Annotated in this window: 108 protein-coding genes and 2 tRNA genes (1 of these 110 running past the window's edge); 51 read left to right on the top strand and 59 right to left on the bottom strand. The window is 65.0% G+C overall.

Annotated features, from left to right (window positions below):
- On the bottom strand, positions 1-192 hold the 5' end (the start) of the coding sequence (locus tag ACFFJ6_RS04460) for an AGE family epimerase/isomerase (RefSeq protein ID WP_378384774.1). Its footprint begins 981 nt before the window's first position; 192 of the gene's 1173 nt are visible here — the first part of the coding sequence; it begins with the start codon at positions 190-192; its stop codon lies beyond the left edge, outside the window.
- Between the two features lie 181 nt (positions 193-373).
- Between ACFFJ6_RS04460 and ACFFJ6_RS04455 the strand changes: the two genes are divergently transcribed.
- The 5 genes from ACFFJ6_RS04455 to ACFFJ6_RS04435 all read left to right on the top strand — a co-directional run bounded on the left by ACFFJ6_RS04455 (position 374) and on the right by ACFFJ6_RS04435 (position 5906).
- A complete protein-coding gene (locus tag ACFFJ6_RS04455) occupies positions 374-1795 on the top strand; it encodes a mannose-1-phosphate guanylyltransferase/mannose-6-phosphate isomerase (protein WP_378384772.1) in 1422 nt (473 codons plus the stop codon).
- A 26-nt stretch (positions 1796-1821) separates the two neighbouring features.
- The gene (locus ACFFJ6_RS04450; protein ID WP_378384770.1) at positions 1822-2985 is read left to right on the top strand and encodes a glycosyltransferase; all 1164 of its coding nucleotides are present in this window, start codon (positions 1822-1824) and stop codon (positions 2983-2985) included.
- A gap of 111 nt (positions 2986-3096) precedes the next feature.
- Positions 3097-3909: an ABC transporter permease gene (locus tag ACFFJ6_RS04445; protein WP_378384768.1), complete on the top strand. Its 813-nt coding sequence runs from the start codon at positions 3097-3099 to the stop codon at positions 3907-3909.
- Positions 3910-3931: 22 nt separating this feature from the next.
- The gene (locus tag ACFFJ6_RS04440; RefSeq protein ID WP_378384766.1) at positions 3932-4666 is read left to right on the top strand and encodes an ABC transporter ATP-binding protein; all 735 of its coding nucleotides are present in this window, start codon (positions 3932-3934) and stop codon (positions 4664-4666) included.
- Between the two features lie 259 nt (positions 4667-4925).
- Positions 4926-5906, top strand: coding sequence for a glycosyltransferase (locus tag ACFFJ6_RS04435; RefSeq protein WP_378384764.1), 981 nt, complete (start codon positions 4926-4928; stop codon positions 5904-5906).
- A gap of 67 nt (positions 5907-5973) precedes the next feature.
- Here the strand turns inward: ACFFJ6_RS04435 and ACFFJ6_RS04430 are convergent, their stop codons facing one another.
- The 7 genes from ACFFJ6_RS04430 to ACFFJ6_RS04400 form a co-directional block, all read right to left on the bottom strand.
- The gene (locus ACFFJ6_RS04430) at positions 5974-6699 is read right to left on the bottom strand and encodes a P-loop NTPase family protein (protein WP_378384762.1); all 726 of its coding nucleotides are present in this window, start codon (positions 6697-6699) and stop codon (positions 5974-5976) included.
- Positions 6699-7913, bottom strand: coding sequence for a right-handed parallel beta-helix repeat-containing protein (locus ACFFJ6_RS04425; protein ID WP_378384761.1), 1215 nt, complete (start codon positions 7911-7913; stop codon positions 6699-6701). Before ACFFJ6_RS04425 ends, ACFFJ6_RS04430 begins: the two co-directional genes overlap by 1 nt.
- A 12-nt stretch (positions 7914-7925) precedes the next feature.
- Entirely contained in the window at positions 7926-9302 is a 1377-nt protein-coding gene (locus ACFFJ6_RS04420; protein ID WP_378384760.1) for a phenylacetate--CoA ligase family protein, read from the bottom strand.
- Between the two features lie 39 nt (positions 9303-9341).
- The gene (locus ACFFJ6_RS04415) at positions 9342-12782 is read right to left on the bottom strand and encodes a glycosyltransferase (protein ID WP_378384758.1); all 3441 of its coding nucleotides are present in this window, start codon (positions 12780-12782) and stop codon (positions 9342-9344) included.
- A 222-nt stretch (positions 12783-13004) separates the two neighbouring features.
- Positions 13005-13982 carry a GDP-mannose 4,6-dehydratase gene (locus tag ACFFJ6_RS04410; protein WP_378384756.1) on the bottom strand — a complete coding sequence of 326 codons (978 nt, stop codon included), beginning with the start codon at positions 13980-13982 and terminating at the stop codon, positions 13005-13007.
- Between the two features lie 12 nt (positions 13983-13994).
- Positions 13995-14975 (bottom strand): GDP-mannose 4,6-dehydratase, encoded by a 981-nt coding sequence (gene gmd, locus ACFFJ6_RS04405; RefSeq protein ID WP_378384754.1) that lies wholly within the window; start codon positions 14973-14975, stop codon positions 13995-13997.
- 24 nt (positions 14976-14999) lie between these two features.
- Positions 15000-16232, bottom strand: coding sequence for a class I SAM-dependent methyltransferase (locus tag ACFFJ6_RS04400; protein WP_378384752.1), 1233 nt, complete (start codon positions 16230-16232; stop codon positions 15000-15002).
- Between the two features lie 516 nt (positions 16233-16748).
- Between ACFFJ6_RS04400 and ACFFJ6_RS04395 the strand changes: the two genes are divergently transcribed.
- From ACFFJ6_RS04395 to ACFFJ6_RS04370, 6 genes are all read left to right on the top strand, one after another.
- A complete protein-coding gene (locus ACFFJ6_RS04395) occupies positions 16749-17828 on the top strand; it encodes a polysaccharide deacetylase family protein (RefSeq protein WP_378384750.1) in 1080 nt (359 codons plus the stop codon).
- A complete protein-coding gene (locus tag ACFFJ6_RS04390) occupies positions 17797-18315 on the top strand; it encodes a polysaccharide deacetylase family protein (RefSeq protein WP_378384748.1) in 519 nt (172 codons plus the stop codon). The genes ACFFJ6_RS04395 and ACFFJ6_RS04390 overlap by 32 nt, the downstream gene beginning before the upstream one ends.
- Before the next feature lies 1 nt (position 18316).
- The gene (gene wecB, locus ACFFJ6_RS04385; protein ID WP_378384746.1) at positions 18317-19450 is read left to right on the top strand and encodes a non-hydrolyzing UDP-N-acetylglucosamine 2-epimerase; all 1134 of its coding nucleotides are present in this window, start codon (positions 18317-18319) and stop codon (positions 19448-19450) included.
- 198 nt (positions 19451-19648) lie between these two features.
- A complete protein-coding gene (locus tag ACFFJ6_RS04380) occupies positions 19649-21136 on the top strand; it encodes a radical SAM protein (protein WP_378384744.1) in 1488 nt (495 codons plus the stop codon).
- A 177-nt stretch (positions 21137-21313) separates the two neighbouring features.
- The gene (locus ACFFJ6_RS04375) at positions 21314-22810 is read left to right on the top strand and encodes a phosphomannomutase/phosphoglucomutase (protein ID WP_378384742.1); all 1497 of its coding nucleotides are present in this window, start codon (positions 21314-21316) and stop codon (positions 22808-22810) included.
- Complete coding sequence (locus ACFFJ6_RS04370; protein WP_378384740.1) at positions 22807-23271, top strand: hypothetical protein; 465 nt, start codon at positions 22807-22809, stop codon at positions 23269-23271. The genes ACFFJ6_RS04375 and ACFFJ6_RS04370 overlap by 4 nt, the downstream gene beginning before the upstream one ends.
- 21 nt (positions 23272-23292) lie before the next feature.
- Here ACFFJ6_RS04370 and ACFFJ6_RS04365 read toward each other — a convergent pair whose 3' ends face one another.
- From ACFFJ6_RS04365 to msrA, 4 genes are all read right to left on the bottom strand, one after another.
- Positions 23293-23574 (bottom strand): hypothetical protein, encoded by a 282-nt coding sequence (locus ACFFJ6_RS04365; protein ID WP_378384738.1) that lies wholly within the window; start codon positions 23572-23574, stop codon positions 23293-23295.
- A 169-nt stretch (positions 23575-23743) separates the two neighbouring features.
- Complete coding sequence (locus tag ACFFJ6_RS04360; RefSeq protein WP_378384736.1) at positions 23744-23908, bottom strand: DUF3309 family protein; 165 nt, start codon at positions 23906-23908, stop codon at positions 23744-23746.
- A 120-nt stretch (positions 23909-24028) separates the two neighbouring features.
- A complete protein-coding gene (msrB, locus tag ACFFJ6_RS04355; protein WP_378384734.1) occupies positions 24029-24442 on the bottom strand; it encodes a peptide-methionine (R)-S-oxide reductase MsrB in 414 nt (137 codons plus the stop codon).
- Positions 24443-24471: 29 nt separating this feature from the next.
- Positions 24472-25182, bottom strand: a complete 711-nt coding sequence (gene msrA, locus ACFFJ6_RS04350; RefSeq protein ID WP_378384732.1) for a peptide-methionine (S)-S-oxide reductase MsrA — start codon at positions 25180-25182, stop codon at positions 24472-24474.
- Positions 25183-25416: 234 nt separating this feature from the next.
- Here msrA and ACFFJ6_RS04345 point away from each other — a divergent pair.
- From ACFFJ6_RS04345 to ACFFJ6_RS04330, 4 genes are all read left to right on the top strand, one after another.
- Positions 25417-25492, top strand: a tRNA-OTHER gene (locus tag ACFFJ6_RS04345).
- Between the two features lie 170 nt (positions 25493-25662).
- On the top strand, positions 25663-28992 hold the full coding sequence (gene carB, locus ACFFJ6_RS04340) for a carbamoyl-phosphate synthase large subunit (protein WP_378384730.1): 3330 nt from the start codon (positions 25663-25665) through the stop codon (positions 28990-28992).
- Between the two features lie 218 nt (positions 28993-29210).
- Positions 29211-29687, top strand: coding sequence for a transcription elongation factor GreA (greA, locus tag ACFFJ6_RS04335; protein WP_378384728.1), 477 nt, complete (start codon positions 29211-29213; stop codon positions 29685-29687).
- Positions 29688-29891: 204 nt separating this feature from the next.
- Positions 29892-30302, top strand: a complete 411-nt coding sequence (locus ACFFJ6_RS04330) for a DoxX family protein (protein ID WP_378384726.1) — start codon at positions 29892-29894, stop codon at positions 30300-30302.
- A gap of 40 nt (positions 30303-30342) precedes the next feature.
- Here ACFFJ6_RS04330 and ACFFJ6_RS04325 read toward each other — a convergent pair whose 3' ends face one another.
- Positions 30343-30825: an Lrp/AsnC family transcriptional regulator gene (locus ACFFJ6_RS04325; RefSeq protein WP_378384724.1), complete on the bottom strand. Its 483-nt coding sequence runs from the start codon at positions 30823-30825 to the stop codon at positions 30343-30345.
- 254 nt (positions 30826-31079) lie between these two features.
- On the opposite strand from ACFFJ6_RS04325, the gene trxB reads away from it, so the two are divergent.
- Entirely contained in the window at positions 31080-32045 is a 966-nt protein-coding gene (gene trxB, locus ACFFJ6_RS04320; RefSeq protein WP_378384722.1) for a thioredoxin-disulfide reductase, read from the top strand.
- 32 nt (positions 32046-32077) lie between these two features.
- A complete protein-coding gene (locus ACFFJ6_RS04315) occupies positions 32078-32971 on the top strand; it encodes a LysR family transcriptional regulator (RefSeq protein WP_054161179.1) in 894 nt (297 codons plus the stop codon).
- Between the two features lie 373 nt (positions 32972-33344).
- Here the strand turns inward: ACFFJ6_RS04315 and ACFFJ6_RS04310 are convergent, their stop codons facing one another.
- The 6 genes from ACFFJ6_RS04310 to ACFFJ6_RS04285 form a co-directional block, all read right to left on the bottom strand.
- Positions 33345-34025, bottom strand: a complete 681-nt coding sequence (locus ACFFJ6_RS04310) for an AAA family ATPase (protein ID WP_378384720.1) — start codon at positions 34023-34025, stop codon at positions 33345-33347.
- A gap of 157 nt (positions 34026-34182) precedes the next feature.
- On the bottom strand, positions 34183-34560 hold the full coding sequence (locus ACFFJ6_RS04305) for a hypothetical protein (protein WP_378384718.1): 378 nt from the start codon (positions 34558-34560) through the stop codon (positions 34183-34185).
- Positions 34561-34655: 95 nt separating this feature from the next.
- Positions 34656-34880 (bottom strand): hypothetical protein, encoded by a 225-nt coding sequence (locus ACFFJ6_RS04300; protein WP_378384716.1) that lies wholly within the window; start codon positions 34878-34880, stop codon positions 34656-34658.
- A gap of 238 nt (positions 34881-35118) precedes the next feature.
- A tRNA-His gene (locus ACFFJ6_RS04295) sits at positions 35119-35195 on the bottom strand.
- A gap of 159 nt (positions 35196-35354) precedes the next feature.
- Positions 35355-35786 (bottom strand): phasin, encoded by a 432-nt coding sequence (locus ACFFJ6_RS04290; RefSeq protein WP_378384714.1) that lies wholly within the window; start codon positions 35784-35786, stop codon positions 35355-35357.
- A 337-nt stretch (positions 35787-36123) separates the two neighbouring features.
- On the bottom strand, positions 36124-36507 hold the full coding sequence (locus ACFFJ6_RS04285) for a phasin (protein WP_378384712.1): 384 nt from the start codon (positions 36505-36507) through the stop codon (positions 36124-36126).
- Between the two features lie 355 nt (positions 36508-36862).
- On the opposite strand from ACFFJ6_RS04285, the gene ACFFJ6_RS04280 reads away from it, so the two are divergent.
- Together ACFFJ6_RS04280 and ACFFJ6_RS04275 are read left to right on the top strand one after the other, a co-directional pair.
- The gene (locus tag ACFFJ6_RS04280; RefSeq protein WP_378384710.1) at positions 36863-40381 is read left to right on the top strand and encodes a PAS domain-containing sensor histidine kinase; all 3519 of its coding nucleotides are present in this window, start codon (positions 36863-36865) and stop codon (positions 40379-40381) included.
- 172 nt (positions 40382-40553) lie between these two features.
- On the top strand, positions 40554-41264 hold the full coding sequence (locus ACFFJ6_RS04275) for a Crp/Fnr family transcriptional regulator (protein ID WP_378384708.1): 711 nt from the start codon (positions 40554-40556) through the stop codon (positions 41262-41264).
- Here the strand turns inward: ACFFJ6_RS04275 and ACFFJ6_RS04270 are convergent.
- On the bottom strand, positions 41216-41464 hold the full coding sequence (locus ACFFJ6_RS04270; protein WP_378384706.1) for a DUF1858 domain-containing protein: 249 nt from the start codon (positions 41462-41464) through the stop codon (positions 41216-41218). The genes ACFFJ6_RS04275 and ACFFJ6_RS04270 overlap by 49 nt on opposite strands.
- Positions 41465-41697: 233 nt before the next feature.
- On the opposite strand from ACFFJ6_RS04270, the gene nirK reads away from it, so the two are divergent.
- The 9 genes from nirK (at position 41698) to ACFFJ6_RS04225 (ending at position 52184) form a co-directional block, all read left to right on the top strand.
- The gene (gene nirK / locus ACFFJ6_RS04265) at positions 41698-42795 is read left to right on the top strand and encodes a copper-containing nitrite reductase (protein WP_378384704.1); all 1098 of its coding nucleotides are present in this window, start codon (positions 41698-41700) and stop codon (positions 42793-42795) included.
- Positions 42796-43005: 210 nt separating this feature from the next.
- On the top strand, positions 43006-43893 hold the full coding sequence (locus tag ACFFJ6_RS04260; RefSeq protein WP_378384702.1) for an SUMF1/EgtB/PvdO family nonheme iron enzyme: 888 nt from the start codon (positions 43006-43008) through the stop codon (positions 43891-43893).
- Between the two features lie 148 nt (positions 43894-44041).
- A complete protein-coding gene (locus tag ACFFJ6_RS04255) occupies positions 44042-45586 on the top strand; it encodes a thymidine phosphorylase family protein (protein ID WP_378384700.1) in 1545 nt (514 codons plus the stop codon).
- On the top strand, positions 45583-46500 hold the full coding sequence (locus ACFFJ6_RS04250) for a ribose-phosphate pyrophosphokinase (RefSeq protein WP_378384698.1): 918 nt from the start codon (positions 45583-45585) through the stop codon (positions 46498-46500). Before ACFFJ6_RS04255 ends, ACFFJ6_RS04250 begins: the two co-directional genes overlap by 4 nt.
- Positions 46497-48113: an MBL fold metallo-hydrolase gene (locus ACFFJ6_RS04245; protein ID WP_378384696.1), complete on the top strand. Its 1617-nt coding sequence runs from the start codon at positions 46497-46499 to the stop codon at positions 48111-48113. The genes ACFFJ6_RS04250 and ACFFJ6_RS04245 overlap by 4 nt, the downstream gene beginning before the upstream one ends.
- Before the next feature lie 128 nt (positions 48114-48241).
- Positions 48242-48445 (top strand): hypothetical protein, encoded by a 204-nt coding sequence (locus ACFFJ6_RS04240; protein WP_378384694.1) that lies wholly within the window; start codon positions 48242-48244, stop codon positions 48443-48445.
- A gap of 158 nt (positions 48446-48603) precedes the next feature.
- The gene (locus ACFFJ6_RS04235; protein ID WP_378384692.1) at positions 48604-49617 is read left to right on the top strand and encodes a Fe(3+) ABC transporter substrate-binding protein; all 1014 of its coding nucleotides are present in this window, start codon (positions 48604-48606) and stop codon (positions 49615-49617) included.
- Positions 49618-49727: 110 nt separating this feature from the next.
- A complete protein-coding gene (locus tag ACFFJ6_RS04230; RefSeq protein WP_378384690.1) occupies positions 49728-51407 on the top strand; it encodes an ABC transporter permease in 1680 nt (559 codons plus the stop codon).
- A 165-nt stretch (positions 51408-51572) separates the two neighbouring features.
- Positions 51573-52184, top strand: a complete 612-nt coding sequence (locus ACFFJ6_RS04225) for a hypothetical protein (protein ID WP_378384688.1) — start codon at positions 51573-51575, stop codon at positions 52182-52184.
- Here the strand turns inward: ACFFJ6_RS04225 and rutD are convergent.
- The 10 genes from rutD to ACFFJ6_RS04175 all read right to left on the bottom strand — a co-directional run bounded on the left by rutD (position 52167) and on the right by ACFFJ6_RS04175 (position 60211).
- Positions 52167-52970 carry a pyrimidine utilization protein D gene (gene rutD, locus ACFFJ6_RS04220; RefSeq protein WP_378384686.1) on the bottom strand — a complete coding sequence of 268 codons (804 nt, stop codon included), beginning with the start codon at positions 52968-52970 and terminating at the stop codon, positions 52167-52169. The two genes, ACFFJ6_RS04225 and rutD, sit on opposite strands and share 18 nt — an antisense overlap.
- 5 nt (positions 52971-52975) lie before the next feature.
- Positions 52976-53761 (bottom strand): ABC transporter ATP-binding protein, encoded by a 786-nt coding sequence (locus tag ACFFJ6_RS04215; RefSeq protein ID WP_378384684.1) that lies wholly within the window; start codon positions 53759-53761, stop codon positions 52976-52978.
- A complete protein-coding gene (locus ACFFJ6_RS04210) occupies positions 53754-54569 on the bottom strand; it encodes an alpha/beta fold hydrolase (RefSeq protein WP_378384682.1) in 816 nt (271 codons plus the stop codon). Before ACFFJ6_RS04210 ends, ACFFJ6_RS04215 begins: the two co-directional genes overlap by 8 nt.
- A gap of 8 nt (positions 54570-54577) precedes the next feature.
- The gene (locus tag ACFFJ6_RS04205; protein WP_378384680.1) at positions 54578-55417 is read right to left on the bottom strand and encodes an ABC transporter permease; all 840 of its coding nucleotides are present in this window, start codon (positions 55415-55417) and stop codon (positions 54578-54580) included.
- 2 nt (positions 55418-55419) lie between these two features.
- On the bottom strand, positions 55420-55806 hold the full coding sequence (gene rutC / locus ACFFJ6_RS04200) for a pyrimidine utilization protein C (RefSeq protein ID WP_378384677.1): 387 nt from the start codon (positions 55804-55806) through the stop codon (positions 55420-55422).
- A 29-nt stretch (positions 55807-55835) separates the two neighbouring features.
- Complete coding sequence (locus ACFFJ6_RS04195; protein WP_378384675.1) at positions 55836-56522, bottom strand: isochorismatase family protein; 687 nt, start codon at positions 56520-56522, stop codon at positions 55836-55838.
- 14 nt (positions 56523-56536) lie between these two features.
- Positions 56537-57595, bottom strand: coding sequence for an ABC transporter substrate-binding protein (locus tag ACFFJ6_RS04190; protein ID WP_378384672.1), 1059 nt, complete (start codon positions 57593-57595; stop codon positions 56537-56539).
- 102 nt (positions 57596-57697) lie between these two features.
- On the bottom strand, positions 57698-58612 hold the full coding sequence (locus tag ACFFJ6_RS04185; protein WP_378384670.1) for a LysR family transcriptional regulator: 915 nt from the start codon (positions 58610-58612) through the stop codon (positions 57698-57700).
- A gap of 220 nt (positions 58613-58832) precedes the next feature.
- A complete protein-coding gene (locus tag ACFFJ6_RS04180; RefSeq protein WP_378384667.1) occupies positions 58833-59483 on the bottom strand; it encodes a CoA transferase subunit B in 651 nt (216 codons plus the stop codon).
- Positions 59484-59494: 11 nt separating this feature from the next.
- The gene (locus tag ACFFJ6_RS04175; RefSeq protein WP_378384665.1) at positions 59495-60211 is read right to left on the bottom strand and encodes a CoA transferase subunit A; all 717 of its coding nucleotides are present in this window, start codon (positions 60209-60211) and stop codon (positions 59495-59497) included.
- Positions 60212-60411: 200 nt separating this feature from the next.
- On the opposite strand from ACFFJ6_RS04175, the gene ACFFJ6_RS04170 reads away from it, so the two are divergent.
- Positions 60412-62379, top strand: coding sequence for an AsmA family protein (locus ACFFJ6_RS04170; RefSeq protein ID WP_378384662.1), 1968 nt, complete (start codon positions 60412-60414; stop codon positions 62377-62379).
- 123 nt (positions 62380-62502) lie between these two features.
- On the opposite strand, the gene ACFFJ6_RS04165 is transcribed toward ACFFJ6_RS04170, so the two are convergent.
- The 4 genes from ACFFJ6_RS04165 to ACFFJ6_RS04150 form a co-directional block, all read right to left on the bottom strand.
- On the bottom strand, positions 62503-63303 hold the full coding sequence (locus ACFFJ6_RS04165) for an ABC transporter permease (protein ID WP_378384660.1): 801 nt from the start codon (positions 63301-63303) through the stop codon (positions 62503-62505).
- Positions 63304-63445: 142 nt separating this feature from the next.
- Positions 63446-64363, bottom strand: a complete 918-nt coding sequence (locus ACFFJ6_RS04160; protein WP_378384657.1) for an ABC transporter permease — start codon at positions 64361-64363, stop codon at positions 63446-63448.
- Between the two features lie 10 nt (positions 64364-64373).
- Entirely contained in the window at positions 64374-65519 is a 1146-nt protein-coding gene (locus ACFFJ6_RS04155) for an ABC transporter ATP-binding protein (RefSeq protein WP_378384655.1), read from the bottom strand.
- Positions 65520-65643: 124 nt separating this feature from the next.
- Positions 65644-66450, bottom strand: coding sequence for a TrmB family transcriptional regulator (locus tag ACFFJ6_RS04150; protein ID WP_378384652.1), 807 nt, complete (start codon positions 66448-66450; stop codon positions 65644-65646).
- Positions 66451-66679: 229 nt separating this feature from the next.
- On the opposite strand from ACFFJ6_RS04150, the gene ACFFJ6_RS04145 reads away from it, so the two are divergent.
- The 5 genes from ACFFJ6_RS04145 (at position 66680) to ACFFJ6_RS04125 (ending at position 71179) form a co-directional block, all read left to right on the top strand.
- Positions 66680-67513: an ABC transporter permease gene (locus ACFFJ6_RS04145; protein ID WP_378384650.1), complete on the top strand. Its 834-nt coding sequence runs from the start codon at positions 66680-66682 to the stop codon at positions 67511-67513.
- A gap of 9 nt (positions 67514-67522) precedes the next feature.
- Entirely contained in the window at positions 67523-68377 is an 855-nt protein-coding gene (locus ACFFJ6_RS04140) for an ABC transporter ATP-binding protein (protein ID WP_378384647.1), read from the top strand.
- A gap of 3 nt (positions 68378-68380) precedes the next feature.
- Positions 68381-69436, top strand: coding sequence for an ABC transporter substrate-binding protein (locus ACFFJ6_RS04135; protein ID WP_378384644.1), 1056 nt, complete (start codon positions 68381-68383; stop codon positions 69434-69436).
- 163 nt (positions 69437-69599) lie between these two features.
- Entirely contained in the window at positions 69600-70223 is a 624-nt protein-coding gene (locus ACFFJ6_RS04130; protein WP_378385724.1) for a flavin reductase family protein, read from the top strand.
- A gap of 11 nt (positions 70224-70234) precedes the next feature.
- Positions 70235-71179 (top strand): carbon-nitrogen hydrolase family protein, encoded by a 945-nt coding sequence (locus ACFFJ6_RS04125; protein WP_378384642.1) that lies wholly within the window; start codon positions 70235-70237, stop codon positions 71177-71179.
- A gap of 36 nt (positions 71180-71215) precedes the next feature.
- On the opposite strand, the gene ACFFJ6_RS04120 is transcribed toward ACFFJ6_RS04125, so the two are convergent.
- The gene (locus tag ACFFJ6_RS04120; RefSeq protein WP_378384639.1) at positions 71216-73900 is read right to left on the bottom strand and encodes a sensor domain-containing protein; all 2685 of its coding nucleotides are present in this window, start codon (positions 73898-73900) and stop codon (positions 71216-71218) included.
- Between the two features lie 168 nt (positions 73901-74068).
- On the opposite strand from ACFFJ6_RS04120, the gene ACFFJ6_RS04115 reads away from it, so the two are divergent.
- The gene (locus ACFFJ6_RS04115; RefSeq protein ID WP_378384637.1) at positions 74069-75175 is read left to right on the top strand and encodes an NAD(P)/FAD-dependent oxidoreductase; all 1107 of its coding nucleotides are present in this window, start codon (positions 74069-74071) and stop codon (positions 75173-75175) included.
- A 273-nt stretch (positions 75176-75448) separates the two neighbouring features.
- Here ACFFJ6_RS04115 and ACFFJ6_RS04110 read toward each other — a convergent pair whose 3' ends face one another.
- Positions 75449-75631 (bottom strand): YdcH family protein, encoded by a 183-nt coding sequence (locus ACFFJ6_RS04110; protein WP_378384634.1) that lies wholly within the window; start codon positions 75629-75631, stop codon positions 75449-75451.
- Between the two features lie 395 nt (positions 75632-76026).
- Between ACFFJ6_RS04110 and ACFFJ6_RS04105 the strand changes: the two genes are divergently transcribed.
- Positions 76027-76233 carry a YdcH family protein gene (locus ACFFJ6_RS04105; protein ID WP_378384632.1) on the top strand — a complete coding sequence of 69 codons (207 nt, stop codon included), beginning with the start codon at positions 76027-76029 and terminating at the stop codon, positions 76231-76233.
- Here the strand turns inward: ACFFJ6_RS04105 and ACFFJ6_RS04100 are convergent.
- Positions 76223-76987 (bottom strand): GGDEF domain-containing protein, encoded by a 765-nt coding sequence (locus tag ACFFJ6_RS04100; RefSeq protein ID WP_378384629.1) that lies wholly within the window; start codon positions 76985-76987, stop codon positions 76223-76225. The two genes, ACFFJ6_RS04105 and ACFFJ6_RS04100, sit on opposite strands and share 11 nt — an antisense overlap.
- Positions 76988-77127: 140 nt before the next feature.
- Between ACFFJ6_RS04100 and purE the strand changes: the two genes are divergently transcribed.
- The 3 genes from purE to rpsU all read left to right on the top strand — a co-directional run bounded on the left by purE (position 77128) and on the right by rpsU (position 79170).
- Complete coding sequence (purE, locus tag ACFFJ6_RS04095; RefSeq protein WP_378385722.1) at positions 77128-77616, top strand: 5-(carboxyamino)imidazole ribonucleotide mutase; 489 nt, start codon at positions 77128-77130, stop codon at positions 77614-77616.
- Positions 77613-78716 carry a 5-(carboxyamino)imidazole ribonucleotide synthase gene (locus ACFFJ6_RS04090; RefSeq protein WP_378384627.1) on the top strand — a complete coding sequence of 368 codons (1104 nt, stop codon included), beginning with the start codon at positions 77613-77615 and terminating at the stop codon, positions 78714-78716. The genes purE and ACFFJ6_RS04090 overlap by 4 nt, the downstream gene beginning before the upstream one ends.
- A gap of 169 nt (positions 78717-78885) precedes the next feature.
- The gene (rpsU, locus tag ACFFJ6_RS04085; RefSeq protein WP_378384625.1) at positions 78886-79170 is read left to right on the top strand and encodes a 30S ribosomal protein S21; all 285 of its coding nucleotides are present in this window, start codon (positions 78886-78888) and stop codon (positions 79168-79170) included.
- A 353-nt stretch (positions 79171-79523) separates the two neighbouring features.
- On the opposite strand, the gene ACFFJ6_RS04080 is transcribed toward rpsU, so the two are convergent.
- Both ACFFJ6_RS04080 and ACFFJ6_RS04075 read right to left on the bottom strand, forming a co-directional pair.
- Entirely contained in the window at positions 79524-80447 is a 924-nt protein-coding gene (locus ACFFJ6_RS04080) for a hypothetical protein (RefSeq protein ID WP_378384623.1), read from the bottom strand.
- 146 nt (positions 80448-80593) lie between these two features.
- Entirely contained in the window at positions 80594-80881 is a 288-nt protein-coding gene (locus ACFFJ6_RS04075; RefSeq protein ID WP_378384621.1) for a cupin domain-containing protein, read from the bottom strand.
- A 224-nt stretch (positions 80882-81105) separates the two neighbouring features.
- On the opposite strand from ACFFJ6_RS04075, the gene ACFFJ6_RS04070 reads away from it, so the two are divergent.
- Both ACFFJ6_RS04070 and ACFFJ6_RS04065 read left to right on the top strand, forming a co-directional pair.
- Positions 81106-81483, top strand: a complete 378-nt coding sequence (locus ACFFJ6_RS04070; RefSeq protein WP_378384619.1) for a VOC family protein — start codon at positions 81106-81108, stop codon at positions 81481-81483.
- A gap of 105 nt (positions 81484-81588) precedes the next feature.
- On the top strand, positions 81589-82104 hold the full coding sequence (locus ACFFJ6_RS04065) for a GrpB family protein (protein WP_378384617.1): 516 nt from the start codon (positions 81589-81591) through the stop codon (positions 82102-82104).
- Between the two features lie 81 nt (positions 82105-82185).
- Here ACFFJ6_RS04065 and ACFFJ6_RS04060 read toward each other — a convergent pair whose 3' ends face one another.
- The 7 genes from ACFFJ6_RS04060 to ACFFJ6_RS04030 all read right to left on the bottom strand — a co-directional run bounded on the left by ACFFJ6_RS04060 (position 82186) and on the right by ACFFJ6_RS04030 (position 88513).
- Positions 82186-83589 carry an NAD(P)(+) transhydrogenase (Re/Si-specific) subunit beta gene (locus ACFFJ6_RS04060; protein ID WP_378384615.1) on the bottom strand — a complete coding sequence of 468 codons (1404 nt, stop codon included), beginning with the start codon at positions 83587-83589 and terminating at the stop codon, positions 82186-82188.
- A gap of 13 nt (positions 83590-83602) precedes the next feature.
- On the bottom strand, positions 83603-83926 hold the full coding sequence (locus ACFFJ6_RS04055) for a proton-translocating transhydrogenase family protein (RefSeq protein WP_054164493.1): 324 nt from the start codon (positions 83924-83926) through the stop codon (positions 83603-83605).
- 23 nt (positions 83927-83949) lie between these two features.
- Positions 83950-85077 (bottom strand): Re/Si-specific NAD(P)(+) transhydrogenase subunit alpha, encoded by a 1128-nt coding sequence (locus ACFFJ6_RS04050; RefSeq protein ID WP_378384612.1) that lies wholly within the window; start codon positions 85075-85077, stop codon positions 83950-83952.
- A gap of 193 nt (positions 85078-85270) precedes the next feature.
- Positions 85271-85423: an aa3-type cytochrome c oxidase subunit IV gene (locus tag ACFFJ6_RS04045; RefSeq protein ID WP_054164495.1), complete on the bottom strand. Its 153-nt coding sequence runs from the start codon at positions 85421-85423 to the stop codon at positions 85271-85273.
- Between the two features lie 394 nt (positions 85424-85817).
- Entirely contained in the window at positions 85818-86204 is a 387-nt protein-coding gene (locus tag ACFFJ6_RS04040; protein ID WP_378384610.1) for a type II toxin-antitoxin system death-on-curing family toxin, read from the bottom strand.
- Positions 86201-86470, bottom strand: coding sequence for an AbrB/MazE/SpoVT family DNA-binding domain-containing protein (locus ACFFJ6_RS04035; protein ID WP_378384608.1), 270 nt, complete (start codon positions 86468-86470; stop codon positions 86201-86203). The genes ACFFJ6_RS04040 and ACFFJ6_RS04035 overlap by 4 nt, the downstream gene beginning before the upstream one ends.
- 81 nt (positions 86471-86551) lie before the next feature.
- A complete protein-coding gene (locus tag ACFFJ6_RS04030; RefSeq protein ID WP_378384606.1) occupies positions 86552-88513 on the bottom strand; it encodes a M3 family oligoendopeptidase in 1962 nt (653 codons plus the stop codon).
- A 205-nt stretch (positions 88514-88718) separates the two neighbouring features.
- Between ACFFJ6_RS04030 and ACFFJ6_RS04025 the strand changes: the two genes are divergently transcribed.
- The 5 genes from ACFFJ6_RS04025 (at position 88719) to ACFFJ6_RS04005 (ending at position 95710) form a co-directional block, all read left to right on the top strand.
- On the top strand, positions 88719-89015 hold the full coding sequence (locus tag ACFFJ6_RS04025) for a hypothetical protein (protein ID WP_378384604.1): 297 nt from the start codon (positions 88719-88721) through the stop codon (positions 89013-89015).
- A 115-nt stretch (positions 89016-89130) separates the two neighbouring features.
- The gene (locus ACFFJ6_RS04020; protein WP_378384602.1) at positions 89131-89778 is read left to right on the top strand and encodes a TerC family protein; all 648 of its coding nucleotides are present in this window, start codon (positions 89131-89133) and stop codon (positions 89776-89778) included.
- A gap of 77 nt (positions 89779-89855) precedes the next feature.
- Positions 89856-91355: a sigma-54-dependent transcriptional regulator gene (locus ACFFJ6_RS04015; protein ID WP_378384600.1), complete on the top strand. Its 1500-nt coding sequence runs from the start codon at positions 89856-89858 to the stop codon at positions 91353-91355.
- A 285-nt stretch (positions 91356-91640) separates the two neighbouring features.
- Positions 91641-93806: a L,D-transpeptidase family protein gene (locus tag ACFFJ6_RS04010; protein ID WP_378384598.1), complete on the top strand. Its 2166-nt coding sequence runs from the start codon at positions 91641-91643 to the stop codon at positions 93804-93806.
- A gap of 269 nt (positions 93807-94075) precedes the next feature.
- Entirely contained in the window at positions 94076-95710 is a 1635-nt protein-coding gene (locus ACFFJ6_RS04005) for a peptidoglycan L,D-endopeptidase MepK (protein WP_378384596.1), read from the top strand.
- Positions 95711-96001: 291 nt separating this feature from the next.
- Here ACFFJ6_RS04005 and ACFFJ6_RS04000 read toward each other — a convergent pair whose 3' ends face one another.
- Both ACFFJ6_RS04000 and ACFFJ6_RS03995 read right to left on the bottom strand, forming a co-directional pair.
- A complete protein-coding gene (locus ACFFJ6_RS04000; RefSeq protein ID WP_378384594.1) occupies positions 96002-96274 on the bottom strand; it encodes a DUF2312 domain-containing protein in 273 nt (90 codons plus the stop codon).
- A 212-nt stretch (positions 96275-96486) separates the two neighbouring features.
- Complete coding sequence (locus ACFFJ6_RS03995) at positions 96487-96780, bottom strand: DUF1244 domain-containing protein (protein ID WP_378384592.1); 294 nt, start codon at positions 96778-96780, stop codon at positions 96487-96489.
- 186 nt (positions 96781-96966) lie between these two features.
- Between ACFFJ6_RS03995 and ACFFJ6_RS03990 the strand changes: the two genes are divergently transcribed.
- Positions 96967-97581 carry a DUF1036 domain-containing protein gene (locus ACFFJ6_RS03990; protein WP_378384590.1) on the top strand — a complete coding sequence of 205 codons (615 nt, stop codon included), beginning with the start codon at positions 96967-96969 and terminating at the stop codon, positions 97579-97581.
- Positions 97578-99011, top strand: a complete 1434-nt coding sequence (pyk, locus tag ACFFJ6_RS03985) for a pyruvate kinase (protein WP_378384588.1) — start codon at positions 97578-97580, stop codon at positions 99009-99011. Before ACFFJ6_RS03990 ends, pyk begins: the two co-directional genes overlap by 4 nt.
- Positions 99012-99285: 274 nt before the next feature.
- On the opposite strand, the gene ACFFJ6_RS03980 is transcribed toward pyk, so the two are convergent.
- The 4 genes from ACFFJ6_RS03980 to ykgO form a co-directional block, all read right to left on the bottom strand.
- Positions 99286-99714, bottom strand: a complete 429-nt coding sequence (locus ACFFJ6_RS03980) for an OsmC family protein (protein WP_378384586.1) — start codon at positions 99712-99714, stop codon at positions 99286-99288.
- 40 nt (positions 99715-99754) lie between these two features.
- Positions 99755-100717, bottom strand: coding sequence for an alpha/beta fold hydrolase (locus ACFFJ6_RS03975; protein WP_378384584.1), 963 nt, complete (start codon positions 100715-100717; stop codon positions 99755-99757).
- 70 nt (positions 100718-100787) lie between these two features.
- Positions 100788-101411, bottom strand: a complete 624-nt coding sequence (locus ACFFJ6_RS03970) for a tetratricopeptide repeat protein (RefSeq protein WP_378384582.1) — start codon at positions 101409-101411, stop codon at positions 100788-100790.
- A gap of 147 nt (positions 101412-101558) precedes the next feature.
- Complete coding sequence (gene ykgO, locus ACFFJ6_RS03965) at positions 101559-101684, bottom strand: type B 50S ribosomal protein L36 (RefSeq protein ID WP_054164123.1); 126 nt, start codon at positions 101682-101684, stop codon at positions 101559-101561.
- A gap of 311 nt (positions 101685-101995) precedes the next feature.
- Here ykgO and ACFFJ6_RS03960 point away from each other — a divergent pair, with 311 nt between their 5' ends.
- Both ACFFJ6_RS03960 and ACFFJ6_RS03955 read left to right on the top strand, forming a co-directional pair.
- Complete coding sequence (locus tag ACFFJ6_RS03960; RefSeq protein ID WP_378384580.1) at positions 101996-102865, top strand: amidohydrolase family protein; 870 nt, start codon at positions 101996-101998, stop codon at positions 102863-102865.
- Positions 102866-102995: 130 nt separating this feature from the next.
- Positions 102996-103478, top strand: a complete 483-nt coding sequence (locus ACFFJ6_RS03955) for a YbaK/EbsC family protein (RefSeq protein ID WP_378384578.1) — start codon at positions 102996-102998, stop codon at positions 103476-103478.
- A gap of 62 nt (positions 103479-103540) precedes the next feature.
- Here the strand turns inward: ACFFJ6_RS03955 and ACFFJ6_RS03950 are convergent, their stop codons facing one another.
- From ACFFJ6_RS03950 to ACFFJ6_RS03935, 4 genes are all read right to left on the bottom strand, one after another.
- A complete protein-coding gene (locus tag ACFFJ6_RS03950; protein ID WP_378384576.1) occupies positions 103541-103840 on the bottom strand; it encodes a hypothetical protein in 300 nt (99 codons plus the stop codon).
- 217 nt (positions 103841-104057) lie between these two features.
- A complete protein-coding gene (locus tag ACFFJ6_RS03945) occupies positions 104058-105380 on the bottom strand; it encodes a methyl-accepting chemotaxis protein (protein WP_378384574.1) in 1323 nt (440 codons plus the stop codon).
- Positions 105355-105876 carry a PAS domain-containing protein gene (locus tag ACFFJ6_RS03940; protein WP_378384572.1) on the bottom strand — a complete coding sequence of 174 codons (522 nt, stop codon included), beginning with the start codon at positions 105874-105876 and terminating at the stop codon, positions 105355-105357. The genes ACFFJ6_RS03945 and ACFFJ6_RS03940 overlap by 26 nt, the downstream gene beginning before the upstream one ends.
- A gap of 296 nt (positions 105877-106172) precedes the next feature.
- Positions 106173-106382 (bottom strand): hypothetical protein, encoded by a 210-nt coding sequence (locus tag ACFFJ6_RS03935; protein WP_378384570.1) that lies wholly within the window; start codon positions 106380-106382, stop codon positions 106173-106175.
- Between the two features lie 238 nt (positions 106383-106620).
- On the opposite strand from ACFFJ6_RS03935, the gene ACFFJ6_RS03930 reads away from it, so the two are divergent.
- On the top strand, positions 106621-107982 hold the full coding sequence (locus ACFFJ6_RS03930; RefSeq protein ID WP_378384568.1) for a lipopolysaccharide biosynthesis protein: 1362 nt from the start codon (positions 106621-106623) through the stop codon (positions 107980-107982).
- A gap of 173 nt (positions 107983-108155) precedes the next feature.
- On the opposite strand, the gene ACFFJ6_RS03925 is transcribed toward ACFFJ6_RS03930, so the two are convergent.
- From ACFFJ6_RS03925 to ACFFJ6_RS03915, 3 genes are all read right to left on the bottom strand, one after another.
- On the bottom strand, positions 108156-108944 hold the full coding sequence (locus ACFFJ6_RS03925; RefSeq protein ID WP_378384566.1) for a 3-hydroxybutyrate dehydrogenase: 789 nt from the start codon (positions 108942-108944) through the stop codon (positions 108156-108158).
- A gap of 44 nt (positions 108945-108988) precedes the next feature.
- On the bottom strand, positions 108989-110125 hold the full coding sequence (locus ACFFJ6_RS03920; RefSeq protein WP_378384564.1) for a DUF3734 domain-containing protein: 1137 nt from the start codon (positions 110123-110125) through the stop codon (positions 108989-108991).
- Between the two features lie 87 nt (positions 110126-110212).
- Positions 110213-110725, bottom strand: coding sequence for a CAP domain-containing protein (locus ACFFJ6_RS03915; RefSeq protein WP_378384562.1), 513 nt, complete (start codon positions 110723-110725; stop codon positions 110213-110215).
- Between the last annotated feature and the right edge of the window lie 278 nt (positions 110726-111003).

Below are 111003 nucleotides of genomic sequence, written 5' to 3'. Positions count from 1 at the left end.
GTCGAGATCGGGGCGTCCGAATTGATCGAGCCGCTCCACAAAACCGCCGCGTGTATCGTCCCACCCGACGCCGGACCACAACGGCAAAGCATGCTCGATGATCGTCGATTTCAGCGTTGCGACGATGTCACACTCGTCCTTCGAAGCGCAGGGCTGCTGCATTTCCATCCATTCGATCAGGAACGCGATCATACTTCCAGCGGGCCACCCTTAACACGGCGGCCGATCACCGGGATAGATCCCGATGGCGGCGTTATCGGGCCGGATCGGGCTGAAAATGCCCCTGTTTCCCCGGGACCGATATGCTAAACACCCCCTACCTTTCCGACGAGCGCGACCCATCCCCCGGGAATCGCGAGCCTTGCGAGGCCCTATGACATCGCAGATTATTCCGGTCATCATGTGCGGCGGTGCTGGTACGCGACTTTGGCCAGCGTCCCGCGAAAGCATGCCCAAGCAGTTCATCGCGATGTTCTCCGAACGCTCGACGTTCCAGGAGACCGCACTGCGGGTGGTCGGCAATGCGTTGTTCGGCAAGCCGATCGTCGTCACCAGCACCGATTTTCGTTTCGTGGTGGCCGATCAGCTGCAGGAAATCGGCGTCGAGGCCGACATCGTGCTCGAACCGTTTCGTCGCGACTCCGGACTGGCCGTCGCGGTCGCCACGGTGCTGGGATTGCGGCGCTCGCCCGATGCGATCCTGCTGATCCTTGCATCCGACCATGCCATCAAGGGGGTCGAGGCGTTTCACACGGCGTGCGCCGACGCGCTCCCGGCCGCGCAGGCCGGCAACATCGTCACCTTCGGCGTGGTGCCCTACGAGCCGGCAACCGGCTACGGTTATCTCAAGCCCGGCCTTCCGTTCGGCGATGGCCCCGTGCGCAAGCTCGACAAGTTCGCCGAGAAGCCGACGCGCGAAATGGCGGAGCAATACATCGCGGACGGCTATCTGTGGAACAGCGGCAACTTCCTGTTCCGCGCCGACACCATGCTGGGCGAACTCGGCCGGTTCCAGCCCGAATTGGCGGTGGCGGCCGAAGGCGCCGTCGATGCCGCGATCAAGGATCTCGACTTCGTGCGTCTCGCCAAGGCTCCATTCGAAAGCGCGCCCAAGATTTCGATCGACTACGCGGTGATGGAAAAGACCGACCGCAGCGCGGTCCTCGCGGTCGATTTCGGCTGGTCGGACCTTGGCAGCTGGGAAGCGATCTGGGCGAATGCCGCACAGGACGGCGCCGGCAACGCGCTGTCGGGCCGCTGCGAGGTAGTCAACGTCAAGAACGCGATCGTTCACAGTGACGAGTCGATCCTGACCACCGTGATCGGTCTCGAAGAGGTTGTGGTGATCGCCTCGGCCGATGCGGTGCTGGTGGCGCCGCGCGGCATCACCAGCGAGATCAAGGTTCTGGTCGAAAAGCTGAAGGCTGCCGGCCGCACGGAGGCCACCGAACATCGGCGAATCTATCGGCCCTGGGGCTATTACGAGACGCTGAATCTTGGCGGTCGGCACCAGGTCAAGCGTATCCTGGTTAAGCCGGGCCAGCAGTTGTCGCTGCAGCGCCATTTCCACCGTTCCGAGCATTGGGTCGTGGTCCACGGCACCGGCCAGATCACCATCGGCGACGAGATCCAGATGCTGCACGAGAACCAGTCGACCTATATCCCGGCCGGTGCCGTTCATCGTCTGGCCAACCCTGGCCGGATTCCGCTGGAGTTGATCGAGGTCCAGGTCGGCTCATATCTCGGCGAAGACGACATCGTTCGCCTCGAGGACGCCTACAACCGCGTCGATTAGTTCGGCCGTCAGCGAGGCTTCGGTCGATGCGCATTCTGCATTGCTACAAGATCTATCGTCCGGAGGTGGAAGGCGGCATTCCGGAAGTGATGTCGCAATTGCTCGGCCTGCGAGATTTTGGTGACAGCAGCGCCATCCTGACCGCCCGGCGCCGTGGCTGGGGACGCCGCTACGCGCTCGATGGCGCCGAGATTCGCGCGGTCGGATCGTTCGGAGAATCGCTGTCGATGCCGCTCGCGCCGCACTATCCGCTGGTTCTGTCGCAAGCGGCCAAATCCTGCGACGTCCTTGCGCTGCACGCGCCCTTCCCACTCAACGACCTCGGGCTGGCGCTTGGCGTCCCCGACGATCTCGCCGTCGTGGTGCACTGGCACGCCGAAATCCTGGGCCGACGGGCGATCGTCAAGCTGCTGGCGCCTGTGATCCGTCATACGTTGGCCCGCGCCGACCACATCGTGGTATCGGACCAGAGCATCACCGACAGGTCCGACTTTCTGACGCCGCATGTCAAGAAATGCACGATCATTCCCTATGGCGTGCGGCCCGAGGAATGGTCCGAACTCGATGCCGACCAGGCGCGACGGGCCGTGGAGCTGCGCGCCAGATATCCCCGGCTGATGATCTCGATGGGGCGGCTGGTGCCCTACAAGGGTTATCCGGTTCTGCTCGAAGCGCTGCGGGACATCGAGGGGCATCTCGTGGTGATCGGTGATGGCAGTGACCGCGAAGCGCTGGCGCAGCTCGCCTCCGACCTCGGCGTCGCCGATCGCGTGACCTTCACCGGCCTGCTGCCGCGGGACGACATGAAGGTCTACCTGCACGCGGCGCGCGTGTTCGTGCTGCCCTCGGTCACCGAGGCCGAGGCATTCGGCATCGTGCAGATCGAGGCGATGTCCGCAGGATTGCCGGTCGTCAACACGACGGTGCCCACCGCGGTCCCGAAGATCGCGCGCGACGGGCTCGAAGGCCTCAGCGTCCCCCCGCGGGATCCCGTCGCGCTGGCGGAGGCAATCCGGCGGCTGCTCGACGACCCCGAGCTCGCAGACCGGTTCGGGCGCGCCGGACGCGAGCGTGTCGCCAGAGAATATTCCCAGAGCGTGTTTCTCGGCCGGATCTCGGCGGTGTATTCCTCAGCGCTTTCAAAGCGTCGCGGCCGGGCAAGTCCGGCCCCCAATGAGGTCTTGACTTGACCGCCCCGAACCGGCATCTGCCCTCGCAGCACCGCAAAACATCAGCATTTCGAGCGACTTCCGATCGCCGATGCTGGCCGGCCTCCCCCTTCTGATCGACTGGAACGGCCCATGACAGCCGACACGACCTCGACGCCGCCGCGACCCGCGCGCCGCCGCGATTTTTCGCTGAGGCAGTATTTCGACCTGGTGACGACCCTGACCCAGAAGGAGGTCAAGGTCCGCTACAAGAACAACGTGCTCGGCTATCTGTGGTCGGTCGCCAATCCGCTGGCCTCGGCGATGGTGTTCTACTTCGCCCTCCAGGTCATCATGGCCACCAACGTGCCGAATTACGTTGTGTTTCTGATCATCGGCCTGTTCTCCTGGCAGTGGTTCAGCAACTACCTGATCGGCGCTAGCGGCGTGTTCCTGGCCAACGGCAGCCTGATCAAGAAATCGGTGTTTCCGCGCTTCGTATTGCCGATCGCGCTGAACCTGCAGGACACCTTCCACTACTTGATGTCGATCCCGGTCACGATCGCCTTCCTGATCCTGTACGGCATCCACTTCGGCTGGGCGATTCCGGTGGGGATTCTGCTGATCACGCCGGCGCAATTCCTGCTCCAGCTCGGCCTCGGCCTGGCGCTGTCCTCAAGCAACCTGTTCTTCCGCGACATGGAGCGGATTCTGGCGATCGGCCTGAACATGATGTTCTACCTGTCGCCGGTTATCTATCCGATCGAGCGCGTGCCGAAGGAATACGCCGCGCTGATCTACCTCAATCCGATGACGCCCCTGATCGAAGCGTGGCGCGGCATCTTCCTCCACGACACGCTGCAGTGGGGCAATATCGGTCTCGCTTATGCCTATGCGGCTGTGACGATGACGTTCGGCATCTTGATCTACCGCGCGCTGGTGGATCGCTTCGCCGAAGTGATCTGACTTTTCCGGAGCAATCCACCTCATGAGCTGCGCCATCAAGTTCGATCACGTCCGCAAGACCTTCGCCGATCGCACGTTCCTGACGGGCGGCGTCAAGAATTTCATTCTGAACGGCTTCCAGTTTTCCAAATACGCCAACAATCATCTGGTGCTCGACGACATCTCGTTCGAGATTCCGCACGGCTCCACGGTCGGCTTCGTCGGCCGCAATGGCGCCGGCAAGAGCACCCTGCTCGGCCTGATCGCCGGCATCATGAAGCCGGACAGCGGCCGGATCGATGTCGACGGCCGGGTTTCCTCGCTGCTCGAACTGGGCGCCGGCTTTCATCCGGACCTGTCCGGGCGTGAAAACATCGAACTCTACGGCGTCGTGCTCGGCTTCTCCCGCGCCGAGATCCGCCGCCGGCTCGACAGCATCATCGACTTCGCCGAACTTGCCGAGCACATCGAAACGCCGATCCGCTTCTATTCGAGCGGCATGCTGGCGCGGCTCGGTTTCTCCGTGGTGTCGCAGCTCGATCCGGAAATCTTGCTGGTCGACGAAGTGCTGGCCGTCGGCGACTATCAGTTCCAGGCCAAGTGCAGCGAGGTCATCAAGCGGTTTCGCGCGGATGGCGGCACGATCGTGCTGGTCTCCCATTCCGCCGGCGACATCGTCAATCTGTGCGACCAGGCCTTCTTCATCGAAAACCACCGTATCGTGGCGTCGGGCGATCCCGCCGAGGTGATGGCGAAGTACCAGCCAGCGGCCGGATAACATCCTGCTTCGCCGGCCCGGTCGCCTGAGCCGACAGCGACGGTGGAGCCAGCTCTCAGCAGCCCCGCACGCAGCTTTACGGCGTCGCGCCCGGTCTTGGCGCTTTCCCAGCGGGTAAGCCGAAGGGCGGCGTGCGAACAAGCCGCATGGCATTTCGCGTGTCGAAACGGGACCTTACGCGAGGCCGTACCTTGACCTGCCTCTGTTGTCCGCGCCCCAAATAATGCTAAGACTTGTCGGCCAAAGGACTGAGCGTCTTATGATCAAAGCCATCTTCAATGTTCACCCCTACGCCATGGAATTGCCCGGCGGGGGGGAGATGCAAATCCTCAAATATCAGCAATACATGCCGGGCGAGTGTGAGGTCATCCTTCACGACATCTGGCGTCCGCGTCTGCGCGAAGCCCGCATCTTTCACCATTTCCACATGGTCGCGGGTGCGGAGGGCTTTCTCGACTACGTTCGGTCCATGCAGTCGAAGATCGTTCTCAGTCCCAATCTCTGGATCAACGGCTCGAACAGCCAGAATCTCAACCTGCCGCAGATCCGCCAGTATTACGACATCGCCGACATCATCGTCTGCAACTCCAAGGCCGAGATCGAAAACCTCAGCCAGCACACCGGCATTCCGCGCGAGAAAGCCCGGGTGGTCCCCAACGGCGTCGATCTCTCCTTCATGACGCCGGTGTCCGACGATGCGTTCCGCGAATGGGCGGATATTCGCGGCCCTTACATCCTGTCGGTCGGCAATATCGAGCGGCGGAAGAATCAGCTGGCCGCGATCCGTGCCGCGAAGTCGGTCGGGCTGCCGCTGGTCTGCATCGGCCGCATCCGCGAGAAGGACTATTTCGAGTCCTGCGTTAAAGATGCCGCCGGCGACGCCTTCCGCTACGTCGGCCATCTCGACCAGAGCGATCCGCGTCTGGCGGCCGCCTACCAGCATTGCGCGGCCTTCCTGTTTCCCAGCTTGCTGGAGACGCCGGGTATCGCCGCACTCGAGGCTGCGGCTTCGGGCGCGCCGCTGGTGATCACCAACGAGGGCAGCACGCGCGACTATTTCTCGGGTTACGCGGAGTACGTCGATCCGAACGATCAGACATCGATCAACTCGGCGCTGGTGCGCGCGCTCTCCAACCCGCGCAGCAACGATCTACGCCACCACGTGGTGACGAATTTCTCGTGGCCGCATGTCATCATGCATCTGCTCGGACATTACCTCGAGCTGTCCTACACGCCGTAAGCACCCGAATTGTCGGAATAAGCGGTGGGGCTGCGTGTGCCTCATCGCCAAGAGTCGGCCCGACAGATCAGCGGGCCGCTGCCCGCCGAGCCGCGGCCCGTAGCGGATCCTGCGCAAAGCTCAAGTTCAGCTCGGTGGCCGGAAACGACGGATCCTGCAGCCACTCCGGCGAACTCGTCGCGAGCACGACCGTCTTGCCCGATGCTGCCAGAAGCTGCGCGCGGGTATGGATCTTCTCACGCATCCCAGTATCGAACATCAGCGCCATCTCGTCGAGAAGGTAGAGATCGGCGTCGCGCAGCAGACAAGCCGTCATCGCGATTCGGGCCCGATCGATCTCGGCAATGTCCTTGATGCGGACGTAAGCGAGATCGAGCATCCCGGCGAACAGGAACGCGGACTCGATCCGGCGCTGTGCCTCGTCGGCGTCGCCGTCCGGCATGCGCAAGCCGGCCATCAGCGCGTCGGCAACAGAGTCGCGCTCCGACAGCGCCGCGCGAATCTTTGCGGCGGATGAGACGACGCCGTTGACCACAAGGGATCCGGCTGCCGCCCGGTTGCGGCCATCGATGCAGGCGAACAGCTTGTGGTTCAGGAGCGGGCTTGAATGCGACAGGATCAGCAGCGCGCCGCGCTGAATCTTCAGATCCATCGGCCCGAACCGGAATTGCGCGGACCTGCGTGGCTGTTCGCGCCGACCGAACTCCAGCCATCGCACCAGCGCATCGGCGGCGGACGGCGACAGCGTCTCGACGTCGAAGCAGGCGCCCGTCATCTGAACGACGTCATCCATCATTGCACACCTTGCAGATCGAGGTTGCCATGCATGGCGACCTTATCATTGACGCTGTCGAAGGTCGCCGTCCGGCTGGCCTCGAAGACGTTGCCGGAGATCAATCCCCGCCCGACGCGATCCAGCCCACTGATGCCGTAATTATGCGTGGGCCCGAACCCCGAATAGGCGCCGATCGTGTTGTTCCGGACCATCAGCAACTTGCAGCTCTCGACATGAATCCCGGAGGACGCCGGATCGAGGCGGCCGTTGCCGGCGATGGACGATCCGTCGATCGAGATGTGGCTGCCGCCGTTGATGGCCACGCCATGCTCGCCGTTGTTGTAAAGCCGCGCCCCGCGGAACGCGACGTCGTGCACGGCGTCGTAGTGATCGACCACCAGGATGCCCGCGCCCCGGTTCGAACTCGACCAGTCGCCGGTCGACTGAACCCGGCGAACGGAGCCGGACGGCGAGGAATCGATGCGGAAGCCGCTGGCGACGCAGTTGTCCATCGCGTTGTTCGAGAGGAAGACGTGCTCGAGCCAGCGGTCGGGCGTCGCGACCAGATGCAGGCCAATGCCGCAGTGAAAGGCACCGCACGAATTGACCCAGATCCCTTGCGAATTCGCGATGCGGAAGCCGACTTCGCAAGGCTCCGACGCGCCGGGGCATTGCACGAACACGCGCGTCAGATATTGATCGTTGTGCACCCTGTCGCCGTGAACGAGAACGCCGACGCCCTCGTGGGCCCGCGGGTCGATGATCTCGAGATCCGTCAGATACACGAAGCTCGAGTTCAATACCTCGACGCCACAGTTCATGTTGGCGATCAGGCAACGCCACATTTTCACGTCATAGGCGCCATTGAACTGGACGCCACAGCCGGTCGCGAGCGGATGCGAGGTATTGACCGTCAGGTCCGCGATCGAAATACGCGATGCGCGCGAATGTGGACTCCCCACCATCACGCCACAGCCGAGGTCGTTGTCGACCAGCAGGCGCGTCGCCTCGCGACCCGCACCGATCAGCGAGATGTTGTTGCGCTGGATCTGGATCGGCTCCTCGAGCCGATAATCCCCAGGCCCGAGCGCGATCGTGCCGCCTTGGGCCGGCATATCTCGAATCGCGCGATTCAATAATCCACCGGCTTCGGTGTAGCCGTCGGCAATAATCTGGTATCTGCCGAGATCGAACTGAGTGGCCATCCCTGACTCCTGCGCGACCACCGTCACGCTTCGCACGTACTACACATCGACGACGTAGCGGAACTTCTGCTGGCGGCCGACGCGAATGAACTGCGAACGGGAGACAAAACCGAGCGCCACGGCACCCGGCCCGAAGATCTGCTCGACGTGGCCGCGAACAGCGGCTTCGTCGCGAGGGTTGTGGAGCGCAAGCCTGAGCTCCAGCGATTCACCGCCGCTCCGGACGAACTGGAAGTCGGTGACCAGCATGTGCCGGGACAGCACGTCCTGCACGAAGCTCGTCGAATAGCGAACGCCGTTGATCAGCACCACATCGTGGACACGTCCCTCGACGCCCTCAAGATAGACGCCGGCGCGTCCCTTGATCACCCGACTTTCGTCGCCGGTCGCGTAGCGAATCAACGGAGCCGCGTAGTTGACGAGCGAGGTCACCACCAGCGGGCCGCTGACGCCGGACGTCGACGGCAGTGTTTCGACCCATACGCAGGGGTCCATGATCTGCAGATAATGCCGGGCTGTGGCGTCCGCCGGCGAGACGTCGGAGTCGGTCCCGGTTTCGTCGGCCGGCGGAAAGAACCGCTCATGCGCGACGATGCCGAATTCGGCGTTGCCGTAGCGATTGGCGACGCGACATCCGAACACCTTTTCGATGGTCGCGCGATGGCCGTCGCCGAGCCGTTCACCGGTCGAGACGAACACCTTGAACTTGCCCTTAGCCGGCAGGTTGCGATCCTTGACGAAGTTGGCGAGGTGAAACAGCGTCGAGGGATGGCCCTGCACCAGAAAGGGCTGATGACGTTCGATGCTCTTCCAGAGCGCCTGCAGATTCTCGTCCGACCAGGACGCGCATTCGACGCTGATCCGGTTAGTCGCGGCGCGGCGCCACCATTCCTCTCGCAGCGCGCCGCGCGGCACTTCGCCGGGCAGTTCCGAGGAAATGTGCAGCTGCTGATCCGAGGGACCGAACCCGACCCATTCCTGGCTGATCCGGGTGACAGCCGCCGATTCATCCTTCGCAGCCGGGCTGAAATACACCGGCAGGGATGCGCCGGTCGAACCATTGGTCCGGCTCATCTGCATATTCAGGTGCAACTTGGCGTCCGGATGCACGATCCGGTCACCAGCTTCGAGCAGATCCGCTTTGGTGAGGACCGGGATGTTGTTGAGATATCGAATGTCGCGAAGAATCTTCACCGGGTCGAAGCGGAGCCGGGAGAACAGGTCGCGGTAGAACGGAATTTCGTGCTGCGCCCATTGCACGATCTGGGCGAGGCGCAGCCGGTTGCGCTGCTCGCGCTCGACCCACGGCGTCGCGAGATCGCGATTGATGGCGCGGACGCGGCTTCTGACGTCCCGGACGGAGAGCTTCTCCGCCAGCGGGAAGACCACACGGGAACTGAGATAGGGCAGCAGCATGACTGTGTCGTTTCTTCGCTACGGCTGCTTTCCAGCGCTCTAGTGACGGACGATCTTTTCGATCAACCCGAATTCCTCAAACATCTGCCACGGGGACAAATCGTCGACCACGACGCGGTCGTTCAGATAGGCACGCGAATAGACGTCGAACAGATCGGGCAGATGTTGCTGAAAGCCCGGGATGTGCTTGCAGCGCTCGAGCAGCCGAGCCATCGAGAACATCGGGGCGAGTTCGGCGTCGGCGCCGAAATAGACGTGACGGGACCAGGTCGGCGTATCGGCACTGTGATTGGCGCGATACGGCGCGATCTGCTCGGCCGAGACGCCCTGCGTCTCGGCGAGATCGAACAGATCTGGCATCCGTTCCAGATGCCAGATCAGCGCCCAGCGCAACCACGACACGTTCATGTTGACGATCACATAGGGGTCGCCGATCCAGTAGCCGGGCCGGTTGATCATGTGACGCAACACGTAGTCCGACGTCGGGATGCAAGTCATCAGATTCGAGAACGGCGGACCCGACGTATCCTGCGTGTAGGCCGCGACCGCGTGGTCCTTGCGGAACACGCAGGCGTAGATCGCCGTGAACAGGTTCTCGTTGAACGCCGCGAACGACCGGATCTCGTTGGAGAAGTGACTCGGCGTCGAGGGCGCGATCGGAATCGACTTCAGCACGATTTCATCGATGTTCGACAACTGCTCGGGCTTGTCGAAATGCGTATAGGAATAGTTCAGATAGACCAGCTCGACCGACGGGTGGGCGTTGATGACCTGCAGGATCCGCGGCACCACGCCGCTCCGCGTCAGGTCGTCGTCGCCAACGATCCAGACATAGTCGCCGCGCGCGGCTTTCGCCGTCACTGCGAGGTTACCGAGCATCCCGACGTTCACCGGGTTGCGGATGTAGCGGAAGCTGGGATTGTCCAGATACGGCTCGACGATCTCCGGGGTGTGATCGGTCGAGGTGTTATCGACCACCAGCACCTCGACCTCCGGCCCCGCCGCCCGGGCGCTCGCCAGCAGCATCGGCAGGCTGTGGCGCAGCCATTCGGCGCGGTTGTAGGTCGAGATGCACACCGAAAGCTTGAATTCCCGGCGGGGCCGCTCGACGCTCTGCGGCCGCAAGGCCGGCAGATGACGCTCGAATGCGTTCAGGAAGGTGGGCGTCCGGTCGTGCAGATGCCACGACATCTCCAGCGCATAGTCTTCCCAGGTCGGGAGAACGCGCGCCACGGCCTCTTCCCCGAGCCGCCAGCGCGCCTCGTGGTTCTCCGCCAGCCAGGCGATCTTTTCGCCGAGCATGTCGCCGTCCTGGGCGTCGATCAGCACGCAGCCGCCGCCATGAGCGATTTCGGCGACCGCCCCCTTGTCGCTGCAGATGCACGGGCGACCGTGCCATAGGCTCTCCACCACCGGCAGGCCGAAGCCCTCGAGCTGCGACGGGAAGATGGTGAAATCGCATTCGGCGTAGAACTTGGCCAGATCCTCGTCACCCGGCAGATCCACCACGACGATGTCGGTTTCCTTCGACACCTCGGCGACGAGATCGCGAGCGTATTGCTCGTGGTCGCGGGTCGAGCCGACCAGTTTCAATTCGAGCTGGATCGGCGAGCTCTTCGCCTGCAGAACCTTGCGCGCCTGCCGGAAGCCGTGGATCGCCGGAAGATGGTTCTTGCGCGGCTCGAAGGTGCCGACCATCAGCACGGTGATCTTGGGCCCTGCGCTCCGCTTCACCTCGGTGGTGCGAACCAGCGGGCGCATTTCGGCGGCCAGCGGCAGCGACACGATCCGCTGCCGGATCGTGGTCAGGCGCGGCAGTCGCTTGCAGTAATACGCCCAAAGATCGTCGCCCATCGTCCGCGAGATCGGGAAGATGACGTCGGCATTCTTCATCACCTCGAAGTAGTAGTGATACCCCTGCTGGGCTTCGGGCGAATACAGATGGGTGAGCGTCACTGGAATGAGATCGTAGAAGATCACCGCGATCTTCATCTTCAGAGCCCGCGCGGCGAGGATCACCTGCATCAGGTTCGGATCGGGCAGCACCAGTTCTGGAACGATCAGCCAGGTATCTTCCAGGTCCCGCGGGATGGGATCACCCGTCCGTGCCACGGACGGGCCGTGCCACTGGCCGAGATGCTGCGCCTCCTCCGGCGTGATGCCGACGAACGACTGTCCTTCGCGATTCCATTTGACGAAGTCCAGCGAGATGCCGAGCCGCTCCATCGCCGCGCCGAGCTGCCGGACGACGCGCTGCACGCCGGAATTGCCGTGATAGGTCACGGTCGAATTCACCCAGTAATAAGCGTGCGGGATGCCGGGAGCGACGCGCGTCAGGCCGAGGAACGCCTCGGCGTAATCAGCCCAGCCAGACAGCTCGCGCTCGGTCGCCTCGCGCCGCAGCGTCGAGCGCAGTTCGCGGTCGACGGCCAGCCGCTCGAGCGCGTCGGTCAGCGCAGCTTCATCGTTGGTATCGATGACGAGCGCGCCACCGCCCTCGGCAACCTCCTGCATCGATCCGAAATTGGCGCACAGGCACGGCACACCGAGCCACAGGCTCTCGGCGATCGGCAGTCCATAGCCCTCCTCGACGGAGGGGAACACGGTGAACAGCGCCTCCTGGTACAAGGCGTGCAAGTCCGGCTCGGGGACGTAGTTCAACAACTCGACACCCGACACCTCGGCGGACAGTGCATCCACCTCGGCCCGCACGATCGGATGAACATTGCCGACGATTTTCAGCCGCAACGCGAGCTCCGGCCGGCGCTCCTGCACCTTGCCGAACGCGCGGATCAGGGCGACCTGATTCTTGCGCGGTTCGACGGTGCCGACCGACAGAATGAGATCGGAGCCTTCGCGTTCGGGAAAGGCCGAACGCTCGATGCTGGCGAGCTCGTACGGCAACTTCAGCGGGCGGATCAACGGTGCGCGTCCGACCAGTTCGGTCGCCGTGTGCCGGTAGAAATGATCGAGGTCGCGCCCTGCGGAGTCGCTGATCGGAATCAGCACATCGGCGAAGAACAGATGCTGCAGATACTCGGAATGAGTCTGCTTGATCTCGGCGAACTCGGGACGCTTCAGCGGGATCAGATCGTAGACGATCGCGGCGGTACGCATCCGGAAGCGCCGTGCATACAGCAGAATTTCCAGCGTCGCCGGCCGCGCCTGATAGGTCAGGTGCGTGACTTCGGGAATGATCAGCCAGCTCTCGCCGAGATCGGCAGCATGGGGCGCGAGATGCAGCGGGACGTTCGCCGCGGCAGGCTCCTGAAACGCGGGACCATGATGCTTGGCAAGATGCGCCTGCCGCCCGGACTCGAGTTCAATCAGCGCGCCGTCTTCCGCCGACCAGCCGACGAGGACCACGTCCATCGGACGCCGCCGCAACGCACTGGCGAGCCCGCGCACGACCCGCTGGACACCGGAATTGGCTTCGGAGATGGACGTATGGTCGGCAAACAGGAAGACTTTATTGGCCATCTTTCGAGCACGATTCCATCGCGAGGGAGAACAAGATGGGAGTGGACCCATTGGGCTCCTTCGGAGCGCGTTCTGAGCGTTTCTGGTAGTTCCCGGCCCCGCCTGCGACGGAGCGGAAGAACACCCATTCACCCGCGAACTGCCCGAACTGATCCCTGCTTCGCCGAACGTCCAATGCTTCTAGCACTGCTTTTTCGGAACACAAACCATCGCCGCCGGAGACTAACCGGATGCGACTCTCTCGCGCCAATAATTGAGCACGTTCAGGATCGTATCCTCCCAAGCCAAGCGCGGCTCCCAGCCCAGTAGCTGCCTGGCGCGGTCGGCATTGCCGACAATCAGAGGCGTGTCGTTCGGTCGGACGCGGCTCGGGTCCGACCGCACTTCGATCCGGACCGGCGACTGCGCCAGCATCAGTTCGAGTACGCTGCGGACGGTTCGTGCATGGCCGGACGCGACGTTGATCGCGCAGCCTTGCGGCAGGCTGTCGAACTGCAGCAGCGCCCGCACATAGGCGTCCGCAACGTCGCGAACGTCCAGGAAGTCCCGCTTCGTATCGATGTCACCGACATCGATGACGGGTTCCTGCTCGCTGCGCTCGATCCGCGCGATCTGTGAGGCAAACGCCGGCACGACGAATTTCTCGGTCTGGCCGGGGCCGGTGTGGTTGAACGGCCGCATCCGGATTGCCCGCAATCGCAGCCGCGCCATCTGCCCAAGCATGATGTCGGCGGCGGCCTTGGCGGCGCCATACGCATTGGTCGGGTCGAGCATCGCCGTCTCGTCGACGGCAACGCCCTTGTTGAACGTCGCGCCGTAGACCTCGGCACTGCTGCAGTGAACAATCCGGGTCTCCGGACAGAATTCGTCCACCGCCAAAGCGATGTTGAACGTCCCGCCGAAGTTGACGGCCCACGCCCCTCGCGTGTCGCGCGAGGCATCAGTTACCGCCGATATCGCTGCGAGATGCAGGATATGCGTGGGGCGCTCACGGCGAAGCAGATCGCTGACCGCGTCCGCATCCGTGACATCGAGCGCCATCGAGCGAACATTGTCGACCAGCGCGTTCGGCTGAGCGCGGTCGGCGACCAGGATTTCGCCATCGGCCGGCAGTGCACGCTGCAAGGCGTCGACGACCCACTGGCCGACGAAGCCCCCTCCGCCGGTAATCAGAACCCTGAACGCCCCCACCTGCGTCACTGAATTCGCCCGTCAGGTCCGTGCGTTGCGAAGGCGAGCGAGATCCGCATCGACCATTTCGTGGATCATTTCCTCGAGCGTGATCTTGGCGGTCCAGCCGAGCTTTTCCTTGGCCTTCGCCGGATTGCCGAACAGCACGTCGACTTCAGCGGGCCGGAACAGGGCCGAATCGATCTTCAGATGGGCATCCATGTCGAGGCCGACGTAGGAAAATGCGATCCGGCACATGTCGCGCACGGTCGTGGTCCGGCCGGTGGCGATCACGTAGTCGTCCGGCTTGTCCTGCTGAAGCATCAGCCACATCGCCTGGACGTATTCCCGGGAGTGGCCCCAGTCGCGCTTGGCATCGATATTGCCGAGCCGCAGTTCCTTGGACAGACCCAGCTTGATGCGGGCAACGCCGTCCGTGACCTTGCGGGTGACGAACTCGATGCCTCGCAGCGGCGACTCGTGGTTGAACAGGATGCCGCTGCTGGCGTGCATGCCGTAGCTCTCGCGATAGTTCACGGTCATCCAATGCGCGTAGAGCTTGGCCACCGCGTAAGGCGAACGCGGATAGAACGGCGTCTTCTCGGACTGCATCTCTTCCTGGATCAGGCCGTACATCTCCGAGGACGACGCCTGATAGAACCGCGCCTCGGGACGCTCCAGACGAATTGCTTCCAGAACATTCGCAGCGCCGAGACCCGTGACCTGCCCGGTCAGCAGCGGCTGATTCCAGGACGCCTTCACGAACGACTGCGCACCGAGATTGTAGACTTCGTCCGGCTTGACCTCGCGGATGATGCGGATCAGCGACGACAGATCGATGAGGTTGCCGTCGACTTCACGGATGTCGTTGTGGATGTTGAGCCAGCGAAGCTTGGCGTCGACGACTTCCGCCGCGCTGCTCCGGCGCATCAGGCCGTGGACTTCATATCCCTTGGTGAGAAGAAACTGCGCCAGATAAGCGCCGTCCTGTCCGGTGACACCGGTAATGAGTGCTCGCTTCATGAAGAGGCCCTGTTCGCAGGAGAATTAAAGAATTTCGATTTCGGGGAACGGGAAGATCATCTTGCCCCCGCTATTCAAAAATTCCTGCTCACGCGCCACGATGCCTTCCTTGAAGTGCCAGGGCAGCACGAGGAAGTAATCGGGCTTCATCGCCTTGGCTTCGGCTTCCGAAATGATCGGAATATGCGAGCCCGGCGTGTAGGCCCCGAACTTGTCCGGATTGACTTCGGCGATCGCCACAACGTCCTTGCTGGTGATGCCGCAGAACTGCAGCACGACGTTGCCCTTGGTGGACGCGCCGTAACCGATGATCTTCTTGCCGTCGGCGACCAGCGACCGCAGCAGGCGGGTCAGATCCGAGCGGTGACGATACACGCGCTCTTCGAAATCGCGGAACGGGCGCACTGTGCCGAGCCCCATCCGCTCTTCCTGGCCGAGAAGCCACTCGATCACCGCGTCGTTGCAGCGGATCGGATTGCGGCGCTTCGCAGCAGTGACGGCGAAGCTGCCGCCGTTCACGGCGTTCATCTGGACGTCGACGATCTTCATATCGACCGCGTCGAGAATCTTCTTCACGACGTCGAGCGAATAGTATTCGAGGTGCTCGTGGCAGATCGTGTCGTAGCTGCACATCCGCAGCATCGACGGCATATAGCTCTGCTCGAAATGCCAGATGCCGTCGTCGGCGAGACTGTCCGCAACCTGACGGGCAAAGCTGATCGGCGATTCCAGATCGTAGAACATCGCGATCGACGAGATGATCCGCGCCGGCTTGGTCCCGACCGAGCGGAAGGCGTCGGCGGAGAAGAAGTCAGGAACGAGGGTGATGTCGCCCTTGTAGTACTGACGGAACTTGTTGCCGGTCGGATCGATGCCGATGCGCTTCAGCGACGGCGTCTGGTAGGCGGACAGCGAGGTCGCATCGTTGGAGCCGATATCGACCACGACGTCGCCCGGCTGCAGGCCGGCCAGCTTTTCGAGACCGTGAATCTTCTGGACCAGATGGCGGACCATCGACTGGTTGAGGCCCGAGCGATAGCCGTAGTTCTCGCCGTACATCTCGCTGGCGTCGTAGGAATGCGCAAGCTGCAGCAGCCCGCTATCCGAGCACCAGACCAGTTCGAGTGGACCCGATGTGATCTTCTCGTCGACCGACTTCGGAAAAACGCCGGTGAGCACCTGCTTACCGAGGTTGAGGACGGACACGAGATTTTCACTTCCCGAGATCCGGCACTTGTCGATCTTTCGATAACTCACGGTCACGTAAACTCCTCCTGCAAACGCGGGTCCTCGAAACTCCGAACTAATCGATTATGCCGTCGGGATTGGAACGGGGGCGATTGATATAGCTTCTGCGCGCGCGATACAAGGCTTCGGACAGATTATAAACACCAAACGAATTCAGAATGTTAGCCGACATCCGACGGCTTTTCGCGCGGTCGATGCGGAGGTCGGACAACTCGCGTCTGCCCGAGAGTCAGGAGCAGGAACACATCGCGGAACCCGCCGGTACGCGGGAACTAACGTGATTTACCAAGGGCGTTCGCATGCCACAGAGCCTCGATTGTGCTCAGTATCACGTTCAATGCGGAGCGCCAGCACATATGAACTCAAGGGCTTCCGTCCCTTGCAACAATCCTCGCCAAAATGGCCCGATGCGAGCGATGCGCAAGCGCACGATGTTGCCAATCAAGGGGAAATCGCATTCAGTGCGGCACGGCCTTTCGGACCGCCCCAAATGCGTCAACGACAGAGCGAGTTACCAGAAGCACCATGATTCATTGCCTGTTCGGCCCCGAGATGGCCCTTGAAGAGGAAATCGTCTCGCGGGCCATGGTGCGCAGTTTCACTCGGGCCCAGGTTCGGATCGTGCGCGGCTCGCTTTCGGATGTTGGCCCCGGCGGCATCGTGCTCGCGGTCTCGCCCGACGACGCCTTGGTCGATGAGGCCGCTGCGCTGCTGGAGCGTGGGGCCAAGGTGATTTTGTTCGGACCGCTCGGCCCGGCTTTCGCCCGCCTGGCGGGCATCGCCACATCCGCGATCGATCCCGCCGCCACGGCTGCCGCCCACTGCGCACCGGCGGCCCCCTATCAGGTTAGCGAAAGCACCGGCGCGATTCGCTATGCGAGCAGCGGCCTCGGCGCGACTTCGCCGCTGCGCGATCGACGTTTGTGCCGCTTCGACTTTGCCGACGAATGGAACAATCTCGGCTACGGCCGGACCGACATCGGCGACGGCCCATGGTCATTATCGGTCACGGCTGCCCCGGTATCGGCCACTTTGGTCGCCGAACTTGACGCTGGCTCAGCTGGTGCTGGCGGCGCGGTCGCCACCGTTCGGGATCTCCCCTCAGCGGCTGTGCTTTGGCATGCGCGGCCTGTCGGTCCGGTGGACGGTCCTGACTGGCAAGTGATCGAAACATTCGTGTCACACTATCGTCACGATCAGTTGCCGTGCAGGCCTCACCTGCGGGACATCCCTCACGCCGTTTCGGCCGCCGTCACCATGCGGCTGGATTGCGACGAAGATATTGCGTCGGCGCGCCCGCTGTTCGAGCTCTACCGCAAGATGCAACGGCCGTTGTCGCTGGCGATCAAGACCGACCAACCCGAGCGGCCCGAGCACCTTGCGCTGCTACGCGAGCTGAACCACGCAGGTGGTTCGATCCTGTCGCATTCGGTTACCCACGCGCCGCGTTGGGGGGGGCACGGCCGAAGCCGCGGAGGCGGAAGCCAGAGGCTCGAAAGCATGGCTGGAAGAGCGGCTGCCCGGCCTGATCGTCCGCTACGCGGTGTCGCCGTTTCACCAGAACCCGAGCTATGTGCCGACCGCCCTTGCCCGCGCCGGCCTTGACGGCTTCGTCGGCGGCATCATCGCGAACGATCCGGAATATCTGATGGCCAGGGGCGGCGAGGTGCCGTATGGCCCCGCCGGCTTCGTCTCGCACAGCCAGGCCTGCATGTTGCACGGCGACTGCATGCTGGCGGACGGCGACCGCCTGCGGATCTTCAAGCAGGCATTTCGGACCGCCAAGGCCGGCTCGCAGTTCTTTGGATTTCTCGATCACCCCTTCTCCGAGCGCTATGCTTATGGCTGGCAGAGCGAAGAGGATCGGCTGTCGGCCCATCGTGACTTTCTGACCACGATCGCCGAGGAATGCGCCCAGGCGGGAGAGCCGCTGTTGTTCGTCAACGAGGACACCTGCCTCGATTTCATGCGGGACAAGGCGCACGCGATGATTGCATTCGACCAGGACACCGACACATTCTCGGTCACCGGCCCCCGCACCACCGATCTGCCTCTCTCGATCGCGTTTCGCGGCAGCAATCAGGCGGCCTAGAATGCCCCGCAAGGTTCTCGTCGTATTCGGCACGCGGCCGGAATGCATCAAGCTCGCCCCCGTCGTCGCCGAATTGCGGCGGAGGCCCACGCAGTTCGAGACCTTCGTCTGCGTCACGGGACAGCACCGCGAGATGCTGCAGCAGACGCTGACGGCATTCGACTTCGCCCCCGACGAAGATCTCGCGGTGATGCGCCCCAACCAGGACCTGTCGGAACTGGCCGCGCTGCTGCTCACCGGCCTCGCCCGAACCATCCGCACCTTCGCGCCCGATCTCGTACTGGTGCAGGGCGACACCACGACCGCGTTCGTCGGCGCCCTTGCCGCGTTCTATCAGCGCGTCGCGGTCGGTCATGTCGAGGCGGGGCTGCGCTCCTATCGCCGCTACAACCCGTTCCCCGAAGAAGGCAACCGCAAGCTGATCGGCGCGCTCGCCGATCTGCATTTCGCGCCGACGCAGCGTGCCGCCGACGCGTTGCTGCGCGAGGGCATCGATCCGGCCCAGATTCACATCACCGGCAACACCGTGGTGGATGCGCTGCTGACGTTGAAGGCCCGTCTCGATACGCCCGCGGGCGCCGAACTGGTGTCGGGCGAGATCCGCGCCATCGCCGGCGAACCCGGCGACCTCGTCCTGATCACCTGCCATCGCCGCGAAAGCTTCGGCGACGATCTCGCGGCGATCTGCCGCGCGATCCGCCGCATCGCGCTGGCACATCCGAGCGTCAGGTTCGTATTTCCGGTGCACCTCAATCCCAATGTGCGCGAGCAGGTCATGCCCTTGCTCGGCGCCGTGCCGAACATCCGGCTGCTCGAACCGCTGGGCTATATCGATTTCATCTTCCTGCTCGCCCGGTCCGTGCTGGCGCTGTCCGACTCTGGCGGCATCCAGGAGGAGGCTCCGAGCTTCGGAGTTCCCGTGCTGGTGCTGCGCAAGACAACCGAACGCCAGGAAGGCATAGACGCCGGCTTCGCCGAACTGGTCGGCGCCGACGAGGAACTGATCGTGGCTAGGGCCGCAACTTATTTGCAGAACTCCTCGCGCGAACTGGGCACGAAGGCTAATCCTTACGGCAACGGCGACGCGAGCAAAAAGATCGTGGACACAATCTGCGGAACTTCATTCGCGAATTGAGTGCAGATCCTGATGATCGCGCAATCCCTGCGTCAATCCGGGCCATCGGCAGCAGCGACGTGGCGCTGTCCAAACTTGCCTCGCCCCGGACAGTAATGTTACTAAGTATTCAGGCGTATCAGATTTTCCGGCCGATGATCGCGGCCGCACGCAGTGAACTCTGAGCACTGTGTAACCCCCTCGAAGACGGAAAATACCATGCAGCTCGGCGCCTCACCTTCGCAGATTAAGTATGGTTCCGGCTGGTATCCGACCGAACATGCAGAGGGCGGGTCATTCGCTTGGATGGCGACTGCGGCCACTGTCGACGTGTCGGCATCCGGGAATGACGACATCGTCGTCGTAGAGTACTCCTATCCCGCACTGGGCTCGCCGATCCCGGATCTGGTCGTCGGCGACAAACGCTATCAGTTGTATCCCGGCTACAATTCGCTGCTGATCCCGGTGTCGGAGGTGACGGCGCCGCAAGCAGGGCTCGTTTCGCTGAACCTGGAAATCGACAGGCTGGCGGGCTTCTACGAAGACCAGCGCGACCTCGGCCTGAAGGTCCATCGGATCTATGTCGAGAGCGATCCGGTCGTCATCAACTACAAGAAGACGCAGGCAGCCATCGCCTCGCGCCCCGAAGTCTGCGACAACACGCCGATCGTTTACATGATCGGTGTGACCGACCGGTGCAATCTGCGCTGCGTGATCTGTCTGAAGCACCACGAGCAGGACGGCGACAACAACAAGGATCTGATCGATCTGCCCGATCCGTCGCTCGAAAAGCTGATGCCGCTCGCCTACTCGGCTCAGATGGTGTTGTTGCTCGGCTACGGCGAACCGCTCCTGAACAAGCGGCTCCCCGAGATCATCGATGATATTTCGGCGAAGGCCGACAACAGCATCGAGATGATCACCAACGGTCTCCTGCTGTCGCCCCAGTGGATCGACAAGATCCTGAGCCGGAACGTTCGTGTCCTCAGCATCTCGATGGATGCAGCCACGCCGGACGGCTACGAGAGAATGCGTGGCGGCAGCTACGAGAAGGTGATCCGCAACGTTCAGGCCCTCGTCGCGGAGCGGGCAAAACGGAAGAATGCGAAGCTCGAAATCCGGATGAACATGGCCGTGACGCGGGCCAACATCACCGAAGTGCCGCTGCTGTCCGAACTCGCGGCCGACCTCGGTGTCGATACCGTCGAATTCCGGCACCTGCACGAGAATCCGCTTCATGCCTGGCGAGTCGAAAAGCCGGATTTCGTATTCGACTACAACGATGCGCTGATCGAGAACGATCCTGAAGAGTGCCGGATCGCCCTGAACGATGCCATTCGCAGAGCGAAGCGGCGCGGTGTGCGATACATTCTGGATGCGCCGTTCGTCGGTCTGGTCGACGACGAACTTGTCATCGCGGCGGACGTGGAGGTCGGCGAGTACCATGAGTGCCCGCATCCCTGGCGCTGGCTGATGGTCACCGCCGCTGGCGATGCCTACACCTGCTGCTGGGCCCCGCCTCTGGCGAAGCTCGCTGATTACAGCTCCGGCGCCGAACTCTGGAACGGCCACGAGTATCGACGGCTCCGCCGCAACATCAAGGCGGGGATCGTCGATCCGCTTTGCGCTGGCGTAACGTGCCCGTTTCAGCAGAAGGCAATCAGCAAGGACGCGCCCGTCAACGAGAAGCCCGCGCCAGTCATCTAGTTGGCTGGCCCGCCCGGTTGCGCAGCTGTATTTCCCGAAATCTGCATTAGGACCAAGGTCGCGCCGTGTGGCGCGGCCGGCTTCGGCGTGCACCAGCGCCACGAAGCTGCTTCCCAACGGCGACGACTTTCGCTAAGGCATCCGACGCTTATGTCCGGACGACCATAAGGCTCCCAGATGTTTCCCAAGCCGAAATCGGCCCTTCTTCCCAACACCTATGCGTATGAATCCGAGCCGATGGTGAAGCCGACCGGCTTCCGCGAATACGACGCGCGCTGGCTGTTCGGCAAAGAGATCAACCTGATGGGCGTTCAGGCGCTGGGCATGGGGCTCGGCACGCTGATCGCCGAGCTGGGCCGGCCGCAGGAAATCGTCACCGGCCACGACTTCCGCGGCTACTCCGCCTCGATCAAATACGCGCTGATCGGCGGGTTGATGGCGGCGGGCTGCAAGGTGCACGACATCGGCCTGGCGGTGACGCCGATGGCCTATTTCGCTCAGTTCGACCTCGACGTGCCATGCGTCGCGATGGTGACCGCCTCGCACAACGACAACGGCTGGACCGGCGTGAAGATGGGCGCCAACCGGCCGCTGACCTTCGGACCGGACGAAATGAGCCGACTGAAGGAGGTCGTTCTCGGCGCGCAGTTCAAGACCGGCAGCGGCTCCTACGTCTTCCACGAGAACTATCCGGCTCGCTACATCGCCGACCTCACCAAGCACGCCAAGCTGAAGCGCAAGCTGAAGGTCGTGGTCGCCTGCGGCAACGGCACCGCCGGCGCGTTCGCGCCGCAGGTGATGGAAGCGATCGGCTGCGAGGTGATTCCGCTCGACACCGAACTCGATCACACCTTTCCGAAGTACAACCCCAATCCCGAAGACATGGAAATGCTGCACGCGATCCGCGACGCGGTGCTGCAGCACAAGGCCGATCTCGGCCTCGGCTTCGATGGCGACGGCGATCGCTGCGGCGTGGTCGACGACACCGGTGAGGAGATCTTCGCCGACAAGGTCGGCGTGATGCTCGCGCGCGACATGTCGGCGATCACGCCCAACGCGCAGTTCGTCGTTGACGTCAAATCCACCGGCCTGTTCGCGACCGACCCGGTCCTGCAGGCGCAAGGCGCCAAGACCGAATATTGGAAGACCGGCCACTCCTACATGAAGCGCCGGACCAACGAGCTGAAGGCGCTCGCCGGATTCGAAAAGTCCGGCCACTTCTTTTTCAACGCACCGCCCGGCCGCGGCTACGACGACGGCCTGGTGTCGGCGATCGCGATTTGCGAGATGCTCGATCGCGCGCCGGGCAAGTCGATGTCCGACCTGAAGAACGCGCTGCCGAAGACGTGGTCGTCGCCGACGATGTCGCCGCATTGCGACGACGAGAAGAAGTACGGGGTGATCGACGCGGTGGTGAAACATTTCGAAACCGCGCAGAAGAACGGCGACAAGATCGCCGGACAGGCGATCCGCGATCTCGTCACCGTCAACGGCGTGCGCGTCACCTGCGAAGATGGCAGCTGGGGATTGGTGCGCGCCTCGTCGAACAAGCCGGAGCTTGTGGTCGTCGTCGAGAGCCCCATATCGGAGGCGCGGATGCACGACATGTTCGAAGCCGTGAATGTCGTGCTGAGGCAGCATCCAGAGGTGGGCGCCTACAATCAGACCATTTGATCGGCCACGCTGCGCAGGATCACCGCTATGCGCAACGATGCCTGCGAGCGCTGACCGCGCTTCGCCGGCAGCTCGCCCGGGCCGCAGGGGGCATCATGACGAATCCATCAGGCGCGTGGACAGCTGCCGCTGCGGCGCTCTCGTGCGCAATTGTGCTCGGGGCCTGCTCGGTCCTCGAATCCGTTCCTGAGCCAGCGTCGCAGGCACCGACCATCAAATCAGCCACCGCCGAGATCAAGGCGGTGGCGAAGGACGCGAAGCTGATAGACCCGCTGCAGGTCGCGGGCCCGTTCGAGGCCGATCCGATGACCGTGGCGCCTTGGATTATCTGCGTCCGCAGCAGCTCGCCGGAGCAGACGCGGCAAGTGTACGCGCTGTTCTATCGGGGGACCAAGCTGGTCTCGTCGCGGCAGTCGGCGATCGTCGATCGCTGCGAGCTGCAGACATTCAAACCGCTTTAAAGGCCGAGGAACGCCGCAGGATCAGGCGGCGTCTTCCTTCAGCTCCTCGGCAGCGACTTCGTCGCTGCGGCGCTTGTGGGGATAGGCGTCGCTCTCGTACAGCTCTCGAATGCCCTTTTGGTCGAAACGGGCTTCCTCGACCTGCAGATAGGCGCCGTTGAGCGAATCCGCCGGCATTTCCTCAATCGCGAAACGTACGGCATCCGCCGCATTGTCGAACCGGCGATAGGTGAAGCCGGCCCGCTTCTTCTTCCGGATCGCTGCAGGAAACAATTCGGCGGCGGTATCGAAGCTGAATGCCATGGCTCAACTAACCTTCTGACAATACGCGTGAATTGAGCGCCTCAACAAGGCTCGCAAGAACCCCCGATGGGCGTTGTTCGGATTACATCAGGGGATATAGGCACGATCGCGGAAATTGCGACCCCTGGGACTGGAACCGCAGGGCAGCCCGGCACCGGACCTGAATGCCTCAGATCTTGCGCAGCAACGCCAGCACCACAACCACGATCAGGACCACGCCGATCAGCCCGGTCAGTCCCGAGCCTCGCCCATAGCCATAGCCGCCAAAGCGACGGCTGAAGCCGCCGAGAAATAGCAGGATCAGGACGATGACGGCGATGGCGGCGATCGACATGACACCCTCCCCAGCTCTGGCCGCCCTAGAGCGGGCCGGCTACGCCGCGGAGAGATGATACGCCCAACCTCAACCGAAATGCGACGCGCCGTACAGGCGCGCCGCGCGTCGGCTCGGCGGTTAGCGCGGCTTCAACTTCAGCGCGGCCGAATTGATGCAGTAGCGCAAGCCGGTCGGCCCTGGGCCGTCCGGAAAAACATGGCCGAGGTGCCCACTGCAGCGCGAGCACAGCACCTCGGTGCGGATCATGCCGTGGCTGACGTCACGCTCCTCGTCGATCGCTTCGGACTGCGCCGGAGTCGTGAAGCTCGGCCAGCCGCAGCCGGAATCGAACTTGGCGTCGGACTCGAACAACGTCTGGCCGCAACCGGCGCACACATAGGTGCCGGGCGTCCGCTCGTGCTCGTATTCGCCGGAGAACGGGCGCTCGGTCGCTTTCTCGCGCAGCACCGCGTACTGCATCGGCGTCAGTTCCTTGCGCCAGTCGGCCTCGCTCTTGGTGACCTTGCCGGGCGCGGTCTTGGTATCGGTCATGGCAACTCCTGCACGTGTGGGTCCGGCCGTCAGTTCGTAACCTTGGCGCCGCTCACCAGCGTCGGCTTTTCGAGATAGTCCTTCGGGAACAGCTTCTTCAGATTATCGATCTTCGGCATGTCGTTGTAGACGATATAGGGTTGGCTGGGGTGAAGCGTCAGGTAGTCCTGATGATAGGCCTCCGCCGGATAGAAACGATCGAGCGGACCGACCTTCGTCACGATCGGGCCGCGATACACCTTCGCGGCTGCAAGCTGCGCGATGTAGGCGTCGGCCACCTTCTTCTGATCATCGTTGAGCGTGAAGATTGCCGAACGATATTGCGTGCCGCTGTCGGGCCCCTGCCGGTTGAGCTGTGTCGGATCGTGGACCACGGAGAAGAAGATCTGCAGCAGCTTGCCGTAGCTGACCTGCTTCGGATCGTACTTGATTTCGACCGCTTCGGCGTGGCCGGTCGTGCCGGTCGACACCATCATGTAGCTCGCGGTCGCCTTGCTACCGCCCGCATAGCCCGACACGGCGTTGGCGACGCCGGCAGTGTGCTGAAACACGCCCTGCACGCCCCAGAAACAGCCCCCCGCGAATACCGCGGTCTGCAGCCCGTCTCCGGCCTTGGCATCGACCGCCGGCGGCGGAATCACCACCGCGTCCTCCGCGGCACGGCCTGGCGTGAAGCTCGCAGACATGGCCAGCGCGCCGACAGCGGCGGCGCAAGCGGCAAGACGGCTGATGAAGCGCATGAGAGTTCCTCGGTTCGACATTTGATCGGGATCATTCGTTCGCGAGAGACCAAAACGAGTCCATTCCGAACGAGTCCCTCCGGTGACAAGATACGGGGCGGCCCGCGAAGTGTTACGCCGGCGCGCACACGAATGCGTGAGCCCGCCCGAGCCGCGCTATGCCTGGAACCGGGAATTTAACGTTAACCGCTGGTCGGGCTGGATTGTCGCATGCGATGGAGACACAATGTCTGCGGCCCGGTGGCGGAAGATCAACGCGGGGGCGGTGCAACGCTCTTTTTTCCTGGTTCAAGTCCAGGCTGGGCCTCCAACACCCCGAATTGCCGGTTGACGGGGGGCGTTAAGCTCTTTCGTTGCTGCAGAAACTGGTCTAAGACACGCCCGCGCGCCTGGGAAGCCCGGCGCTGAACAGCAAGGGACGCGCGACGGCGCGCCCTTTTTTTGTGCCCGATTTCCGCCCGCCCGCGTCAGCGAGATTTGATGCCCAAAAGAACCGACATCTCCACGATCCTCATCATCGGCGCCGGTCCCATCGTGATCGGCCAGGCCTGTGAATTCGACTATTCCGGGACCCAGGCGGTCAAGGCTCTCAAGCAGGAGGGCTACCGGATCGTTCTGGTCAATTCCAATCCGGCCACGATCATGACCGACCCGGAATTGGCCGACGCGACCTATATCGAGCCGATCACGCCCGAGATCGTCGCCAAGATCGTCGAAAAGGAACGCTACGTCATTCCCGGCGGCTTCGCGCTGCTGCCGACGATGGGCGGCCAGACCGCGCTGAACTGCGCGCTGTCGCTGCGCAAGCTCGGCACGCTGGAGAAGTTCGACGTCGAGATGATCGGCGCCACCGCCGACGCCATCGACAAGGCGGAGGACCGCGAGCGCTTCCGCGAGGCGATGACCAAGATCGGCCTCGAGACCCCACGCTCCCGCCAGGTCAAGACTCTGCCCGACGCGCTGCGTGCGCTCGACGAAATCGGCTTCCCTGCCCTGATCCGGCCGTCCTTCACCATGGGCGGCACCGGCGGTGGCATCGCCTACACCAAGGCCGAGTTCATCGAGATCGTCGAGAGCGGCATCGACGCCTCGCCGACCAGCGAAGTGCTGGTCGAAGAATCCATCCTTGGATGGAAAGAATATGAAATGGAGGTTGTCCGCGACCGCAAGGACAACTGCATCATCGTCTGCTCGATCGAAAACCTCGATCCGATGGGCGTTCACACCGGCGACTCGATCACAGTTGCGCCGGCGCTGACGCTCACCGACAAGGAATACCAGATCATGCGCGACGCCTCGCTGGCGGTGCTGCGCGAGATCGGCGTCGAGACCGGCGGCTCCAACGTGCAGTTCGCGGTCAATCCCGCGGACGGCCGGCTGGTCGTGATCGAAATGAACCCGCGCGTGTCGCGCTCCTCGGCGCTGGCGTCGAAGGCCACCGGTTTCCCGATCGCCAAGGTCGCCGCCAAGCTGGCGGTCGGCTACACGCTCGACGAAATTGCCAACGACATCACCGGCGGCGCCACCCCGGCGTCGTTCGAGCCGACGATCGACTATGTCGTCACCAAGATCCCGCGTTTTGCCTTCGAGAAATTCCCCGGCGCGTCGGCCAACCTGACCACGTCGATGAAGTCGGTCGGCGAAGTGATGGCGATCGGCCGCACCTTCCAGGAAAGCCTGCAAAAGGCGCTGCGCGGGCTCGAAAGCGGGCTCACCGGCCTCGACGAGATCGAGATCGACGGCCTCGGCCGCGGCGACGACAAGAACGCGATCCGCGCGGCGCTCGGCACCCCGACGCCGAGCCGGTTGTTGCAGGTCGCCCAGGCGATGCGGCTCGGCTGGTCGGACGAGGAGATCTTCAACTCCTGCAAGATCGACCCGTGGTTCCTGGCGCAATTGCGCGGCATCGTCGATACCGAGAACAAGGTCCGTAGCAGCGGCCTGCCGGAGCACGCCTTCGGCATGCGCACGCTGAAAGCGATGGGCTTCTCCGACGCCCGCTTGGCCGTCTTGGCCGGCACCACCGAGGCCGACGTCAAGGCGAAGCGCCGCGCGCTCGATGTGCGCCCGGTGTTCAAGCGTATCGACACTTGCGCGGCGGAGTTCGCCTCGCCGACCGCCTACATGTACTCGACCTATGAGTCGCCGTTCGCCGGCCCCGCCTCGGACGAGAGCCAGCCGTCGGACAAGAACAAGGTGATCATCCTCGGCGGCGGTCCGAACCGGATCGGCCAGGGCATCGAGTTCGACTATTGCTGCTGCCATGCCTGCTTCGCGCTGCATGACGCTGGCTACGAGTCGATCATGGTGAACTGCAACCCGGAAACCGTGTCGACCGACTACGACACCGCGGACCGGCTGTATTTCGAACCGCTCACCGCCGAAGACGTGCTCGAGATCATCGACACCGAGCGCAGCAAGGGCACGCTGAAGGGCGTCATCGTGCAGTTCGGCGGCCAGACGCCGCTGAAGCTCGCCCGCGCGCTCGAAGCAGCCGACGTGCCGATTCTCGGCACCTCGCCGGACGCCATCGACCTCGCCGAGGATCGCGATCGCTTCAAGCGCATCCTCGACAAGCTGCGCCTGAAGCAGCCGAAGAACGGCATCGCCTACTCGGTCGAGCAGGCGCGTCTCGTCGCCGCCGAACTCGGCCTGCCGCTGGTGGTCCGCCCGTCTTACGTGCTGGGCGGCCGCGCGATGCAGATCATCCGCGAAGAGACCCAACTGAGCGACTACCTGCTCGGCACCCTGCCCGAGCTGGTGCCGGCCGACGTCAAGGCGCGCTACCCGAACGACAAGACCGGGCAGATCAACACCGTGCTCGGCACCAATCCGTTGTTGTTCGACCGCTACCTGTCGGACGCCATCGAGATCGACGTCGACTGCCTGTCGGACGGCAGGGACACGTTCATCGTCGGCATCATGGAGCACATCGAGGAAGCCGGCATCCATTCGGGCGACTCGGCCTGTTCGTTGCCGCCCTATTCGCTCGACGCGCCGATGATTGCCGAGCTGGAGCGGCAGACCCGGGAGCTCGCACTCGGCCTCGATGTCGTCGGCCTGATGAACGTGCAGTACGCCATCAAGGACGGCGAGATCTACGTGCTCGAAGTCAATCCGCGCGCCTCGCGCACGGTGCCGTTCGTCGCCAAGGTGATCGGCATGCCGGTCGCCAAGCTGGCCGCGCGGATCATGGCCGGCGAGAAGATCGCCGACCTCGGCCTGCAGAAGCGGGCGCTCGACCACGTCGGTGTCAAGGAATCGGTGTTCCCGTTCGCGCGCTTCCCGGGTGTCGACACCGTGCTCGGCCCGGAGATGCGCTCGACCGGCGAAGTCATGGGCCTCGACCGCTCGTTCGAAATTGCCTTCGCCAAGAGCCAACTCGGCGGCGGCACGCGGGTGCCGCGCAAGGGCACAGTTTTCGTCTCGGTCCGCGAGAGCGACAAGACCCGGATCGTCGATGCCGTGAAGCTGCTGCACGAAGTCGGCTTCAAGGTGATCGCCACCTCGGGCACGCAGCGCTATCTCAGCGATCACGGCGTGCCGACGGAGAAGATCAACAAGGTGCTGGAAGGTCGGCCGCACATCGTCGACGCCATCATGAACGGCGAGGTGCAACTGGTGTTCAACACCACGGAGGGCCCGCAGGCGCTGGCCGACAGCCGCTCGCTGCGGCGCGCTGCCCTCTTGCATAAAGTGCCGTATTACACCACTCTTTCGGGGGCCGTGGCGGCCGCGAAAGGAATCCGGGCCTATCTGGGCGGGGACCTTGAGGTTCGGACCTTGCAGAGCTACTTTTCCGAAACCTGATCGTCACGCGGGCCGCGCTCGGCAAACTGATCGGCGACACCGGACCGTCCGGAACCCGCCAGCTTTGGTTTTGTTTTACCCGGCCGCTTCGCGGCAATCCTGGGTACCGGCTGGAAGTATTCTCGGGGTGCCGCTTTGTGGCTCGCCCTTACGTAAGCTCACGACATCGCGGATGGCCAAGGCGGCCACCCGCGGCGAATACTAAGGATGAAGGCAAGATGGTCGAAAAGGTACCGATGACGGCGGGCGGCTATGCCGCGCTCACGGACGAATTGAAGAAGCGCCAATCGGTGGATCGTCCGCGCATCATCGAGCATATCGCGGAGGCCCGTTCGCACGGCGACCTGTCGGAGAATGCCGAGTATCACGCCGCCAAGGAAGAGCAGTCCCACAATGAGGGCCGCATCGCGGAGCTCGAGGACAAGCTGGCGCGCGCCGATATCATCGACATCAGCAAGCTTTCCGGCGACACCATCAAGTTCGGCGCCACCGTCACGCTGATCGACGAGGACACCGAGAAGAAGGCCGTCTGGCAGATCGTCGGCGAGGCCGAGGCCGATGCCAAGAAGGGCAAGATCTCGATCACCTCGCCGCTGGCGCGGGCGCTGATCGGCAAGAAGATGGGCACCTCCGTCGAGGTCGTCGCGCCCGGCGGCGCCAAGGCCTATGAGATCGCCAAGGTCGAGTGGCGCTGACGCTTCCGTCTGAGTGATCGTTCAAAAGGCCGCCGAGAGGCGGCCTTTTTGCTGTCTGGAGCCCAACGCCGGATGACGCGGAGTGATCACAAGGACCGAGGTTGAATTCACTTGTCCGTGTGGCGCTTAGCAGCCAATGGACAAGGATGCGGAACGCCAAGTATCCACCTGCTATTCATCATCAACAAAGGACACGCACCGAACATGGACAGCTTTGCCGCCAAGTGGCAGCCCACGGTCCTGAGCTTGTTTCGCTTCATCACCGGCCTGCTGCTGTTTCAGTACGGCGTGGCCAAGCTCTTCAAGTTTCCGGTCGTCCCCTACTTCGCCAAGGTCGAGGTGTTCTCGCTGATCGGCTTTGCGGGCACGCTCGAACTCGTGCTGGGCGCGATGCTGATGCTCGGCCTGTTCACTCGCCTGGTCGCGTTCATCCTGTCGGGCGAGATGGCCTTCGCCTACTTCATCGGCCACATGTTCAAGGGTGACACGCCGGTGTGGTTTCCGCTGCTGAACAACGGCACCGCCGCGATCCTGTTCTGCTTCGCGTGCCTGTATCTGTCGACAGCCGGCGGCGGGCCGATCAGCCTCGACGCCATCCTGCGCCGCAAGGCCTGATTTACGATGAGCCCCTGAATGCCGGGCTCCGGCCCGGCGTTCAGGTGGCAACCGCCTTGAGCTCCAGCGGGACGGCGGCGGCATATTTCGAATTCCGCAGCACCAGCGAGGTGCGGACGTTGCGGACATGCGGGGCGGCGGTCAGATGCGCGACGAAGTTCTGAAAGGTCGCCATATCGGGCGCGACGCATTTCAGGATGAAGTCGACCTCGCCCGACAGCATCCAGCATTCCCGGACCAGCGGCTCGTTACGGACGAACTCCTCGAAGCCCCGCAGATCGGCCTCCGCCTGGCTGGACAGATGCACCGAGGCGAACACCGTCACGTCGAAGCCGAGCTGAGCCGGGTCGAGCAGCCCGCGATAGCCCTGGATGTAGCCCTCGTCCTCCAAGGTCCGGACCCGGCGCAAACAGGGCGGCGGCGAGATGCCGACCCGCTTCGCCAATTCGACATTGGTGATTCGCCCGTCATCCTGGATTTCCTGGAGAATTTTCAGGTCGATCTGGTCGAGGCTCTTGGACACGCGGCGAAATCCCGTGTTGCGGACAGGCTGGCAGCCGCCTCCCTCTTATCCCAGATGACAAAAGCTAAGCAATTTTATTTCGCGATGATCACAACTCCTTTGCCACAGACGGTGGGAAATCCTGCACAGACGGATTGCAAATCTTGCATGGCTTACCAGATGACATAAAGTTGCGTCTGAACCTTCCGCCCGTTGGCGATGCCCCTGCCAGGCCATTCCTGCTTCGCGCCGCCCTATATTTGGGGAGCTGAAACATGCCCAGTCCCGTCCACGCCAAAGTCGTGATCATCGGCTCCGGGCCGGCCGGCTACACCGCAGCGATCTACGCAGCACGCGCCATGCTCGAGCCGATCCTGCTGCAGGGCATGCAGCCCGGCGGGCAGCTCACCATCACCACCGATGTCGAGAATTATCCCGGCTTTGCGGACGTCATTCAGGGCCCCTGGCTGATGGAGCAGATGGAAAAGCAGGCGCTGCATGTCGGCACCAAGATCATCACCGACCTCGTGGTGAATCTGGACCTCAGCCAGCGCCCGTTCCGCCTGACCTGCGACAGCGGCGACGTCTATATCGCCGACACCGTGATCCTCGCCACCGGCGCGCAGGCGCGCTGGCTCGGCATCCCGTCCGAACAGACCTACAAGGGCTTCGGCGTTTCGGCCTGCGCGACCTGCGACGGCTTCTTCTACCGCGGCAAGGAAGTCGTGGTGGTCGGCGGTGGCAACACCGCGGTCGAGGAAGCGCTGTTCCTGACCAACTTCGCCTCCAAGGTCACGATCGTGCACCGCCGCGATCATTTCCGCGCGGAGCGGATCCTGCAGGACCGGCTGTTCATGAATCCGAAGATCAACGTGATCTGGGACAGCGCCGTCGACGAGATTTGCGGCAGCGACAACCCGACCAAGGTCACGCATGTCCGCCTGAAGAACGTCAAGACCGGCGCAGTCAGCGAGCTGCCCGCCGATGGCGTGTTCATCGCGATCGGCCACGCACCGGCGACCGAGCTGGTGAAGGACCAGCTCAAGCTGAAGCCGTCCGGTTACGTCCAGGTGGCGCCCAACTCGACCGCGACCTCGATCCCCGGCGTATTCGCCGCCGGCGACGTCGCCGATGAAACTTATCGCCAGGCCGTCACCGCGGCCGGCCTCGGCTGCATGGCCGCGCTGGAAGCTGAGCGCTTCCTCGCGGTGCAGGCCAGTGAACGTGAGGCGGCGGAGTAACCGTGCCTCGAAACCGCGACGGGTTCACCGATATGGATTGGGATAAGCTCAAGGTCTTTCACGCCGCAGCCGAAGCGGGCAGCTTCACCCATGCGGGTGAACAGCTCGGCCTGTCGCAATCGGCAGTGTCGCGCCAAGTCAGCGCGCTCGAACAGGAACTGTCGGTGTCGCTGTTTCACCGCCATGCGCGCGGCCTGATCCTGACCGAACAGGGCGATCTGCTGTTCCGGACCGCGCATGACGTGTTCATGCAGCTCCAGGCAGCACGGGCCAAGCTCACCGACAGCCGTGAGCGGCCGAGCGGCGATCTGAAGATCACCACCACGCCCGGCCTCGGCATCCACTGGCTGGTGCCGCGGCTCGGCGAGTTCACCGCCCTGTACCCGGAAATCCGGATTTCGCTGATCGTCACCGACGAGGAGCTGGATCTGTCGATGCGCGAAGCCGACGTCGCGATCCGAACTCGCAAGCCGACCCAGCCTGACCTGATCCAGCGCAAGCTCTTCTCGATCGGCTTCCACGCTTATTGCTCGCCCGAATACATCAAGCATTTCGGCACGCCGCGAACGCTCGAGGATCTCGATAACCACCGGCTGATCATGCTGAGCGACAATCAGGTGCCGCAGCATCTGCAGAACCGCAGCTGGCTGGTCGACGCCGGCCGCAACGGCGCCGGACCGCGCGAGCCGTATTTCAAGGTCAACAACATCCTCGGCCTGGTGCGGGCTTGCCAGCAGGGCCTGGGCATCGCTGCGCTGCCCGACTACCTGGTCGAAGATCCGAACCGGCTGGTGCAGCTGTTCGACGAGCAGGACTCGATCCAGCTCGACACCTATTTCGTCTATCCGGAAGAGCTGAAGACAGTGGCGCGCGTCCAGGTGTTCCGCGATTTCGTGGTCAACAAGGCGCAGCGCTGGCCGAGTTGAAGCGCGCGCGCCGCCTACAACCCGGAACCGATCGGAACGCCGGGCGAAGACGGTCCCGCCTGTTCGGCAGTCCCACAACCGGCCGCCGCCGCATGACTGACATGCGGCGGCCCTGGTTGCTGCGAACGACTTTCGCAGATGAAATGACTTCACGCTGAGGGTTTGCACTACACATGTCCCCCTCCTCCAGTAGTGTGGAGCTTCAGTTATCCCTCTTGGAAGGTGATTGTGTCGGCCTCTCGAGGCCAAGACCTCAACCGGGCTCCTCGCGAGCCCGGTTTTTTTTGGTCAAACGCCAAAGACCGCGGCGCCCCCGGCCCGCGGTCTGAAACAAAAACGCGCGGAAACCCGCGCGCCAAATCCTCGAAGATCGCTACGCAGCCTGCTTGTGCATCGCTCCCGACGATGCGCCCGCTCCGCGGATCGCCTTGACCGAACGTTCGATCGCAGCCCACAGACGGCTGATCTCGTAGGCGGCGCGTCCTTCTGCCGCATATTCGCGTGCGCCCTGGCCCTCGCCGAGGGCCATCAAGAGGTCGGCGCGGTTGGTGATCTGTCCGCCCCACACCGGCGCCTTGAACTTGGCCAGCCCTTCGCGCGCGATCGTGACGATGCGGCTCTCGACCTCGTCCCGCAGCGCCGGCGCGCCGTTGAGCACCACCGCGTAAGGCTTGCGGCTTGAGCGGCAGCTCTGGATCGTCTCCTGCACCGCATTGACGTCGAACACACCCGGACGAGCCGGGATGATCACCATCGTCGCATGACGGATCGCATCGTCCACCACCGCAGAAAGGTTCGGCGGCGTGTCGATGAACACCCACTCGACTCCATCGCGCTTGGCGGACGCGATGATTTCACCGACGGAACGCGTCGCCGTACGCAGCGGCGGCTCGTTGGTACCACGCAACTTGTGCCACAGCGTCAGCGAGCCCTGCGGATCCGCATCGACCAGCAAGCAGCGCTTCGAAGCTTTGGTGACGTGCGCAGCCAGGTGAGCAGTCAGTGTGCTCTTGCCTGCGCCGCCTTTACGCGATGCAAAGACGATTACGTTCATACGACGGGCCTCCCGATTGACCTATGGTTGACAAAGGTGAATCAGGACGCTGATTCGTGGAAGATAAAATTGCGACATGAACGATTCAACCTTCCCATTTTGCATCGAAAGGTTGGCTTTTGAGTCACACTAACAACTGCTTTGGCTGAATATTTGCTCAGCGGCTCTGTTCATCGGCCGCTGCAGACCCGAGCGTGCGACGCTCTGACCGTTGCTGAGTGACATCGACTTCTTTGCTGCGCTGCCGCTCCAACCATTTACGTTCGAGCCACCCGAGGCTCCGCGCAGTCGGCTTCTCCAAAGCGGGGACGTCCTGTGCAATCAGGACAAGACCAAGCGGCAGCATCCATAGTCCGAGCACCGGCAGAAAGCTCAGCAGCCCACCGCCAACCAGCAACACGCCCAACGGCAAGCGCACATATTTGGACGACGGCTTGCGCAGCCATCCGACAAAATGCGCCGGCTTGGGAGGCAGCCTCGACTCGAACCACGCCAGATGGCGTTCGAGTTCAGCGCGGTGATCGACGTCGCTCATGGGCTTTTCCATCGGCCTGAGATATGTACTCCGTCGATCTCTTCCAAGGAGACCCGGACTTTCCCGAACAACCCGCGGCAGACTACCGGGCTGCTCTAGGCTTCGTTGGCGCCGACGCCGCGCTCATCGAGTAATCGCTGACCTTCATCAGTGACAGCGTAGCTACGTTGCCCCTGATCAGTTGTGGCCACGGCGACGAGCCGGTGCGCGATCAAATTATTCAGTTCCAGACGTTGTCCTGCATGGAGGCCGCGCCCGGCGGTGCGGGCAACATCGACCAGAACGGCAATCGCCTCATCACTCACATTGAAATCAGCCATGCGTCCCTCCCGCTTCTCGCGATGAAGGAACGTATCCGGCCGAACCTCGTTCCGGCGCGGGTGCGGCAACTAAGCGCTCGAAGGTGAGATCACCCGATCGGAATGTCATGCGCGATCCGCCACGCCAGCCCTCACAACGTGAAAGCCACGCCGCATGCCAAATCGGAGCGGGTATAACCGCGTCCTAGGACGACTGATGGCAGGGAGATCGACCAAGAACGAGAAGGGCTGGAAGGCGTGGTACAGTTGGGTGGGCTCGAACCACCGACCTCCTGTTCCACAGACAGGCGCTCTAACCAACTGAGCTACAACTGCATCCGGCACGGCCGTCGGCCGCGAACGGGCGGAAACTAGGTGCAACGCCGCGCTTTGGCAAGGCCGGGATCGGCTCTCCGACCAATGTCGAGGGCCACTATCGACAAAAAAGCCCGGGACGTGTCCCGGGCCTTGGAAATCAACCGAACCTGAACAGCCTCAGCTGGCGGCGGTGAAGATCTTCGAGGCATTCGCCTTGATCGGCTCGACCGTCTCGGCAGCGACCTTCTGCGACAGCTCGGTCAGTTCCTTGGTCTGGGAGGTCAGAACCTCGACCTGCTTCTTGGCGTGCGAAGTCCACATTTCCAGCACTTCCGGAAGGGTCTTGGCGCCGATCAGGCTGTGCGCGAAGTCGAAGCCGGCGCTGGTGTTGGCCTTCACGAAGTCGAACACCTTGGCGGAATAGTCGGTCGCGCCCTTGCTGGCCGACGAGAACACGGCTTCGATGGTGCCGTTGTTGCTTTCGGCCACGTCCCGGAGCTTGCTGTAGCTTTCTCGGGCCTGCGACACGCCCTTTTCAGCGAAGGCGCGAACCTGCTCGGGCAGCTGGAACGGGATGACGGTGGAGAACGGATCGCTCGAATCGGCCATGTGACGTCCTTCCTAGGAGGGTAAAATAGTAATGCCCGCGCGATGGCCAGATTAGAAAAACGGGCCGACTGCAGGGCCTCAACTGAATGACCCCTTTCGGTCATCCTTTAGTGCATATCGTAACACAGAATTTGTGCATTGCAACATAAACTCGCACTGCACTGCCACATTGTGCATCAAATAGGTCGCGACCGTGGCAATCTGCCACCGCCGAACCGCAAAATTTACCGCCCAGCCGAAGGCATAATCGCTCCGGCTCAGAGCTTTTCGTCGCGTTTCAGCTGTGATTGGACTTGGACACACCCTGATAAAAGCGTGTCCAAGGGCACGGTTCGGATCAGGACTTGGGCTTCGCGGCGTCCTGTGCGGCCCTGGCGACCGCCTGACCGAGCTCTGTGGCCTGCTCGGCCAAAGCCTTCATCTGCGCCTGGACGTATTCGCTGTGCAGGCGCAGCACATCGCCGAGATCCTTGGCGTGCACCAGCTGCTGCGCATAGTCGAGCGCCGCGCTCACGTTGCGCTCGGCAAACCCGACCGCCTTGGTGGTGATGTCCTTGGCATTGGCGCGCACCGTCGCACCACGATCTTCGATCGTTGTCGCGGTCTGCTGTGCGCTGGAGAGCATATGCTCGAACGCCTTGCGGGCCTGATCGAATCCGGCCTCTGCGATGGAGCGCATCTCTTTGGGAATTTCGAACCGGTCCCGCCCATCCTGATCCATGGTCCACTCCTGTTGCGCAGGGTCCGCTCCGCGGCCCTGTCCGAGCCTGTCGCCAACGTAACGCCCTCTCGCATCAGCCGTGTGACCGGCCGGCGACGAGGTCATCGTGACCAAACGAAGAAATTTTGCAACCTTACAACGCCAAGCACCCATTCAACGCGTCTAACGGCCACAAAGTTCTGCCGTCGCAATGGCCGAATTAAGGTTATCGGCGCTTAGCTTGGGACAGAGCGCCGGCAAGCGTGGACCTGACGGCGGCCGAAAGCGATAATGAATTGTTAAGGTTCTTTGCCGACCGCAGCGGTTGCTGCGCGCCAAGCACGGACCGGACGGGAACTGCCGCGCACGGGCACCGATGACCAGTTGGGATTTTCAGTTGCGAGGGGTCGACGATCCCCGGCTTGCGGCCCACGCCATCCGTGCGCTGCCGGTCTGGCTGTGGTCGGTCGACGGCACCCATGTGCTCTGGGCCAATCCGGTCGCGGCTCGGCTGTTCGGCGCCGATAACGGCAATGCGCTCGCCGCGCGACGCTTTGGTCCGGCGGATCCGCACCGCCGACTGGTGGCGCAACTTGCCGGCCGGCTTCCGCTGAATGGCGCGACGCGACTCGAGCGACTGCGCGGCTTCGGCGCCCGACTCGGCGCGCTCGTCACCTGTGCCTGCGCCCGCTTCGAATGCGCCGACGGCACGTCCGGCGTGCTGATCGCGGCGGTCGACCAGATCGGCCCCCCGATGCCGCTCGTCGACCGGCTGCGCGGTCTGGTCGAAGGCATCGAGACGCCGATCGCGGCGTTTGCCCGTGACGGCCTGTTCGTCGGCGCGAGCGCGGCGGCACGTACGCTTCTGGGCTTCCGCAATCTCAGCGAAGCCGGGCTGGATCAGGCGCGCAACGAAGCCCTGCAGAACGGCCGCGCGGAAACGCCGGTCGGGATCGGCCGCATGGTCCTGCAACGGGTCGGCAGCGGCCGCGATATCGGGCTGATCGCTTTGCTCGAGCCGAACCCTCCGCCGGTCGTGGAGCACGAGCCCGACGTCGCCGAACCACCAGCCGCGCCGACGCTGCGCACGTTGCCGCCGCCCACCACGCCGCCAGCCGTATCGGGCGCCGATGGCGATACCGCATTGACGCATCAGGCTCTCGCCGAAGATCTGATTGCCGACTACGAAGCGCTCGAGACGCTTACCGAAGCGCCGGCAGAGTTCGCCTTGCTCGGGGACACCAGTGCCGCGGAGCCGGCGGTGGACGCTTCGTCCGCGACGCCGCCTGACGAGACATCTCCGTCTGCACCGAGCGACGCTGACAGCGCGCAAGCCCCCGTAGCCAGCCACGAACCATCGCCTTTCATCGAAGCCGTGGCCGACGAATCGGAGGCCGAAGTCGCGTCGCCGGACGATGCGACGATAGAGGTCGCACTTGACCGCGAGGCTGAAGCGACTCACACGGACACGGCTCATCAAACCACCGCCGAGCCGGAGAAGGCGGCGGCCGAGCCCGTGGAGATCGAACAGCTCGCTCAGTCCCCCATCGTGGAACAGACTGAGCCTGTAGCGGACAGGGCCGCAACAGCGGAGCCGGAGCCGCTACCGCCGCGGCGGCATCCGTTGCGATTTGTCTGGCAACTCGACCAGTCCGAGCGCTTCGCCGTGATGTCCGACGAGTTCGCCCATCTGCTCGGTCCCCACACGGCGGCGAGCTTCGGCCAGACCTGGCCGCAGATCCGCGCAGCGCTCGATCTCGATCCCGACAATCGTTTCGCCCAGGCGATCGCTGGGCGGCATACGTGGAGCGGCGTCACACTGCATTTTCCCGCTGACGACACCAGCCTGCGCCTGCCGGTCGAAATGTCCGGCCTGCCCGTGCAGGACCGCGACGGCAGCTTCGTCGGCTATCGCGGCTTCGGCGTCTGCCGCGACCTCGAAGGCCTCGACCAACTCGCGGCGCTGCGCCAACACGGCGCTGAGGACGAACATCCGCCGCGCTCGCTGTCGGCCGACTTCACGCCCCACACTGCTTCTTCCGCCACCGAAGGCGATCAGCCCGAGATGTCGGCCACCAGTCACTATCAAGACACGGATCATATCGTGGAACCTCCGAGAAACGTTCTTCCCTTCCGGCCCGTCCACGACGCCCGTTCGCCCGCGCTGACTCCGGTCGAGAACAACGCCTTCAACGAACTCGCGCGTCAGCTATCGGAACGGCTCGAAGCCGAAGCCGCTGCGGCCGAGCGGATGCTCAGCCAGGCTTCGAACGACGATGCTCCGGAAGCCTCCTTGGACGAAGCGGCCCCGACCGAAGCGCGCCCCACGGAGACCGCGACCGATACGCCAGCCTCGCCATCTCCCACCGCACCGCAAGCCGACTGGCTCGCGCCGCTTGCGACTCCGGCGGCTGGCGACAGCACGCGCGATCGCCTGCTGATGGACCTCATTCCGGTCGGCGTGCTGATCTATCGGCTCGACCGTCTGCTTTACGCCAACGCCGCGTTTCTGCAGCGGACCGGCTTCGCCAGCCTCGCCGCGCTCGAAGAGGCCGGCGGCCTCGACGCGCTGTATGTCGAAGAAGGGACGAGCGGCTCGAGCGCCTCCGAAAGTGGTGCGCCGATCACCGTGTCGAGCGAATACTCCGCCCCGAGCGCGGGCCGGCTGCACGCCATTACCTGGGACGGCGAGCAGGCACTGGCGCTGATCTTTTCCGCTGACGTTCCCGATGCGGCGCCGACCGCGCCCGATAGCTACGCGAGCGAGCTTGCGTCGGATGCAGGACATGCCGATGCCGAAGAACTCGGCGCCATCCTCGACACAACCGCCGAGGGCATCCTGATGTTCGATGCCGACGGCCGGATCAGCGCCTGCAACCGCAGCGCCGAAGCTTTGTTCGGCTACGACGGCGCCGAGCTGGTGCAGCAATCTCTCGTCGATCTGTTCGCTCCGGAAAGCAGCAGCGCCGTCCGCGACTATTTCGCGAGCGTGAGATCCGGCAGCGCCGAAAGTCTGCTCGACCACGGCCTCGAAGCGCTCGGCAGGGTCCGCGAAGGCGGACTGTTTCCGCTCACCATGACGATCGGGCGAACGCGTTCCGAGGGGCCGAACTTCTTCGCCGTGTTCCGCGACCTGTCGCAGGCACGCCGGATCGAGACCGAGCTGAATCAAGTGCGCAAGCTCGCCGAGCGCGCGGCCGGCGCCAAGGCCGATGTGCTGGCGCGGCTCAGCCATGAAATCCGCACGCCGCTCAACGCCATCATCGGCTTCGCCGAAGTGATGATCGAGGAACGCTTCGGCCCGCTCGGCAACGAGCGTTACGGCGACTATCTCAAGGACATCCGCGCCTCGGGCGAGCGTGTGATCGGCATCGTCGGCGACCTGCTCGATCTGTCGCAGATCGAAACCGGCAAGCTCGAACTCGACTTCACCAGCCAGAACCTCAACGAACTGGTCGAGCAATGCGTCGCGGTGATGCAGCCGCGGGCCAATCGCGAGCGCATCATCATCCGGACCTCGCTGGCACATGCACTGCCGCCGGTCGTCGCCGACGCGCAGGCGCTGCGGCAGATCCTGATGCACCTGATCGGCACCTCGATCCATCTCGCCAATGCGGGCGGCCAGGTGATCGTCTCCACCGCGCTGAGCGATTTCGGAGAGGTCGTGCTACGCGTGCGCGACACCGGCCATCGCCTCAATGAGGACGAACTGGCCGCCGCACTGCAGCCGTTCAGCACGCCGGCGCCGAGCGATCGCTCCGAGGCCGCGGGCGTCAGCCTATCGCTCACCAAGGCGCTGGTCGAAGCCAACCGCGCCCAATTCCACATCAAGAGCGCGCCGCAGTCCGGCACGCTGATCGAAGTGGTGTTCACGCATACGCCGGCCGGGGTGTAAGCGCGGCGAGCGTCTATCGGTCTTCTTCTGAGACGGACGCCGACGGCCCCGTCTCGACCGAGATCCGGACATCACGCGGGCTCGGCCGGTCGCCCCGACGAGCATCCGGCTCTTGCTCCTGCCTGCCATCGCGATTTAGGTAGCGCCCGGTCCATCACCCGCGAGACATCTTATGGCGACGATCGACACCTCTCTCGTTGCAAAGCTGCCGCTGTTTGCCGGATTTGGACCGGACGAGCTCGATGCCATCCTGCAGGAGGCGCGGTCGATCCGGGTTCCCAAGAACGGCAAGGTGTTCGAACAGGGCGAGGACGCGCATTCGTTCTTCGTGCTGCTGCACGGCCATGTTCGAGCCAGCAAGGTGACGCCCGCCGGCGAACAGGTCGTGGTGCGCTACGTGTCGCCCGGTGAGACGCTGGGTGTCGCGATGGCGATCGGGCTGCAGCGCTATCCGGCGACCGCCACGGCCGTGGACGACAGCATCGTGCTGGCGTGGCCCGCCGCCGCCTGGCCGCGGCTGGTGGAGCGCTATCCCACGCTCGCCACCAACACGCTCCGCACCGTCGGCGGCCGGCTGCAGGAAACTCATTCGCGCGTCATCGAGATGTCGACCCAGCAGGTCGAGCAGCGCGTCGCCCACGCGCTGCTGCGGCTCGCCAAGCAGAGCGGCCGCAAGGTCGAGAACGGCGTCCAGATCGACTTCCCCATTAGCCGGCAGGACATCGCGCAGATGACCGGCACGACCCTGCACACCGTCAGCCGTCTGCTCTCCGGCTGGGAGCAGCGCGGGCTGATAGAAAGTGGGCGGCAGAAGATCGTGCTCCGCGAACCGCATCAACTCGTGGTGCTGGCCGAGCAGACGCCGGAGGCGAAGGAGCCTTGATCGGCCAGCGCCACAACGGCGCGTAACGCCGACAGGAAGGTCGCTTCCTCGATACCGTGCTCGTGGCAGGAATCCGCGAGGGTGTGGAAGGTCGCGATCGGACAGCCGACGCAAGCCAGCTTGAAATCCAGAAAAGTCCGGATCGTCGCGGGCCACTCGCGCATCACGTCTTCGACTACGCTGGTGCGGTGAATGAGCATGGTCCTCTCCATCCCGCCACGATGAGCCGCATCGCGCGCGCGATCGTTGTGCCGCGACAACCTTTTCGCCTGAGCCGGACCTCGCTGTTTTCCCATCCGACGAAGTACGGATGCGGTGCTCCCCCGAGTTGACCGGTAATCACCACCGAGCTTGTGCTGGAACAAATAGACGCGCCGTCGCGAGCGCATCCTCGTGAGCGTCGAATTCAGGTCCACACGCAAGGATGACGACCATGATGACCCGTAGAGACACCCTGCTGGGAGCTGCCGTCGCCGCATTGGTGCTGAGCGCACCGGCGGTGTCGCTCGCCGCCGACGACATTTTGAAACTGCCGCGCCAGAGCGTCGATCTGGTCGCACCGCCATTCGTGCACGCGCATCAGCAGGCCACCAAGGACGGCCCGAAAGTGATCGAGTTCAAGCTAGTGGTGCAGGAAAAGGAAATGGTGATCGACGAGGACGGCACCAAGTTCCAAGCGATGACCTTCAACGGCTCGATGCCGGGCCCGCTGATGGTCGTGCACCAGGGCGACTATGTCGAGCTCACGCTGGTCAATCCCGCCAGCAACACCATGCCGCACAATATCGATTTCCACGCTTCGACCGGCGCACTCGGCGGCGGCGCGCTGACGCTGATCAATCCCGGCGAACAAGTCGTGTTGCGCTTCAAGGCCGACCGTGCCGGCGTTTTCGTGTATCACTGCGCGCCGGGCGGCGCGATGATCCCCTGGCACGTCGTCTCCGGCATGAACGGCGCCATCATGGTGCTGCCGCGCGACGGCCTCAAGGACGGCGCCGGCAAGCCGCTGCATTACGACCGGGCCTACTACATCGGCGAGCAGGACCTGTATGTGCCACAGGACGAAAAGGGCAAGTACAAGACCTACGCCTCGCCGGCCGAAGCCTATGTCGACACCCGCGAGGTGATGCGCAAGCTGACGCCGACCCATGTGGTGTTCAACGGCAAGGTCGGCGCGTTGACCGGCAAGGACGCGATGACCGCCAAGGTCGGCGAGACCGTGCTGATCGTGCATTCGCAGGCCAACCGCGATACACGCCCGCACATCATCGGCGGCCATGGCGACTACGTCTGGGAGACCGGCAAGTTTTCCAACGCGCCGGAAACCAATCTCGAGACCTGGTTCATCCGCGGCGGCTCGGCAGGCGCGGCGCTCTACACATTCAAACAACCGGGCGTCTATGCCTACGTCAACCACAACCTGATCGAAGCCGTCGAACTCGGTGCCACCGCCCACTTCAAGGTCGAGGGCAAGTGGAACGACGACCTGATGACCCAGGTCAAGGCCCCCGGCCCGATCCCGACCCACTAACCACCTCCGCGCGCCAACGAGGCCCGCGTCCGCGCGGGTCTCACCTCCTTCGTCGTTGGGCCCTCCCCGCGTCATTGCGAGGAGGCGAAGCCGACGAAGCAATCCAGAGGCGCCGCGCTCGGCGCTGGATTGCTTCGCTTCGCTCGCAATGACGGGGGCTAGGCTTCAGAGTTCAGTTCGCCTGATCGCTTACCTTCCGAAGTCGCCGCCATGCTGCTCGCCTTCAAACTCAAGATCGCAATCGCCGCCGCCGCCGGGTTCGTCACACCGCTCGCGATCACGCCATTCCTGATTGCGCCGGCCCATGTCGATCAAGCACTGCAGTCCCGTCAGGCCATCGTCGACGTCGCGCCGGGGACGATGTCCTATCGCTTGCCCGGCGAATTCACCCGCGATGGCAGGCAGATTGAGGCCCCGCGCGTCGAACTGCGCGTCGACCGGCCGCTCGCCGTCATGCTGCATCAGGTCAGCGCTGCGGACTATCAGCTCTGCGTCGATGCCGGCGGTTGCCACCCGATGCCGGCGGCGATCGCCGCGCGAACGGATCGTCCGGCCGTGCAGGTGTCGTGGCAGGACGCCAGCGACTACGCGTCCTGGCTCTCCGTCAGGACGGGCGGGCATTATCGGCTGCCCACCGACGCCGAGTGGGCCTATGCGGCGGCCAGCCGGTTCCAGGACGACGGACTCGCCGCCGAGAGCGACGATCCATCGGTGCGCTGGATCGCGCGCTACGAACGCGAGGCGCAGATCGACAAATCGGCCATCGCGTTACGCAGCTTCGGCGGTTTTGGCGCCAATGAGCGCGGGCTGCTCGACCTCGCCGGCAATGTCTGGGAATGGACTTCGACCTGCTTCGTGCGCAGCGCACTGGATGCGTCCGGCCGGACCGTGACGCGGACCTCGAATTGCGGCGTGCGAGTCGCGGAGGGGCAACACCGAGCCTATGTGTCGGACTTCGTGCGCGACGCCAAGGCAGGCGGCTGCTCCGCAGGCTTGCCGCCGACCCATCTCGGCTTTCGCCTGGTGCGTGAGCCGGACAGCACTCTTGCAGGGCTGCGTGCGTGGCTCAAATCAACGCTGGATGGTGTCTCACTGTGAGCTGCGTCGGCGCGCCGCAGCCGACATTGACCACGGTCAATCTGGCGCAGGCCATGAGCTTCTAGCCTGCTCCCCGCGTCTGCCGTGGCTCCCCGCCGCAGCGGCATGACGTCTGGACCGGCCGCCTGGCCGGCAGCGGAGTTGCGCCGTGAATGCTCCCGATCTGACCCGTCCTCCGCTCAAGATTCGGCGGATCAGCCTCGATACCGGCCGCGAGAACGTCGCGGTGATCTCGCGCCGCTCGCGCGCGCTGCACGCCGAGGTGTTTCGCGGCTTCAGCCGCGTCGAGCTACGGACCGGCGCCAAGGTGTTGCTGGCCACGCTGATGATCACCGACGACGACGCGGTGATCGGCCCCGACGAACTTGGCCTGTCGGAGCCCGCCTTTCGCCGCTTCAACGAGCCGGTGGGACAAGCCGTTTCGGTGGCGCCGGCGCCGCCGCCCGCCAGCATGGATGCGGTCCGCAACAAGATCCAGGGCCGCAAGCTCACCGAGGCGGAGATCGCCGCGATCATCGACGACATCGCCCACTTCCGTTACTCCGACATGGAGATCGCCGCTTTCTTGATCAGTGCGGCGCGGTTCACCTCTACGGACGAACTGCTGTCGCTGGTCAAGGCGATGGCCTCGGTCGGCACCAAGCTGCGTTGGGACCGGCCGATCGTCGCCGACAAGCATTGCATCGGCGGCATTCCGGGCAACCGCACCACGATGATCGTGGTGCCGATCGTCGCCGCGTACGGCCTGCTGGTGCCGAAGACCTCGTCGCGCGCCATTACCTCGCCGGCCGGCACCGCCGACACGATGGAGGTCCTCGCCCGCGTCGATCTCGACGTCGAGCAGATGAAGCGGGTCGTCAACACCTGCGGCGGCTGCCTGGTGTGGGGCGGGCACGTCAATTTGTCGCCCGCCGACGACGTCCTGATCTCGGTCGAGCGTCCGCTCAGCCTCGACACGCCGGAGCAGATGGTGGCCTCGATCATGTCGAAGAAGCTCGCGGCCGGCTCGACCCATCTATTGATCGACTTTCCGGTCGGGCCCAGCGCCAAGGTGGCAAACGCCAACGAGGCGATGCGGCTGCGTAAACTGTTCGAATTCGTCGGCGATCAGTTCGGCATCGCGGTCGAAGTGGTGACCACCGACGGCCGCCAGCCGATCGGCCGCGGCATCGGCCCGGTGCTGGAGGCGCGCGACGTGATGGCCGTGCTCGGCAACGAGCCGGACGCGCCCGCGGATCTGCGCGAAAAATCGCTGCGGCTCGCGGCGCATCTGCTCGAATACGATCCGCAGCTGCGCGGCGGTGCCGGCTACGCGCGCGCCAAGGAACTGCTCGACAGCGGCGCGGCGCTCAAGAAGATGCAGCAGATCATCGATGCGCAGGGCCCCTCGACCTGCAGCGCCGAACTCGGCGCGCATGCCGCCGATGTGCTGGCCGCAAACGACGGCATCGTCAGTGCCATCGACTGCCTGCGCATCAATCGTCTCGCTCGCACAGCCGGCGCACCGCTCGCCAAGGGCGCGGGCATCGATCTGTTCAAGAAGATCGGCGACCGCGCCGAAAAGGGCGAAGCGATCTACCGGATCTACGCCTCCGAGCGCTCCGAGTTCGACCTCGCGGTGGCGGCCGCGCAGGCGGAGTCGGGCTTCACCATCAATCATCACGCGCCGTCCGCCGTGGAGCTGGTGTCGTGAGCGCTGTGGCGATACAATGCCTCGCGGCAGCGCGCGCCGATGCCGAACGGCTCGGCGGCCGGCTTGGAATCCCGGTCCACCAGATTGCCCAGCATCGTTTCCCCGACGGCGAGATCGCCGTGACGGTGGGCCCGGCGGCCCCGACCACGATCCTGTACGTGCCGCTTGATCAGCCGAACGAAAAGCTGCTGACGATCCTGTTCGCCGCCGAGGCGCTACGGCGCGGCGGCTGCACGCGGCTGGTGCTGCTGGCGCCGTATCTCAGCTACATGCGCCAGGACGCGGCATTTCATCCCGGCGAGGCGATCAGCCAGAAGGCGGTCGGCCGGCTACTCGCATCGGTCGTGGACCGCGTCATCACCGTCGACGCCCATCTGCATCGCACCGCCAGCCTCGGCGATGTGTTTCCGTGCATCGAGGCCGACGACCTGTCGGCGATGCCGGCGATCGCCGCCTCGTTCCGCGCGCATCCGCTCGATCCGGACACCGTGGTGGTCGGTCCCGACGCCGAGTCGCAGCAATGGGTGGATGCGCTGGCTAAGCTGATCGACCGACGCTCCACCGTGGCCCGCAAGATCCGCCGCGGTGATCGTTCCGTCGAAGTCAGATTCGACGATCCGTCCCTGATCGCGGGCCGGCCGGCGCTGCTGGTCGACGACATCGTCTCCTCCGGCGGCACGCTGATCGCCTGCAGCAAGGCGCTGCACGCCGCCGGCGCGACCTGGGTGGACGCGGTGATCACCCACGCGCTGTTTCCGACCTCCATGTTACGCGAGTTGGCGTTTGCCGGTCTGCGCAGCATCCGCTCGACCCATACGGTGCCGCATTTCACCAACGGCATCGTGCTTGACGATCTATTCGCCGAAACGCTGCGCAGCGAAATCGGCACGATCACCAAGGAGACCCGCGCATGACCGTCACGATTCGAATCTGCGGCGCCGCGCGCACCGTCACCGGCTCGTGCTATCTGCTGGAAACCAAGGACCAGCGCCTGTTGGTCGATTGCGGCCTGTTCCAGGGCCAGAAAACGCTGAAGGAGCTGAACTACGGCGACTTCCCGTTCAAGCCGCCCAGCATCAGCGCTGTACTGCTGACGCATGCGCATATCGACCATTCCGGCCTGCTGCCAAAGCTGGTGCGCCATGGTTTCGATGGCCCGATTTTCGCCACGCGCGGCACCATCGATCTGTGCTCCTACATGCTGCCCGACGCCGGCAGCATCCAGGAATCCGAAGTGATGATGCTCAACCGGCGCAACGCTGCACGCGGCAAGCCGGAGGTCACGCCGATCTACACCCAGGCCGACGCCATCGCCACGCTGTCGTCGTTCCGTCCGGTCGACTACGAGACCTGGACCAACGTATTGCCCGGCGTGCGCGCGCGTTACTGGAACGCCGGACACCTCCTCGGCTCGGCCTCGATCGAAGTCGAGATCGCCGGCGAAGGCCGCTCATCCTCGGCGCTGCGGCTGCTGTTCTCAGGCGATATCGGCCCCGACGGCAAATTGCTGCAGCCCGATCCCGAAGCGCCGGCACATTTCGACTATGTGTTCTGCGAGTCGACCTATGGCGCGCGGTTGCGCGAACCGACCTCACCGCAACTACGCCACGAGCGGCTGGCCGCGGAAGTCAACGCCGCCGCGGCGGCACGCGGCGCGCTGGTGATTCCGGCCTTCGCGGTGGAGCGAACGCAGGAACTGATCGTCGACCTGATCGACCTGATGGAGAAAGGCAAGATCCCCTCCGCGCCGGTCTTCCTCGACTCGCCGCTGGCGATCCGCGCCACCGAAGTGTTTCGCCGCCATGCCGCGGATCTCGACGAAGACGTCGATGTCGAACGACTTCTGGGTTCGCCGCATCTGCGCTTCACCGAGACCGTCGACGAGAGCAAGGCGATCGCCAAGCTCAGCGGCTTCCACATCATCATCGCCGCCAGCGGCATGTGCGACGCCGGCCGCATCCGCCATCACCTGAAGCGCTGGCTGTGCCGCGACAGCGGCACGGTGCTGCTGGTGGGCTATCAGGCGCAGGGCACGCTCGGCCGCTTCCTCGAAGACGGCGCACATTCGGTACGCATCATGGGTGAGGAGATCCGCGTCAAGGCGAAGATCCGCCGCATCGACGATTACTCCGGCCACGCCGACGCCGGCGAACTGGCGCGCTGGATCACGGAGCGCAGGCCGATCGATCGCGGCCTGTTTCTGACCCACGGCGAAGAGGCCTCGATGGCAGCGCTGGCCGAACGTCTCAGCGGCGTGATCCCCGCGGCCAAGATCTTTCAGCCCGTGCTTGACGACGTGTACGAACTCACCAGCGCGGTGCCGACACCGCTCGATGGTACGCATCGCCGCCGCCTCGAACCGGAGTCCGTCGTCCAGCTCGATTGGCACAATGAGATGTCGAAGCTGCTGCTCGATATCAACGAGCAGATCGAAGCCGCCGCGGATGCGCGCGCCCGCGGGGTGATCATCCGGCGTCTGCGCCGAGCGCTCGAGGACAACGGACACGCGGCGCAACCCCGTCGATAGCGGTAGCTGGAAACGGGGTTAACGCAATTCACCGGGGAAAGGCGCGATTCGCTTGCAACAATCGCATTTGCCAACCCCCGCGGACTGTGTGCTAGACTATTTCGCAGACGCGAGATGCGGGGGACGCTATGGTCGCGAACTATCATGTCGCTGTCGGCGATCAGAATGCACTCGGGCAATATCTGGTCGACCGGACCGTGAGCGCCGACAAACGTCCGCACCTACGGATCGCCTGCATTCACTGCGGCGAGGAATATCTCGCCGCCGACGTCAATTTCCACAACTGCAAGTGCCCGTCCTGCCAGAGTGGCGAAGGCACGCGGCTATTCTGAACGACGTTTCGCCGAGCCGCCGGCGATCCGCCCCGCGCGGTCCCAACTCCCTCGTCCAAAAGCTGGAATCGCTCTAATCGCGACATTCCGTCGCTGCTCGGCTTGACGCCTCTGAGCTACTGACACGGGTCCCAGCAGACCCTCCAGGAGCCCGCCGCATGAGCCGCTTCCGCGCCGCTGCCGTCGCCTTTGCCGCTGTCGTCATGCCGATCCAGGCGGGCGCGGCCGAGCAGGTCAACGTCTACACCTATCGCGAATCCAAGCTGGTGCAGCCGCTGTTCGATGCCTTCACCAAGGACACCGGCATCGCCGTCAACGTGATCTCGGCGAGTTCCGGCCTCGAACAGCGCATCAAGGCGGAAGGCGACAAAAGCCCTGCCGACGTGCTGCTGACGGTGGATATCGGGCGCATCGACGAAGCCGTACAGGCGGGCATCACACAGCCGATCGGCTCCGCGGTGATCGACGAGACCGTGCCGGCGCGCTATCGCGACCCGAACGGCCATTGGGCCGGCATCTCGATGCGCGCGCGGGTGATCTACGCCTCGAAGGACCGCGTCAAGCAGCACGCGATCACTTACGAGGAATTGGCCGACCCGAAGTGGAAGGGCAAAATCTGCATCCGCTCCGGCCAGCACATCTACAACAACGCGCTGTTCGCCGCTTACGTCGCCAAGCACGGCGAGGCCAAAGCTGAAGAATGGCTGCGCGGGCTCAAGGCAAATCTGGCGCAGAAGCCGTCGGGCGGTGACCGCGAGACCGCGCGCGACGTCGCGGCCGGCAAGTGCGACATCGGCATCGGCAACACCTATTACTGGGCGCTGATGATGAACAACGATCCCGACAAGAAGCCGTGGGCGGAAGCCACGAAGGTGATCCTGCCGACCTTCGAAGGCGGCGGCACCCACGTCAACCTGTCGGGGGTGCTGCTCGCCAAGCATGCGCCCAACAAGGCCAACGGCATCAAGCTGATCGAATGGCTGGCTGGCGAGAAGGCGCAGCAGATCTACGCCGACGCCAACTACGAATACCCGATCCGCCCCGGCGTGCCGCTGAATCCGACCATCGCCGGCTACGGCAAGCTGACGCCGGACGCGCTGCCGATTGCCAAGATCGCAGCCGAACGCAAGACCGCCTCGACGCTGGTCGATAAGGTCGGGTTCGACAACTGAACGGCGCCACACCTCCGCCACGCGCACAGCCGCCTCATCCTGAGGAGCCCAGCGAAGCCCGCAGGGCGAAGCTGGGCGTCTCGAAGGATGAGACCACTGGGCACGTCCTCATGGTTCGAGACGGCGCTCCGCGCCTCCTCACCACGAGGACTTCCTCCGATCGATCACGCATCGAACGCATCGCCCTTGCCATCGCCCTCCTCACCGCACTGATCGTCGCCGCGCCGGTGATCAGTCTGGCGATCACGGCGCTGCAGCCGGCGGCCGATATCTGGCCGCATCTTCTCGCTTATGTGCTGCCGCAGACCCTGCGCGACACCGCGGCACTGCTGCTCGGCGTCGGCACGCTGACGCTGCTGATCGGCACCGGCTCGGCGTGGCTGGTGTCGTCGCACGATTTCGTCGGCCGCAGCTTGCTGCTCTGGCTGCTGCCGCTGCCGCTGGCTGTGCCGACCTATCTGTCCGCCTATGTGTATGTGGACGTGTTCGAGCCGCTCGGCCTCGCCCACCGCATACTGACGCTGATGATGCCGGCGACCGACGCGGTGCGCTGGCTGCCGCAGCTGCGCTCGCTGCCGGGCGCCGTGCTGCTGCTGTCGGTCGTGCTGTATCCGTACGTCTATCTGTCGGCGCGCGCGGTGTTTGCGGCGCAGAGTGCCGATCCGATCGAGGCGGCGCGCACGCTCGGCGCGTCGCGCTTCACCATCCTGCGCCGCGTGGTGCTGCCGATGGCGCGGCCGGCGCTTGCTGTCGGCGTCGCGCTGGCGGCGCTGGAGACGCTCAACGACATCGGCGCCAGCGAATATCTCGGCGTGCGCACGCTGACCGTGTCGGTGTTCACCACCTGGCTCAACCGCGGCAGCCTCGCCGGCGCGGCGCAACTCTCGCTGGTGCTGCTCGGCTTCGCGGCGCTGCTGATCGCGATCGAACGCCTCGGCCGCCGCAGCGCCAGCACCGAACTGTCGGCGGAGAATCCGCGGCTGCGTGCCCGCCGGCCGTTGCACGGCGGCAAAGGCGCGCTCGCCGCTGGGGCATGCGCCGTCCCGGTGCTGTTCGGCTTCGTCATTCCAGCGGGCTACCTGCTCGGCGAGAGCCTGCGCCGCACGCTCGCCGGGCGGATCGAGGATGCGCTGTGGCGCGATGCGCTGCATACGGTGACGCTGGCGTCGATCGCGACGCTGGTGGCGCTCGGGCTGGCGCTGATCGTCATCCTCGCCGCACGCTGGCGCCCTGGTCGGACGGCAACCACGGCAGCGTCGATCGTGCAACTCGGCTACGCACTGCCGGGGCTGGTGCTGGCGCTCGGCCTGCTGGCACCGCTCCTGGCGCTCGACGGCGCCATCGCCGCGGCCGCGCGTGTGCTCGGCTTCGCGTCGCCGGGCCTGCTGCTGATGGGCTCGGGCGGCGCGGTGGTCGCCGCCTATGTGATCCGCTTTCTCGCGGTACCGACCGGACTCCTGAAAGCCGGCTTCGACCGCATCCCGCGCGACTACGACGACTCGGCCCGCGCGGTGGGTGCGTCGCGGCTGGTGACGCTGGCCAGGATCGATCTGCCGCTGCTGCGGCCGGCGCTGGTCGGCGCCGCGATCCTGGTGTTCGTCGATTGCCTGAAGGAACTGCCGGCGACGCTGCTGCTGCGGCCGCTGAATGTCGATACGCTGGCGACCTCGATCTACCAATACGCCAGCCGCGGCAGCTTCGAAGACGGCGCCCTCGCCGCCCTGATCATCGTCGCTGCCAGCATCCCGCCGGTGATCTGGCTGACACGGTTCTCCGACCGGGCGGAGTGAGCCCGGGTGCGTCATCGTGCTCCGCCACGCTGCCGCCCTCATCCCATGAAAGGTGGAACCGGCTGGTGATGCGGCGATGCGCAGCACCGGCTGGTTTCGGCGCAAGCCCGCACGTATAATTCCGCCGCCATGATGGAAGCTCGGATGTTTCGCCCCGTGATCAGAATGAGCCTCGCCGCTGCCTTGCTCTGCTTGGGCGCGCAGGCGGTCTCGGCGCAGTCGGCGCCGATTCGTTATTGGGTGCCGGGCGGGCCGTTCGGCTTCGGCGGTGGTGCGACTGAAAGCTGGCAACCGCTGAACTGGAGCGACGTGCCCGGCTTCACGGCGTCCGAACCGGATGAGGACGGTTTCCGCACGGGCTTCGTCGCGCGCGCCTACAGCGCGCCGCTGAACGCCTTCAGCAGCGGTCTGAACTGGCGCGGCGTGGGCGGGATCGGCGGCGCCGGGGCGTTCGGCAATTTCGGCTCGCTCGCCATGGAAGGCGCGCAATACGGCTACAACTTCAAGGGCGTCGGCGACACCCCGGTCACGGTGTTCGGCGGGGTCGATCAGCTCAAGTATCAGCCCGACGTGTTTACGTCGCTGACCTCGCCGGGCTTTTCGAGCAGCAACACGGCCGCGACCGCGGTCCACGCCGGCGTGGAAATCCGCCCGACCTCGAATCTCAGCCTGTCGTTCTCGGCCGGCTATGTGCAGCCGAATGGCGCTGTTGATAGCGACATTCGTTCCAATTTGCTGCCGGGCGAGTCGCCGATGTTCTCAGGCGGTCGGCGCTAGGAAATCCAGAATTACGCGGTTGAATTCAACCGGCTCGGTCACGGTAACGCCGTGGCCGCCTTCCGGCATCACCACCAGCTGAGCATGCGGCAAACCTGTGGCAAGCTGTTGCGAACAGATCCAAGGCACCAGCGTGTCGTCCTTGGTGGCCAGCACCAGCGTTCGATGACGGATCTCGCCGAGGCGCGCCGCCACGTCGAAGCGCAGCAGCGCAGCGATCCGGCGCTCGATATTGTCGGCGCCCTGGAAGTGCTGGACGCCGTGCGCCACCTCTTCGTCCACGCGCACCGCGTTCGCGACCAGCCATGCCGGCGGATACAGGAAGATCGGCTGGGCGCGGACATAGGCTTCGACGCCGACATGGCGTAGCAGATCGCGGCGCACGTCGAAGCAGCGCTTGGTATGCGGATTGGGCGCCGCCCAGGCGTTGACGAGCATTAACCGATCGAGCTTGTCCGGCGCGCGGAGTGCGAGTTCGAGACCGACCAGACCGCCGAGTGCGTGGCCCATGAAGTGGCAACGCTCGATCTGCAGCGAGCCCAACAACGCGATGACTTCGTCCGCCATGTCGCCGATGCTGTAGCCATCGGGGAGCGCTGCCGGATTGCGGCCGGTGCCGCGATGATCGTAAAGCACGACGCGGAACTGCTCGGTGAGCGCAGCGAATTGCGGCTGCCAGAACGCGGCGGCGCCGCCGAGACCGGCCGATAGCACGATGGTCGGCGCGTCCGGCTCGGTGCGGCCGATGATCTCCGCGGTCAACGCGGAGCTGTCGGTTGCGTTCATGCCGCTCACGCCGCCAGATCGATGCCGAGTTCGGACCAGATCGTCTCGTACAGCGCGGTGAACTCCGGCAGCTTGCGGATCTTCAGCGGATGGCGCTGCTCCGGGGCGATGTTCACCGGATGGATCGACTTCACCCGGCCGGGGCGGCTGGTGATGACGACGATGCGATCCGCCATGGTGATCGCCTCGCCGACGTCGTGAGTCACCAGCACGACGCTGCACTGCCGCTCGCGGATGATGCGCAGCACGTCGCTCTGCAGCACCAGCCGGGTCTGGCTGTCGAGCGCCGAGAACGGCTCGTCGAGCAGGATCACGTCCGGGCTGAAAGCAAGCGTGCGCATGAACGCCACGCGCTGCCGCATGCCGCCCGACAGTTCGGACGGGTAGCTGTGCTCGAACCCCTTCAGGCCGTAATTCTCGATCAGTTCGTGCGCGATTGCTTCGGCCTTCTTGCGCGGCGTGTTGCGGACCTGCAGGCCGATGATGACGTTGTCGATCACCGTGCGCCATGGCAGCAGCAGGTCCTTCTGCAGCATGTAGCCGACATGGCCGGTGGCGCTGTGCACCGGCTCGCCGTTGACCTCGACGCGGCCGTCGGTCGGTTTCAGCAGCCCGGCGATGATGTTGAACAGCGTGGTCTTGCCGCATCCGGACGGGCCGACGATCGCGACGATCTCGCCGCGATGGACCTGGAAACCGATGTCGGCGATCGCCGTCACCGGCGCCGCATTGGCGACCTCGAAGGTCATCCCGACCTTCTCGGCGTTGAGCACGATGTTGGCGTCAGACATGAGCATGGGTCCCGATCGGATGAGCGGCAAGGAAGTCGAGCGTGAGGTTGTTGAACGCCTCCGGCTCGACGCGGGAATAAGCGTGGCCACCACGCGGCACTTCGATGAGTTCGGAGCCGACGATGCGCGCGGCGATCAGCTCGGATGAATATGGCGGCGTCAGAATGTCGTCCTGCGCCACCAGCACCAGCGTCGGGCAGCGGATGTGGTCGAGATAGCGCAGCCCGTCGAACGCCATGATGCCTTTGGCCCGGGCGTCCAGGATGTTACGCGACGGCGTTGCGGCGATCGCGGCCGCGACCTCGCGCTCGAGATCGGCTTGATGGTCGCGCACATAATACGGCGGATACAGGAACAGCGGCGTGGCACGGTGATACTCCGCCTCGCCCATGGCGCCGAGAATGCGCCGGCGCAGGCTGAGGCACTGTTCCATCTGCGCGTCGAGCTCGGCCCAGGTCGCGTACAGCACGAGACTCGCGATCCGCTCCGGCGCCTTGGCGCCGAGCACGATCCCCATCGCCCCGCCGGTGGAATGGCCGACCAGATGCGCCTTCTCGATCTTCAGATGATCCATCAGCCGCAGCAGGTCGTCCGCGAGCAGCTCGACCGAGTAGTCCATCTCGGCGCGCGTGCTGCCGCCGGTGCCGCGATGATCGTGCAGCACCACCTGATGGCGCGCCGCGAAGGCTTCGACATTCGGCGCCCAGTAGCCGGCCGAGCCACCGAGCCCGGCGACCAGCAGCACCGGCTCGCCGGAGCCGACGATCTCGTAGCGCAGCGCGACGTCCGACAATTGAGCGGTCGGCATAACCGGCCTCAGCGCCACTTCATGCGGCGTTCGACCCAGCCGACCGCGCTGTCGAGCAGCACTGCCAGCAGCATCAGGGCCAGAATGCCGCCCCACACCGCGTTGAGGTTATACAGCGTACCGGCGTAGTAGATCTGATAGCCGAGGCCCTGGTCGGCCGAGATGTATTCGCCGACCACCGCGCCGATCATCGCGAAGCCGATGTTGAGGCGGAACGCCGAGGCGATCCACGGCAGCGAGCCCGGCACGATCACCATGCGGAACATCTGCATCCGGCTGGCGCCGAGCGCCTTGAGCATTTTCAGATAATCGCCGTCGATCTCCTGCGTGCCGGCATAGCTGGTGATCATCGCGACGATGAAGGTGATGATGGCGGCGACCGCGATCTTGGATTCGATGCCGACGCCGAACCAGACGACGATCAGCGGCGCCAACGCGATCTTCGGCAGGCCGTTGAGCGCGATCAGCAGCGGCCGCAGCACCGCGGCGGCGGTCGGCGACAGCCACAGCAACAGACCGGCCGCCGAGCCGGCGGTGCTGCCGATCAGGAAGCCAAGGATCGATTCCTTTGCGGTGACCCAGGTGTCGTTCAGCAGCGTGCCGGTGGTGAAGCCCTTCACCAGTTCGCGCCAGATGCCGGTCGGCTGACCGTACAGATAGACCTTGATCCACTCGGCGCGGATCGCGACTTCCCACAGCAGCAGGAAGCTGCCGATCAGCAGCAACTGGAGCAACAAGATCCTGCCCCGCGCGAACCACGGCGCGGAGATCGAGCGTTGCGAGGCTTTGGCCGGCTTCCGGTCGGCTGTCTGCTCGGGCATGCGACCAACGATCTCCGCGTTGGCCATGATCAGGTTCCGACGTAGGCGGTGGTGGCGATCTCGACGAGGAATTCCGGGCGCACCAGCGGAGTCTGGATGCAGTAGCGCGCCGGCGGAGTTTCCGGGAAGTACTCCTTGTAGACGGCATTCATCGCCGCGTAGTCGGACAGATCCTTCAGGAAGATCTGGTTGAACACGACGTCCTTCATCGTCCCGCCGCCGGCCTCGATCACCGACTTGATCGACTCCAGCACGAAGCGGGTCTGCGCGGTGGCGTCACCGGCGCCGACGGTCTCGCCCTTGGGGCCGATCGCCAGCGTGCCGGACACGTAGATGAAACCGCCGGCCTTGGTGCCGGGGCTGTAGGGCGCGAGCGGCGGCGGCGAACCGGGCGGGATGATGGCTTCGAACGGCATGGAGTCTCCTTGTCTTTCAGAAACGGGAATCAGGCGGCGATGCTGGAGGCGAGCGCCTGGGCGACGTCGTCGACGGTCGAACTCCAGCCGAAGAACTGCTCGACATTGTAGATCGTCGCCTGCTGGCAGAATTCCGGCCCGGCCTGGTAGCAGGCGTCGCGCACCAGAATCGGGAAGTACTCCCTGAAGAACGCGTCGCGGATGGTGGATTCGACGCAGACATTGGTCGCGACGCCGCACACCAGCAGCGTGTCGATGCGGCGGCTGCGCAGCAGGCTGTCGAGCGCGGTGCCGGCGAAGCCGCTGTAGCGCGGCTTCGGCACCACCAGATCGTCCGGCTCCGGTTTCAGCTCCTTGACCAGCTCGTAGTCCCAGCCACCGCGGGTCAGCAGCTTGCCGGCGAGGTCGGGACGGCTGCGCATCAGCTTGAGCGAATTGCCCTTGCGCTGATTGACCGAATGCGGTCCGCCGGCTTCCTTCAGTTCCGGGTCCCAGCCGTTCTGCAGCCAGATCACCTGAATGCCGGCACTGCGCGCGACCGATACCAGGCGGGAGATCGCCGGAATCACTTTCTGTGTCGGCGCCAGATCGACGCCGAGATGCGAGAAGTAACCACCCGGCGAACAGTAACCGTTCTGCATATCGACGACGATCAACGCGGTGGCGGCGGCGTCGAGATCGACGGCTTCGGGCCGGGCGGACAATTGCTTGGACATGATGCTCTCGATGTTCAGCCGGCCTTGCCGACTTTGGCGGTCGCCTTTTCGGCGAAGCTGTTGTCGACCATTTCCTCGTAGGGCCGCGCGGACTTGATCGAGCCGCCGGCGAGTTCGAACGCCATGTCGGTGTCCCACTCGGCCTTGGAGATGGTCGGGTTCTTTGGAATGGCAGTGGAGTTGTCGAGCAGATTGCCGGCGGCGGAACGGATCACCGATTCCGCGACCTGCGGAAATTCGGCGACCGAGGCTTTGACGAACAGCTCGCGATCGGTCTGCAGCGCCGCCTGCGCCTCGGCGAGCGCGTCGCAGAACGCCTGCACCATCGCCGGATCCTTCTCGATCACGCTCTTCTGGGTCATCGCGGTGGTCCAGGACAGCGGGCCGATGATGTCGGCGAAGGCGAACACCGGTTCGAGGCCGAACTTCTCCTTGGCGATCGAAACGTCCCATTCGAACATCGTGGCGAAGTCGGCGCGGCCGTCGAGCACGGCCTGGGCCTGCGCGCCCTGCGGCAGCTGCAGGAACTTGACGCCGCTCGCCTCGGGATCGAACCCGCCGCGGTCCTTCATGGCGAAGGTCGGGGTCTGGATGGTGGAGGACGGGAAGCGCAGCGTTGCAATGGTCTTGCCCTTGAAGTCGGCGATGCCGCCGACCTTGGTGCCGGGCTTGGCCACCGCCCACATCGCGACGCCGCCGACCACCTTGGCGATGTTGCTGACCTTGGCGCCCTCGTTGACGGCGTTGACCGACATGCCGGCGCCGGTGACGGCGAAGCTGGCGTTGCCCGACAGCACCACCGGCAGCGCCAGCGCGATGCCGCCGGCCGAGCTGACGGCGACGTCGAGGCCGTGCTTCTTGAAGAAGCCGCCGTGCTTGGCGGCGTAGACGGACACGTACATGCCGAGGTGGATCGCCTCGGAGACCTTGATGGCATTCAGCGATTGAGCGGCGGCCGGGCTGCCGAGCCGGTCGAACGCGGCCACGATGGCGGCTGCACTCGCGCCCAGCAAGACGGTCCGCCGCGAGGCGGCGCCGGTGAACAGCTTGGTGCCTTTGCGCTCAGATTTCACGACGTGTCCTCCGTTGGGGCCTGTGGGCACCAGACTAAGGACGGAGAGTCTGTTCCGAAAAGTCGAGAATCGGTCATGTGATCTTGCCGAAAAGGCAACACCTCAACCGGGCTTCCTCGTCTTCGAGAGGCCGCGGATGGCGTCCGCCAGGGCCTTGAGGAACTCCTGCGGCGCGTGCGGCAGCGGGCGGTCGCGATGGATGCTGATGCTGGAGCGGGCGGCCGCGAAGGCTGGATCGGCGATCGGGATCGCCCGGAGCACGTCCGAATGCAGCTCGGTGATCACCGTCAGCGCCGGCATGAAGGCGATCACCTGCCCGGTCGCGGCCATTCGCTTGGTGAGCTCCAGCGAGTTGGTGGTGACCAGCACCTGCGGCGCGCGCTGCCGCTTGGCGATCGCGCGTTCGAACACCTGGCGCAGACCGAAACTGTGCTCGGGCAGCGCGATGGTCTGAGTGCAGATATCGTCGAGCGTCAGCGACGTGCGGTTGGCGAATTCATGCGTCGGCGCCACCAGGCAGGCGATCGGCTCGACATGCTCGGCGATCACTTCGATCTCGGGCCTTGGGGTCGCGTTGAAGGTGATGCCGATATCGGCTTCGTCCTCGAGCAGCGCCTCGATGATGCGGTCGGTCGATCCGGTCTGGATACGAAACGTCACGGCCGGGTAGCGGTGGTGGAAGTTGGCGAGCAGATCGGGCAGCAGCCCCGATACCAGCCCTTCGATCACGAACAGCGAAACCTCGCCGCGGCGCAGGCCACGCAGATCGTCGATCTCGTTGCGGGCGCGGTCGAGGTCGCGAAAGATGCGATTACTCTGCCGGGCGAGGACTTCGCCGGCCGGCGTGAGTTGCACCCCGACCTTGGAGCGCTCGAACAACACCGCATCGAGTTCGTGTTCGAGCTGCGCGATCTGCCGGCTGACCGCGGACGGCGCGACGTGCAGGCGATCCGCCGCCTTGCGGATCGAGCCGAGCTTGGCGACCTCGTTGAAGTAACGCAGGGTCAGAAAGCGCACGCGACCTCATCGGATGAAGGAGACCTCACAAGCACCCAATCTGCGCCGCACATTCAGCGTCATCCTGAGGTGCGCACCGGTACGATGCGCCTCGAAGGATGAGCCGCACGCACGATGCCACTGCATCGCGCGCGGCCGCATCCTTCGAGGCTCGCTACGCTCGCGCCTCAGGATGACGGCGTTTGTTGCGTGGCAATGCCAGCGAACCGCCGGCGGCTTACTACGCGTTCTTCAGCGCCACCCGGAAGTCGGCTTCGGTCTTGGCCTTGACCTCGTCGAGCGTAACGCCGTCGGCGAGTTCGATCAACGCCATGCCGTCGTTGCCGTGCTTGTCGATGGTGAACACCGCCAGATCGGTGACGACCATGTCGACGACGCGCTCGCCGGTCAGCGGCAGGTTGCAGGTCTTGAGCAGCTTCGGGCCGTCCTTGGCGGAATGCTCCATCACCACGATGACGCGCTTGACGCCGGCGACGAGGTCCATCGCGCCGCCCATGCCCTTGACCATCTTGCCGGGGATCATCCAGTTGGCGAGATCGCCGTTCTGGGCGACCTGCATGGCGCCGAGGATCGACAGATCGATGTGGCCGCCGCGGACCATCGCGAACGAGTCGGCGGATGAGAAGTAACTGGTCGACGGCAATTCGGTGACGGTCTGCTTGCCGGCGTTGATCAGGTCCGGATCTTCCTCACCCTCGTAGGGGAACGGACCCATGCCGAGCATGCCGTTCTCGCTCTGCAGGACGACGTCGACACCGTCGGGGATGTAGTTCGACACCAGCGTCGGGATGCCGATGCCGAGATTGACGTAGAAACCGTCGCGCAGTTCCTTGGCGGCGCGCGCCGCCATCTGTTCGCGGGTCCAGGCCATCGGTGTTCTCCTCAGCTCGCCGCGGTTTCGGGGCGCTTGCGCGTGGTGCGCTGCTCGATGTGTTTCTTGGCGGTGCCGACTTCGATGATGCGCTGGACGAAGATGCCCGGCGTGTGGATGTGGTCGGGATCGATCTCGCCCGCCGGCACCAGGTGCTCGACTTCGGCGATGGTGATCTTCGCCGCGGTGGCCATCATCGGGTTGAAGTTACGCGCGGTCTTTCGGTACACGAGGTTGCCGGCGGTATCGCCCTTCCAGGCGTGTACGATCGCGACGTCGCCGAACAGGCCGCGCTCCATCACGTACTTCTCGCCGTCGAACTCGCGGATTTCCTTGCCTTCGGCTACCAGCGTGCCGACGCCGGTCTTGGTGAAGAAGGCCGGGATGCCGGCGCCGCCGGCGCGGATGCGCTCGGCCAGCGTGCCCTGCGGGCAGAATTCCAGTTCGAGCTCGCCGGCGAGGTACTGCTGCGCGAACAGCTTGTTCTCGCCCACGTAGGACGAGATCATCTTCTTGATCTGCCGGGTCTCGAGCAGCCTGGAGAGGCCGATGCCATCGACGCCGGCATTGTTCGACACGACCGTGAGATCCTTGACGCCGGACTCGCGCAGCGCGTCGGACAGCGTCTCGGCGATGCCGCACAGCCCGAACCCGCCGGACATGATCATCATGCCGTCCCGCAGGATTCCGGCGAGTGCCGTTTCGGCGTCGGGATAAACCTTGTTCATGGAGCAGGGACCTGATGAGAGGGGCTGTTCTGCGAGTGGGTCTATTCAGCAAAATCGGCGCGGGCCGTCAATTGTGCCCACATGCTGCGACCCGGAAGGCCTTGAAAGAGACAAGAAAACCGATCAAGTTGCCGGCCGAACAGGGGCCGGCGGGCCCTGCCTCCTCCTTGCCCACAGATCGATCCGGATAGTCATTGGCGATGGCCCAAGGAATCAAGCGCCTCGGGATATCGGTTGCGGCGTTCATCGCCATAATCGTGATCGGTGCGCTGGTGCTGTCGCTGCTGATCGACCGCGGGGCGATGCGGCAGGCTGTGGAGTCGCAATTGCGGGCCGCGACCGGACTCGATCTGGCGGTCGACGGCGACATCGATGTCTCGGTGTTTCCGCGCAGTTACGTGACATTCAAGTCGGTGCGGCTGAAGGGCAATGGCGACGGCGGCCCCGACAGCGCGCTCAGCGTCGATACGCTCACCGCCAATCTGCGGCTGCTGCCGCTGCTGCTGCGCCGCTTCGAGATCGCCGATATCGCGCTGATCCAGCCGACCATCAGCGTCGTTCGCGACGCCGACGGCGGCAGCAACTGGACGCCTTTCATCAAGAGCCTGACGCGGACGATGAAGCCGGGCCTCGACGACCAGGTGTCGTTCTCCGAGATCCGGCTGCAGGACGGCGTACTCAGCTATCGCGACGATGCCGGTCATGTCCTCGAAACGATCAGCGATATCGACCTGTCACTGGCGTGGCCGTCGATCTCCCGCACCTTTGCGGCCGCCGGCCAGTTCGACTGGCGCGGCGAGCGCATCGACGGCAGTATCAGCGTCAACGACTTCATCGCCGCTCTGGCGGGCGAACGCTCCGGTCTCAAGCTGCGGCTCGCCGGCGCGCCGATGAAGATCGCGTTCGACGGCGTGATCGGCAACAAGTCGAGCCTGGTGCTGGAAGGCACGCTCTCGGCCGACTCGGCCTCGCTGCGCAACGCGCTGCGCTGGGCCGGACAGGAGCCCCCCGGCGCCGGCGGCTTCGGCCGCTTCGCCATGAAGGCGCGCGCCAATCTGGTCGGGCCTTCGGTGGCGCTCACCAACGTCAATATCGAGCTCGACAAGAACGTCGCCGAAGGCGTGATGACCTACACCATCGCCGGCGGCCATCAGGGCCTGCAGGCGACGCTTGCCGCCGGCTCGATCGACGCCACGCCCTACATCTCGACGATCCGTCTGCTGGCCAGTGGCGCGCGCGACTGGAACCGGCAGCTGTTCGATCTCGGCTCCGCCAACCCGGTCGATCTCGACGTGCGGCTGTCCGCCGCCAAGGTCTTGCTCGGCTCCTCGACGCTGGGACGCACCGCGCTCAGCGCCAATCTGCGCGGCGGCGCGCTGGCGCTCAGCGTCGGCGAGGCGCAGGTCTATGGCGGCATCGTGCAGGGCACGCTCGGCGTGTCACGCCGCGACAACGTCGCCAACATCAAGACCCAGTTCCAGTTCAGGGACGTCGATCTCGAAGCCTGCGCCTCCGACCTGCTCGGCGTGCGCAATCTGTCGGGCCGCGGCAATCTCAGCATCGCGCTGGAAGCCTCCGGATCGAGCCCGTTCGGCCTCGCCCAGTCGCTCGACGGCTCGGCGCTGCTCACCGGCCATGACGGCGCCATCACCGGCTTCAACGTCGAACAATTGCTGAAGCGGCTGGAGCGCCGGCCGCTGTCCGGCGGCGGCAATTTCCGCAACGGCAAGACGCCGTTCACCAGCCTCAACGTCGCGGTGCGGTTCAGCGACGGCGTCGCCACCGCCGACGACATCCGGATCGAAGGCCCGACCGCGCGAATCTCGCTGACCGGCACCGCCTCGGTGCCGTCGCGCGAATACGACCTGAAGGGCGTCGCCAGCCTCGCCAACACGCCCGGCGCACCCGGCTTCAACCTGCCCTTCATCGTCGAGGGCCCGTGGGACGATCCTTTGATCTTCCCCGACCCGGAAAGCCTGATCCGCCGCTCGCCCGCCTCGGCGCCGCTGCTCGACGCGGTGAAGGACAAGAAGACCCGCGACGCGGTGCGCTCGGTGCTGGAACGCATCACCGGCGGCGGCCGCAAGCCCGAGCCGGACGCCGCCGCCGAACCTTCGGCAGACGCACCGGCCGCGGCGACGCCCGATGCCGCGCCGAAGGCGAACTGATCAGTTCGTCGCTGCTCATTCGGCTCCGTCATTGCGAGCGCAGCGAAGCAATCCACCCCCCGCGCACTACGCTGGATTGCTTCGTCGCTGCGCTCCTCGCAATGACGGGAGTTTGCGCGCCCCTTACATCGGCGCGGCGTTGTCGGCCTGGGCCTTCGACAGTTTGGAAGCCAGCGAGGCGATCACGATGGCCAGCGTCACCACCGCGACGATCAGCGTGCAGATCGCGTTGATCTGCGGCTTCACCCCGAGCCTCACCTCCGAGTAGATTCGGATCGGCAGCGTCGCCGAGCCGGGGCCGGTGGTGAAGCTGGCGATCACCAGATCGTCGAGCGACAGCGCGAAGGCCAGCATCCAGCCGGCGGCGATCGCCGGCCAGATCAGCGGCACGGTGGCACGCAGGAAGGCTTCGACCGGACCGCAGCCCAGATCCATCGCGGCTTCCTCGACGCTGCGGTCGAGCGCGTGCAGGCGCGACTGCACCACCACGGCGACGAAGCACATCGTCAGCGTGGTGTGGGCGATCATCACCGTCCAGAAGCCGCGCTCGGCATTGAGCGCGACGAACAGCAGCAGCAGCGACAGGCCGGTGATCACTTCGGGCATCACCAGCGGCGCGTACAGCATGCCGGAGAACAGCGTGCGGCCGCGGAAATGGCCGGCGCGCGACAACGCCACCGCCGCCAGCGTGCCAAGCACCGCCGCCGCCGTCGCCGAGGCGAGCGCGACGCGCAGGCTCATCCACGCCGCGGCGAGCATCGCCTCGTCTTGGAATAGCTCGCGATACCAGCGCAGCGACCAGCCGCCCCACACCGTCACCAGGCGCGAGTCGTTGAACGAGTAGATCACCATGATGACGATCGGCAGATACAGAAACGCCAGCCCGAGCGTCAGCGAGACGAGGTTAAAGCGGGAGAGTTTCATGGCGCACCGCCTTCTCCCTCCCCCCTTGCGGGGGAGGGTCGGGGTGGGGGGTAGCCACGAGGAAAGGCTTCCGTTGTGGACCCCCACCCCCGACCCCTCCCCGCAAGGGGGAGGGGAGCAAGAAGCGTCGCGATCGGTCTCATCACCGCCCTCCCTCCAGCTGTCGCCGCTGCAGGCGTTCGTAGATCAGGAGCGGCAGCAGCAGGACGCCGAGCAGGACGACGGCGATCGCGGAGGCGACCGGCCAGTCGCGGTTGGTGAAGAATTCCAGCCATAGCGTCTGGCCGATCATCTGCGAGCCGGAGCCGGCGAGCAGATCGGGGATCACGAACTCGCCGACGATCGGGATGAAACACAGCAGCACGCCGGCGCCGATGCCGGGCAGCGACAGTGGAAACGTCACCAGCCAGAACGCGCGCCGTGGCGACGCGCCGAGATCGGCCGCGGCTTCCGACAGCGAATGCGGCAGCTTGGCCAGCGTCGCGTACAGCGGCAGCACCATGAACGGCAGATAGGAATAGACGATGCCGATATACATCGCGGTATCGGTCGACAGCCACACCAGCGGTGCCGAGATCAGATGCAGCGCCAGCAGCGTGGTGTTGAGCAGGCCGTCGTGCTGGAGGATGTTGATCCAGGCGTAGATCCGGATCAGGAAGGAGGTCCAGAACGGCACGATCACCAGCATCATCGCCAAGGGCTGCCAGCCGCGCGGCAGCCGCGCCATCGCATAGGCGATCGGGTAGCCGATCAGCAGCAGGATCGCGGTCGACACCGCCGCGACGACGAGGCTGCGCAGATAGGACAGCACGTAGAGATTGTCCGAGATCAGCAGCCGGAAATTGTCGAGCGACAGCGCCGCGAACGCCGCCGTCAGTGCGTCCCAGCCGGCTGCGAGATCGAACACCGGGGTGTAAGGCGGCTGCGCGATCGCGCTCTGCGACAGGCTGATCTTCACCACGAAGCCGAACGGCACCAGGAAGAACAGCGCCATCCACAGATAGGGCGCGATCACCGCCAGCCGCGCCGGGCGTGTGAAGATTTCGCGAGCGCCGCTCATCGCCCTACCCTCATTTGTCCAGCACCACGCAATCGTCCGGCGCGAACCACGCCACGACGTGCTGGCCGGTCTGGTACACGTCGCTGTCGAGCCGCGTGGTGTTGGCCATCTTGGCCTGCAGCACGGCTCCGGCGTCGAGCCGAACCTTGTAGCTGGTCAGCCCGCCGACATAGCCGACCTCGACAATCTCGCCGGCAAGCCGGTTGATCGCGTCGGCATGGCCGGGATTGGCCGCGGGGCCGCGGCGCGACAGCTTGATCTTCTCGGGCCGGATCGCGACCGCGACCGAGGTCGCGTCGGTCGGCTGCGACGGCGCCGTCGCGGTCACCGCGCCGGCGTCGCTGGTCGCCACGGTCAGGCGGCCGTGCTCGCGCGACGTGACGTTGCCGTCCAGGATGTTGACGTCGCCGACGAACTCCGCGACCCAGCGCGACGCCGGCGTCTCGTACAGCCGGCGCGGGGTCGCGACCTGTTCGAGCTTGCCGGCCCGCATCACGCCGATGCGGTCCGCCACCGTCATCGCCTCGTCCTGATCGTGAGTGACGATCACGAAGGTGGTGCCGAGCTTCTTCTGCAGCGCGATCAGTTCGAGCTGGGTGTTTTCACGCAATTTCTTGTCCAGCGCCGCCATCGGCTCGTCGAGTAGCAGCAGCTTCGGCCGCCGCGCCAGCGCGCGGGCCAGCGCGACGCGCTGCTGCTGGCCGCCGGAGAGCTGATCGGGTCGTCGCTTCTCCATGCCTTCGAGCTTCGCCAGCGCGACCATCTCGGCGACGCGCTGCTTGATCTCCTTGCGCGGCAAACCGGCGCGCTTCAGCCCGAACGCGATGTTGTTCGCCACCGACAGATGCGGAAACAGCGCGTAGTTCTGGAACATCATGTTGACGGGGCGCTCGTGCGGCAGCACCGGCGCGATGTCCTCGCCGCCGAGCAGGATGCGGCCGCTGTCCGACGTCTCGAAGCCGGCGAGCATTCGCAGCAGCGTAGTCTTGCCGCAACCGCTCGGCCCGAGCAGCGCGAAGAATTCGCCGGCCTTGATGTCGAGCGACAGCCCGTCCACCGCGACGAAGCCGCCGAAGCGCTTCTCCACCGCCTCGATCCGCAACAGCGGCGCGCCGGCGATCTCGGCCGGCGTGGCATCCCCAGCGTGCTCAGTCATAATCCCCGGTATCCGCCCCCATCCCGATCCGATCAGAACCGCAAAGCTGTAGCGGCCAATCGCGGGCGGCTCAACAGCCGCGGCGCGCGGGCTCGGTACGCCGCGTGGCGCCCGGGCGCGTGCGTCAGTCCTCGGCGTCGGGTGTCAGGATCGCCGGCTGCGTGTCGGGCGAGCTCAGGCTCCACATCGCGTCGAACATCGACGCCTGAAACGCCGCGAACTCGGCGCTGTCGATGATCAGGCCGTAGCTCTCCCGCGCCGACGAGATCAGGCAGACCTTGTTGCCGTAGATGAAGCAGGTCATCGACAGCGTGTGTTCGGGCGGCGCGTAGCGCAGCTCGCGGCACAGCTCCTGGCTCGACGGCCAGATCGGCGCGATATCGCGCTCGACCGAGCGGATGACCCGCAGCCAGATGCCGCGGCGGGCGCGCTCCTGTAGGTAACGCTCCATTTCCTCCAGGCCGGGCTCGGCCATCAGTTCGCGCATCGACAGCGTCGCGCGCAGCACCTTGTCGCCACCCGACAGCGTGTCCCACAGCGTGGTGCGGATGCCCTCGGGGCCCGGGTGAAAGCGCACGTTCGGCTGGCCGCTCTCGTGGTGGTACATCGAGCGCAGCACCGGCATGACGTCTTCGAGCATCTGCCGCCGCGCCTCGAGCCGCTCCAGCAGGATGCCGGGCTCCTGCGCGACCACGAAGCGCCGCTTGCCGTGGTCGACGAAGCGGACCAGCCCTTCGGCCTCCAGCTTGGCCAGCGCGTCATGCGCCGTGGTGCGCGGCAGGCCCGCCTTGGCGGCGACCGCCGTCACCGACGCACCGCCGAGGCCGACGGCGGTCAGATACAACTTGTAGAGCGACCCCGTGATGCCGATCCGGGCCAGTTTCGCTTCGATATCCACCATCGTTCCCCACACCGCAGGCAGGCCGACCATGTCCGATCCGGACCGGAAGGTCTATTGTCGGATTTTTCCGACATTTCATAGCTCTTTTTGGCCGCTTTGCTCGCCATGCCGGCAAATGGCGTCACTATATGCAGATTTTTTGCGGTTATGCCTGATTTGTATTCCTCACGCCTTCGATTCTCGATTGACGGAAATGTCCGACATATTCATGTTGTGACGGTGCCTCGCTGTGGAGCGCACGACCAAAGGAGCAGTGCAGATGGAAGCGGAAGCCGATGCGGGCCGCCTGCCGGTCGAGAAAACAGGGCCACGAACCACGATGCTGCAGAACGCCTTTTCGGGCCGCCCGATGCGCGCCGCCGTCGGCCTGACGGCCTTCTTCGCGATCTGGCAGGCGATCACCCAATTCGGCCTGGTCGACGGCTTCCTGCTGCCCTCGCCTTTCGCGATCGCCCAGGCGCTGTGGCAGATGGCGATCGACGGCTCCTTGTGGGTGCATCTCGGCGCCAGCCTGCAGCGCGTTGCGGTCGGCTTCCTGCTGGCCTGCATCGTCGGCCTGGCGCTCGGCCTGCTCTGCGGCTGGTGGCGCACCGTGTCCGACTATGTGCGGCCGGTGATCGAGGCGCTGCGGCCGATCCCGCCGCTGGCCTGGATCCCGATCACCATCCTGTGGTTCGGGCTTGGCGACGCCGCCTCCTACTTCCTGGTCTTCCTCGGCGCCGTCTTCCCGGTGTTCATCGCCACCTACACGGCGATCCGCGGCCTCGACCGCAACCAGATGAACGCCGCGCTGTGCCTCGGCGCCAAGCCCTGGCAGCTGTTCACCGACGTACTGATCCCGGCCTCGCTGCCGATCATCCTGCCCGGCCTGCGCATCGCGCTCGGCGTCGGCTGGATGTGCGTCGTCACCGCCGAGCTGATCGCCGCCCAGACCGGCCTCGGCTACCTGATCCAGCAGTCGCGCATGCTCTTCCAGATCAACAACGTCGTCGCCGGCATGGTGACGATCGGACTGATCGGCTTCGCGATGTCCGCCATTCTTGAACGCATCGAGCGGCGCGTGAACGCGTGGGCTCCTTCCGAGCGCAGCTGAGGCAAACCCATGACCGCAAATCTCGCATTGGCAACTCCAGCTATCCCCGCTGCCGCGCCGGCCTCCGACACCCGCGCCGCAGCCGCAGACGTCCAGATCGACATCCGCAATGTCGGCAAGGTCTACGACTCCAAGACGACCCACCAGGCGGTGATCGCGCTCGACGGTGTGTCGCTGCGTATCAAGAAAGGCGAGTTCATCTCGCTGCTCGGCCCGTCGGGCTGCGGAAAGTCGACGCTGCTCAGCATCATCGCCGGCTTCCAATCGGCCTCGAGCGGCCAGATCCTGCAGAACGGCCGGCCGATCTCGAAACCCGACGCCTCGCGCACCGTGGTGTTTCAGGACTACGCGCTGTTCGGCTGGATGACGGTGCAGCAGAACGTCGAGTTCGGCCTCAAGGCGAAGGGCATGCCGAAGGCGCAGCGCGCCGAGATCGCCCGCGCGCTGATCAAGACCGTTCACCTCTCCGGCTTCGAAGACAAATATCCCCACCAGATGTCCGGCGGCATGAAGCAGCGCGCCGCGATCGCCCGCGCGCTGGCGCCCGATCCCGACATCCTGCTGATGGACGAGCCGTTCGGCGCACTCGACGCGCAGACCCGCGTGCTGCTGCAGGAAGAAATCGCCCGCATCTCCACCGAGGCCGGCAAGACCGTCATCTTCGTCACCCACGGCATCGACGAGGCGGTGTTCCTCGCCGACCGCGTCGTGGTGATGAGCCCGCGCCCCGGCCGGGTGCGCGACGAGGTGCTGGTGCCGCTGCCGCGGCCGCGCACCGCCGAAATGCGTTCCGATCCATGGTTCGTCTCCACGGTCAAAGACCTCTGGGAGACGCTGAAGCCTGAATGGCAAAAAGGGGACTAAGCCGTGACAATCAATGTATCGCGCCGCCGCTTCGGACAGCTCGCCGCCGGCTTTGCCGCCACCCTGCCGCTCGCGGCGCCCTCGATCCTGCGCGCCCAGCAGACCGACGTCGTCAAGATGGCCTGGTTCAACACCACCACGGTGTCGGCCCAGATCGCCCATGTGCTGATCCGCACCGACATCGCGGAACGCAACGGCCTCAAGATGGAGATGATCCAGCTCGCCGCCTCGCCGGCGATCACCGAAGCGCTGGTCTCCGGCGCCGCCGATATCGGCACGCTGTCCGACTTCGCCGCCGTCACCACCATGGCGATCGGCGCGCCCGTCACCACCGTGTCGTCGCAGGCGATCTTCCGCTCGGCGGTGCTCACCACCAAGAAGTCCGGCATCACCGATCTGGCCGGCCTCAAGGGCAAGCAGATCTTCGGCACCTTCGGCATCACCGCGTTCCAGAACGCGCAGGAGGCCGTGTCGAAGGCCGGGCTGGTGCCAGGCAAAGACGTCACCTTCGTCAATGTCGGCCCCGCCGAACTCGCCGACGCGGTCGGCGCGCAGCGCATCGACGCGTTCTTCACCTACGATCCGTTCGTGTCGTTCTTCGAGAACGCCGGCCACGCGCAAGTCGTGTCGCAGAACGTCACGCCGGTCATCGTGCTCGCCGCCAACAACCGCTTCTTCAAGGACCGCCCCGCGGTGCTGAAGCGGATGCTGAAGGCGAACTCCGAAGCGCTGTTCTTCGCCAGCCAGAACCACGACCTCGTCAACGGCTGGTTCCGCACGCTGGAGCCGGCCAAGAACATCCCGGTCGAAGTGCTGGAGAAGGCGTCGAGCTACGATCCGGCGTGGAGCGCCAAGACCTACACCGACATCAAGGCGACGCTGACCCCGGCGCAGATCGCCAAGATGGACCTGCTCGGCAAGTGGGGCGTCGAAAACAAGCTGCTGCCGCGCGTACCCGACGTCAGCAAGTTCGTCGACACCACCATCGCCAGCGAAGTCGACAAGGAAGCCGCCGCGAAGGGCTTCGACCCCAAGAGCGTGAAGATCACGCGAGCCTGATCGGATGAGCCGTCATGGCCGGCCTTGTGCCGGCCATCGACGCTTGCACGACCGCGACTCAGAACGTGGATGGCCGGGACGAGCCCGGCCATGACGAAAACCGCGAGTGAGAGACTTGCACGACTTGGTATCAAAGCCACAGCGTCATTTCGACTTCGCGCAGATGTCCGGCGCGGATCGCTATCGGCTGATGGCCTCGACCATCATGCCGCGCCCGATCGCCTGGGTCGTCACGCGGTCGCTCGACGGCTGCATCAACGCGGCGCCGTACTCGTTCTTCAACATGTTCGGCTCGGACCGGCCGGTAGTCGCGCTCGGCGTTCTGGCGCGGCCCGACGCGCCGAAGGATACGGCCGCGAATATCCGCGCCACCGGCGAGTTCGTCGTCAACCTCGTGCCGTTCGGTCTTGTCGGGGCGATGAATGCGACCTGCGTCGAGGCTCCGCCGGAAGTGGACGAGCTCGATCTTGCCGGATTGGACACTCTGCCGAGTGTCGCCATCGCACCGCCGCGCATCGCCGCCTCGCCGGTCGCGTTCGAATGCCGCCGTACCCATTGGCTCGACACCGGCCCCGGCCAGGTGATGGTGGTCGGCGAGGTGCTGCATGCACACTACGCCCAGCATGTTCTGACCGGAGATCCGGAGCGCCCGCGCGTCGACCCTGCGGCGCTCGATCTCGTCGGCCGCATGCACGGCGCGTCGGCCTACACCCGCACCCGCGATCTGTTCGATCTCGACCGTCCGCTGTGGCGGGACGCGCAGATCACGCCCACCACCGCATCATAAGGACTCAGCAAATGGCCAAATTGAAAGTCGCGGCCGTTCAGGCGACCACCATTCCGTTCGACGCCGCGGCCGCGACCGCCCGCACCGTATCGCTGCTCGGGGAGGCCGCCGCCAAGGGCGTGCAGATCGCGGTGTTTCCGGAAGCCTTTATCGGCGGCTATCCGAAAGGCCTCGACTTCGGCTGCGCCATCGGCCGCCGCACGCCGGAAGGCCGCGCGGATTTCGCTCGCTACGTGCGTGGCTCGATCAGCATTCCGGGCCCGGAGGTCGATCAGCTCGTGGCTGCCTGTGCGCAGCACGACATCCATGCAGTCGTCGGTGTGATCGAGCGCGAGGGCGGAACGTTGTATTGCACCGCGTTGTATCTCGCCCCCACCGGCCTGCTCGGCATCCACCGCAAGATCATGCCGACCGGTTCGGAGCGGCTGGTGTGGGGCTTCGGCGACGGCTCGACACTCACCGTGGTCGACACGCCCTATGGCCGGCTCGGCGGCGCGATCTGCTGGGAGCACTACATGCCGCTGATGCGCGCGGCGTACTACGCCAAGGGCGTGCAGATCTGGGCCGCGCCGACCGCCGACGACCGCGAGAGCTGGATCGCCACCATGCGCCACATCGCGCTCGAAGGCCGCTGCTTCGTGATCGGCGCCTGCCAGGTGATGCGCCGCTCGGACTTCCCGGGCGACTATGCCAGCCGGATCGACGCCGGCCCGGACGAGTGGATGATGCACGGCCGCTCGGTGATCGTCGGGCCGCTCGGCGAAATCCTCGCTGGTCCGCTGCTCGACGAGGAAGGCATCCTCACTGCCGACATCGACACCGACGCCATCCTCGGCGCCACGCTCGATTTCGACGCGGTCGGCCACTATTCGCGGCCGGACCTGTTCAAGCTGCTCGTCGATGAACGACCGCAGACGCCGGTCGCGTTCGGCGACCAGGCTGCGGTGAAGGCGTAACCGTCTCGGTTTGAATTCAGCGACGCAGGCGGGCGATCAGCTCGCCTGCCGGGCAAGCGCGGATGCGCCGCCGAGCCGCGGCGTCACGCCGACCAGCCACGGATACGCGTCGATCGGCGCCGGCCGCCCGATCAGATAGCCCTGCATCGCATCGCAGCCTTCCTCGACCAGGAAGTCGAGCTGCTCCTGCGTTTCGACGCCCTCCGCCACCAGCGATACGCCCAGGCCATGGCCGAGCCCGATCACGGCCCGCACGATCGCGGCGGACTGCACGTTGCGGCCGAGATTCATGATGAAGGCCCGGTCGATCTTGATCTTGTCGAACGGGAACGCCTGCAGATAGGTCAGCGACGAGTAGCCGCTGCCGAAATCGTCCATCGAGATGCGCACGCCGAGCGCCTTGAGCCGGCGCAACAGCGACAGGCCGCGCTCGAAGTCCTCGATCAGCACGCCTTCGGTGATCTCGAGTTCGAGCCGGCCGGGCTGCAACCCGGTCTCGATCAGCACGCGATGCACGAAGGAGACGAGGTCGCTGTTGAGGAACTGCGCCGGCGACAGGTTGACGGCGATCTGCAGCGGCTTCGGCCATGCGGCCGCCTGGCGGCACGCTTCGCGCAAGATCCACTCGCCGATCTCGACGATCAGTCCGCTCTCTTCGGCCAGCGGGATGAATTCGGAGGGCGGCACGAAGCCGCGGATCGGATGACACCACCGCGCCAGCGCCTCGAAACCGACGATGTTGGTTTCGGCCACCAATTTGCTGCTCGACGCCTGCGGCTGATAATACAGCGACAATTCGCCGTTGCGGATCGCACCCGACAGGTCCTGGTGCAACGCGCGCCGGTCGCGGATCTGCATGTCCATCTCGGGCGCGAACACGCTGATGGTGCCGCGTGCACGAGCCTTGGCGCGGAACAGCGCGGCGCCCGCATTGGCGAGCAGCGACGCAGCGTCCTTGCCGTCGCGCGGGAACAGCGCGATGCCGGTGGTGACGCCGGTGCGCACCGTCTTGCCGTCGATCTCGAAACCATTGGCCAGTTCGCGCGCCACGCGCTCGGCGAGTTCGTATCCCATCGACGGCTGGGGGCCATCGATCAGCAACCCGAATTCGTCGCCGCTGAGCCGGGCCACGATGCCGCCGCGGGAGGCGCTCTCGATCCGCCGCGCGACTTCGATCAGCAGCTTGTCGCCGATCGCATGGCCGAACACGTCGTTGATCTCGGCCAACCCATCGAGGTCGACCGTGAGCACCGCGAACTCGTCGGACGCGACGTCGCAGGCCTCGATCATCTGCGAGAGCGATTTCAGGAAGGCCGTCCGGTTGGGCAACCCGGTCAGCGCGTCGTGATACGCCATGTGCGCCATCCGCGCCTCGGTCTGGCGGCGGTCGGTGACGTCCACATGGGTCTTGATCAGATAGGTCTCGGCGCCGGCCTCGTCGGCCACCGTGATGCGGCGGGTCACGAACAGCCGCAGCCCGCCCTTGGTGCTGATCGGATGCTCTTCGACCATCAGGCCGCCCTTGCGGATCGCCAGTTCGTCCCGCTCGCCGATCAGCCGCGCTTCCTTGGCGTTGAAGATCTCGCCCGACGTCAGACCGAGCGCGTCTTCGCGGCGGCGGTTGAGGATGACCTCGGCGCCCCGGTTGGCGAGCACGTAGCGGCCGTTGCTGCTGTTCTGCACGGTCAGCGCGACCGGGATATTGTCCACGACCAGCTCGAGGAATTTTCGCGTCTTGTCGAGTTCGAGGGCCAGCGCCTGACGCTCGGTGACATCCTGGAACAGCGCGATGATGAATTCCGGCTCGTTATGCTCGTTGCGAGCCACCACGCGCTCGGACGCCAGCACCAGGTCGCGGCTGCCAAACTCGATCGTCAGTTCGGAGCGATATTCGCCCTTCCCCGAGGCGAGCGCCGCCTGGTCGGCTTCGCGGATCGCCGCGGCAGAACGCGGCGGATAGAGATCGTCCGCGGTCGCGCCGATGATCTTGGCGCGCGGCAGCTTCGACAGCTTTTCGAAGGCGCGGTTGGCGAGAATATAGCGACCGTCCTCGATGCTCTTGGCGGCGACGCAGACCGGGATGTTATCGATCACCGACTCGAGGAACTGGCTGGTGGTCAAGAGCTGCTTGGAGACGCGGCGCAGCTCGGTGCAATCGTTATGGGTCGAGATCGATCCGCCATTGGCGAGCTTCGAGAACTTGACCTGAATGAAGCGGCCATCCGGCAGCTCGCCGATGTATCCCTCGGGCTCCGCGGCGTGGCGCAGAAATTCCTCGTTGCTGAGATCGAGCGTGCCGCGGGCCCGGCGAAGAGCCAGCAAGTCGCGGCCTGCGATGCCAGACGGCGCGTCGGAGCGCGTCAGGCCGTACATCTCCAGATAACGATCGTTGCAGAACACCAGCCGGCCCCTGGCGTCGGTGATCACGACACCCTGCTGGAGCTTGTTCAGCACAGAATCGACCAGGATATTCTTGCGGCGCTCGGCGCGGCGCATGCGCCGGATCACCGAGGTGGCCCATAGCGCGACCCCGCTGGTGACCGAGGCCAGCACGATGCCGCCGATCAACAGCTCCCAGACCAACTCGGGCTCGAGCTCACCGAGATAGCCGCGGGGCTGAAAGCCGTTTTCCGCAAACGCGGCCGTGCTCAAGGCGAAAAGCGAAGCCACCGCCGCAGCCGCTGCTGCCCCGCTGCTTGCCTTCCCATTCCTCAGCACCATGAACCACCCGCAATTGCTGGTGAATAGTTTCGGGCGTGACTTATTTTGAACGCGTAAACACCACAGGTTGGTCATCCGGATCGTGACCCGATTTTCATCAATTGACCTGTGATGGTTAATCCCGCGATAACACCGCGCCCGGATTGGGCCGTGTCGGAATGGGGAGCCATGGAACAGGTCGAGTGCGTCGTGGTCGGCGCAGGAGTTGTCGGTCTCGCGATCGCGCGACGGCTGGCGCAGGCTGGACGCGAAGTGATCGTGCTGGAGGCCGCCGAGGGCATCGGCACCGGGACGTCATCGCGCAACAGCGAGGTGATCCACGCCGGGATCTATTATCGCGCCGGCAGCCTGATGGCGCGGCTTTGCGTAGCGGGCAAACAGGCGCTCTACACCTATTGTCGTGACCACGGGGTGCCGCACCGCAATTGCGGCAAGCTGATCGTCGCCACCACGGCGGCCGAAGCCGACAAGCTTGCCGCGATCAACAGTCACGCGGCGGCCAACGGCGTCGACGATCTGCGGACGCTCGACGCGGCCGCGGCCCGCGCGCTGGAGCCGTCGCTGAGCTGCGTCGCCGCGCTGTTGTCGCCTTCGACCGGAATCGTCGACAGCCACGCCTACATGCTGGCGCTCCGCGGCGATGCCGAGGACGCCGGAGCGGCCTTTGCCTTCCACGCGCCGCTGCTGCGCGTTACGTCCGCCGACGAGGGCTTGGCGCTCGACGTCGGCGGCGAGGCCTCGATGACGCTGGGGTGCCGGCTGCTGATCAACGCCGCCGGCCTCGGCGCGCCCGCGTTGGCCCGCGCGATCGAGCCGATGCCGCCGGAGCTGGTGCCGACCGCGTATCTGGCCAAGGGCAATTACTTCAGCTGCGGCGTCCGCGCGCCGTTCTCGCACCTGATCTATCCGGTGCCGGAGCCGGGTGGCCTGGGCGTGCATCTGACGCTCGACATGGGCGGCCAGGCGCGGTTCGGGCCCGACGTCGAATGGATCGACAGCATCGACTACGTCGTCGATCCGGCGCGGGCGGAACGGTTCTATCCGGCAATCCGCAAGTACTGGCCCGGCCTGCCCGACGGGGCGCTCGCGCCGGGCTATTCGGGGATCCGGCCGAAGATCGTGCCGCCTTCCGTCGCGGTGCAGGACTTCGTCATTCAGGGACCGGACGCGCATGGCGTCGCCGGGCTGATCAACCTGTTCGGCATCGAGTCGCCCGGCCTGACCGCCTCATTGGCGATCGCCAACCATGTGGCGGATCTGGTGGAAGCAGCGTGAGGGGACGCGACGCGCAATCACGACATCGTCGGTCGGCGCGGACAAGGACGAACAGCGTCGCGGACGTGACGTCATTCAACTGATCGTCGGCCGATCGCGATTGGCTGGCTGACCGTGGCAGATCCCGGTCGTTGCGCCGACGCCGAAGGCGTCCCGGATGGATGGCGCAGACCGGAGTCCGTCACGTCATTTGCAGGACATCAGCATTCGCCGGATCGCGGCACCTGTGTGCCGAACATCGCGCGCGAACAGCTAAGCCGCCGCAGCAATGAGTCAGTGGAGCGTGGTAGTGCTTTGCTTCAGCCGGTTGATTTCGTCCCGTACCATGAGTTTGCGACGTTTCAGTTCGGCGATGCGCAGATCGTCCGTGGAGGGATGGGCGAGCGCTTCGTGCAGTTGGGACTCTAGAACTTTGTGCTTGCGTTCAAGTTCGACGAGATGCGACTGAAGTGCCATACGAAACCTCCTCTATGAGTGAGACTAGATTCCATCCGGACGAGTGAGTGTACATCTCTCAATGCGGCTGTCGATGGTTTTGAAATATCTGCGTCATAATTACCCGGCCGTCTGAAACGATTCTGGATTAGCCCGGTTGGTGATCGTGCCGAGCTATACGTTCGTCGAGCACAGTCTAAGTACAACGTTTGCGGGTATTTTGACGGCGCGCCTCGCTCTGCACGACTCGGCCTTCGTGTCTTAAGGCGATCGAAATGATTATTCCGTCTAAGGTCGAGTTCGACGAACGAAGCAACCGCGCCGCTTGCCGACGCGGTGCACAAAGGCGATAATCCGCGGAACATCGCTGTCCGCCATCGTCCGCTCCCGCGGACTGCCCCAAACTGTTTCTGATCATGACCGACGAAGACGAAGGCGAGCTCGTTGCCGAGCTCGCAAAGCTGCAGCAGGAACACCGCGATCTCGACGCGGCGATTGATGCATTGCAGCATTCGCCGGCGCCGGACCTGCTGCGGCTGCAGCGTCTGAAGAAGCGCAAGCTGGCGCTGCGCGACCGGATCTCGTTCATCGAAGATCAGATCACGCCCGACATCATCGCCTGACCGGCTCGCCGGAGGCCGCACGGCGTTCGGCCTTGCGCGCATACATGGCCCGGTCGGCAGCCGCGAGCGCCTCGGCCGCGTCCATCTCCGCCGTCAGCATCGCGACGCCCGCCGACACGCCGGCCGTGACGGTGTGGCTACCGAACTGGATCGGCAGGCGGTCCACCGTCTCTTCCAGAACCGCCGCCTTCTTGCGCGCGTCGACCTCGCTCAAGTTCCACAGCAGCAGCGCGAACTCGTCGCCGCCGAGCCGCCCGATCAGATCGGAGGCGCGGACGTGGTTGAGCAACGCCTCAACCACTGCCTTCAGCACGACGTCGCCGGCGGCATGGCCGAACGTGTCGTTGACCGGCTTGAGCCGATCGACGTCGAGCATGATCAGCGCGCCGCTGGCGCCATAGCGCTTGATGTAGGCGAGCGCCCGGTCGAGTTCCCGCTCGAAGCCGCGACGGTTGGCGATGCCGAGCAGATAGTCGGTGTCCGCCGAGGCCCGCAGTTCGTCGATCTGCGCCAGCGCCGCGGCGAGCTGCGCCTTCAGCCGCCGGATCTGTGCCTGCGGTCCGGACGTCAGCCGGCCGGAACCGACACGGACGCGCGGCAAAGCCTTGGGGGGCAACTCGGTCGCCGCCGGCGGGTTCTTGGCGCGGCTCTTGGCCGGCCCTTTGGCCGGATGGCGCGACTTTTTGGCAGCTGCGCCGGACATGGCCTTGCTAGGCTGCCGCGCCGTCGGGGATCGTGAGGGCGTCTTTTTCATCAGAATCAGCGTCAGAACCGCCACAACCCTTGCCGGTCTTCACCAAGAAAGGATAGTCCATTCCCGACGCCTTGGCCGAGGTTTCGGCCGGCTCTATATTCCCCCTCTTATGTTTCTGGATTCGCGAAAGAATCGCTCGAATGACAGCCCCCATTGCGATCATCATGGGCAGCCAGTCGGACTGGGAAACGATGCGGCATGCCGCCGAGACCCTGACTGCGCTGGGCGTTGCCCATGATGCGCGGATCGTGTCCGCCCACCGCACGCCCGACCGGCTCTACGGCTTTGCCAAGGGGGCGAAAGCCGCCGGTTTCAAGGTCATTATTGCGGGCGCCGGCGGCGCGGCGCATCTGCCGGGCATGACCGCGGCGCTGACCGAGCTGCCGGTATTCGGCGTTCCGGTCGAGTCCAAGGCGCTGTCGGGGGTCGATTCGCTTTATTCGATCGTGCAGATGCCGGCCGGCATTCCGGTCGGAACGCTCGCGATCGGCAAGGCCGGCGCCGTGAACGCGGCGCTGCTCGCGGCCAGCGTGCTGGCGCTCGGCGACGACGCGCTCGCCGAGCGGTTGTCGGCCTGGCGGACCAAGCAGACCAATGCGATCGCCGAACGCCCGGAGGGCGCGGCGTGAGCGGTCCGACCCAGAAGGTTCTCAAGCCCGGCGACACCATCGGAATATTGGGCGGCGGCCAGCTCGGCCGGATGCTGGCGCTGGCCGCGGCGCGGCTCGGCCTGCGCTGCCACGTGTTTTCGCCCGATCCGGACTCGCCGGCGTTCGACGTCGTGCAGAACGCGACCTGTGCCGAATATGCCGACGTCGAGGCGCTGGAGATGTTCGCCGCCGACGTCGACGTCATCACCTACGAATTCGAGAACGTGCCGGCCTCGGCCGCCCTGGTGCTGGCGGCCCGCAAGCCGGTGCTGCCGGACTACAAGATCCTGGAAACCACCCAGGACCGGCTCGGCGAGAAGGACTTCGTCACCAAACTGGGCATCGGCACCGCCGGCTATGCGGACGTCACCTCGGCGCAGACGCTGAACGCGGCGATCGCCAAGCTGGGCCTGCCCGCGGTGCTGAAGACGCGCCGGTTCGGCTATGACGGCAAGGGCCAGGCGATGCTGCGCGAGGGCGACGACGTCGAAGCCGCCTGGCAGCGTCTGGAAACCCGCGCCGCGATTCTCGAGGCGTTCGTGCCGTTCGAGCGCGAGGTCTCGGTGATCACCGCGCGCGGCGCCGACGGCCAGGTGGTCTGCTACGACGTCACCGACAACGAGCATCGCGATCATATTCTCAAGGTCTCGCGCGCCCCGGCGGCCGTGAGCGAGGCGATCGCCGAGGAAGCGCGCCGGATCGCCACCCGTATCGCCGACGCGCTGGGCTATGTCGGCGTGCTCGGCGTCGAGATGTTCGTGGTGCCGGACGGCAACGGCGCCCGGGTGCTGGTCAACGAGATCGCGCCGCGGGTCCACAATTCCGGGCACTGGACGCTGGACGGCGCCTCGGTGTCGCAGTTCGAGCAGCACATCCGGGCAATCGCCGGCTGGCCGCTGGCGCAGCCGCTGCGCCACGGCACCGTGACGATGACCAACCTGATCGGTCACGATGTCGACGACTATGCCCAGTGGCTGACGGTTCCGGGCGCCACGGTGCATCTCTACGGCAAGCGCACCGCCCTGCCCGGCCGCAAGATGGGCCACGTCACGGTGGTGGAACCGGCCGCCAAACCCTAGGTTTGGCCGACCAACGTCGCAAAAACTTATCCCCCGCCGAGGTGGACATCGGCGGGGCGATCTGATACATCGGCGCCCTTAAGGCTGAGGGCCTGGCCGTTTGTCGGCCCCGCCTTTTCCAGAATTCACATCCGACCAGACAAATCGGTCCATTCAAAGAGGATGCCGCGTGCAGGTTCTCGTTCGCGATAACAACGTCGATCAAGCTCTCAAGGCGCTCAAGAAGAAGATGCAGCGCGAGGGCATTTTCCGCGAGATGAAGCTCCGCGGTCATTACGAGAAGCCGTCCGAGAAGAAGGCCCGTGAAAAGGCCGAAGCCGTTCGCCGCGCCCGCAAGCTGGCCCGCAAGAAGCTGCAGCGTGAAGGCCTGCTGCCGATGAAGCCGAAGCCGGCTTTCGGTGCCGACCGTCGTCCCGGCGCTGCCGGTGCCGGCGCCGCGCGTGGCCCGCGCTGATCGATCAACGATCAACTCGCCAGATTTCAAAACGCGGGCCTCGGGCCCGCGTTTTGCGTTTTAGTTGATGCTCGCCTGTCGCTGCCTGCGCGTCGATTTCCGCCCGCAGCCTTCCAGCTTTCTAAGGGCTCAGCTTGCCGCAGCGCCGTCATCCTGAGGTGCTCGCCCGCAGGGCGAGCCTCGACGGATGTGGACAGTCGCATGGCCCCAGCTGCCTACCATCGCGGCCGCCGCGCGGCGTCGGCGACTCGGGACGGCGCCAACTCAGTTGCGATGGTCTGGGATGATGCCGAGCTTGCTCGCCGCCCGGATCAGGCTCGCTAGGCGAAGCGGGACGGATGTGCGACCGCGCCTTAGCGCGGCAGCACCGCGTGGAAGACCGATTTCGCCGCGAAGAGCACGTCGTCGGCCACCGACGGCTTCGGCGCCGGCGGAATGTCGCGCGCCGTCGGAATATCCGCAGGGGGCGCGATGCGAGCGCTGTCATAGCTCGCATCGACCGTTGCGGGTCCGGGCGTCGCGCCGACGATGCTCGATCCGGTCGTCATCTGATTGGCGGCAGGCCCCGCCACGTTGACCGGCGGCGGCAGCGGCTGCAAGGCGCCGGTGCTGCGCGGCGGATCCTGCACCCGGAACGCTTCGGTCTTGAGAGGCTCCGCCGGCTTGAACGGTTCGGCGGCCTTGACGGTCTCCGGCGCCTTCAGCGGTTCCGGGGCCCGGGCGGTGACCTCGGTCGGCTTGCTCTCGGACGCACGCAGCCGCTCGACGGCGGCGCGGACGACGTCGTTCGGATCGCGAGCAGCCTCGCGGCGCTCGTCCTGCGTCTTGGCGGGGTCGGGCGTCACGGTCGCGACGGCGGGCTTGGCAGCCGCCTTCTCGGCGACCGCCTTTTCGGCCGCAGCCTTCTCCGCAGCAGCCTTGTCGGCGGCGAGCTTGTCCGCAGCCGCTTTGTCGGCTGCAGCCTTGTCGGCCGCCGCCTTCTCGCGGGCCGTGGGATGCCGGAACGACGGCCGGTCAGCCGTCTTGGCCTTCCCGGGCTCGGCCTTCGGCTGATCCGACTTCAGATAATCGGCCTTCTCGGCCTCCGGAATCGATGCGGTCATCGCCGGCGCGGCCTTCGTCGCGTCGGGCTTCGGAGCCTCCGACTTCGCTTCCTGCGCGGCGGGAGCGGTGTTCGGCTTAACGATGTACTGATTCACGACATAAGCGCCGACGACGGTGGCGACCACCGACGGCAAAATCTGCCCGATCAGTTTTTCGGTGATGTATTTCAGCATGAACGGGCCTCTTCCCCGTGCGCTTGATGCTCGATATTTGAGGCTGATTCAGGGATCAACTGCGACCTCTCGGTGACATCGGGCGCCAGCGCCCGACGCCCGCCGCGTCGCCCGTCTATAGCTCTGCCTCGGGCCTTAACGCGCAGTTAAGCCTTGAGCTCGACCTCGAGAAATACGATCTCGGCTGTGGATTCATTGAGCACGTCGTGCTCGACCCCGGCCTTGCGGAAATACGACTGGCCGGCTTTCAGCTTGGCAATCGAGCGGGTGCCGTCCGGCGCCACGATGGTCATGTCGCCGTCGGCCACCGGCACGATGACGTAGTCCATACCGTGGCGGTGATGGCCGGTGGCGGCGCCCGGCGCCAGCCGCCATTCGGTGACCCGAACCTCGTCATTGTCGATCTGAACGGTGGAGGTCGCGGCGAGCGGCATGGAGAATCCTTCCTGGCGGGAGATGCGTCGGGAACAGATACCATCAATTCCGCCCGCTCCCCAGCGCGCGGCGAACGCAGACGCCGCAACCCGGGCATGCGCCGCCGCTTGCGCGACAGTCTGAAGCCTCGCCAGCCGCACGCTGCCGTCTCGCCAAACCGCTCGCGATGCGTATGATCGCGCATCATCCCCGCGATGAGACAACAAGCAAAAAAGGGAGCGCCATGTTTTCACACATCATGATCGGCACCAACGACCTCGAAGCCGCCAAGTCGTTTTACGACAAGCTGCTCGGCACGCTCGGCGTGGCGCCGGCAGTGGTCGACCGGCACCGGATCTTCTACCGCACCAAGACCGGGACCTTCGCGGTGTCGAAGCCGATCAACGGCGAGCCGGCGACGGCCGCCAATGGTGGGACGATCGGCTTCCTGGCCAAATCCCCGGAGGAAGCGGACGCTTGGCACGCCACCGGCGTCGCCAACGGCGCTACGCCCTGCGAGGACCCGCCCGGCGTGCGCGCGATGGGCGACCGGAAGCTCTACCTCGCCTATCTGCGCGATCCGGACGGCAACAAGCTGTGCGTCATGCACCCGATGGCGTGAGACGCACACCAACATCCGTCATGCCCGGCCTTGTGCCGGGCATCCACGTCTGTCGGAGGAAAAAAACGCGGTGGCGCGTGATTGCATTCCGGATCGGAGATGACGATGACCCATCCGGATGTATTCCACGTCGCCATAGATCACCAGCAGGCTCGTGCGGCGGCCGAGCGCTTGTTCGAGGCCGTGCAGCAGCAGCTTCGCGCTCTTCTCCCTGCGACGGCCGAAATTCTGCACATCGGCGCGACGGCGGTCCCGGGATGTCTCACCAAGGGCGACCTCGATATCGTCGTGCGGGTGGAGCGCAAGGATTTCCAAGCCGTCGAAGCCGCGCTTGCCGCCCGCTTCGCTCGCAATCCCGGCTCGATCCTGACAGATGAGTTCGCCGCCTTCGAGGACGAGGACCGCACGCCTCACCTTGGCATCCAACTCACGGCCAAGGGCGGCGCATGGGACGTCTTCCACCGCTTCACCGACGCGCTGCGCGCCGATCCCGATCTGGTGAAAAGCTACAATGCTCTCAAGATGGCGCATGACGGCCAAACCATGGAGCGTTACCGGGCGGCGAAGGACGCCTTCGTGGCCGATGCCCTGCTCCACGCTCCAGCCAAACCAAGTGGTTGAAAGCCGCGATTTAGTTCGGCCTCAAAACGAAAACGCCCGGCCTTTCGGCCGGGCGTTTCGCTTTTGGCGGTGTTCGGGCGCTTAGTGCGCCATCGCCTTGACGATGTTCTCGGTCATCTTCTTGGCGTCGCCGAGCAGCATCATGGTGTTGTCGCGATAGAACAGCGGGTTGTCAATGCCGGCATAACCCGACGCCAGCGACCGCTTGATGAACATCACGGTGCCGGCCTTCCAGACCTGCAGCACCGGCATGCCGTAGATCGGCGAGGTCTTGTCCTCTTCGGCCGCCGGGTTGGTGACGTCGTTGGCGCCGATCACGAACGCCACGTCGGCCTGCGCGAACTCGGAGTTGATGTCCTCGAGTTCGAACACCTCGTCGTAGGGCACGTTGGCTTCGGCGAGCAGCACGTTCATATGGCCCGGCATACGGCCGGCGACCGGATGAATCGCGTACTTCACCTCGACGCCTTCCTTCTTCAGCGTGTCGGCCATTTCGCGCAGCGCGTGCTGGGCCTGCGCCACCGCCATGCCGTAGCCCGGCACGATGATGACCTTCGAGGCGTTCTTCATGATGAAGGCCGCGTCGTCGGCCGAGCCGAGCTTGGCCGGGCGCTGTTCGCCGCCGCCGCCGCCGGCCGCAGCGGTTTCACCGCCGAAGCCGCCGAGGATGACGGAGATGAAGGAGCGGTTCATGCCCTTACACATGATGTAGGACAGGATCGCACCCGAGGAGCCGACCAGCGCGCCGGTGATGATCAGCGCCGAGTTGCCGAGCGTGAAGCCGATGCCGGCCGCGGCCCACCCCGAATAGGAGTTGAGCATCGAGATCACCACCGGCATGTCGGCGCCGCCGATCGGGATGATGATCAGGATGCCGAGCAGCAGCGCCACCACCGTAATGACCCAGAACGCGACTTCGCTCTGCGTGATCACCATGTAGATGATCGCCGCGAACATCAGCACGCCGAGCGCGATGTTCACCACGTGGCGGGCCGGCAGGATGATCGGCGCGCCGCTCATGCGGCCCGACAGCTTCATGAAGGCGATCACCGAGCCGGTGAAGGTCAGCGCGCCGATGGCGACGCCGAGCGACATCTCGACCAGGCTCTGGGCGTGGATGTTGCCGCGCTCACCTATGTCGAACGCGCCGGGGGCGTAGAACGCACCGGCGGCGACCAGCACCGCCGCCATGCCGACCAGCGAGTGGAAGGCGGCGACCAGCTCGGGCATAGAGGTCATCGGCACCCGCTTGGCGATCACGGCACCGATCCCGCCACCGATGGCGATGCCGGCGATCACCAGCACCCAGCCGAGCAGATCGGCCGGCGGATGGCCGGCAAGCGTGGTGACGATGGCGATCGCCATGCCGCTCATGCCCATCAGGTTGCCCTGACGGCTTGTGGCCGGAGACGACAGGCCGCGCAGCGCCAGAATGAACAGGACGCCTGCGACCAGATACAGAAATGCGGAAAGATTCGCGCTCATCGACGGCCCCTACTCACTTCTGCTTTTTCTTGTACATCGCCAGCATGCGCTGGGTGACAAGGAAGCCGCCGAAGATGTTGATACACGCAAAGATCAGCGCGACGAAGCCGAAGCCGCGCGCCCACAACGGACCGTTGTCGCTGCCGGCCAGCGACACGCCGACCGCCAGCAGCGCACCGACCACGATCACCGACGAGATCGCGTTGGTGACCGACATCAGCGGCGTGTGCAGCGCGGGGGTCACCGACCACACCACGAAGTAACCGACGAACACGGCGAGAACGAAAATCGACAGCCGAAACACGAACGGATCGACCGCCTGAACCATATGCTCCATTACAACTCTCCTTAGCGGTCGCGTTAAGCCGACTTCGGCTGGAAGTTCGGGTGGATCACGGCGCCGTCGCGCGTCAGCGCGGTCGCCTTGACCAGCTCGTCGTCCCAGTTCACCGCGAGCGCCTTCTCCTTGTTGACCATGGTCTCGAAGAAGCTGAGCAAGTTGCGCGCGTACAGGCTCGAGGCCGAGGCCGCGACACGGCCGGCCACGTTGGTGTAGCCGACGATCTTGACGCCATCGACCTCGACGACCTGCCCGGGCTGCGCGCCTTCGACGTTGCCGCCGCGCTCGACGGCGAGATCGACCAGCACCGAGCCGGGCTTCATCGACTTCACCATCTCGGCGGTGACCAGGCGCGGCGCGGGCCGGCCCGGAATCAGCGCCGTGGTGATGACGATGTCCTGCTTCTTGATGTGCTCGGCGGTGAGCGCGGCCTGCTTGGCCTGATACTCTTTGGACATTTCCTTGGCGTAGCCGCCGGCGGTCTGGGCGTTCTTGAACTCCTCGTCCTCGACTGCGAGGAATTTGGCGCCCAGCGATTCGACCTGCTCCTTGGTGGCCGGACGCACGTCGGTCGCGGTGACGATGGCGCCGAGCCGACGCGCGGTCGCGATCGCCTGCAGACCGGCGACGCCGACGCCCATGATGAAGACCTTGGCGGCGGGCACGGTGCCGGCCGCAGTCATCATCATCGGGAACACCCGGCCGAACTGCTCGGCGCCGTCGATCACGGCGCGATAGCCGGCGAGGTTGGCCTGGCTGGACAGCACGTCCATGACCTGCGCGCGGGTGATGCGCGGCATCAGCTCCATCGCGAAGGCGGCGATGCCGGCATCGGCCATCGCCTTCAGCGCGGCGTCGTTGCCGTAGGGATCCATGATCGCCAGCACCAGCGCGCCGCGCTTGTAGGCGCCGAGCTCGGCGGCTTCGGGCCGCTTCACCTTCAGCACCACGTCGGCGCCGTTCAGCGCATCCGCCGAGACGGTGGCGCCAGCGGCCGCGAAGTCGGCATCGGGCAGGCCCGATTTGGCGCCCGCATCGGGTTCGACCGCGACCTCGGCGCCGAGCGCTTTGAGTTTCTTCACCGTATCCGGCGTCGCTGCGACGCGCGGCTCGGCAGGGTCTTTTTCTTTGGCAACAGCAATCTTCATGAGGCCTCCGGCGGCGCGAAGCACGCGCGTGAGCGAGCGAGATCGGCACGCACCCCGCAAAAGTGGGACCGGTTTTGAACCGGGATGCGCGCTCAGTTCAGTTGAGGAGCTGGCCGTGACGGCCCCCCGGACTCCACGTTGCCGAGACCAGCTCCAGGAGAGCGCCGCGTGTAACGGCGCACTCCGGGTTAAATCAAGTCAGGAAAATCGCCATCATCGCCACGATCACGATGACGGCGGCGGTGCCGTACTTCACCAGCTTGATAAACCCTTCATAGGTTTGCTCATGCGCGGCGTAGTCGTTACCGGCGGCGGTCGTGTAGGCGACTTCGCGATGCTCTGCCATTCGTCTCTCCGGACAATGTTCGAGAAGCAGGGATGCAATTAACGCAATCTTATTGCGGGAGCAACGGCGCTGCAGCAATTAACAGCCTAGCCACTTTGGGTTCATCCCAAAGTCTAGCAGGCGCTCCTCCCATACCGCAGTGTGGTCGGAACGCGCGATGAGAACAAGCTCTTACGAAGCGCTTGCAACAGCTGAGTGATTATTCCGCGGTGCGGTGACACAAGGCGTCACGCTGGACGGCTGAGCATCAGCGAAGCCATCCTCAGGATGAGCTATCGCCTTTCTCCGTCATGCCCGGCCTTGTGCCGGGCATCCACGCCTTGCTGATCGAGACCCTGGAAAGGCGTGGATGGCCGGGACGAGCCCGGCCATGACGAGCGTGGAAGGACTGGTGCTAAGCCGCCGGCCAATTGTCCCTGATCCACCGCGTCAGCGACTGCTCGCTGACTTCGCCGGCGGCGAGGGAGAGGATCATGGCTGCGGCGTCGGCTTCCGAGACGACAAAGTCGACACCATTGACGCCCAGGAAGGTGTAGAGCGCAAGCAGCGAGGTTCGCTTGTTGCCGTCTACAAAGGGATGGTTGCGGGCCAGCCCAAAAGCATAAGCTGCTGCAAGCTCAGCGAGATCGGCCTGTTCGTAAGTCCATTTGTTGCGCGGGCGATCGAGCGCCGACTGAAGCATTCCTTCGTCGCGAAGACCGCCGGCGCCGCCATGAATCGCTAATTGCTCGTCGTGAATGGCGACGATCATCTGTTGTGTGAGCCAGAACGGCTCGGTCATTTGGCGAGCTCGGCAAGCGCGTTGTGGTAGCGCTTCATGCCGCGACGGGCCACTTCCATCGCTTTCTCGAAATCAGGATTCGAAGGCGTAAATCGAACGCCGCCGTCTGGCGTCAAGGTCGCGTAGAGCTGATCGCCGACGTTGAGGTTGAGCCGGGCCATCAGCTCCTTGGGGAAAATCAGGCCGGACGAATTGCCGATTTTCTTCACTTCGACAGTCGCAAGAACGCGGCCGGTTTCCACATCGATCTTGGTTTGGTCGTTCATCGCAAAGCCTCCGTTATACGAAATGTATAACGGAGGCACGCCTGCCGTTCAACAAATGTTTTACGGTATTTTAATCCCGCCCTACCCCATCGCCTCCAACTCGTCGATCATGCCGGCGATCACCGACAGGCCGCCGTCCCAGAAGCTGGGGTCCTTGGCGTCGAGGCCGAACGGGGCGAGCAGTTCGGAATAATGCTTGGTGCCGCCGGCCGAGAGCATCGCCAGATAGCGCTCGGCGAAGCCTTCCTGGGCGTGCTCGTAGACGGCGTAGAGCGAGTTCACCAGGCAGTCGCCGAACGCGTAGGCGTAGACGTAGAACGGCGAGTGGATGAAGTGCGGGATGTACATCCAGTAGTTCTCGTAGCCGGCCTTGATCTCGATCGCCGGCCCGAGGCTTTCGCCTTGCACGCTCAGCCAGATCTCGCCGATCCGCTGCGCGGTGAGTTCGCCGCTGCGGCGCTCGGTGTGGACCGCGCGCTCGAACGAATAGAACGCGATCTGCCGGACCACGGTATTGATCATGTCCTCGACCTTGCCGGCGAGCAGCGCCTGGCGCTGCTTGGCGTTCTTGGTCTGAGCGAGCAGCCGGCGGAAGGTCAGCATCTCGCCGAACACGCTGGCGGTTTCGGCCAGCGTCAGCGGCGTCGGCGCCATCAGCGCGCCGTTGCCGGCGGCGAGCACCTGATGCACGCCGTGGCCGAGTTCGTGGGCGAGCGTCATCACGTCGCGCGGCTTGCCCTGATAGTTCATCAGCACATAGGGATGCGCCGAGGGCGTGGTCGGGTGCGAGAACGCGCCCGGGGCCTTACCGGGCCGCACCGGCGCGTCGATCCAGCGATCGGTGAAGAACCGCTCGGCGATCCGCGCCATCTCTGGCGAGAACGCGTTGTAGGCGGTCAGCACCATGTTGCGCGCCTCGGGCCATTCGATGGTGCCGGTCGCGGCGAACGGCAGCGGCGCGTTGCGGTCCCAGTAGGGCAGCTTCTTCTTGCCGAACCAGCCGGCCTTCAGCTTGTAGTAGCGGTGCGACAGCTTCGGATAGGCGCCGCGTACCGACGCGACCAGCGCGTCGACGACTTCGCGCTCGACGCGGTTGTTGAGATGCCGCGAGTCCGCGACGTCTTCGAAGCCGCGCCAGCGGTCGGAGATTTCCTTGTCCTTGGCGAGCGTATTGGTGATCAGCGCGAAAGTGCGCTCGTTCGCCTTGAAGGTCTTGGCGAGCGCTTCGGCCGCGGTCTTGCGCGTCGCCGGCGAGCGGTCCTGCAGCATGTTGAGCGTCGGCTCGATCGCCAATTCCTTAGCCCCGACCTTGAAGCGCAGTGCCGAGATGGTCTGATCGAACAGCCGGTTGAAGGCGCCGTAACCGGTCTGCGACTTCTCATGAAACAGCTGCTCGACGCGGTCCTCGAGCTGATACGGCTTGTCCTTGCGCAGATCCTCGATCCACGGCCGGTAGTGGCCGAGCTCCGGCGTCTGCATCGCCCGCTCCAGCACCGCATCATCGACGCGGTTGAGCTCGAGCGTGAAGAACAGCAGATGGATCGACGCGGCGGTCAGACGTTCGGAGACGTCGCCGTAGAATTTCGACTTCACCGGATCGACGCTGTCGCCGGCATGCACCAGCCCCGCATAGGAGCCGAGCCGCCCCGCCAGATCCTCGATCGCCTCGTAGCGCTTCACCGCGCCGGCGAGCCAGACGCCGCCACCGTCCTTGCCGGTCTCCTCAGCGAGCTTGCCCTTGAAATCGGCCTCGAACGACGCGCAGTCCGCGTCGAGCTTGTCGAGATCGGCAGCGACTTCCGGCGCATCGATCGCCGGGTACAGATCGGCCAGATTCCACTCCGGCAACTTGGCGGCCTTCGGCGCGGCGGCCTTCTTGGCCGGCTTGGCCACCGGCTTCGGCACGGATTTGACCGGCTGGGGCTTGCGGGCAGCGACTTTGCCGGAGGTCTTTGCGGCAGGCTTGCTGGAGGTCTTGCCCGAGGTTCTGGCCGAAGTTTTCGGAGCACTCTTGGCGGCGCGGGAGGTGGCTGATTTCGACATGGAAACTTTCGTCAACGGCTTCAATGGCTTTGTAAAAAGCTACTCGTGACAACGTGGCTTCGGCAAGCGGCTCTTTCAAGGCGGGAGGTTCCATTCGGACGACGCGCGCGCTCGGAAGCGGCCCTGCGACAAGGCGGCGCGCCCTGCGTCGCTTGAACGCAGTGCGGCCGACCACTACGACTCGCTGCATGGTTTCGAGGAAATCATGTTCGCGGATCGCGTGAAGATCGCTGTGGTGGCCGCGCTGACGGCTTTGCTCGGCCTCACGCTGGCGCTGCGAACGCTGGTATCCCCGGAGGCCCTGACACCTGCTGTGGTGACCGTTCTGTTTACGGTCGCCGCGATCGTCTCCCTCTCCGGCATCGCGCTGCTCGGCCGCCGCAACGGCGCCGGCTGGCTCGATGCGGCCGGGCTGCTGGTTTACGTGGGTGTCGCCGTCTCGATCCTGATCGATCCCGACCAGTTGGTGCGCCTCGCGTTGCCATCCGGCGGATCCGAATGAGTTAATCCCTGGGGCGCCGCCGGCGTCCCGAAGTCACAACGTCCAAGGACCGGGCCCCTCTGGCAGTTCGCCTGAACTGTGATGTCGGACTGGACGTTCACACAGAGAGGCCCCGATGAACGAACTCCTCGCCGTCTTTACGCCCGAAGGTCTCACTGCGCTGGCTCAGGTCATCATGATCGACCTGGTGCTCGCCGGCGACAACGCCGTCGTGATCGGCCTCGCCGCCGCCGGCCTGCCCAAGGAGCAGCGCGGCAAGGCGATCCTGATCGGCATCATCGCCGCCACCGTGCTGCGCATTGCCTTCGCCAGCGTCACCGTGCAACTTCTGCAGATCCTCGGCCTGCTGCTGGCCGGCGGCGTGCTGCTGCTGTGGGTGTGCTGGAAGATGTGGCGCGAGCTGCGCACCGAGCAGCCGAGCGAAGAAGAGATCGAAGCCGGCGCCGCGTCCGGGGCGCCGACCAAAACGCTCGGCCAGGCGGTGTGGCAGATCACGCTGGCCGACGTCTCGATGTCGCTCGACAACGTGCTCGCCGTCGCCGGCGCCGCGCGCGAGCATCCGATCATCCTGGTGTTCGGGCTCGGCCTGTCGATCGCCCTGATGGGCCTCGCCGCCAGCTTCATCGCCCGGCTGCTGCACAAGCACCGCTGGATCGCCTATGTGGGCCTCGCCATCATCCTGTATGTGGCCGGCGACATGATCTATCGCGGCGCCCTCGAAGTGTGGCCGCATGCCTTCTCGGCATTTTCGAAACTTTCATGAAGCATTAACGCTTTCACGCCCATGGTGCACCAAATCGGGACAGTTGAGCCCCGAGTCACTTGGGTGTGTGAGCGTAAATGGTTGAGCGCGTTTTGATTGCGGACGACGATCCGGTGCAGCGCCGGCTCGTCGAGAACATGGTGCAGAAGTGCGGTTACGAGACGGTGTTGGCCGATAGTGGCGATGCCGCGATCGCGCTGCTCACTGCGCCGGATGCGGCCGCGATCGACGCCGTGGTGCTCGACCTGGTGATGCCCGGCCTCGACGGCCTCGGCGTGCTCGGCAAGATTCGCGAACTCGGCCTCAACGTCCCGGTGATCGTGCAGACCGCGCATGGCGGCATCGATAACGTGGTGTCGGCAATGCGCGCCGGCGCGCACGACTTCGTCGTCAAGCCGGTCGGGATCGAGCGGCTGCAGGTGTCGTTGCGCAACGCCCTCAACGCCAGCGCGCTGAAAGGCGAGCTGCAGCGCATCCGCCACAGCCGCGACGGCATGCTGACATTTGCCGATATCATCACCCGCAGCGAGTCGATGGCCACCGTGCTGCGGGCCGCCGAGAAGGCTGCCGGCTCGTCGATCCCGGTGCTGATCGAGGGCGAATCCGGCGTCGGCAAGGAGATGTTCGCGCGCGCCATCCACGGTTCGAGCGATCGCCGCGCCAAGCCGTTCGTCGCGGTGAACTGCGGCGCGATCCCCGACAATCTCGTCGAGTCGATTCTGTTCGGCCATGAGAAGGGCGCCTTCACCGGCGCCACCGACCGCCACATCGGCAAGTTCGTCGAAGCTTCCGGCGGCACGCTGTTCCTCGACGAAGTCAGCGAGCTGCCGCTGGCCGCGCAGGTGAAGCTGCTACGCGCGCTGCAGGAAGGCGCCGTGGAAGCCGTCGGCGGCCGAAAGCCGCAGAAGGTCGACGTTCGCATCATCTCGGCGACCAATCGCCGGCTGCTCGATCGCGTCAAGGCCGGCCAGTTCCGCGAAGACCTGTTCTATCGCCTGCACGTGCTGCCGCTGACGGTGCCACCGCTGCGGGCGCGGCGCGAGGATATCGCGCCGCTGCTGCGGCACTTCCTGGTGCGGTTCTGCGCCGAAGAGAATCGCAGCATCGGCGGCATCAGCGGCGAGGCGATGGCCCGTCTCGCCCAGCTCGACTGGCCGGGCAACATCCGCCAGCTGGAGAACGCCGTGTACCGCGCGGTGGTGATGAGCGAGACCGATCAGCTCGGGCTCGATGATTTCCCGCTCGCCAGCGCCCCCTCCACTGTGCCGACCGGCGAAGCCGATGGCGAGCCGCTGATCCTGGAGCCGCCGACCGCGGCGCAATTCGTCGCCGCCAATGAGGTGCCGATCGCGCCGGTCTCGACTCACGGCCAGCTGCCGATGCTGAGCGGCGGCGACGTCCGGCCGCTCGACGAGATGGAAAGCGAGATCATCCGCTTTGCGATCTCGCATTATCGCGGCCAGATGTCGGAGGTCGCGCGGCGGCTGAAAATCGGCCGCTCGACGCTGTATCGCAAGCTCGACGAAATGGAGGCGGCTCGCGCCGCGCAGGCATCTACGGCGGCGGACACGCCCTGAGAGAATGTGGCGCGGCGGAGGCAAAGACTCCTGCCGGAACATTTTGAACCGTTGCGGCGTAGTGACAGACAAAGCTGGCGACCCGTGGCACAACCGCGTGCAGAGCGGCTGAGTTCTGTACGCTAGGGTGTACGCGGTCAGTTTGTCGTGAATCTACCTGACCGGCGCTGGCCGCTCTGAAAGAGCGCGTGTAACGTTCGCGCCACATAAAAAACGTCGAACCGCCGCCGCGCGGATCGATCCGGCAATACTGCCTGCGGGCAGCTTCTCCCAAGGGGTGCACGAATGCGAGATCACTCGACTGGCCGCCGCGGATTCGAAGGCGTGCTGATGGCCGTTGCGGCGACCTTCCTGACCGTGTCGGCAACTTCCGCGATCGCGCAGACGAGCCCGAAGTCCGCCTCCGACCTCGCCATCGACGCCGCCGTCCCCGTTCCCCAGCCGGTCGACCTGCCGCCGCCTTCGATTGGTGACTTCAAGCCCGAGTCCGTCGCTGTGCCGGCGACTCCGCCGGCTGCTGCGAAGACCGAATCGAGCACCGAAGCCGCCAAGACCGACACCCCTGCCAAGACCGACAGCGCAGCCGCGCCGTCCGCCGCTCCTGCGCCGACCGCCGCGGCTCCCGAAGCTGCGCCCGCCGCGACCGCCACCGCACCTGTGGCCGAGCCCGCCAAGGAGCCGGCGAAGCAGCAGGCCACCAAGGATCAGGCCGCCGAGCCGCAGAAGGCCGCCAGCAACGTGCCGGCCGCCGATCAGGGCGTCGCCGACAAGCTGCGCGAGACGATCGCCACCAAGGCGTCGAAGTATTTCGACCGCAAGGCCGAGCGCGCCGCGGTCGAGAAGTTCTACGAGGCGCGCGACTACGCGCCGGTCTGGACCAATGCGGGCGCGCTGACCTCCGCCGGCAAGGGCGTGATCGCGCGGCTGAAGGACGCCGCCTCGGACGGTCTCGATCCGACCGACTATCCGGTCCCCGATTTCGCCGCCGCGACGACGCCGGACGCGCTCGCCGAAGCCGAGCTGCGGCTGACCGAGAGCATGATGGACTATGCGCGGCAGGCGCAGAGCGGCCGGATGCACTGGTCGCAGGTGTCGGCCGACATCCAGTATCCGGAACATCCGATCGATCCGGTCGAAGTGCTCGCCAACGTCACCACCGCAAAGGACGCCTCCGCGGCACTCGACAGCTACAACCCGCCGCACAAGCTGTATCAGGAGCTCAAGAAGAAGCTCGCCGAGCTGCGCGGTGAAGGCGACAACCCGGCTGCCAAGATCGCCGACGGCGAGACCCTGAAGTACGTCCCGGCGCGCAAGAAGCAGGCGGCCGTGACGATGGACGATTCGCGCGTGCCGCAGCTGCGCGCCAAGCTCGGCGTCACCGCGAACGCCGACAGCACCACCTACGATGCCGACGTCGCCGATGCGGTGCGCAAATTCCAGCGCAGCGCCGATCTGAAGCCGACCGGCGTGCTCGACGATCGCACCGTGAAGGCGATGAATACGCCGAAGCGCGACCGCACCATCGACACCATCCTGGTCAACATGGAGCGCTGGCGCTGGCTGCCGCGCCAGCTCGGCGCGCCGGCGATCGGCAACGCCTACGTCATCCTCAACATCCCGGACTACACGCTGAAGCTGATGCACAACGGCGCGCCGGTGTGGACCACCCGCGTCGTCGTCGGCAAGCCCGGCAAGCACGCCACCCCGCTGCTGACGGAGACGATGAAGTACATCACCGTCAACCCGACCTGGAACGTGCCACCGTCGATCATCAATAACGAGTACCTGCCGGCGCTGGCGCAGGACCCGACCGTGCTCGACCGCATGGGCCTCAAGCTCGAGCGCAACCGCGACGGCACCGTGCACATCTCGCAGCCGCCGGGCGAAGCCAATGCGCTCGGCCGCATCCGCTTCAACTTCCCGAACAAATTCCTGGTGTATCAGCACGACACGCCGGACAAGAATCTGTTCGGTCGCGACGAGCGCGCCTTCAGCCACGGCTGCATGCGGGTGCAGAACCCGGATCAGTACGCCGCGGCGCTGCTGAACATCACCATGCCGGAGAAGGACTACACCCCGGCCAAGATCCGCTCGATGTACGGCCGCACCGAAGTCGACCTGAAATTCCCGACGCCGATCCCGGTCAACATCACTTACCAGACCGCCTTCGTGGACGACCACGGCAAGCTGGAGCTGCGCAAGGACATCTACGGCCGCGACGCCGCGATGCTGGCGCTGCTGCGCAACGACAAGGGCAAGAACCTGGAAGCGGTGGTGGCCCATGCCCAGCCGAGCTACGCCCGCGCCAAGATGCCCCCGGGCGTGAACGTCGCCGGCGACTACACCGGGTCGACGCAGTCCTCCGGCTTCAACTTCTTCGAGCGGCTGTTCGGCGGCCCGCCGGCACCCCCGGCGCCGGAATACCGCCGTCAGCAGCGGTTCACCCACTGAGGCGCGGTTCCCGCCGTTAAGCCAAAAAACCGAATTGGAACAAGGGCTCATCCGCGGATGGGCCCTTTCTATTAACCATTGTCCATCAGGATGCTGGCAGCGGGCTCGATTTCGCCATAGTCCGCAGCTTATGGTTGACGATCGACTTGGGGAAACGGGCGTCGTTTTCGGTTCGATAAGACTCCGTTGACGGTGCAATAACTCTGTTACGCTGACTTGGGGTTGCGGACAGGGTTTCCGTTCGATCGTCCTTCTGGTGGGGCTCTCTCGTGCTGGCTGGACTACTGCGCCGTCTCAAATCTCTGTCGCTGCCCAAAATCGGGACCGGCGCCGCTTTGACGTCCGCCCTTCTGTTCGCGGGAGCCGGCTCGGTTCAGGACGCGTCGGCGGTCGGCGACACCCGCACCCTTTCCTTCCACCACACCCATTCCGGCGAAGACCTCACCGTCACGTTCAAGCGCAATGGCCGCTACGACGAGGACTCGCTGAAGAAGCTCAACTATTTCCTGCGGGACTGGCGCAGCCAGGACCAGATCACGATGGATCGGACGCTGTTCGACATCATCTGGGAAGTCTACCGCGACGTCGACGGCAAGCAGCCGATCCAGATCATCTCCGCCTATCGCTCGCCCGGCACCAACGCCATGCTGCGCCGCCGCTCCTCCGGCGTTGCGCGCCACAGCCAGCACACCATGGGCCACGCGATGGACTTCTTCATCCCGGGCGTCGGGCTGGAGAAGATCCGGTTCGCCGGCCTGCGCCTGCAGCGCGGCGGCGTCGGCTTCTACCCGACCTCCGGTTCGCCCTTCGTGCATCTCGATACCGGCCGGATTCGCCACTGGCCGCGCATGACTCCCGACCAGCTCGCCCGCGTGTTCCCGGATGGCCGCACCGTTCACGTGCCGACCGACGGCAAGCCGCTGCGTGGCTACGAGCTGGCGATGGCCGATATTCAGCGCCGCGGCAGCGGCAGCGACGCCGGCTCCTCCAAGCCGAACTTCCTGACCGCCCTGTTCGGCGGCAAGCCGGCTGACGATGAAGACGAGAGCGGCGCCTCGACGGCGACGACGGTCGCGGCGGCCGCCAAGCCGGTCGGCAAGCTGCCGGACATCAAGGTCGCCGAGGTTCAGGCGGCGGAAGACAAGCTCGCCGTCAGCGGCGCTGTCCCGATGCCGCGCGCCAAGCCGGCTGCTGCGGTGCAGGCCGCGCCCGCGCCCGTCCAGGTTGCCTCCGCGGCCGACACCGTGCCGCTGCCGGTGGCCAAGCCGGCGCAGAAGCAAGCCGCCAAGTCCGATCCGTCGAAGCCGCAGACCCCGGCGGACATCATCAACGCGCGCGGCTTCTGGGACGACGTCCCGGTGGCGCCGAAACAGGCCAGCCCGGCGCAGGTCGCCGCGATCAGCGCCCGCCAGGCGCTCGAAGCCGCCGATCCGCAATCGCCGTTCAACGCTCTGGCGTTCGCGTCCAGCACCGCCGAAAAGCCCGCCAAGCAGCCCCATCCGCACGTCGTCACCGCCAGCGCGCCGATGCCGATCGGCATGCGGTCGGCCTCGCTGGCGCGCCACCCGGTGGTCTCGACCAAGATCGACACGGTCGTCGGCAAGACCCAGCAGGCCAAAGGTGGCCTCGTCGCCAACTCGGCCCGCATCACCGCGGCGGGCAGTCGCGACAGCGACGTCTGGATGCGCGCGATGATCCTGATGCCGAGCGCCGTGACCACCGCCGCAACGGCGATCGGCGATGCCGACATGACCCTGCTGAGCAAGCACTTCGCCAAGCCGGACGTCGCCGTCACCATGACGTTCTGCGACGACCCGCACCCGGGCCTCTACGCGGACGCGTTCACCGGCCCCGCGGTCAGCACCGTTTCGACGACCAGCTTCACCACCGCCGCGCTGCGCTGAGACCCTTCCGCCCTTGGTCGGCTCGGGTGATTGCTTAGCCCGCTGTCTTGATGCAACTCCGCTCGCGGCTTACGCGCGGCCCGGAACGCAGCGGCCCATCCCAACCGTCATCGCCCGCGCCGGCGGACGCCACAGTATTCCAGAGCGCTGGTTTGCCGTGCAGTGATCGCCGCAATGCCGCCTTCCATCAGCAACGCTCCGCGATACTGGATCACCCGCCTGCGCGGGTGATGACGTTCTTTGTGAGTAGCGAGGCCGACAGTCGCGGAGAGCCGCGATGAGACTTTCGCCTCACAGCATTCCGAGTGCCTGCATGTAGGTCTCGAGGATCGTCTCCTGCTCGGCACGCTCGTTGGCGTCCTGCTTGCGCATGCGGACGATGGTGCGCAGCGCCTTGACGTCGTAGCCATTGCCCTTGGCTTCGGCATAGACGTCGCGGATGTCGTCGGAGATCGTCTTCTTCTCTTCTTCCAGCCGCTCGATGCGCTCGATGATGGCCTTGAGCTGGTCCTTGGCGAATCGGGTCGCGGGCTCGTCTTGGACGGCGGCAGCAGCGTTGGCCATCGTTCACTCCTGGATATTTGTCATCGGGAAGGGCGGCGGGGACGGTCGCCACGCGCCGCGTCTGCGCCGGACAGTCTTCGCGGCGGCCCGCTGCGTCAAGACCCCTCGTGCTCATCCACAGCGACCGCACAGACAAAATCGCTCTGCGAAATTCGGCGCTGGACTTCCATGACACCCTGCAGCGAGTCGCCGCCGGCTGCCGTCGGTTTGCCTCAATGGTTGTGGGACTTGCTGAACGCCTCGACCTGGGCCGGCGTCGCGGCGCTTTGATGCTTGGCCTTCCACTCCTCATAGGGCATGCCGTAAACCGCCTCGCGGCTTTCATCCTTGGTCAGCGCCACGCCCTGCGCATCGGCGGCATCTTTCAGCCAGTTGGACAGGCAGTTGCGGCAGAAGCCGGCGAGATTCATCAGGTCGATGTTCTGCACGTCGGTGCGCTCGCGCAGATGCGCCACCAGACGGCGAAACGCCGCCGCTTCCAGTTCGGTCCGGGTCCTGTCGTCCATCACACTCACCTTCTCGTGCACGCCGCCACCCCGCTCAGATGGGCGCTGTCTTCGATTTTGCCACATCTTGCTCCTAGAAGAAGACGCGATATCAAGGCCAAGCGGCGGACGCAGGCGCCAGCGGCGGCCGTTGACAGCCCCATCATGTCACGCGAAACCATTCCCTTTCTGTTATAGCTTGCCGGCATGATCAGCTCAGATTCTCCTCCCCGCTTCCCACAACCGCACCGAGTGTCGCTGGCCGCGACCGCCGCGCTGGCGCTCGGCGCCCTGCTGCTGGGCGCGTCGCCGGCCGCAGCGGATTTCCGGCTGTGCAACAATACATCGAGCCGCGTCGGCATCGCGCTGGGCTACAAGGACGTCGACGGCTGGACCACCGAGGGCTGGTGGAACGTGTCGTCGCGCAGCTGCGAGACGCTGCTCCGCGGCACGCTGGTGGCGCGCTATTACTACATCTACGCGCTGGACTACGATCGCGGCGGCGAATGGTCCGGCCAGGCCTTCATGTGCTCGCGCGACAAGGAGTTCACCATCAAGGGGACTGAAAACTGCCTGGCGCGCGGCTTCGATCGCACCGGCTTCTTCGAGGTCGACACTGGCGAACAGCGCGCCTGGACCGTGCAGCTCACCGAGAGCAACGAACAGAACACCCAGAAGCTGCCGGGACTGCCCAGCGGATCTCCGCCAGGCGCCGGCATGCCCGGCATCCCGCCGACGCCGGGCCGCACCGCGCCGGTCACGCCCGCGCCAGTCCCCGGCGATACCGGGGCCAAGCCGAGCGACGGCGGGGGCAAGCCATGAGGCGCCTTCGCAGGATCAAGATTCTCGCAACGCTGGGCCCCGCCTCTTCCGACAGCACGATGATCCGGAAGCTGTTCGAAGCCGGCGCCGACGTGTTCCGTATCAACATGAGCCACACCCCGCACGACAAGATGCGGGAGCTGGTGAAGACGATCCGCAACGTCGAGAGCAGCTATGGCCGTCCGATCGGCATTCTGGTCGATCTGCAGGGCCCGAAGCTGCGCGTCGGCTCGTTCGCCAACGGCCCGGTGCAATTGAACAACGGCGCCAGCTTCGTCCTCGACTCGAACAAGGAGCCCGGCGACGCGGAGCGGGTCTGCCTGCCGCACCCGGAAATCCTGTCGGCTCTGAAGGTCGGCGACGCGCTGTTGCTGGACGACGGCAAGGTGCGGCTGATCTGCGAAGAGATCGAGCCGAGACGCGCCGTCACGCGCGTGGTGATCGGCGGCAAGATGTCCGACCGCAAGGGCGTCAGCCTGCCCGACACCGACCTGCCAATGTCGGCGATGACCAACAAGGACCGTGCCGACCTCGAGGCCGCCTGCGAGACCGGCATCGATTGGGTGGCGCTGTCCTTCGTGCAGCGCGCCGAAGACGTCGCCGAAGCCAAACGCATGATTCGAGGTCGCGCCGCGGTGATGGCCAAGATCGAAAAGCCGCAGGCGATCGAACGCCTCGACGACATTCTCGACGTTTCCGACGCGCTGATGGTCGCGCGCGGCGATCTCGGCGTGGAGATGCCGCTGGAGCGCGTGCCGAGTCTGCAGAAGCAGATGACCCGCATGGCGCGCCGCGCCGGCAAGCCGGTGGTCGTCGCCACGCAGATGCTGGAATCGATGATCACCAGCCCGGTGCCGACCCGCGCCGAAGTCTCCGACGTCGCGACCGCGGTCTATGAAGGCGCCGACGCGATCATGCTATCGGCCGAATCCGCCGCAGGCAAATTCCCGGTCGAAGCGGTGGCGACGATGAACCGGATCGGCGAAGAGGTCGAACGCGACGCGCTGTCCCGAACCGTGCTGAACGCACAGCGGCCGGAGCCGGAGGCGACAGCCGGCGACGCCATCGCCGGCGCGGCGCGGCAGATTGCCGAAACACTCGATCTGTCGGCGATCATCTGCTGGACCAGTTCGGGCTCGACCGCGCTGCGCGTCGCGCGCGAGCGGCCGAAGGTGCCGGTGGTGGCGATTACTCCGAATTTGAACACGGGCCGCAAGCTGTCGGCGGTGTGGGGCGTGCATTGCGTCGTCGCCGAGGACGCCCGCGATCAGGACGACATGGTGGACCGCGCGGGTCGCATCGCCTTCCGCGACGGCTTTGCCAAATCCGGCCAGCGCGTCATCATCGTCGCCGGCGTCCCGCTGGGGACCCCGGGCGCCACCAACATGGTGCGCATCGCCTATGTGGGGCCGACTGATACGGATGTGTGAGCGAGACTCTCCCTCCACGCACCCAAGTTAGCGTTCGTCATTCCGGGATGCGCCCCTTGGGGCGCAGGCCCGGAATCCATACTCCCGTCGCTTACGTTTGCGCACGGCGCTTGAAGCGCCGCGACTGAATAGTGCTGTCAGGGATTATGGATTCCGGTCTCGCGCTGCGCGCGCCCCGGAATGACGAACGAGAGACGGGTTGCATTGATCGTCACAGAGCATGAGGTCACGAGATTTTCTCGCGACCTCAAATATCGCCTCTGTGCCGATAACCTCAGTTCGCCAGCGTCGCGTCCAGCGTGATCTTGGTATTCAGCAGCTTCGACACCGGGCAGCCGGCCTTCGCCTTGGCGGCGCAGTCCTGGAAGGTGGCGTCGTCGGCGCCGGGGATCTTGGCGGTCAGCGTCAGATGCACCGCCGTGATGGCGAAGCCGTCGCCCTGCTTCTCCAGCGTGACGTCGGCCTTGGTCTCCATCTGCTCCGCGGTGAGCTTGGCTTCGCCGAGGATCAGCGACAGCGCCATCGTGAAGCAAGCAGCGTGCGCCGCGCCGATCAGCTCTTCCGGATTGGAGCCGGGCTTGCCTTCGAACCGGCTGGCGAAGCCGTACGGATAGTCCGAGAGCGCGCCGCTCTTGGTCGAGATCGCGCCCTTGCCGTCCTTGATACCGCCCTGCCACTTGGCCGAACCCGATGTCGTGCTCATTGCGCAACTCCTGTCTTGGTTGGTGGTCGATCGATGGAAACTAGCGCATCGCTGCTTGCGATCTCGTGACGGCGGGCGCGATCAGCGCCTCGACCTCGCGCTGTACGAGGTCGGGCGCCGCGTTCTGCACCATGTGACCGACGCCCGGTAGCACGATCAGCTTGGCGTGCGGCACCGCTGCGGCGAAGGCGCGGGAATGAATGTCGACCGACACGATCTTGTCGGCGTCGCCGTGGATCACGACGGTCGGGACGGTAATCTGCTGGTAGCGCGCAACCTGCTCCTGCACGGCAGCCTTCAACCCGGTCAAATCCCAGCTGTTGGCGAGGAAGGCGCGCGGCCGCAGCAGCAGTGGAGTAGCGGTCGCGTCGACATAATCGGCCGGCTTCGCCTGCGGCGTGAACACCGCACGGGCGCCGGCGTCGGTGAGCATCAGACCGAGCGGCAGCGTGATGGTGTAGGCGAGGAGCGGACCGACCACGGGTGTGGTCATCACCTTGTTGTAGGTGCCGACGCCGCCGCGCCATGGATGCGTGACCGGCGCCAGCATCACCAGCCCGGCGACGCGGTCCGGCTGATCGAGCGCCATCCGCGCGCCGAGCGCGCCGGCCATCGAGTGCACGACGAACACCGCACGGGGTACGCCGAGGCGGTCGAGCGCCTCGCCGATCTCGCGGGCCTGCATCGCCGGCGACGAATCGGCCAGATCCTCGCGGCGGCTCCAGCCATGGCCGGGCCGATCGATCAGCAGCACGCGGTGATGCTGTGCGAGTCGGTCGCCGAGCGGCATCTGCATCGCGCCGAGATTCGAGCTCGCGCCGTGGATCAGCACGATCGGCGGCTCGGCGAGGTTTCGCGGACCGAGATCGACGACGTGCAGAGCGCCACCGCGGACCGCGATCATTTCGCCCCGCGGCGCAAACTTGGCCTGCAGCCACACCACGCCGATCTGCGTGACCAGCGCCAGCACGGCCAGCGTGGTGAACACGCCGATTGCGATCATGGAGGGAATCCGGGAGATTTCTTGCACGGAACAGTTACGCCGTGCGGCCGCGAATGTTTCGTCGGCGCGGTCAGATATCCCGGCCTTCGACCTTCTCGGACAGCGTCTTCACCAACTCCGGCACTTTCTCGAGGTGCGGATTGATGGCGAGCGCCTTGCGGAACGCGTCGAGCGCACGTTTGTCGTCGCCGAGTTCCTGCATGATCATGCCGAGGCCAGCCAAGGCGCCGAAATGGCGCGGCTCGCGCGACAGCACCTGCTCGATGTCGCCGAGCGAGCGGGCATATTCGTTCTGCAGATAGAAGATGGTGGCGCGGCGGTTCCAGCCCTCGACATAATCGGGCCGGAGCTTGACCACGGCGTCGAGCAGCTTGACCGCGACGTCGTACTGCTTGGCGTCCATCGCGACCTTGGAGCGCGCCATCAGTAGCGCGGTGGTGTCACTGGTGGTCTGGGTCCACAGCGCCCAGATTCGCGCCTCGACGTGCTTGGCGCTGGCCTCGTCAGGCGCCGCCTTCAGCGCACCGAACAGGAAATCCAGCCCGCGGGTCTGATCACCGCCGACGCGCGGCAGCTTGGCCGGCGGAGTCGGGGGCTGTTCCAGCGGCTTTTCGAGATGATGTTTCGGTGGGGCGTTGTCCGGGCTACCCTTCGGGGCCTGCGCCGCAACCCCGAACGGAGCCATCGCGGTCATCAGAACCGCGCAAGGCAGGAGGAAACGAGACAACGAAAGAACCATTCGCGAAGTCTAGACGCAGCAAAGCGCGCTGCAAAGCAGCGCGCGCGTCAAACAGGCGTGATGGCGTAACGGTCGCAGCTGGTCAGAGCCAGCCGGACAGGATCAACCCTGGCGGGCCTTGAACCGGCGCTGGACCTTGTTGATCACGTAGAGCCGGCCCTTGCGGCGGACCAGACGGTTGTCCCGATGACGGGAACGCAGCGACTTCAGCGAGTTACGGACCTTCATGGGTCTATCCTGACTGTTTGAAAGGCCGTTTGGGACTGGCCGAAGGTGTAAAACTTACCCTGCCCGCCGGCGGCAGCCCGCCCGGGACGGCTGGGTTTCTAACCAGACCGGCCAGCCCTGTCAATCGAACGAGAGCACCTCCACGCCTTTCGCACCAAAAAGTTGCCAGCTGTCGAGCTGCGCGGCATCCGCAAGTCCGCATTCCCGAAATCGACGAGAGACGTTGCGGCGGCGCGCTTCACAGCTCCAAAAATTAGTTATAGACCATAATCAATTCTCCCGCCCAAAGACGGCCCCGAAGGAAACGCCCGATGCTCAATCCCGACGATCTCGTCGCTATCGACATTCACACCCACGCCGAGGAGCCCTGCGGCACGCACCCGGACGACGGCTATGACGACTTCCAGGCGCAGATGGCCGAGTACTTCAAGTCGCCGCACAAGCATCCCCCGACCGTGCCGGAAACCGCCGCCTACTATCGCGCCAAGAAGATCGCCGCGGTGATTTTCCCGGTCGATGCCGAGCGCGAGACCGGCTTCCGCCGCTACAACAACGACGAGATGATCGAGATCACGCGGCAGAACTCCGACGTGCTGATCCCGTTCGCCTCGATCGATCCGCACAAGGGCAAGCTCGGCGTCCGCGAGGCCAAGCGGCTGATCGCCGACTACGGCATCAAGGGCTTCAAGTTCCACCCGACGATGCAGGGCTTCTACCCGAACGACCGCCTCGCCTACCCGCTGTATGAAGCGATCCAGGAAGGCGGCGCGATCGCGCTGTTCCACACCGGCCAGACCGGTGTCGGCTCGGGCATGCCGGGCGGCATGGGCATGCGGCTGAAATACTCGAATCCGATGTACATGGACGATGTCGCGGTCGACTTCCCCGACATGAAGATCATCCTCGCGCACCCCTCCTTCCCCTGGCAGGAGGAAGCGCTGTCGGTCGCGACCCACAAGCCGAACGTCTATATCGACCTGTCGGGCTGGTCGCCGAAGTACTTCCCGCCGATCCTGGTGCGCTACATCAACGGTCTGCTGCAGGACAAGATGCTGTTCGGCTCCGACTGGCCGGTGATCACGCCGGACCGCTGGCTTGCCGATTTCGCCAAGCTCGAAATCCGCGACGAGGTTCGTCCCAAGGTGCTGAAGCAGAACGCGCGGAAGCTGTTGGGGATCTGAGAACTCTCGTCGTCGTCGTGCTGAAGGCGAAGCAATCCAGCTCCCCGCGTGTGATGGATTGCTTCGTCGCCCCGCTCCTCGCTATGACGCTGCATCAGAGCCGGCGCCCCCGCCGGCCAGGGGTTTCGCAATGAGTCTCGAGTCCGTCCGCGCCTGGTTCGCTGCTCACGCTCCGGATATCGCCGTGGAGGAATCCGACAAGAGCTCGGCCACCGTGCCGCTAGCGGCGGAGGCCTATGGTGTGCCGCCGGAGCAGATCGCCAAGACGTTGTCGCTGCGCCTCGGCGAGCGCGTGGTGCTGGTCGTGACCAGCGGCACGGCGCGGCTCGACAACAAGAAAGCCAAGGCCACGTTCGGCGCCAAGCCGAAGATGCTCGGCGTGCATGAGGTGGCTGATCTCACCGGCCACGAGGTCGGCGGCGTCTGCCCGTTCGGGTTGAAGGCGTCGCTGCCGATCTATTGCGACGTCTCGCTGCAGGCGTTCGAGATCGTCGTGCCGGCGGCGGGATCGACCCACAGCGCCGTCAGGATCGCGCCGCGCCGCATGGCCGAACTGGTCGGCGCAGAATGGGTGGACGTCAGCGAGATCCGCGCCGACGCGCCGCAGTCTTAACCTTTCGTCAACGAAAAAGCGGGGCCCGAAGGCCCCGCAATCCGTCTGCTATCATCGATGCCTTACCAACGGCGCCAGCCGCCGTGCCAGCGCGGGCCGTAGTAGCGCGGGCCACCGTAGAAGCGCGGCCCGTAGTACGGCCGGGGACCGTAGTAGCCGTAGGCGCCATAGTAGTTCGGACGCCACCAGCAGCGGCCCCACGCGTTACAGACATAGCGCACCTGGTCGACATTGGCCGACTGGTTCGCTACCGCGCCAGCAGCACCGGCGAGGCCGTTGGGCATCGCAGCGGAAGCGGTGCCCGAGGTGAGTGCGACGGCGCCGAGCGCAGCCGCGGCGGCAACAGCGAGTTTGAGTTTCATCGGATCAACCTCCTTCAATCCAACTCTAAAAACTGCGGACAGCTTAAGAAGTTGCAGGTGAATGAGCGCTGACGATGGAGTTCATCTTGATGAAATCGCCGTAAGGTTGAGCGTGTAGCAGACCCGATCCGCAACCGCGCGCGGCCACGAATGGAACGCGCGCCAGCAACGTAGTGCGGGACGGCCGCGGACCTTGTCGGTTCAGGAGTTTGGAGAGTCAGGCAGCGCGGCGCTTCGCCTCTCCGGTGCGGAGCGAACGCAGAAATCCGCGTACCGCTTCGCCCAGTGCAGCAGCCTGATGGGCGAGCGAATCCGACGCGGTCAGCGTCGTTCCGGCATGCTGCTCGGTCTCCGCGACGTTGACGCTGACGCTTTGGATATTGCCGGAGATATCGCGGATGCCGGCGAACGCCTGCTCGATATTGCGCGCGACTTCGCCAGTGGCCGCCGTCTGAGCCTCGACCGCCACCGCCACCTGACAGGTGATCGCGTCGACCTCGCCGATGCTGCGGCCGATGCCAGAGATCGCCTCCACGGCCGCGCGGGTCGTCTCCTGAACCTCGGCAATGCTGATCGAAATGTCGTGCGTCGCTTTCGCCGTCTGTTGCGCCAGCGACTTCACTTCCTGCGCCACCACCGAGAAGCCCTTGCCCGCCTCGCCGGCGCGCGCCGCCTCGATCGTGGCGTTCAGCGCCAACAGGTTGGTCTGCGCCGCAATCTCCTCGATCAGCTGCACGATGGTGCCGATCCGCTCGGTGGCGGTCGACAGGCTGCCGACCGTCTCGCGGGCATGATCCGAGGCGCTGACCGCCGTGCGGGCGATCGAGGCCGACCGATTGACGCTGCCGAGAATTTCGTTGGCCGAGGCCGTCAGTTCGGCCGTCGCAGCGGCCACCGATTCCATGTTGGTGGAGGCCTGCTCCGATGCGGCAGACACTGCCAGGGCGCGCTCGCGCGTGGCGACCACGCCGCGGTTGAGACTGCCGGCCGTCTCGCCCATGTTGCTGGATGCGGTCGATACGGTGTCGATCACGGTGCCGATGGCGCCCTCGAACTCGGCCGTGTTGGCGTTGAACGCCGCGACCCTGGTTTCGATCGCCTGCATCGCATCGTTGATGGTCTGCGTGGCGATCAGCAGCGATCCGCGCAGACCAGCCGGCAGGATGTGGCGATAGTATTTGTCGTCGCGGATCGCCGCCATCGCGGCACTCGCTTCACGCACGAAGGCATCGCAACGGTCGATCATGTCGTTGAAGGTGTGGATCAGCGCAGCGATGCGCCCGCCATCCCGGCAGCCGATGATGCGCGCCTCGAAGTCGCCATTGACGATGCGCTGACACGCCGACTCGATCGCGTTCAGCACCCGGTGGAGGCGCAGCAGCATGAGCCCCAGCAGAGCCGCCGATAGTAGCGCCGCGCCGAGCCCGATCTGCAGCAACACCGGCATGCCCGCAACCGCGCCGACGGACGCCGTAGCGATCGAAACGACGATGCCGGCGAGGCAAACGCCTGCCTTAAAGAGAGAAGACGAACTGATCATAGGAAATGTTCTTCGATTTGACGAAATCGATCATCTGCCGGGTACTGGCGGCGAGGCCGTCCTTGGCGTTGCGATGCGTTGCCTCGAGATCGCTGAGCTGCTTGTAAACCGGCGCCAGCGCCGCCACGATCCGCCGCTCAGGCACGCGACGATTTGAGTGATAGCCGATCACCCTGCCAGCCGCGTCGAACGACGGCGTGACGTGAGCAAACACCCAGTAGTAATCGCCCGCCCGCGTCATATTCTTGACATAGGCGAAGATCTCCCGCCCTTCGGCCAGCGTGTCCCACAACAGCTTGAACACGCAGCGTGGCATGTCGGGATGCCGCACGATCGAATGCGGCTGCCCCATCAGCTCCGCTTCGCTGTAGCCGCATATATCGGAAAACACCTTGTTGGCGTAGGTGATACGGCCTTTGAGATCTGTCTTTGAAACGATGATGTCGTCGGCGTCGAAAAACACTTCGACATTGGTCGGCGTGACTGACTGTTTCACGGCGAATTCCAGACTGGAACACTTCAACTATCCGCCGGACATGCGACGCAGCCGGCCTCGAACAAATACGAGCCGGGGCATTAAGAGTTAGTTCGCTCTGCAAATGCGCTCATCGTCCGGAGAGGGCCGTAAGTCCAAAAATCAAGTCGTCTTCCCACACTCCGCTACAGTTAGCAGCTACCGCTATCAACGAAAGTTGTAGCAAGCGCGTCTCTTGAATACCCATCTGACGCGTCAGAAAATTCCTGACACGCTCATCGCGTCGTCATCTCAGCATCAAGTCAGGCACAACGTGGCTAGCGCTCGCCCTTCGGCTTGCGCCCGATTCCGGCGACCAGCAGAAACGCCACGACCAGACTTGCGACGTTCAAGGCCGCACCCCGAATGCCCTCGCCCGTAAACCCGAGTCCGCCGCTCGTCACCGCGTAAAGCAACCCGGCCACCGCGACGGCCGCAAGGCCGGCGAGTGCCATGCGTCCAACCATCTGGGACGTCAGCTTCGGCATTGATCATCTCCTGGGAGTGGCTGCGTGTCGCTGAGCGGAGCTCTCGCGGTACGACATTGGAACCCAACGGCGCGCCGAGTGTCGGGTTCCGCAATCTGTATCGACAGAAGCTGCTTTTACGAATTATTCACGACACGTTACCACATCGCGCCGAACCGAATCGTAACATCTGCTTGCTAAGTGGATCATGCTACCGCGCCGCAGGCGCGGATCGGCATTGGGGATCGTTTTGGCTGTCATGGATGCTCCTCCGGCAACATCACCGCTCGCCGGATTGAAGGCGCGCCTGTCAGGCCTGTTCGGCGGCACCAACGAACGGTCGCTGACCAATCGTCTTGCCGGTACGATTTTCCTGATCCGCGTCGCCAGCGCGGGCCTCGCCTATCTCGCGCAGATTCTGCTGGCGCGTTGGATGGGCGGCTCCGATTACGGCGTTTATGTCTATGTCTGGACCTGGGTGCTGCTGCTCGGGTCGATGCTGGATTTCGGCATTTCGGCCTCGGCGCAGAAGATCATCCCGGAATATCGCGCCAGCGGCGCCGACGACCGGTTGCGCGGCTTTCTGACCGGCAGCCGCTGGGCCACGCTCGCCGCGTCCAGTCTCGTCGCCCTGCTGCTCGCCGCGCTGGTGTTCGCGCTGTCGGCCGCGATCGATCCGGCGACCGTGATGCCGCTCTATCTCGGCTGCCTGACTCTGCCGGCTTTCGTCGTCGCCAACACACAGGATGGCATTGCGCGCTCGCACGACTGGATGAAGCTCGGCCTGATGCCGCAGTTCATCATCCGTCAGGGGCTGATCATCGGCTTCACCGCGGGCCTGTTCGTGCTCGGCTTCCAGCTCGGCGCGGTCGCCGCGATGGCGGCGAGTTGCGCGGCGGTGTGGATCGCGATGATCGGGCAGATGATCGCGCTCAACCGCAAGCTTCGTGGCCACGTCCCGGCCGGCCCGCGCGCCTATGATTTCCGGGGGTGGCTCGCGACGTCGCTGCCGATCCTGCTGGTCGAGAGCTTTTATCTGCTCTTGTCCTACACCGACGTGCTGGTGCTCCAGCAATTCCGCCCGGCCGAGGAGGTCGGCGTGTACTATGCGGTGGTGAAGACGTTGGCGCTGGTGTCGTTCATCCACTACGCGATGTCGGCCACCACCGCGCACCGCTTCACCGAGTATCACGCCGCCGGCGACAAGGAGCGGCTGGCCGCCTATGTGCGACACGCGATTGTGTGGACGTTCTGGCCGTCGCTCGGCGCCACGGTCCTGCTGCTGGCGCTAGGCGAGCCGATCCTGTGGCTATTCGGCCCGCAGTTCACCGAGGGCTACGGCATCATGTTCGTCGCCGCGATTGGCCTCTTGGTGCGCGCCGCCATCGGACCGGTCGAGCGGCTACTCAATATGCTGGGCCACCAGAATGCCTGCGCGCTGGCCTACGCGCTGGCGTTCGTCGCCAACCTCGTGCTGTGCCTGCTGCTGGTCCCCCGCTTCGGCGGCTACGGTGCGGCAGCCGCAACCTCCGCGGCGCTGACCTTCGAGACCGTGCTGCTGTTCTGGATCGTGCGCAAGCGGCTGGGGCTGCACGTGCTGGCGTTCGAAAGGAAGCGATGAGGACGAGCGGATTGGAGCGCTCGGCCACACACCGCGTCGTCGCCCGGCTTGACCGGGCGATCCAGTATCCCAGAGACGCAATGCTCTGCGATACTGGATCCTCCGCTTTCGCGGAGGATGACGTCAGATAATGGAGCTGACCTCGAGGCTCCGCAGATAGTCCGGACAGCCGACTATGCCGCGGTCCAGCCGCCGTCCATCGACAAATTGGCGCCGGTGATCTGGCTGGCGTCGTCGCCGCACAGATAAACTGCGAGAGCGGCGACCTGCTCGGCGGTGACGAATTCCTTGGTCGGCTGCGCCTGCAACAGCACGTCGTTGATCACCTGCTCCTTGGTAAGCCCGCGCGCCTTCATGGTGTCGGGGATCTGCTTCTCCACCAGCGGCGTCCAGACGTAGCCGGGCGAGATGCAGTTGCAGGTGATCTTGTGGGTCGCGACTTCGAGCGCCACCGTCTTGGTCAGGCCGGCGATGCCGTGCTTGGCGGCCACATAGGCCGACTTGAACGGCGACGCGACCAGCGAGTGCGCCGAGGCGGTGTTGATGATGCGGCCCCAGCCGCGCTTCTTCATGCCCGGCACCGCGGCGCGGATGCCGTGGAAGGCCGACGACAGGTTGATGCCGATGATCGCGTCCCACTTCTCGATCGGGAAATCCTCGATTGGCGACACGAACTGGATGCCGGCGTTGTTGACGAGGATGTCGACCGAGCCGAACGTCTTCTCGCCGAGCGCGACCATCTCGGCGATCTCGGCGGGCTTCAGCATGTCGGCCGGCGAGTACACCGCCTTGACGGCGAAGTCGGTTTCGATCGACTTGCGCTCCTTCTCGATCGCGTCGGCATCGCCCATGCCGTTCAGCACCACATTGGCGCCTGCCTTGGCGAAGGCGCGCGCGTATGCGAGGCCGATGCCCGAGGTCGAGCCGGTCACGACCGCGGTCTTGCCCGTGAGATTAGCCATCATCTGCTCCTGTTCGATCGTCTGACGCGGCGCCGATCGGGCCGCTATTTGAACGCATCCCGGGTGAGATCCCAGGTCACCATGGCTTCGCCGTCCTGCGGTCCGCGCTGCCACTCCTGATCACGCATCGAGACATAGACATCCTGCTCGCCGGATTTCCAGTGCTCGATCATGTTGAGCCGAGAGAAATCGTAGTCCTTCGAGGACGCCTCGTAGTCTCTCTTACGATAGATCAGATGCACCACCGTGACGGAGTTTTCCTTCGCCGCCTCGTGCAGGACCGCATAGGCCGGATCGTTGCGCAACTCGTCCGGCAGCCGGTCGATCAGGTGCCGCAGCGCCTTGCGCGCATCGTGGATCTGCTTGTTCTTGTCGGTGTTCAGCCGCGTACGGCTGGAGAAGCGGATGTCCTTCTCGCGCTCGGCCGCTTCCAGCAGTGTCTGCGGCAGCCGGCCGTGAGCGCTGAACAGGTCGACCTGAAAGATCAGCAGGCTGTCGCGCTGCTCGCTGTCCAGCACGTAGTCGAGCGGCGTGTTGGAGGCGATGCCGCCATCCCAATAATACTGACCGTCGATTTCGATCGCTGGAAAGCCGGGCGGCAGCGCGGCCGACGCCATGATGTGCTCCGGCCCGATGGTCACCTGCGTATTATCGAAGTATTCGAAATTGCCGGTGACGACGTTGACGGCGCCGACGCTGAGCCGGATGCCGTTGGTGTTGAGCAGATCGAAATCGACCAGGCGTTCGAGCGTCGCGCGCAGCGGCCGCGTGTCGTAGTAGCTCAGCGTTTCCGGAGCGGCCGTCGGCATCAGATGGGCCGGCGGAAACCGTGGCGTGAAGAAGCCCGGCACGCCGAACGCCGCGATCATCGCAGCGCTGGCTTCGTTGAACAGCGAATGCGCGTGGTCGGTATGCAGCATCGGTTGCCACGGCACCGGGGACGATGCCATCTCCCAGAACTGCTTCAGCTTCTCGACGCGTTTCTCGCGCGGATTGCCGGCGATGATCGCCGCGTTGATCGCACCGATCGAAATCCCGGCGAGCCATTCAGGCTCGAAATCATGGTGGCACAGCGCCTGATAGGCGCCGGCCTGATACGAGCCGAGCGCGCCGCCGCCTTGCAGCACCAGGACACGACGCGGATGAGAAGCCGGCTTGGGATGGTGGTGGGGAGGATTCATGAGGCTCGCCGCGGACAGGACGGGCACCGTGGCGCTCCGCCTCCACGGCGTCAATCGCGCGTCCGGTCAAACCCGATCACGGCCGGGTTATCGCGGCGGCTCGGTCGAGGCCAGAATCAGCGTCCAGAATACTTTATATTTGGTGTTCGGCGCGTAGACGGCGGCGATGCCGAGCCGGGTGACGCCGCTCTTCAGCATGTTGGCACGATGCGGGGGCGAGTCGCGCCAGCCCGAAAAGGCTTCCGCCAGCGTGTGATAGCCGGCCGAGACGTTCTCGACTGCGACCGACGCCGGATAGGACGCGGCGTTGAGCCGCTGCGCCAGCGGCGCCTTGGCGTCGTGATCGAGCTTGTTGCGCCTCGCCATGTTGGACGACTGGTCTTCGGCCAGTTGCGTGAGCGCCGGATCGACCACAACCGGACCGAGCCCGTTGTTCTGGCGATACTGCGAGATCATCGTCGCGGCGGCGATCGAGTCGACCTTGGCGCCTTCGCGCGCCATGCTGGCATACATCGACGGCGTTTCGACGGTCGGCGCCACCTCGCCGGCACACCCCGCCAGCAGCACGAGGCCGAGCACGGCCATCACCCCACGCAACATCCAGCAATTCCCCATCCGCGCATGCGAGCCGATCCCCATCGACCTCGCGGCGCGCGAATGTTGTTGCACATCAAGAGTGGCTGAAAGGTGAAGACGGGAGGTGCGACCGGAGACAGTCGCCTCCGCTCCCTCAGCCGTCATCCCCGCGCATGCGGGGATCCAGTATTCCAGAGTGATCCATTTTGGCTGCAGCGCTGACACTGCACCTTCTCAGCGGCGCTCTGGAATACTGGGTCGCCCGGGAAAGCCGGGCGATGACCGTCATTTTCTGCGGCGGC

This window comes from Rhodopseudomonas telluris (assembly GCF_042432815.1).
Lineage (GTDB): Bacteria > Pseudomonadota > Alphaproteobacteria > Rhizobiales > Xanthobacteraceae > Rhodopseudomonas > Rhodopseudomonas telluris.
The sequence above is the reverse complement of the archived record's forward strand: the minus strand, read 5'-3'. Positions and strand labels throughout refer to the sequence as shown.

What these genes read in the sequence shown, in the direction of transcription:
- ACFFJ6_RS04455 (WP_378384772.1), top strand. Translation starts at nt 374, where the DNA reads ATGACATCGCAGATTATTCCGGTCATCATGTGCGGCGGTGCTGGTACG.
- ACFFJ6_RS04450 (WP_378384770.1), top strand. Translation starts at nt 1,822, where the DNA reads ATGCGCATTCTGCATTGCTACAAGATCTATCGTCCGGAGGTGGAAGGC.
- ACFFJ6_RS04445 (WP_378384768.1), top strand. Translation starts at nt 3,097, where the DNA reads ATGACAGCCGACACGACCTCGACGCCGCCGCGACCCGCGCGCCGCCGC.
- ACFFJ6_RS04440 (WP_378384766.1), top strand. Translation starts at nt 3,932, where the DNA reads ATGAGCTGCGCCATCAAGTTCGATCACGTCCGCAAGACCTTCGCCGAT.
- ACFFJ6_RS04435 (WP_378384764.1), top strand. Translation starts at nt 4,926, where the DNA reads ATGATCAAAGCCATCTTCAATGTTCACCCCTACGCCATGGAATTGCCC.
- ACFFJ6_RS04430 (WP_378384762.1), bottom strand. Translation starts at nt 6,699, where the DNA reads ATGGATGACGTCGTTCAGATGACGGGCGCCTGCTTCGACGTCGAGACG.
- ACFFJ6_RS04420 (WP_378384760.1), bottom strand. Translation starts at nt 9,302, where the DNA reads ATGCTGCTGCCCTATCTCAGTTCCCGTGTGGTCTTCCCGCTGGCGGAG.
- ACFFJ6_RS04415 (WP_378384758.1), bottom strand. Translation starts at nt 12,782, where the DNA reads ATGGCCAATAAAGTCTTCCTGTTTGCCGACCATACGTCCATCTCCGAA.
- gmd (WP_378384754.1), bottom strand. Translation starts at nt 14,975, where the DNA reads ATGAAGCGAGCACTCATTACCGGTGTCACCGGACAGGACGGCGCTTAT.
- ACFFJ6_RS04395 (WP_378384750.1), top strand. Translation starts at nt 16,749, where the DNA reads ATGATTCATTGCCTGTTCGGCCCCGAGATGGCCCTTGAAGAGGAAATC.
- wecB (WP_378384746.1), top strand. Translation starts at nt 18,317, where the DNA reads ATGCCCCGCAAGGTTCTCGTCGTATTCGGCACGCGGCCGGAATGCATC.
- ACFFJ6_RS04380 (WP_378384744.1), top strand. Translation starts at nt 19,649, where the DNA reads ATGCAGCTCGGCGCCTCACCTTCGCAGATTAAGTATGGTTCCGGCTGG.
- ACFFJ6_RS04375 (WP_378384742.1), top strand. Translation starts at nt 21,314, where the DNA reads ATGTTTCCCAAGCCGAAATCGGCCCTTCTTCCCAACACCTATGCGTAT.
- ACFFJ6_RS04365 (WP_378384738.1), bottom strand. Translation starts at nt 23,574, where the DNA reads ATGGCATTCAGCTTCGATACCGCCGCCGAATTGTTTCCTGCAGCGATC.
- ACFFJ6_RS04360 (WP_378384736.1), bottom strand. Translation starts at nt 23,908, where the DNA reads ATGTCGATCGCCGCCATCGCCGTCATCGTCCTGATCCTGCTATTTCTC.
- msrB (WP_378384734.1), bottom strand. Translation starts at nt 24,442, where the DNA reads ATGACCGATACCAAGACCGCGCCCGGCAAGGTCACCAAGAGCGAGGCC.
- msrA (WP_378384732.1), bottom strand. Translation starts at nt 25,182, where the DNA reads ATGCGCTTCATCAGCCGTCTTGCCGCTTGCGCCGCCGCTGTCGGCGCG.
- carB (WP_378384730.1), top strand. Translation starts at nt 25,663, where the DNA reads ATGCCCAAAAGAACCGACATCTCCACGATCCTCATCATCGGCGCCGGT.
- greA (WP_378384728.1), top strand. Translation starts at nt 29,211, where the DNA reads ATGGTCGAAAAGGTACCGATGACGGCGGGCGGCTATGCCGCGCTCACG.
- ACFFJ6_RS04330 (WP_378384726.1), top strand. Translation starts at nt 29,892, where the DNA reads ATGGACAGCTTTGCCGCCAAGTGGCAGCCCACGGTCCTGAGCTTGTTT.
- trxB (WP_378384722.1), top strand. Translation starts at nt 31,080, where the DNA reads ATGCCCAGTCCCGTCCACGCCAAAGTCGTGATCATCGGCTCCGGGCCG.
- ACFFJ6_RS04315 (WP_054161179.1), top strand. Translation starts at nt 32,078, where the DNA reads ATGGATTGGGATAAGCTCAAGGTCTTTCACGCCGCAGCCGAAGCGGGC.
- ACFFJ6_RS04310 (WP_378384720.1), bottom strand. Translation starts at nt 34,025, where the DNA reads ATGAACGTAATCGTCTTTGCATCGCGTAAAGGCGGCGCAGGCAAGAGC.
- ACFFJ6_RS04305 (WP_378384718.1), bottom strand. Translation starts at nt 34,560, where the DNA reads ATGAGCGACGTCGATCACCGCGCTGAACTCGAACGCCATCTGGCGTGG.
- ACFFJ6_RS04300 (WP_378384716.1), bottom strand. Translation starts at nt 34,880, where the DNA reads ATGGCTGATTTCAATGTGAGTGATGAGGCGATTGCCGTTCTGGTCGAT.
- ACFFJ6_RS04290 (WP_378384714.1), bottom strand. Translation starts at nt 35,786, where the DNA reads ATGGCCGATTCGAGCGATCCGTTCTCCACCGTCATCCCGTTCCAGCTG.
- ACFFJ6_RS04285 (WP_378384712.1), bottom strand. Translation starts at nt 36,507, where the DNA reads ATGGATCAGGATGGGCGGGACCGGTTCGAAATTCCCAAAGAGATGCGC.
- ACFFJ6_RS04280 (WP_378384710.1), top strand. Translation starts at nt 36,863, where the DNA reads ATGACCAGTTGGGATTTTCAGTTGCGAGGGGTCGACGATCCCCGGCTT.
- ACFFJ6_RS04275 (WP_378384708.1), top strand. Translation starts at nt 40,554, where the DNA reads ATGGCGACGATCGACACCTCTCTCGTTGCAAAGCTGCCGCTGTTTGCC.
- ACFFJ6_RS04270 (WP_378384706.1), bottom strand. Translation starts at nt 41,464, where the DNA reads ATGCTCATTCACCGCACCAGCGTAGTCGAAGACGTGATGCGCGAGTGG.
- nirK (WP_378384704.1), top strand. Translation starts at nt 41,698, where the DNA reads ATGATGACCCGTAGAGACACCCTGCTGGGAGCTGCCGTCGCCGCATTG.
- ACFFJ6_RS04260 (WP_378384702.1), top strand. Translation starts at nt 43,006, where the DNA reads ATGCTGCTCGCCTTCAAACTCAAGATCGCAATCGCCGCCGCCGCCGGG.
- ACFFJ6_RS04245 (WP_378384696.1), top strand. Translation starts at nt 46,497, where the DNA reads ATGACCGTCACGATTCGAATCTGCGGCGCCGCGCGCACCGTCACCGGC.
- ACFFJ6_RS04240 (WP_378384694.1), top strand. Translation starts at nt 48,242, where the DNA reads ATGGTCGCGAACTATCATGTCGCTGTCGGCGATCAGAATGCACTCGGG.
- ACFFJ6_RS04235 (WP_378384692.1), top strand. Translation starts at nt 48,604, where the DNA reads ATGAGCCGCTTCCGCGCCGCTGCCGTCGCCTTTGCCGCTGTCGTCATG.
- ACFFJ6_RS04230 (WP_378384690.1), top strand. Translation starts at nt 49,728, where the DNA reads ATGGTTCGAGACGGCGCTCCGCGCCTCCTCACCACGAGGACTTCCTCC.
- ACFFJ6_RS04225 (WP_378384688.1), top strand. Translation starts at nt 51,573, where the DNA reads ATGAGCCTCGCCGCTGCCTTGCTCTGCTTGGGCGCGCAGGCGGTCTCG.
- rutD (WP_378384686.1), bottom strand. Translation starts at nt 52,970, where the DNA reads ATGAACGCAACCGACAGCTCCGCGTTGACCGCGGAGATCATCGGCCGC.
- ACFFJ6_RS04215 (WP_378384684.1), bottom strand. Translation starts at nt 53,761, where the DNA reads ATGTCTGACGCCAACATCGTGCTCAACGCCGAGAAGGTCGGGATGACC.
- ACFFJ6_RS04210 (WP_378384682.1), bottom strand. Translation starts at nt 54,569, where the DNA reads ATGCCGACCGCTCAATTGTCGGACGTCGCGCTGCGCTACGAGATCGTC.
- ACFFJ6_RS04205 (WP_378384680.1), bottom strand. Translation starts at nt 55,417, where the DNA reads ATGGCCAACGCGGAGATCGTTGGTCGCATGCCCGAGCAGACAGCCGAC.
- rutC (WP_378384677.1), bottom strand. Translation starts at nt 55,806, where the DNA reads ATGCCGTTCGAAGCCATCATCCCGCCCGGTTCGCCGCCGCCGCTCGCG.
- ACFFJ6_RS04195 (WP_378384675.1), bottom strand. Translation starts at nt 56,522, where the DNA reads ATGTCCAAGCAATTGTCCGCCCGGCCCGAAGCCGTCGATCTCGACGCC.
- ACFFJ6_RS04180 (WP_378384667.1), bottom strand. Translation starts at nt 59,483, where the DNA reads ATGGCCTGGACCCGCGAACAGATGGCGGCGCGCGCCGCCAAGGAACTG.
- ACFFJ6_RS04175 (WP_378384665.1), bottom strand. Translation starts at nt 60,211, where the DNA reads ATGAACAAGGTTTATCCCGACGCCGAAACGGCACTCGCCGGAATCCTG.
- ACFFJ6_RS04170 (WP_378384662.1), top strand. Translation starts at nt 60,412, where the DNA reads ATGGCCCAAGGAATCAAGCGCCTCGGGATATCGGTTGCGGCGTTCATC.
- ACFFJ6_RS04165 (WP_378384660.1), bottom strand. Translation starts at nt 63,303, where the DNA reads ATGAAACTCTCCCGCTTTAACCTCGTCTCGCTGACGCTCGGGCTGGCG.
- ACFFJ6_RS04160 (WP_378384657.1), bottom strand. Translation starts at nt 64,363, where the DNA reads ATGAGCGGCGCTCGCGAAATCTTCACACGCCCGGCGCGGCTGGCGGTG.
- ACFFJ6_RS04155 (WP_378384655.1), bottom strand. Translation starts at nt 65,519, where the DNA reads ATGACTGAGCACGCTGGGGATGCCACGCCGGCCGAGATCGCCGGCGCG.
- ACFFJ6_RS04150 (WP_378384652.1), bottom strand. Translation starts at nt 66,450, where the DNA reads ATGGTCGGCCTGCCTGCGGTGTGGGGAACGATGGTGGATATCGAAGCG.
- ACFFJ6_RS04145 (WP_378384650.1), top strand. Translation starts at nt 66,680, where the DNA reads ATGGAAGCGGAAGCCGATGCGGGCCGCCTGCCGGTCGAGAAAACAGGG.
- ACFFJ6_RS04140 (WP_378384647.1), top strand. Translation starts at nt 67,523, where the DNA reads ATGACCGCAAATCTCGCATTGGCAACTCCAGCTATCCCCGCTGCCGCG.
- ACFFJ6_RS04130 (WP_378385724.1), top strand. Translation starts at nt 69,600, where the DNA reads ATGTCCGGCGCGGATCGCTATCGGCTGATGGCCTCGACCATCATGCCG.
- ACFFJ6_RS04125 (WP_378384642.1), top strand. Translation starts at nt 70,235, where the DNA reads ATGGCCAAATTGAAAGTCGCGGCCGTTCAGGCGACCACCATTCCGTTC.
- ACFFJ6_RS04120 (WP_378384639.1), bottom strand. Translation starts at nt 73,900, where the DNA reads ATGGTGCTGAGGAATGGGAAGGCAAGCAGCGGGGCAGCAGCGGCTGCG.
- ACFFJ6_RS04115 (WP_378384637.1), top strand. Translation starts at nt 74,069, where the DNA reads ATGGAACAGGTCGAGTGCGTCGTGGTCGGCGCAGGAGTTGTCGGTCTC.
- ACFFJ6_RS04110 (WP_378384634.1), bottom strand. Translation starts at nt 75,631, where the DNA reads ATGGCACTTCAGTCGCATCTCGTCGAACTTGAACGCAAGCACAAAGTT.
- ACFFJ6_RS04105 (WP_378384632.1), top strand. Translation starts at nt 76,027, where the DNA reads ATGACCGACGAAGACGAAGGCGAGCTCGTTGCCGAGCTCGCAAAGCTG.
- ACFFJ6_RS04100 (WP_378384629.1), bottom strand. Translation starts at nt 76,987, where the DNA reads ATGAAAAAGACGCCCTCACGATCCCCGACGGCGCGGCAGCCTAGCAAG.
- purE (WP_378385722.1), top strand. Translation starts at nt 77,128, where the DNA reads ATGACAGCCCCCATTGCGATCATCATGGGCAGCCAGTCGGACTGGGAA.
- ACFFJ6_RS04080 (WP_378384623.1), bottom strand. Translation starts at nt 80,447, where the DNA reads ATGCTGAAATACATCACCGAAAAACTGATCGGGCAGATTTTGCCGTCG.
- ACFFJ6_RS04075 (WP_378384621.1), bottom strand. Translation starts at nt 80,881, where the DNA reads ATGCCGCTCGCCGCGACCTCCACCGTTCAGATCGACAATGACGAGGTT.
- ACFFJ6_RS04070 (WP_378384619.1), top strand. Translation starts at nt 81,106, where the DNA reads ATGTTTTCACACATCATGATCGGCACCAACGACCTCGAAGCCGCCAAG.
- ACFFJ6_RS04065 (WP_378384617.1), top strand. Translation starts at nt 81,589, where the DNA reads ATGACCCATCCGGATGTATTCCACGTCGCCATAGATCACCAGCAGGCT.
- ACFFJ6_RS04060 (WP_378384615.1), bottom strand. Translation starts at nt 83,589, where the DNA reads ATGAGCGCGAATCTTTCCGCATTTCTGTATCTGGTCGCAGGCGTCCTG.
- ACFFJ6_RS04055 (WP_054164493.1), bottom strand. Translation starts at nt 83,926, where the DNA reads ATGGAGCATATGGTTCAGGCGGTCGATCCGTTCGTGTTTCGGCTGTCG.
- ACFFJ6_RS04050 (WP_378384612.1), bottom strand. Translation starts at nt 85,077, where the DNA reads ATGAAGATTGCTGTTGCCAAAGAAAAAGACCCTGCCGAGCCGCGCGTC.
- ACFFJ6_RS04045 (WP_054164495.1), bottom strand. Translation starts at nt 85,423, where the DNA reads ATGGCAGAGCATCGCGAAGTCGCCTACACGACCGCCGCCGGTAACGAC.
- ACFFJ6_RS04040 (WP_378384610.1), bottom strand. Translation starts at nt 86,204, where the DNA reads ATGACCGAGCCGTTCTGGCTCACACAACAGATGATCGTCGCCATTCAC.
- ACFFJ6_RS04035 (WP_378384608.1), bottom strand. Translation starts at nt 86,470, where the DNA reads ATGAACGACCAAACCAAGATCGATGTGGAAACCGGCCGCGTTCTTGCG.
- ACFFJ6_RS04030 (WP_378384606.1), bottom strand. Translation starts at nt 88,513, where the DNA reads ATGTCGAAATCAGCCACCTCCCGCGCCGCCAAGAGTGCTCCGAAAACT.
- ACFFJ6_RS04025 (WP_378384604.1), top strand. Translation starts at nt 88,719, where the DNA reads ATGTTCGCGGATCGCGTGAAGATCGCTGTGGTGGCCGCGCTGACGGCT.
- ACFFJ6_RS04020 (WP_378384602.1), top strand. Translation starts at nt 89,131, where the DNA reads ATGAACGAACTCCTCGCCGTCTTTACGCCCGAAGGTCTCACTGCGCTG.
- ACFFJ6_RS04015 (WP_378384600.1), top strand. Translation starts at nt 89,856, where the DNA reads ATGGTTGAGCGCGTTTTGATTGCGGACGACGATCCGGTGCAGCGCCGG.
- ACFFJ6_RS04010 (WP_378384598.1), top strand. Translation starts at nt 91,641, where the DNA reads ATGCGAGATCACTCGACTGGCCGCCGCGGATTCGAAGGCGTGCTGATG.
- ACFFJ6_RS04000 (WP_378384594.1), bottom strand. Translation starts at nt 96,274, where the DNA reads ATGGCCAACGCTGCTGCCGCCGTCCAAGACGAGCCCGCGACCCGATTC.
- ACFFJ6_RS03995 (WP_378384592.1), bottom strand. Translation starts at nt 96,780, where the DNA reads ATGGACGACAGGACCCGGACCGAACTGGAAGCGGCGGCGTTTCGCCGT.
- ACFFJ6_RS03990 (WP_378384590.1), top strand. Translation starts at nt 96,967, where the DNA reads ATGATCAGCTCAGATTCTCCTCCCCGCTTCCCACAACCGCACCGAGTG.
- pyk (WP_378384588.1), top strand. Translation starts at nt 97,578, where the DNA reads ATGAGGCGCCTTCGCAGGATCAAGATTCTCGCAACGCTGGGCCCCGCC.
- ACFFJ6_RS03980 (WP_378384586.1), bottom strand. Translation starts at nt 99,714, where the DNA reads ATGAGCACGACATCGGGTTCGGCCAAGTGGCAGGGCGGTATCAAGGAC.
- ACFFJ6_RS03975 (WP_378384584.1), bottom strand. Translation starts at nt 100,717, where the DNA reads ATGATCGCAATCGGCGTGTTCACCACGCTGGCCGTGCTGGCGCTGGTC.
- ACFFJ6_RS03970 (WP_378384582.1), bottom strand. Translation starts at nt 101,411, where the DNA reads ATGACCGCGATGGCTCCGTTCGGGGTTGCGGCGCAGGCCCCGAAGGGT.
- ykgO (WP_054164123.1), bottom strand. Translation starts at nt 101,684, where the DNA reads ATGAAGGTCCGTAACTCGCTGAAGTCGCTGCGTTCCCGTCATCGGGAC.
- ACFFJ6_RS03960 (WP_378384580.1), top strand. Translation starts at nt 101,996, where the DNA reads ATGCTCAATCCCGACGATCTCGTCGCTATCGACATTCACACCCACGCC.
- ACFFJ6_RS03955 (WP_378384578.1), top strand. Translation starts at nt 102,996, where the DNA reads ATGAGTCTCGAGTCCGTCCGCGCCTGGTTCGCTGCTCACGCTCCGGAT.
- ACFFJ6_RS03950 (WP_378384576.1), bottom strand. Translation starts at nt 103,840, where the DNA reads ATGAAACTCAAACTCGCTGTTGCCGCCGCGGCTGCGCTCGGCGCCGTC.
- ACFFJ6_RS03945 (WP_378384574.1), bottom strand. Translation starts at nt 105,380, where the DNA reads ATGATCAGTTCGTCTTCTCTCTTTAAGGCAGGCGTTTGCCTCGCCGGC.
- ACFFJ6_RS03935 (WP_378384570.1), bottom strand. Translation starts at nt 106,382, where the DNA reads ATGCCGAAGCTGACGTCCCAGATGGTTGGACGCATGGCACTCGCCGGC.
- ACFFJ6_RS03930 (WP_378384568.1), top strand. Translation starts at nt 106,621, where the DNA reads ATGGATGCTCCTCCGGCAACATCACCGCTCGCCGGATTGAAGGCGCGC.
- ACFFJ6_RS03925 (WP_378384566.1), bottom strand. Translation starts at nt 108,944, where the DNA reads ATGGCTAATCTCACGGGCAAGACCGCGGTCGTGACCGGCTCGACCTCG.
- ACFFJ6_RS03920 (WP_378384564.1), bottom strand. Translation starts at nt 110,125, where the DNA reads ATGAATCCTCCCCACCACCATCCCAAGCCGGCTTCTCATCCGCGTCGT.
- ACFFJ6_RS03915 (WP_378384562.1), bottom strand. Translation starts at nt 110,725, where the DNA reads ATGTTGCGTGGGGTGATGGCCGTGCTCGGCCTCGTGCTGCTGGCGGGG.